Source organism: Cellulophaga tyrosinoxydans (assembly GCF_900176415.1).
GTDB lineage: Bacteria > Bacteroidota > Bacteroidia > Flavobacteriales > Flavobacteriaceae > Cellulophaga > Cellulophaga tyrosinoxydans.
The window spans coordinates 1107724-1223066 of the sequence record NZ_FWXO01000001.1 but is presented as its reverse complement, the minus strand read 5'-3'; the positions used below and the strand labels follow the sequence as shown (position 1 = coordinate 1223066).

Genomic DNA, 115343 nt, shown 5'->3' with positions numbered 1-115343 from the left:
TGACCTTCTGCTTCTGTATTCTGATTGCCCCAAGTCATTGTACCTAAACATATTTTACTTACTTCAATATCTGTGTGGGGTAATTTGGTATAAATCATAAGGAAATTTTCTTAGCAATTAATTAGGTCAAAAATAAGCATAAACAAAAAAAATTTAATTTTAATCCAATTAAAAATTAATGCAATTCAACTAATATTGGGCAATGATCACTATGTTTTGCTTCGGATAAGATTACAGACCGCTTTAGTCTATTTTCTAAAGGCTCACTTACTAAGCCATAATCCAAACGCCAGCCTTTATTGTTATTTCGTGCATTGGCTCTATAACTCCACCAAGTATAATTATCAGGTTCATCATTAAAATAACGGAAACTATCTATAAAACCACTCTTCATAAAATTACCAATCCACTCCCGCTCTACAGGCAAAAACCCCGATACATTTTTTAATCCAACCGGATTATGAATATCTATGGCTTCATGACAAATATTATAATCACCTAGAATAATCAAATTCGGATATTTCAATTTTAAATCATTTATATATTCCTGAAAATCTGCCATATACTGCAGCTTAAAATCTAACCGATCCATATTTGTGCCGGATGGTAAATACATGCTCATTACTGAAACGCCATTAAAATCTGCACGTAAATTTCGACCTTCAAAATCCATATACTCAATACCTGTTCCATATTCTACATGATCAGGTTTTGTTTTAGACAAAATAGCTACGCCACTATATCCTTTTTTTTGCGCACTATACCAATAGGAGTATTTATATCCCGCATTTTCAAACACACTCAAATCTAACTGCTCCTCCATGGCTTTAATTTCTTGTAAACAAAGCACATCTGGGTCTACAGCTTGCAACCAATCTATAAAACCTTTGTTTAATGCGGCTCTTATTCCGTTTACGTTATAGGAAACAATTTTCATTTCAATAATTTTTACCGAAAATACACACTATTTGCTATAAAAAGCAACCCAAACAGCTGTTAAAACCTTTTGCTTTTGCATAAAATTTAATTTTTGGAATAATAATTGATTTTCTTCTTACAAACACGAGGGAAATGAACAAATTACTAGTCATTGCATTTTTGAGTATAGGTAGTTTAACCTACTCGCAAGCATATCGTAACTACGATCAAAATCAGGAGTTAAAGTTTAATATTGGATTATTTTTAGCCACCACTACTGTTGAAGGCAGTTATGAATATTTTTTTACAGAAGATACAAGTGTTGGAGGAACATTGTATTTTGACAATACGCCATTGGACTACAATGGCAATTTTGGAATTGGCCCTAACTTTAGAGCTTATTTTGGATATGCTCCACGTAGCGGTTTTTTTGCCGAAGCTTTTGCCTTATATTATACAGGCGAGCTTGATGAAAATTATGTTAACCCACACACTTTAAAGAATCGTTATAATACTACTGCTCTCGGGATTGGCCTAGGTCATAAATTTGTGACCTATAGTCAAAAATTTTCTCTAGAATTTAACGCCGGAATCGGAAGAAACATTAATCCACTAGAATATCAAAATACTTTTATGTATAGGGCAGGACTTTCCATAGGTTTCAGATTTTAGCACTTTTATTAAATAATCCTATAAATTATAATTTTGATAGTATCTTTAAAACAAAAACCGAAAATGAAAAAATTTAGCTTAATTGTCGCTTTTGTAATTACAGCAATTACATCAGCATTTGCACAGGATAATTCTGATTTAATTGATGGCAAAGATGAAGTAAAAATAAATGCATTTAACTTAATTGCTTTTAAATATCTTGATGGATCCTATGAACGTTTAATCGATGAAGAATCCTCTTATGGTGTAGGCGTCTTAGTTAATTTAGGTGATGATTATGATGGTATTGATGTTTTAAGAGATTTTTCTTTAACACCTTATTATCGCAGGTATTTTTCAAAAGGCTATGCAAAAGGATTTTTTGTAGAAGGTTTTGGAATGTTAAATAGTAGTTCTTCCGGTGAATATATTGGTTACAACGAGGTTACTCAAGAAGACATCTACGATGAAACCAGTTATACTGATTTTGCTTTAGGAGTGTCGATTGGAGGAAAATTCGTTTCCAAAAAAGGCTTCGTAGCAGAGGTGTATGGTGGAATAGGTAGAAACTTGTTCAACGCTAATAACACTGTTGATGTTGTTGGACGTGGAGGAGTATCATTAGGCTTTCGCTTTTAATACTTAATTTTATGACCTTAAATTATCGAATGAAGGGTCACGTAGTTTTAAGTATTATATTTGGAATCTCCCAATTGGTATTCAGTCAAGAAAAAATAGAAAAAGATAGCATAACTACGCTTGAGGAGGTTATTGTCTTAGAAAACAAAATTACCAAACACACTGAAGGTATCACCCCTTCTGATTTGGTTGGCGGAACTATTTTTCAAAATTATAGTCCTGTTGATGTGGTTTCGGCTATAAACCAAATTCCGGGGGTATACATTTTATCTGGATCCTTGAATACTAACCGAATTACAATTCGTGGTGTAGGAGCAAGAACGCTTTTTGGCACTGATAAATTACGCTTGTATTATAATGATATTCCTATTACCAATGGAGCAGGCCTATCTTCCATAGAGGCATACGATTTAGAGAGTTTGCACCAGATTGAAGTGGTAAAAGGGCCAAAAGCAACTACTTTTGGTAGTAATCTAGGTGGTGCCATTTTATTGCAACCAAAACAGGCCTTAGGTAATACCACGTATTTCAATAATAATTTTACTGTTGGTTCCTATAATTTAGTAAAAAACAATTTTTCATTTTCACTGACCGATGAAAAAATAGCAATAGGATTTAATTACGGACATCTAGAAACAGATGGTTATCGCCAAAACAATAAGTTTAATCGCGATGCTTTATTACTAAATGTTTCGTTTGCAATAAGCCCTAAAAATACGCTAGGATTACTAGTAAATTATGTGGATTACTTTGCACAAATACCAAGTTCATTAGGGATAACCGATTTTAAAGAAAATCCAGAGCAAGCTGCATTTACGTGGAACGCTGCTAAAGGATATGAAGCAAATAAATATACCCTAATTGGCCTATCATTATCACATGATTTTTCCGAAAATCTTAAAAATACAACCAGCATATTTTATAGTTATTTAGATCATTACGAACCCCGACCTTTTGGAATTTTAGATGAATTCACCAATGGATATGGCTTTAGAACACGTTTTGAAGGAAATTTTAAAATGTTAACAAAACCAGCAAGTTATACTTTTGGCTCAGAACTTTATAAAGATGAATTTAATTGGAGTGAGTTTGAGAATTTATACCAAGATAACAATGGTAATGGTAGCCTGCAAGGTGCTCCTTTTGCAAAAAACAAAGAATATAGAACCCAATTAAATACTTTTGCAACCATTTTACTGAATATAAATCCAAAATTAGAAGTACAATTAGGGTTGAACGTAAACAAAACGCAATACAATTATCGCGATTTATTTAACCAAGGATCTGAAAATAAAAGTGCAAAAAGAGATTTTAATGCTATTGTTTTGCCTAACGCCACAATAGCCTACACTCTTAACAATTTTCAAAAATTATACACAAATGTTAGCCGAGGATTTTCTAATCCTACTTTAGAAGAAACGCTTACGCCAGACGGAGTTATAAACCCAAATATAGCTCAAGAAACGGGTGTTAATTATGAAATTGGCACTAATTTATATTTTGACCAAAAAAAGCTTCAAATTAATGCCGCATTGTACCAAATGAATATTACAAACTTATTGGTTGCCGAACGGATTAGTGATGATCAATTTGTTGGAAAAAATGCAGGTAAAACCAAACACCAAGGGCTAGAACTTTCTGCTTCGTATGAATTAAAACTATCAAGTGCAGTACAGTTGCAACCATTTATAAATTATACTTTTAATAAACATAACTTTATAGCATTTATTGATAACGGTATTTCTTACTCAGGAAATGAATTAACAGGCGTTCCAAAACATAGATTACAATCTGGTTTGCAAATGCAGCTATTTCAGCATTTTTACTGGAATACCACGCACCAATTTACTGGCGCTATTCCACTTACCGATGCCAATAGTTTGTATAGTGAATCTTTCCATGTATTTACAACCAAAATAGGTTTTCAAAAAAAGCTAAATTCACATTTTTCTATTGCCAGTAGTTTTGGCATTAACAATCTTTTTGATGCTAAATATGCACAATCGGTATTGATTAATACACAAGCCTTTGGTAGTGCAGAACCAAGATATTATTACCCTGGAAATAACCGAAATTATTACGGTAGCCTACAACTGCGCTATTCTTTGTAATTACCATGTTGAAATTTGTTAAAGATTTTATATTCACTTTTCAGCCTTGTATTTGCTAGATGATTAAAAGCAATAAGTGAAAAAATAAAACTAAACTAACTATATTTAATAAGATATAGCAATATTAGAGCGTACGTTCCTATCAAATTATATAGAACAGTTTGAAAGTAAAAAGGAGAATTTGCAGTAACAAATCCTCCTTTTTTACAATGTGTTGTGAAAGTTTATTTTTTCAAATCAAAACGATCAAGATTCATTACTTTAGTCCATGCTGCGACAAAATCTTTTACAAATTTTTCTTGTCCATCATTTGCACCGTAAACTTCGGCTATAGCTCGCAGCTCTGTATTAGAACCAAAAATTAAATCTGCACGAGTACCAGTGAATTTTACTTCGTTTGTTCTACGATTACGTCCCTCAAAATACCTGTCATCATCTGAAGTTGCTTTCCAAGTATAGGTAAAGTCTAAAATATTTTTAAAGAAATCGTTGGTTAAACTTCCTCTTGTATCTGTGAATACACCGTAATTTGAGCCATCATAATTTGCTCCTAATACGCGCATACCGCCAACTAACACAGTCATTTCAGGCACTGTAAGTGTTAAGAGGTTTGCTTTATCAACTAATAAATCTTCTGCAGCAATTTTTAAATCAGATTTTATATAGTTTCTAAATCCGTCTGCTATAGGCTCTAAATAGCCAAAACTTTCAACATCTGTTTGTTCTTGAGTCGCATCTCCACGACCATAAGTAAATGCTACTTTTGTAGTATATCCAGCATTTTTAACTGCTTGTTCTACGCCAACATTACCAGCCAATACAATTAAGTCTGCGATAGATATTTCGCCATTAAATTCGCTTTTAATATCTTCTAAAATAGATAGTACTTTGTTCAATTCAGTAGGATTATTCACTTCCCAATTTCGTTGTGGTTCTAAACGCAATCTAGCTCCATTAGCTCCACCTCTTTTATCAGAACCTCTATAAGTTGAAGCAGAAGCCCATGCCGTGGTTACTAATTGAGATATAGTTAAACCAGAATCCAATATCATGCCTTTTAATGTGTTTATGTCTGTATCACTTAAAACATAATCCACACTCGGAATTGGATCTTGCCATAACAATTGCTCGTTTGGCACTTCAGGACCTAAATAGCGTGCAATTGGTCCCATATCACGGTGTGTTAATTTGTACCAAGCACGTGCAAATGCATCTTCAAACGCCTTATGGTCTTTATGAAAACGTTTTGAAATTTCTAAATAGGCAGGGTCTGTTTTTAGGGCAATATCAGCAGTTGTCATCATTAAATCTTGTCTGCCATTTGGATCTCCAGCTTTAGGAGCCTTTCTGGCATTTGAAGCAGCAGTTGGCTTCCATTGATGTGCTCCTGCAGGGCTTTTAGTAAGTTCCCAATCGTAATTTAATAATACATCAAAATAGTCATGATCCCATTGTGTTGGATTAGGTGTCCATGCTCCTTCAATACCACTAGTAATTGTATCATCGAGTACACCTGTACCAAAACTGTTTTTCCAACCAGTACTCATTTCTTCAATAGGAGCCCCGTGAGGTTCTTTACCCACATATTTACTCGGATCGGCCGCACCGTGTGCTTTACCAAAGGTGTGCCCTCCGGCAACTAGAGCAACTGTTTCTTCATCATTCATAGCCATTCGGCCAAAGGTTTCTCTAACATCATGTGCAGAACCCATAGGATCTGGATTTCCGTTAGGCCCTTCTGGGTTTACATAAATCCAACCCATCATTACTGCAGCTAGTGGATCCTCTAAATCTCCATCTTTATAGCGGTCTTCATTAGCTCCCCATTCTGTTTCGCTACCCCAATACACATCTTGTTCTGGCTCCCAAACATCTTCACGACCTCCGGCAAAACCAAAAGTTTTAAAACCCATAGATTCTAAGGCGCAGTTACCTGCAAGAATCATTAAATCTGCCCAAGAAATTTTGTTACCATATTTTTGCTTTATTGGCCATAGTAACAAACGTGCTTTATCTAAGTTTCCATTATCGGGCCAACTATTTATTGGAGCAAATCTTTGATTTCCTCCTCCGGCGCCGCCGCGACCGTCACCAACTCTGTAGGTACCTGCACTATGCCAAGCCATACGAATCATTAATCCTCCATAATGACCATAATCTGCAGGCCACCAATCTTGAGAATCGGTCATTAGATTTAATACATCTTGCTTTAAAGCCTTAAAATCTAAGCTATTAAACGCTTGAGCATAATCAAAATCTTCTCCCATAGGATTTGATTGTATAGAATGCTGACGTAATATATTTAGCTTAAGTTCATTAGGCCACCAATCACGATTTTTTACCCCACCACCTGAAGTGTGCTTTATTGTTCCACTTAGAAAAGGACATTTTGCTGTGCTTTCATTAATATCAAAGTTTTTGCCTTGAGGTGCACTACCTGATTTAGAATTATTTTCCATCTATTGTAATTTTATATTTTTCAGAAATCTCGATTACTAATTTACCAAACATTTACTTATCAATAATATTATTTTGATAGATAAAAACTATACCGCATGTGAAATATCAATTAACCCTGAAATTACAAAACAATAGTAAATGAAATTATGACATATATCAATTTCTTAAGCATTTTAAATTAAATACAGAAACGTTAATCGTTTATGTTAGAATGTTTTATAAATTTAATTGAATAAAACAATTTCATGCTCATTGATGATTTTAACCACACACTTCAGATTTGGCTTAGAGAGTTAAATAAGTATGACTACAAAAAAATAATTGAAAAGCCAGAGGCATCAAGTTGGTCCATTGGTCAAGTTTATATGCACTTAATTGATGAAACAAATTGGTATTTTGACCAAATTAACTTGTGCTTTGATGATTTAGAACACGCTGAAAAAGAAATGAGTGAAAGTGCCAAACTGATGTTTCAAAACAATTCGTTTCCGGACCTACAAATTAAAGGAGACCCTATAGCTGCTGCAAATATTTCTCAACCTATAGACATACCATCATTAAAGCTTGCTTTGGAAAAACTTAAAGATGAAGCAAATATTTTATGGACAAAAATGGAGCTGAAAAAAACGTTTGGAAAATCTAAACATCCGGGACTACACTATTTAAGCCCTAAAGAATGGCTGCAATTTGCTGAAATGCATATGAGGCATCATTTAAAGCAAAAAAATAATATTGTAGCTGCACTTAATTACAAAAAAAATTACCTTTAATTAATTTCCATTTTCCTTTTATAGAAACTAAATAGCTAATGAAAAATTTTATCCTTCCAATAGTTACTTTTTTGTGTTTACTAAACATATCCTATAAGGTTATTGCTCAAAATGAACTGTATCCGCAAGTTTGGTTTAATGAAAAAGATGCAAGCTCTAAATTACTAGAAGGGCATGCTACCATTACAGGAACTGCATTTACTAAAGAGATAAGTAGAATACAAAACCAAAAACATAAGGCTAAAGAAAATACCAAGGTATTGTTGTTTCCTATGACTGAATACCTTGAAGAAGCAATGAGGTTACAAAAAATAATGTCTGAAATTGGCGGTAAAGTAATAATGTCAAAAAAAGCATTTAGCTATAGACTTGAAGCCTTGACAGATGCTAATGGTAATTTCGCCTTTTATAAAATGAAGCCTGGTAAATATTATTTACAGTGTAATGTGGAATTTTTGGGTCATGATATCGCAGAAAAAGAGATAGGTCGCACCGATTATTACAATGGTTATGGCTATGCTGGATCCACTCCAATATATGAAGCTTACAACTATACTTATGACGGCAACCACTTGCTAGTAAAAACTATTGAAATAAAAGAGCATGGTGAAATAGTTGTAGCCGATTTAAAACCAAGTGTAGAATGGTTTAGAACTTATAAAATATTTGGCGCAAAAATCGCAGCTGGAGATAGATGCGGTAGAATTAATGGTAAATACTTTGGCAAATGCACAGAATATTACGACAATGGACAACCCAAAATTGTTTCTAAATGGAAAGATAATGCTCAAGATGGTACTACCTTAGAATATTATGAAACTGGAGAACTACAAGTAAAATCAAATTGGAAAAATGGACAACTTAATGGCGATGCCATTTTTTATAATAAAGATCAATCTGTTATTAAAACAGAAACATACTTAAATAATATTTTAGTTTCAACTAAAACCAAATAGGTTGTACTGCTGTAAAATAAAAAAGGCTTGTAAAAAATTTCTACAAGCCTTTTTTTATGTTGTTAAAAGAATTTACATTTTCATTAACCACTCTTTCATGGCTACTGCCTTGCCAATTATGGTTCTTAGATCTGCAATTGCAACTCTTTCTTGTTCCATACTATCTCTATGACGTATAGTTACTGTTTTATCTTCTAAAGATTGGTGATCTACCGTAATACAGAAAGGAGTACCGTTGGCATCTTGTCTTCTATATCTTCGTCCGACAGCATCTTTTTCATCATAAGTTACATTAAAATCCCACTTTAATTCGTCAATAATCTCATTGGCCAATTCTGGTAAACCATCTTTCTTAACCAAAGGTAAAACTGCTGCCTTTGTTGGCGCTAGCACAGAAGGTAACTTTAATACAGTTCTTGTGGTGCCATTTTCCAATTCTTCCTCTTGTAATGAATTTGATAAAACGGCTAAAAACATACGGTCTAAACCTATAGATGTTTCTACAACGTAAGGTACATAGTTCTGCTGCAGATCATTATCAAAATACTGTAATTTTTTACCTGAGAACTTTTCGTGCTGCGATAAATCAAAATCGGTTCTTGAGTGAATACCTTCTAGTTCTTTAAATCCGAATGGGAATTTAAACTCAATATCAGCCGCAGCGTCAGCATAATGCGCTAATTTTTCATGGTCATGAAAACGATAATTATCTGCACCCATCCCTAAAGATAAATGCCATTTCATGCGGGTTTCTTTCCATTTATCATACCATTCTTGTTGTGTACCTGGCTGAATAAAAAACTGCATTTCCATTTGTTCAAATTCGCGCTGACGGAAGATAAATTGACGCGCTACAATTTCATTTCTAAACGCCTTACCTACTTGAGCTATACCAAAAGGAATTTTCATACGTCCAGTTTTCTGAACGTTTAAAAAATTTACAAATATACCTTGAGCAGTCTCTGGTCTTAAGTAAAGATCCATAGAACTATCTGCTGAGGCTCCTATTTTGGTGCCAAACATTAAGTTAAACTGCTTTACATCGGTCCAATTTTTTGATCCAGAAATAGGGCAAACAATATCAAGTTCATCAATTAAATTACGCACATCAGACAAATCTTCGTTTTCTAAAGATTTCCCTAAACGCTTTAGTATGGTATCTATTTTTTCTTGATATTCTACTACCCTTTGGTTGGTTGCTAAAAATTGCGCTTTATCAAAAGCATCACCAAAACGTTTTTCTGCTTTAGTTACCTCTTTTTCTATTTTAGCTTCAATTTTTGCAGTATACTCTTCAACTAGAACATCTGCGCGATATCGTTTTTTAGAGTCTTTATTATCAATTAATGGATCATTGAAAGCGTCCACATGTCCAGAAGCTTTCCATACCGTAGGATGCATAAAAATAGCTGCATCAATACCCACAATATTATCATTCATCTGAACCATGGCTTTCCACCAATATTCTCGAATATTTTTTTTGAGTTCTGCTCCATTTTGGGCGTAGTCATAGACTGCACTTAACCCATCGTAAATTTCGCTAGATTGAAAAACATACCCATACTCCTTGGCATGGGATATTACTTTTTTAAATTGATCTTCTTGATTTGCCATTTGGCAAAAATAGAATATTACCCTAAAAAGGAATAATTTATTTTAATTGAAATTCAGAGCTTGCCAATAATTTTTCGTTTTCGAAGATATTCAAGGTATACAAACCATTCTTTAGTGAACCTTCTGGCACTGCTATATAATCGCAAACATCTTTTTGATTGCCATTATATACAAACTCTACTCTTTTACTATAGGTATTACCATTTACATTAATCGTAGTGGCATTATGTGTAATTACTCTTTTATCGGGATCTAAAAATTGTAGGTAAATTATCTTATCCTCGTTGATAACATCCATATCCTCACTTACAACAACACAAGAGCGTAATCGTGAAACAATAGATGCTTTATTAGTGATAATAGCATCACCTCCACGCATTCTATATGCTGTGGCTTGTGGAGACAATATGCGCAGGTAGCTTTTAATTCTTAACTGCTCACTAATTATTTTATTTTGTTTACGCAAAGCTGCTTCTTGCACTTCTAATTTACCAGCTTTACTCTCAAGATTTTCCATTTTTGTCTTGGTCTCGTTATATTTTTGAGAAAGAATGGAATTATTATATCTAAGAGAATTATTTTTTAATTTTAAACTGTCATGCATTAACTCCATTTGCCTAAGCTCTTTTTTATATTCGCGTAGCTTAGTAATATCAAAGTTTAATCTACCCACAGAATCTAGTAACTGCTCTATACGGTATTTAGAATTTTGCAGTTCTATTTCATTAACTTCATTAGCTGTAGAAAGTCTATCAACTTCCGCTTGCATTAAAGTAAGATCTTTAACCAAAATAGCTTTTTCGTCTTCTAAATAATCAATTCTATTTTTTGATTGAGCGTGGCTGTAGTAAAACGCAATTAGAATACCTATTATAACCGCTATTAATGCAGCTAAGAGTATTTTATAATTGAATTTAGTATCTTGATAATTCATTCAGGCTAAGTAGGTTTTTTAATTTGGTTTTAATAGTCTAAAAAATGCATATAAGGTTTTCAAAGATACTAAATGATATCCACAGCATCCTAGTACCCGAGGGGTGTTTTGGATGTAATGCACATTTGAGTAAAGGTGAACGATTATTGTGCACCGTTTGTCGAAATCAATTACCACTCACCGAGTACAATTATAACGATGAAAACCCTTTCGATAGTATTTTTTATGGTCGAGTTCCTATAAAAAAAGCGAATTCTTTCCTGTTTTTTACCGAAAATGGTATCGTAAAAAACATAATTCACCATCTAAAATACAAAAATCAAGAGCAAATTGGTGCTTTTTTAGGAGAATGGTGTGGTGCAATCATCAGTGAAAATAACCCTCCTAAAATTGATATGATAATTCCGGTTCCATTGCACAAAAAAAAATTAAAAAAACGAGGTTACAATCAAGTTTCGCAGTTTGCTCAAAAAATTGCTGATCATTTAAATACGCATTATGAAGAAAATGGACTCATTAAACTTAAAAATACAAAAACACAAACTAAAAAAGACCGCTTTTTTAGATGGCAATCAAATCAAAATTTATACGAGGTAAACCCTAATATGTCTTTTAAAAACAAAAGCATTTTACTTGTGGATGATGTGGTCACCACTGGCGCTACACTAGAAGCTTGTGCCAAAGCCTTTGATAATGTAGAGGGAGTAACTATTTATGCACTTACTATGGCCATAGTGTCGAAAACTTAACATTTTGTTTTAGTTTTTCACTCCCAACAAAAATGTAGTTTTCTAAAATTAGTTGTTTCTTTGTTTTTTGAGATAGTTGTATATTATGTTAAGACGATTATTAGCTTATTTATTTTTGTTTTTTGCTGTTTTTTCTCTTTTTCAATGTGGAAGAAAAGGCACTCCTTCTGGTGGTATAAAAGATATAATTCCTCCTAAATTAAAATATGCTGAACCACCAAATTTAAGTGTAGATTTCAAAGCAAAGAAAATACGTCTCTATTTTGATGAATATATAAAACTTAATAAGATACAAGAACAATTAATTGTATCGCCTCCATTAAAATATACTCCTGTAATTACCCCGGCAGGTACAGCAAGTAAGGTAATAGAAATACTAATAAAAGATACCCTACAAGAAAATACCACCTATACAATTAATTTTGGGCAGAGTATTGTTGATAATAACGAAGGCAATCCAAACAGTTTTTTAACTTATGTTTTCTCCACAGGCAGTTATATTGATTCTTTATCCTTAAAAGGTGTTGTGGAAGATGCTTTCAACAAAAAAGCAGAAACTTTTATAAGTGTAATGCTCTATGAAATAGATAGCACCTATAACGACTCAACTGTTTATAAAAGACCCCCAAATTATATAACAAATACGCTTGATAGTACTATTTTATTTGATCTTAATTATCTGAAAAAAGGCAAGTATGCATTATTTGGACTTAAAGACGAAGGTAAAAACAATATGTTTGATCAACAGGTGGACAAAATAGCGTTTGTAAAAGATACTATTGTATTGCCAACAGATGAAATTTATCTGCTTACATTATTTAAGGAAGTGTCCGATTATAGCTTGTCTGTGCCAAAATTTGAAGCAAAAAATAAAATTAGTTTTGGCTATCAAGGTGACTATAGCAAAGACATTGTTATTAATACCTTATCCAAATTACCTGACTCAGTTAAAACAAAAATTACAAAAGAACGCGACAAAGACACTCTAAATTATTGGATAACACCTTTTACTGCGGATTCGCTTATATTTTCGGTTGCTAATGAAAAGCTGAGTGCACTTGATACTTTTGTTGTGAAGACAAGAAAAATAGCAGCAGATTCACTAGTTCTGCAGCCTAGAATATCCGGAGCGATTGGTTTTGAAGAATTATTTACGATTGATGTAAATACGCCTATTGTAAAAGCGGATACTAGTAAAATACAATTAATGCGTAAAGATTCTATTCCAACAAAATTTATTGCAAAATTAGATACGATTAGTAATAGCCTTTCTATAGATTTTAAAAAAGATGAAAAGGAAAATTATAAACTAACTGTTTTACCTGATTTAATTGAAGATTTTTTCGGCAATAAAAACGACACTATAGTTTATGCCATAAAAACTGCTGGGTTTGAAGATTTTGGAAACTTAGAGCTTGTATTAAATGGTAGCGTTACATACCCCGCAATAATTCAGTTAACTGATGAAAAAGGAGCGCTCATAAGAGAGCAATTTGCAACCGAACCGGCTACATTCTATTTTAATTATCTACGCCCTTCTAAATATTTAATTAGGGTAATCTCGGATACCAACGGAAATAAAAAATGGGACACGGGTAATTATCTAAAAAAATTACAACCAGAACGTGTCAGCCATTCGCCTACCGTAATAGAAATGAGGGCTAACTGGAAAGAGAAATATACTTTTACATTATTAGATTAAATGCATCTCTGTCATCTAAAAACTTTAATTTTTCTCTTGTAGAAACTATAAGTTCTTTGGATAGAGTTGCGTAAACAATTTCTTCGTTATTAGAGAAAATCACCTCGTTGCCTAATACATCATAAACCGCAGAATGACCCGGATATTCATGCCCCACCTCATCGGTACCTATCCTATTTACACCTATACAATAAGCCATATTTTCTATTGCTCGTGCCTTTAATAGTGCGTCCCAAGCATTTATTCTTGGTTTTGGCCAATTAGCAACATACAACAATACATCGTAGTCATTATTGTTTCTTGACCATACTGGAAAACGCAAATCATAACAAATTAATGGGCAAAAATTAAATCCTTTATATGCAATAATCTGTTTCTTGTTTCCTGCGGAATACACATCACTTTCTCCTGCTAAAGTAAACGTGTGTCGTTTATCATAAAATGATGTTTTTCCAGTTTCCTCAATAAAGAAAAGTCGGTTATAAAAAGTACTATTCTCATAAAAAGCGATACTTCCTGTAATGGCTGCTTTTTTTTCTGATGCAATTTTCTGCATCCAACGTATTGTTTTTTGCCCTTCGTTTTTTGCTAATTTTTCCGGATGCATTGTAAAACCAGAGGTAAACATTTCTGGAAGAATTATTAAGTCTACTGTAGCGGTAATTAAATCAATTTTTTCTAAAAGTGTTGCTCTATTAAGCTCTGGGTTCTCCCATGCCAGTGAAGTTTGTACAAGTGCTACCTTTAGTTGTTCAGACATTTATTACTTAATATTCTCTAATAAATCTATTATTGATTGATCGCCTTGTGATTTTGCATGATCTAACGCACTTTTACCACGAATATCCTTTATAGAAACATCTGCTCCATTAGCAACAAGTAGTTTTGCAATATCGAGTCTTCCGAAGGTGGCTGCATAAATTAATGATGTAGCACCCATGGTGTTTTTTTCGTTAACGTTTGCACCTTTCTCGATTAATAGTTTAGCAATATCAGCATAGCCTTTAAAGCATACTCCCATTAATGCGGTGTTCCCTGAAGCATCTTTAACATCAATCTTAGCACCATTATTTAAAAGTAATTCTACTATTTCTGGCTGATCATAATAGGTAGCTAGTATTAATGGTGAAGAACCACGCTGATCTTTACTATGTAAAAGCACAGGATTTTGTTTCAACATTGCCTTTACCTCTGTGTAATTTCCGTTTCGTATTTCGTTGAAGAAAAATTCGTTCATAGCTCAATTCTAAGATGTATATAAATTTATAAAGAAACTCTTATAATATCGCTGATTAATAGTATAATTTTTAAAAAATGTTGTTATAAATTTCTAATGGTATTTTATCCCAAAAACTTATGAAACTATCCATCTGTTTTGTGCCCTAAATTACATTTTTGTTAAAAAACAAATTAAACTAATCACTTAAATATTTGTAGTCTAAATCAAGAAATTCCTTTATACGATTGACCAAATACCCCTTTCTCTGTGTGGTATTTTCTTACTAAATAAATTAATATGTTTATCTTTATTAAAAAAAAACAAATTTTGAAATTAATTTCCCCCCTACATTCCCTTAGTGCTTTTCCTTTTGCAATTGCGATTATTGACTTAAATTTTCATATAAAGGATTATTCTGAAATTTGGATTGAAGAGTTTCCTTTTCCAAAAAATGGGACAGAAATATCATTAAAAAACCTAAATATTCTCTCAGAAAAATTAATAAAATGTATTAACGATGTGGCTTCAAACCACGTTATTAGTTACAAAAAAATAGAAATAAAAAGTAAGAACAATAATTGGTATTCTTGGAATATTGCAAAAGCTATTGACGAGGAAGGGAATATTTCAGGCATAATTTTATCTGCTGAAAATATTACCTACCAGAAACGAGAAATACAATTATTAAACAATGCTGTACAGGTAGCCCAAATAGGTTCATGGGAGCTAGATTTATTATCGAACAAACTGTACTGGTCTAGCATTACTAAGTATATTCATGATTTAACAGATGATTTTATTCCTTCCCTAGAGCAAGGTATTAATTTTTACAAACCTGGAAAACATCGAGAAAAAATTGCCAAATTGGTGAATAATGCTATTACAAGTGGAAAACCTTGGGATACCGAATTAATTATCATTACTGCTAAAAACGTAGAAAAATGGGTAAGGGCAAAAGGCGAAGTAGAATTTGTTAATGGCAAATGTATTCGCGTGTTCGGCACTTTTCAAGATATTAACAAACAAAAACTAAAAGACTTAAAGTATAATGAAGTTACCAACCGTTTAAAGATTGCTACCAAAACTGCGAGAATCGGGATTTGGGAATACAACTATGAAAACAAGCATCTTTTTTGGAGTAACGAAATGTTTTCCCTCTATAATATTGATAAACAAAAATTTAATGGGCATAGTAGTTTTTGGAATCAAAGTTTGCATCCAGACGATAAAGAATTTTGCTCCAAGAAGATTGAAGAATGTTTAGCCAAAAAAGAAGATTTTGAAATAGAATTCCGAATAATAGTACCCAATGGGAAAATAAGACATATAAAATCTGTAGCATGTGTAGAATTAGATTCATCAGAAAATAATATCGTAAAACTTGTTGGTGCCAATTGGGATATTTCAGAATTAATTCATTCTAAATTACAATTATCTAAAACCGAAGAATCTTTACAACAAGCTTTTGAAAATTCCTCGGTAGGAATGGCACTTATTAGTCTTGAAGGAAATTGGATAAATGTAAATTCTAGCCTCTGTAACAGTGTAGGATATTCAAAGGAGGAAATGATTCAAACAAAGATTACTAATATTACCCATCCTGATGATTTATCGAAAGATACTGAATTTTTAAAACAAATGCATCTTGGTGAAATTTCAAACTACACCGTAAATAAAAGATTTTATCATAAAAATGGCAGTATTATAACTGCCAATTTAACCGTAACTACGGTTAAAAAAGTTAGCGGCCATTTATCTCACTTTATTGCACAATTAATAGATATTTCGCCTATGATTGCAGCAGAAAATAAAACCAAATCACTCCTAGAAATAACCAAAAATCAAAATAATAGTCTATTAAATTTTGCTCATATAGTTTCTCACAATCTTAGGTCACATGCGACCAATCTTTTAATGCTTACTAATTTTATAAAAGACGAGACAGACCCTAATGAGAAAGCGCATTTAGAGGTAATGCTACAAAATGCATCTGAAAGTTTAAATGAAACAGTACATCATTTAAATGATGTTGTGCATATATCTACCAATGCTGAAGAAAATTTACGAAGTGTAAATTTATTTAATAGTGTAAAAAGAGTTAAAAAAAATATAAGTGCTATTCTAGAAGAGAACAACGCAAAATGCGTAATTAACATTCCAAAGAATTTAAAAATAAAAGCCGTACCAGCTTATTTAGACAGTATACTTCTAAACTTATTTACGAATAGCGTAAAATACAAATCTGAAAAGCGTGATTTAGTAATAGAATTAAACTTTAAAATTAAAAATGATGATGTAATTCTCTATTTTTTAGATAATGGCCAAGGAATAGACTTAGAACGACACCAGAATAAAATATTCGGAATGTATAAAACGTTTCATCAACATAAAGATGCCAAAGGAATTGGGTTATTTATTACCAAGAACCAAATTGAGGCAATGAATGGTAGCATAACCGTTGAAAGCATCGTTGATAAGGAAACATTATTTATTTTAACCTTCAAAAAAGCCGAACAAATAAAAAACTAACAATATATGAGTTTTGTAGATAACACTTGTATAATTGATGATGATCCAATATGCGTGTTTGGATTAAAAAGAACTTTAAAAGAAGCCGATTTTAGCAAAAACATTATTGCTTATACCAACGGATTAGAAGCCATCAACGGGTTTAAAACACTCCTAAATCAAGGAGAAAAGTTACCTTCTATTGTTTTTTTAGATATAAATATGCCTATTATGGATGGTTGGGATTTTCTAGAAGATTTTGTGAAAATACCCAATGTTAATAGGGACTATGTTCACATTTATATTCTAAGTTCATCTGTAGATTCAAGAGATATAATTAAGGCTAAAGAAATAAGCGCGGTTAGTAATTATTTTATTAAGCCTGTTACAAAACTAGATTTACATAAAGTTATTGCTGAACTTTCTACCCAATAAACAATTAATCTATTAAAGTTTTTGTTTATATTTAGTTATCCATTAAAACTATTAGCTAAATTGAATCTGCAACACTTACAAATAAATGATGCTTTAATAAAAGAGCTCCCTACTCCTGTCGCAGTTACTGACACTCAACTTAATTTTATCGCTTACTCCAAACGCTGGTTAATAGAACATAACATAACGCAGGGTGAGATAATTTCTGTCAATTTTTTTGACGCCCTTTCACATATTCCCTTTCAGTTTAAAGACATTCTGAATAATTGCCTAATGGGTAATTCATGTCAAAATGAAGGACAAGAGTTTAAAAAATGTGAAAATCAAAAAATTTGGCTAAAATGGAATATTAATCCATGGAAAAATGAAAATGGCAGTATTGGTGGATTAGTCATTAATCTTGAAAATATAACAGCAAAAAAACAGCTGCAGGAACTTGTTGAGAAAGCTCAAGAGGTTTCACGAACTGGTGGATGGCAAGTAGATTTGCTAACCTATAAAACTCAGTGGACCAAAATGGTTAACATTATCCATGAAATGCCTTTGGATTATGTGCCACAAACTTATGACGAATGTTTTGTACATTTTAAAGAAGGGGAGTATAGAAACAAAATAATAGCGGCTAGTAATGAAGCCATTAAATACGGAACACCTTGGGATGAAGAAGTTATAATGGTAACAGGAACGGGTAAAGAAATCTGGATTCGCACAAAAGGCCATGCTGAATTTATTGATGGTAAATGCGTGCGTATTTTTGGAATTTGCCAAGATATTGACAAGTATAAGCGTCAACAATTAGCATACACTGAATCGGCTGAAAAATTAAAAAAGGCAGTTACAGCCTCAAAAGTAGGAACTTGGGAATATTATCTTGATACAGGAAAAACTGTTTGGGATGACATTACTTTTTCTTTACACGGCGTACCTAAAGACAACTTTACTGGAAGCCTATATAGAAATTGGAAAAACGCAATACATCCTGATGATTTTATTGAAATCCAAAAGGCAGTCCAAAAATATTACAACGGTGGCGGATTGGGGTCTGGAACAGTAGAATACCGTGTGTTACTACCCAATAATCAGGTTAGAATCTTAAAATCTACAGTTACCGTCATAACAGATCCTAAAAGCGCAGAATATAAAGGTGTTGGAATTACTCAAGATGTTACCAATGAAAAACTTGCAGAAAAAAAATTAAAAGAATTTGCCGAAATTACTGGCAAACAAAATAATAGCCTAACCAATTTTGCACATATGGTTTCACATGATTTACGGGCGCACTCCACAAATTTATCGGTACTTACTTCTCTTTTAAAAGATGAAAAAGATGAAGATCAGAAAATACAAATTCTTGAGATGCTAAAAAGTGCCACAGAGAGCCTTAACAGTACGGTCTATAATCTTAATGAAGTTGTACAATCTAACAGTAAGGATATTCGTGATGAATTAACCAAAGTAAATGTATTAAAGGTTATTCATACTGTTAAAAACAATATTGGAACTTTGTTTCAAGAAAAAAACGCTACCTGTACCATAAATGTAGCAACTGAACACAATGTAAAAGTTGTTCCTGCCTATTTAGATAGCATTATTCTGAACTTATTTACCAATAGTTTAAAATATTCTTCACCATCGCGCGATCCTAAAATTGTAATAACCACTACCATTGTAGATGAGTTTTTAGAACTTACTTTTACGGATAATGGCAAAGGCATAGATCTTGAAAAATATGGCGCTACTATTTTTGGGATGCACAAAACTTTTCATCGAAACAAAGATGCAAGAGGTGTAGGTTTGTATATTACAAAAAATCAGATTGAAGCTATGGGTGGAAGTATCACCGTTCAAAGTAAAGTCAATTCCGGTACAAGCTTTAAAATACTATTTCTTTTGAACTAATTACGCTATGATTTCCAATTATAAAAAGGTTTACTTTATTGATGATGATCCAATATTTGTCTTCATTTCGCGAAAATTAATACTTGAACAAAAATTCTGTGAAGATCTCGTCGTTTTTGAAAACGGAAAACTAGCTATTGAAGATTTATTAGATATTGAAAATAAAGGGGAGCAATTACCCGAAATAATATTTCTAGATTTAACCATGCCAGTTATGAATGGTTGGGAATTTTTGGCTAGCTACCAGGCTGCACCAATTACAAGTAAAAATAAAATAAAGATTATTGTTATGAGCTCATCGATAAATCCTTTAGAAATAGATTTGATAAAATCTTATCCTATTGTAGAAGATTATATTGTTAAGCCATTAACGCCGGCAGATTTGAATAAGATTATAAATAACAACCCTATTAACGAATTGAAGGATTAAAATCTTCTGGTGCATTCTGAGGCAAATTTATTGTCCCCGCAGCTCCACTATCATTATAAATTTGCCATTCTGAAAAGCTATAAATAGCATTTGATTGTGTTATTGACGCATTTCGTACCACTCTACCATCTTCAAATTCATGATTAGTTCCTGTGCCATCTTCGCCAACAATACCAAAAACATCTATCACTACACCGAAAGGATCTACCAATTCTATATTATCATCACCATTAGAATCGGCCGCACTACCTGTGCCAACGGATAGGTCTGGCGCAAAACCATAGACTATTTCAAATTCGGAAGCATTCGGTGAAATAACAAAAGTACTTTCCGCAGCAATAACATGTCCGGTTAAGTCAATTATAGAACCTATAGTGGTATTCGCATTCGTATACCTTCTTAAACTCCATCCTTTTAAACTAAACGACTCCGTGCTTGAATTGTATAATTCTATAAAACGAGCTCCTAAATTGTTATTAGGATCCGCAATTTCTGATATCAATATATTTGTGGAAGTAAATTCATCTACAAAAGGTGGGCAGCGTTCATTTTCAAAAATAATATCCTCTAAATCTCTAATGAGTAAAAAATAATCGTCATTCTCTTTTTGCAATATTCCAGTAATGGAACCATTCCCCTCTGGAAGAGTTTCATTCTGAAAATCTGAATAACCACTATTTTGCAAGCCTAATGTTTTATCTTCACAATCTTTTAATATCCTTAAGGTAGCCTCGGCACTTACCGCATAAGTTTCGCCTAGTTCCTCTTCAATAAACTCCATGTTATTAAATTGCACAAGCGTATTTAAAAAATTATCTAAAGGCTCTTGTAATGTTATCATTGGAGCATTAATAGTGCCAATTGGATCGCATAATAAAAACAGATGCTCTTGCACTATTGACGCTGGTAATCTGCCTACAGATAAATTCCCAAATGAGCTAAACACTCCACCTATTTTATAAATACCCTTGCTTTGCCCTAAATACAATCCTTTTAATTTTATTGCAATTTTAGAGCCTACAGGATAAAACAAATGGCTGTCGCGCAAATCAATCTCAATTTGAAAACCCTCTGAAGCATTCATTAGTTTATCTTGAAAATGCAATACACTAAAAAAGTTTCCTGCCTTATCCGAAGAAATAACATAACCTTCAATTATAAAATCTTCTTGAATTTGGATCGTCTGGTCGGTATATAAATTTTTCACTTCTTGATACGAAATATTTGCAACTAAGGCCTCATTACAAGTTATATCCAGCGCATCGAATTTGCGATTCTTAATACAAGAAAATAAAAGAACACTAAATAGTACAACTAAACCATGTCTTATGATTCCTGATCTTGCAATGCAAACTACTGTAGCCCATAATTTTTTAATCATAATTAATCGCATATGCTGTACTTTAAAAGCTAATTGCCAAATTTAAAAAGTAAGTTCTTCCGTAACCATACCAGTATTTTGGCGCAAAAGTTGGGGTTCCACTCAAATTGTCTTGTTTTAATTGACCGTAATTTCCATTTCTACTTTGTTCGTAACCCCCTGACTTAAAAACCGTATCAAAAACATTATTTACACTAATAAAAACACTTATATATTTTCCTGTTTTTAACCAAGATTTCCCTCCAACTACATTTAATAAATAAAAATTATCCAATGGTTTTTGTTGTAGTAATTGGGCAACATTTTCTGTTGTTGCGTCTGGAAACTGTAGGCCAGTTTCGGGGTCAATATAAAAACTATTTGTTCTTGTTATTGTAGCTATATTAGTATAATTATTAGCTAAATAATTTGCTGTTAGCCCAACCCACCAGTACTTTGGATCTCTATAATTAATACCGAATGCAAATGCTTTTTGTGGTCCTTGAGCAAGTTTATAATCTTTAATATACGAAGCACCGAGATCCACATTACCTTCTAAATTTATTAAATCATCTTCAGCGCCAGCAGTATCAAAGTTTATAACCACATTAGGATTACTTGCATAAACGTATTTGCCAATGTTGGCTACAGCAGAGAGTTGTACACTAGAAGAAAGCTGATACTCTAAACCTATTTCAGCACCTAAATGCAGTTTGTCTAGATCTGTTAAGACTTCTTGAACAAAATCCGAACCTATACCTGCATCAACAAAAAAGAAATTAATATCGGTTACATCTTGAAAACGGGTATAAAAAGTAGAAACTCTACCTGTTAATTTTGGATAGCGCAAATAATACGAAATCTCAGTCGCTGTTACTTTTTCCGATTTACTATTAGAGACTATTTGATTGTTCTCTCTTGGATTAATAAATATATTTTGAACTGTTGGTGGTTTGTGCTGTAATGATGTATTTACGGCAATCCAATTTCTACCATTTATTTTATAGTTTATTCCGCCTTTTAATCCAACATCATTAAAGCGAATTGGAATACTCTCACCATAGGAATCATCTAAAAAACGTTCATTTAAAAAGGCTCCGTTTCTAGAATAGTTAGTTGTGGAATACGATCCTGATAAAAAAGCATTCCATTTGTTCTCTTCATATACTAGCTGTGAAAAGATTGCTGATTTTTGGCCATTAATAGTGTAATTATAATTAAACACATCACCTTCTAACTTTTCTCTAGAACCATTAACATCGTTCAAAGTATTTGAAAATGTATCTAAGTCTTCATGATATGTTGCCCCTAATAAATCATTAATCTCTGCATAATTATTAGACATTAAATTCTGAAAATTTACTCCAGCATCTAACCTTATAGCATTATTGATTTTTGCGTTAAACAATACATTTGCGGCAATCTGATTATCTTTTGTAACGTCATCATACAAAACATATGCTGCAATATTATCTCGATTAGCATTATAAATTTGGTTCCAGTTTATTTGTGGATTATTTAAAAAGCCGTCTTTAGCCGTATTTGCACTTAAAAAATTAGCTCCAATAGGGCTGTTAATGTAGAAACTAGGTAAATATCTATAATAGGTTGGATCAGGATTTGGCGCATTATAGTAGCCCAACCTACTTCTTGAATTTATTCCGGATTGATATGAAATTCCGGCATTTATTTTCACTCCATTGTTTTCCCAAAAATAATTGAGCATTACAATAGGTTCTGCAATTTTACGCTCACGAGAATTACGAATTTTACCATCTTGTTCGCCCCAATACGGATTGTATCTATTCCCAATTAAATTAAAAACTTCTTCTGTAATTGCTGATGATCGTCCACGTCTGTTTGAAGCTAACATTCCAGTAAAAAGTAATGTGCTTTTAGTATTAAATTGATATTCCAATGCTCCAAACACAGAAAATGCATCATACAAAATTCCATCCATATAGCCTTCCTTTGCCCATCTGCGGGAGCCAGAAACACTATAGGCAAAACCTTTATTATTTAATTTTGATGTATGCGTTGCCATTAATCTCCCAGCATATGTTCTGTTTGATGCTGATGTAGACAACCGTGTACCTGGTCGCATCCCAGATGGCTTTGTGTTTATATTTGTTACTCCTAATATACCTCCATAACTATACTCTGAGGCATCCAATCCACTTGTAAAATCTTGATTTCTTGTTACATCATTAAGTCCTCCCCAGTTATTCCATTGTGGTCTTCCATCAAACATCTTATTCATTTCAATACCGTTTATCAAAACTTTTCCATATTGCGAATCGTATCCTTTAACTCTAAAAAAAGCTTGTCCAAAATCGAATGCTGCTCTTTGCAGAAAAACATCTTTAGTAGCTTGCAAAAGTCCCGTTGGGTTGGTGTCTATTTCATCCTCTAATAATTCGGTATCTGTTAACGAGATTAAATTATCATTTAATTCTAAGGCAAAATCTTTTTCTAAATAAATTACTCCAAGAGAAATATCTTGACCAGAAATTGAAATTGGTATTCTTTTAATCCGATAATCGGTAAAAGAAATATTTAAAATGTAATCGGCAATTAAAGGCGTTTGCAACAGAAATTCACCATTAGCATTAGTAAAACAAATGTAAGTGGTTCCTTCAATTTCTAGAGTTACTTTAGCGATTGGCATTTTAGAAGAGGTATCGCGAATTTCACCAGTAATAGATCGTATATCTTGGGCAAAACTTATATTACTTCCTAAAAAAAGGAAGAAAAATAATAGGAATTTAAACATTAAAAAAAGAAAATGGTTAGTTTTTCGATGTTTAATATAAGTATATTGTTACGAGTATTAAAGAATTATCTGTATAATTTAATGTATTTTTAATCAGCACATTACAAGAAAGCTTCAATTTATGAGAATTTTTATTGCCCTCTTTTTCGCCATTTCACCAGTAGTTATATTTGCCCAAAATTCTAATAAAAAAACGTACCAAATACGAACAGTAGCTTTCTATAATGTTGAAAATCTGTTTGATACGCATAATGACACTTTAACCTATGACGATGACAGGACTCCAGAAGGAAAAGATAATTGGACATTGGAACGCTACCAGAAAAAGATTGAAACCATATCTAAAGTCTTGTTGGAAATAGGTGCTGAAAAACGTAAGGCATCACCTGATATTATTGGTTTATGCGAAGTAGAAAACCAGCAGGTTATCGAAGATTTACTACATCATAAAAACTTAGAAGATAAAAACTACGGAGTAATTCATTTTGATTCCCCAGACGAACGAGGTATAGATGTGGCACTACTTTATAAAAAACATGCCTTCATTCCAAATTCATTTAAAAGCCACAGACTATTACTTTCTAATAGCGAAGGTTTTCGAGATTATACGCGAGATCAGTTAGTTGTAGGAGGTTTTCTAGATAACGAACAATTTTACTTTATAGTAAACCATTGGCCTTCGCGAAGCGGTGGTGAAGCTCGAAGTAAACCCAATAGAATTGAAGCCGCTAAACTAAATAAACGTATTATAGATTCTATTAATAAAATAGACGTTGCTGCCAAAATAATAAGTATGGGCGATTTAAATGATGATCCAACCAGTGATAGTTTAAAAAAGATATTAAAAACAAAGGGGAAGACAAAAAATCTAGAACCGACTGATCTTTACAATCCTATGGAACGACTTTTTAAAAAAGGAATTGGCTCATTAGCCTATCGGGATAAATGGAATTTATTTGATCAACTATTTTTTACATCAAATCTTATATCCAAAAATAAAGAACAGTATACTTTTTGGAAAGCTGCAGTTTTTACTCCATCGTACTTATTAGATCCTTCAGGCAAATATAAAGGGTATCCTTTACGCACTTATGCAGGTGGAAGTTATATTGGAGGCTATAGCGATCATTTTCCAGTGTTTCTATATTTAATTAAGGCCTCCCCTAGCCCCTCCAAAGGAGGGGAATAAAAAAGGAATTATACAGCAAACTTTATTAATTGAACTGGTAGATAGTTCAGGCAACAACTTAATTGAAAATAATCCCTACGATGTCAACATCATATGTGTAGAACGAGATGGTTTTAAAAGACTGCCCTGCATTTATACAGATGAGAGCTTTATTCCAGACACTTATAAAAATCTTATTTCTTTAACTAATTACGGCTCGGAAGACAAAGATAACATTTGGTCAATATTCTTGAACGATCAAGGAACTGAAATGCTTTCAATAGATTTATGCAAAGAAGATGTAAGTTGAAGATGTAAGTTGTAGTGGTACTTTTTATAAAATTTTAAAAGTAAAATATAATGGTGTTACCTACGAAGTAGAAGACTTAGAAAATAATAGTTATAAAATATCAATAGTAAAGTAGTTAAATTAAAAATTTTACAACCTCATAAGTCAATCGGAAATAGGCGTTTAAAATATTTTTACAATTATATAAAGATTTCGTTTCAAGTCTTCCTCTAGCCCCTCCTTTGGAGGGGAACTTACATATAGCTTGTATTTAATATGAATATATTTTTCAAGTAACTGTAATATTTTTCCGATAAAATAATGAGTTCTCCCCTTATGGGGGAGTGAGAGGGGGCTTATATCCATTGCCCCCAAGGAAGACGACTTAAAAATAATACAAGACCCAGTCCGTAGAAAATTGCAATTGTTTTAAATTTACGGTCTGCCTCCATTAACTTTTTGTGCTTAGACCAACCTATGGTAATTAATACAATAGCGATTATATTTATAAAAGGATGTTCTACGGCCAATAATCTAGCAGCCGAGGTTAATCCGCCCATTCCAAATTCTTGTATTGCTCCAAAACCCTTAGGGGAAACAAAATAGAGCACTATGCCAATTACTAATTGCAAATGTGATACGATTAATGCGAAAAGACTAACTCTAAAGTCTTTTTCTAAAGTAAACATTCTTTTACCCATTAATCCTGTAATAGCATTAATAACAGCAAGGATGAGTACAGCTAAAACTATGTAAGCAAAAAATGAATGTAGGTTATAAATGATTTCGTACATGATTTTGATTTTATTTTGTTGGGTTTAAATTTAGTAAAATTTAACCATAAAAAAACCCTGCATTTAGCAGGGTTTTAAATAATTAACAGTTAGAATTAGAAACTATATCTAAGACCAACTTGCATTTGCCATCTTGATGAGTTTAAACCAGAATCATCGATAATATTTTGAGTATCTGGTGCACTTGCATTATAAGTAAATGTTGGAGTAGTTCCATCAGCTTGAAAACCTGTGTGGTTTAACAATTGAACTTGACCGAAGTTTGTGAAAGTTCTAACTCCCCATTCTTTATTTAAAAGATTTGTAAAGTTAAAAATATCAGCAGTTAACTCTATTTTATTTAAACTATTTCCTACATTAAAACGAAATTCCTGTGCAAATTTTAAATCAATTATATGTGACCAATCAGAACGACTTGCATTTCTTTCTGCAAATTGCCCTCTTCTACTGCTTAGATATTCATCACTTTCAATAAAAGCATTTAATGAAGCCCATTGCTCAGCTGGAGTTGGAGTATCTGGGATAATTACTCCTCTATTTCTAAAGAAATCTAACTGTGCTTCTGCCTCATTTGCAGGAACGTAAGCTAAAGCAGAGAATGAACCTGTATCAGATAACAATCCACTACCGTTATATACATAACTAAAAGGGGAACCTTCTGCTCCTTCATAAAATAAGCCTAAACGTGTACGCAAGTTATCTGACCATTTGAATTCAATAGTTGAATTAGCAATGATTCTATGCCCAGGTGAAAAATCTGATCTCGATAAAACTGGTCTGTTAGAACCATTAACAGTTTCTAAATTTCTCCATTGAGAGCTATTTTGAGAAGAAGTACCATCTAACAATACGTCTGAATCTCCATAAGAATATGTCGCTTGTGTAGATACATCAACCTTAGAAGAATAGAAATTTTTGCTTAAAGTTCCACTAACATTATATGAACTACCTTCACCTGTGTTTGAACCCAAGTAAACAGCACCATATGTTCTGTCCAATTGTCCAAAGCCATAATTTGGTCTAGATCCTGCTCCTGTAGTTATAAAACTTGGAGTATTAGGCAAATTAAGATTTTCATAAGTAACTGCTGTGATGTTATCATTCCAAATAAAATCAGCAGAGAATACCACTCCACCAGGTAATTTTTGATCAATGGCAATATTGGTTTTAAATACTTGAGGTAATTTAAAATCTTTTGCAAAGATATTAATATCCCCTCCTAAAGCACCAGTTCCTGGAACAGGATCTGCAAACTGATTATTTACATCTGGGTTAAATACTGGAACAGCTGAGCCAGTTAATTGTAAAGAACCGGCAGTTACACCATTATTATTGTAAGCACCACCTGGCCATACTAGAGGTAATCTTGAAGTAAATACTCCCAATCCACCACGAATTTGTGTGGAACGATTACCCTTAACATCCCAATTAAATCCAACTCTAGGAGAAAAGTGTACAGTAGCATCAATACCTTGACCTACTCGCGCACCTTGTAAATTTTTACCATTAGCTTCTAGTAAAGCAACAGTTCTTGTATTAAAATCATCATTTACTAAACCATCAGCCCAATAAGGAACATCAATACGAGCACCCATAGTAAATTTAAAATTATCTGTAACGTTAACTTGATCTTGGATATAAAGGCCAAATTGAAATAAATCAAAATCGGCAGCACCTTGAGAATTATCGCCAGTACCTCCTAATAAAGAATAGCCGTATCTATATCTATTTCCAGGAGCACCAGTTAAGAAATCGTTTAAATTATTATATCTGTAGGCTCCAAAGTTATTCCCAAAAAACACATTATAAGCAGACGAGAATTCATTATTCGTACCAATAGTTATTGTGTGTCTTCCTGAATAAATTTCAAAATTATCAGCAATTGTAAGAACTTTTTGCTCTAATAAATTGGCTGTTGAAAATGGTTCTGAACCAAAAAATATAGAAGCCCCAGAAGAATCAAAAATCTGAACACTTGGAAAAGGATTTCCAGCAACACCACGATCATCATTTACAGTTGTATAACCAACCACTAAGTTGTTTGACATGTTAGAACCAATCTTAGAGCTAAATTCTAAGGCGGTAGAATTTGTAACGGATTCAAAATTTATTGCACCGTTCAAAAAGTTAATCGCTCCCTGATTTGAACCAGACGCATTAAATTGTATTGCCTTTACATAACTATGCTTTAATGATAATTTATTATTATCATTAATATTCCAGTCAATCTTAGCAATTAATTTATCACTTTTTAGAGTGGAGGTATTATTCTCATATCCACCAGCATCATAACCATAGTTAGTGTTTAAAAAATCTGAAAGTTGAGTTAATTGCGCAGCAGTAACACTTCCTCTATAAGTAGATATGTCAAAAGGTTGTGGTGTTTCATTATCTTGTCTTTCATAGTTCACAAAATAGAATAATTTATCATTAACTATTGGACCACCAACACGCACACCAAATGTTTGTGAAGAAAATTCCGCTAGTTTCGTTCTCTCATTAGTTCCTGCAAGACCTACTGGAGTTTTCCCAGCTAAATCTTGATTTCTATAAAACCCATAAGCAGAACCTTCTACTTTATTTGTACCTGACTTGGTAATAGCATTAATACTACCTCCAGCAAATCCAGATTGCCTAACATCAAAAGGCGCTACGTTAATTTGAAATGATTCGATAGCGTCTAATGAAATAGGACTAACACCTGTTTGACCTCCATTTGTTCCGTTTCCAGCAAGACCAAAAACATCATTATTAACAGCACCATCGATATAAATTGCATTGTAACGATTATTCTGCCCTGCAATAGAAATAACATCGTCACCAGTTACTTGCGCCTGTGGTGTTAATCTTGCGAAATCAGCAATATTTCTAGAAATTGTTGGCAATGTACTTACTTGTTTTTGAGAAACATTAGTACCTGCTCCAGTTTTTCCAGAATCAAAAACGCCATTTGATTGACCAACTACTACTATTTCATCAAGAGCATTGGTTGCCTCACTAAGCTTAACACTAACTCTTTGTGCATCACCTAACTGCAGAAATAGTTTGTCGTCACTATATTCTACATAACCAACATAAGAAATAGTTAATTTATATGGCCCACCAGTTCTCATGTTTGAAATTCTATAGTAGCCATCAAAATCAGCTGCAGCACCATACGTTGTACCCGACGGAGTATGTATAGCTACTACACTAGCACCAGGTAAGGGTTCTCCTGTTTCATCTGTTACTTGACCTCCAATTGCAGAAGTTGTAACCCCTTGTGAAAAAGCAATTGCTGTCGTAAGAAACGCAAAAATTGCGAAGTACATTTTTCTCATTTTTCTAAATGTTATTTTAGTTTTTATTTTGCTGCAAAAGTGACTTTTTAAAACCACTTAAACATTAACAAAACGTTAAATTAGTCTTGCCAAAATTAACATAAAATCACCATTGTAATACCTGAAAAACAAGAAGTTATTAGATTTTATTAAGAATTGAGAATATAATTGTTTATTTCTTAAAAGAATGTAAAAGATTTAACGTAGACGAGTCATGATTAGCAATTTCAGAATTCTCAATATCTTTTAAAATAGTTGTAGCCAATTGCTTTCCTAATTCTACTCCCCATTGATCATAACTAAAAATATTCCAAACTACTCCTTGAACAAATATTTTATGCTCATACAATGCTATTAGCGCACCTAAACTTTTAGGAGTTAACTTATCTATTAGCAAAGTGTTCGTTGGATTATTGCCCTTAAACACTTTAAATGGAACAAGTTTCTCAACTTCCTCAGGCGTCATTTTACCAGAAAGTTCATTTTTAGCTTCTACTGAAGTCTTACCATTCATTAAAGCCTCAGTTTGCGCAAAAAAGTTAGCCATTAACTTATTATGATGGTCATTATCCCCATATAAAGATGTTTTAAATCCAATAAAATCAGTAGGGATTACTTTGGTTCCTTGATGAATTAATTGAAAAAAAGCATGTTGCGAATTGGTGCCTGGCTCTCCCCAAATTATTGTACCCGTTTCATAGTTAACTGGTTCCCCGTTTCTATCCACACTTTTACCATTACTCTCCATTATACCTTGTTGTAGATAGGCAGAAAAACGACTTAAATATTGCGTGTAAGGAATAATAGCCTCTGTTTCTGCTCCATAGAAATTATTATACCATATACTCAATAATGCTAAGGTTACAGGAATATTATTTTCAAAATCTTCATTCTTAAAATGCAGATCCATTTCGTTAGCTCCTTTTAGTAGCTGATCAAAATTATCGAAACCAACAGCTAAAGCGATTGACAAGCCAACAGCGCTCCATAAAGAAAAACGACCACCTACCCAATCCCACATAGGGAAAACATTCTCGGCAGCTATACCAAATTCTGCAATTTTTTCTGTGTTTGTAGACACTGCTGCAAAATGACTAGCAACATCTTTTTGTGTTGCGTGCTTTAAAAACCACTTTTTAATAGTTGTGGCATTGCTTAATGTTTCTTGCGTTGTAAATGTTTTTGAAACCACAACAAATAATGTGGTTTCTGGATCTAAGTGTTTTAAAGTTTCGTAAACATGATCTCCATCTACATTACTAACAAAATGCATTTTTAAATGGTTTCCATAAAACTTTAGTGCCTCAACAACCATTGCAGGTCCTAAATCTGAGCCTCCAATGCCAATATTTACAACATCGGTGAATTTTTTACCTGTGTACCCTTTTTTGGTTCCGGATATTACAGCTTCCGTAAATAGTTTTATCTTTTCCTTTACTTCGTATACTTCTGGTATAACATTAACACCATCAACTAAAACAGAATCGGACTTTTTAGCTCTCAAAGCAGTATGTAGTACAGCCCTACCCTCTGTTTCATTAATTAAATCTCCATCAAAATATTTCTGTATTGCATCTTTCAAATACACTTCTTTTGCCAGCTCCAAAAGTAAATTCATAGTTTCTTGAGAAATTCTATTTTTAGAATAATCTACAAAAAAATCATTCCATGTAATCCCAAAATTAGTAGCACGATTTTTATCTTGATCAAAATATGCCTTTATATCTTGGTTTTTTGAAACTTTAAAATGTTCCTCTAATTTTTTCCAAGATTTTGTTGTGGTTGGATTGATGCTATTTAATGACATTTAATTTATTGTTATTAGTTGATCTTCTTCTAATTTCACTTGCTGGTAAGGAATGCTATCCAATTTTTTCTTGATTGGATTTATAAATTCTAAATATTTTGTTTTTAAAGAATCCGCAATTGGTTCTGAAACTGGTAGCTTCTCTTTTAATGGATCTACTTGCTCTCCATTTTTCCAAAAACGATAACAAACATGTGGGCCTCCAGTATTACCTGTCATGCCTATCCACCCAATGACATCTCCCTGACGTACATGCTGACCCTTTTTCACATTCTGATTTTTCATATGCAAGTATTGAGTGCTATAGGTACTATTATGTTGAATTTTTACATATTTACCATTACCACCTTTTCTTGTAGATTCTATTACTGTACCGTTAGCTGTTGCCAAAATTGGAGTGCCAATTGGCGCGGCATAATCTGTACCTTTATGAGGCCTTACTTTATAACCGTAATAAGCAATTCGTCTGTTTAAGTTGTAGCGTGAAGATATTCTACTAAACTCCACTGGAGCTTTTAAAAATGCACGTCGCAGATTTTTAGCATTTTGATCGTAATACTCTGAGATATTATTAAGCGAATCTGTTTGAAATGAAAATGCATAAAAAGTTTCGCCATTATGCTCAAAAAAGGCAGCCTCAATTGGTTCGGCACCTGCATAAATAGTATCGTTTATATATTTTTCTTTATAAATTACCTTAAATTTATCTCCTTTTTGAAGCCTAAAAAAGTCAATAGACCAAGCATATATTTCAGATAAATTATTTGTTACCATATAATCTATTCCTTGTTCATCAATAGCTACAGAAAGGTTAGAGTTTATAACTCCAGAAGCCGTTCTTTCTACAAATTTTACCCTCTTTTTTCTAGTATAAGCAGCAACAGAATCTCGTAAATCTACTACTGTATAATTTATTTTATCATTCTCGTAAATAAAAAATTGAGCAATTTCAGAGGTGTCCTTAGACTTTAAAATAGCATATGGCTTACCAACTACAATTTTACGAACATCAAATGTGTCTTTAAATTCTGTAGATATTTTAAATATTTTTTGGTAATCTACCTTGTTTCTTGTCATTAATTCCCCAAAACTATCTCCGGCTCGCACAGTGTCTTTTAACACCACAAAATCTTCTAAATTAAAGCCGTATGCCTCTACAATAACTGGTTTTTGTATAACTTCTACCTTTTCAAGGTCTTGGTTAGACTTTTCTTTATTTCCGCATGCGCCTAAAATAAGACAACATAAAACAACATAAAAATACTTTCCCATTCTTAATTTTAAGCTTTTTCTGGGTTAAAGATATGGTCTACCCACTGTTTTCCCCAATTATTTAACTCATCTTTAGAATATATCTCTGGGAAGAAGATTACTTTTTGAAAACTTGGGGGTAAATATTGTTTCCAATTAGTACCGCCAGTAGCGTCAATTTCTTGTTTGTCTTTTGCTAAATACCTATAAGCAGATCCCATATGCATTAAAGGCCAATTAACATTGGCATTAATATCAAGTTCTTTTAATGCATTAATTAATAATGGATTTTCTCTATCTGCTTTGGGTAATTGCAAATATTTGGAGTAAATGGTTTTGCCTTGTACTTGTTTAGCAATACGAACTAATCTTGGAGTGTAGCGGTATTCGAACTGTTTTAATGTAAGTGTTTTTTCGCCTGTTTCCTTATCCGTAGCGCCTTTTTTCCAATATATATGTTCGTAAAGTTCTTCTATTTTAGTTTCAGAAGAATATGTATCACGTTCCGTATGGTGTACCAAGTTTTCTAAAGGAGTTGCATAAAGTTCAATCATTCTATACTGTGCAGATTGAAAACCACTGGCAGGCAATAATGCCATTCTATATTGTAAAAATTGTTCCCGCTCCATACCGTTAATCATAATACTAAATGACGATATGAGCACACGGTAATAGCTATTGATACGGTTTGCCTTTTCTATAAAAAATGCCACCTCTTGTGTTTTATCATCAACCAGCTGCTTTTGCTCATGTAAAATAAGCTTAAAGTACAATTCTGTAATTTGATGATACATGATGAAAATTTCTTCATCAGGAAAATGCGTTCTAGGAATTTGAAGACTCAGTAAGGTGTCTAAATGAATATAATCCCAATAGGTCAAATATCTTTGGTAAAGAAGACCGTCTAAATATGAGCTTAAATCTTGGCCTGAATTTTTATACTTTTCTTCAAGCTTTGATATTTGTAAATCGATATCTTCTTTACTTTTCAAAAGAAAAAATTTTAATTAATTTATTATTTTGTTGCTATTTAACTGGTACAAAAATAGAATAAAGAATTAAAATAGAATTTTTTCCTAATACTAAGTTTTATTTTTAAAAAATTAAGGTGAAGTATCCCCTAAAATTTAGTCCATAATAATTTTAAACTGATTATTTAATCCATTATAACCGTCTAAATCTGCTTTTATTGATCCTACAGCAATATCGGCTTTAATACGGATTGGAATTTTATTCTGATCGTTAGAAACCCATAATGACAAACTTTCTTCCTCTTTAAACACACGCCCTGATTGTACGTATGGTCTAAATTTTAAGCATTCTACTTTACCATATTTGGTCTTTAAAGTATCCTTACCTAAATATTTAAGTTTAAACTGATACAATCCATCGTCATCATAAAGCATATCTAATTTTATAAATTCACCTTCAACCAAATCTTTGAATTCATAATTTTTTCTGATGTAATAAAAAGCAGAGATTAAATCTTGAACTTTATTAGTTATTGTAAAATTTTGCTTTTTCGCATTCTTTTTATCATTTAACTCGGCTTGCTTTTTTTGGTAGTCGAAGTTTATTTCTACGTCTTTAGTATACCCTCCTTCATCTATTTTACGAATAAACTTATATGGTCTACCGTCTTCTTTATCGAAATAGCTTTCATATACATCGTCTACTTTATAGAATACTCTTGCTGCCCCAGTTGTTTTACCCTCACCTGTAACTCTATAAACACTCTTACCGTTGACAACATCATTAGTAAGGTGCAAGGTTGCTGTACTGGCATTAAAAATACCATAGTGAATTCTAAACTTGAGCCATTCACCAGCTTTGAAAGGTGCTTTTTCCTCTTGCGAATGAATTAACCCTGTACAAATTATAAATATAAATAGTAAATATTTCTTCATTTTTTACTTTTTTGCTTTTACAAATAATAGGTCTATTATCGGTAACTACTTAATTTAGCAAACGCTGTAAAAATAACAAAAATTGCATCTGACAGTATTTACTTTACAAATACATAAACAAAATTTATTCCAAAGTTTCATAATTGAATTAAAGTATATAAAAAAAGCCCAGTGTTTCCACTGGGCTTTCCCTAAATAACCAACCAAACTTTAATTATGAAAAACCAATACTTAAAGTCAATAAGGGAACCACCCCTTATTTGATGACAAAGTTAAAACACAGAATTGATTCTAAAATTAGTTTTAACTTACTTTAACTATTATCTTAACAGTAATTTATAAATTTAGGTCGAGAATTTATAAGATAATTAAGATATCATGAAGTTATAAGGTTCCTCTAGCCTCTTGTTCTCGCTCAATAGCTTCAAAAAGTGCTTTAAAATTTCCTACTCCAAAAGACTGAGCACCTTTACGTTGAATAATTTCTATAAAAAGTGTTGGTCTATCAACTATTGTCTTTGTAAATAATTGCAATAAATAACCCTCTTCATCTCTATCAATAAGGATTCCGTGCTTTTTTAGCACCTCAACATCTTCATCTATATCGCCTACACGCTCCAACAAATCGTCATAATATGCCTCAGGAACATATAAAAACTCCACACCACGATCTCTCATTGCCGAAACTGTGGCTACAATATCATCAGTAGCAAGAGCCATGTGCTGAACACCCGGGCCGTTATAAAAGTCTAAGTATTCTTCTATTTGTGATTTTTTCTTCCCTTTAGCAGGCTCATTAATTGGGAATTTAACTCTTCCATTCCCATTACTCATTACCTTACTCATAAGAGCGGTATACTCGGTTGCAATATCATCATCAACAAAAGATACAATTTGCGCAAAGCCCATTACCTCTCCATAAAATTTGCACCAAGTATTCATTTCATCCCAACCAACATTACCAACCATATGATCTATAAACTTTAAACCTACCGGTTCAGGGTTATAATGAGATTCCCATTTTCTAAATCCTGGTAAAAATATTCCGTTATAATTTTTACGTTCTACAAAAATGTGCACTGTTTCGCCGTAGGTATAAATACCAGAACGGACAACATAACCATTTTCATCTTCTTCTTTTGTAGGCTTTAAGTATGGTTTGGCACCTCTTTTTGTAGTTTCTTCAAATGCTTTTGTAGCATCTTCCACCCAAAGCGCAACCACTTTTACGCCATCGCCGTGCTCATTTATATGGCGATTTATTTCTCCGTCTTTTTGCAAAGGAGTTGTTAATACAAGTCTAATTTTGTCTTGCTTTAACACATAAGACACGCGGTCTTTTACACCAGTCTCCAAACCTGCATAGGCTTCTGATTGAAAACCAAATGCCGTTTTGTAAAAATGAGCAGATTGCTTTGCATTACCTACATAAAGCTCTACATAATCGGTTCCTAGGAGTGGAAGAAAGTCTTCCGCTTCTTTAAATAATTTTTTAAGCGTATATTCTGTATTTTTTAAATCTTTTAGATTTTTTATTTCTGCTGCCATGATGTTGATTTAATTTAATTAGTAAAAAAAAGAATCCCTAATAATCACCTTTTCATAAAGTATGAAAGGGTATTACAACAGCTTTACCACATTGCTCTAAGATGAGCGGTAATATCAACTCTAAATTGTAGCATAATACAAATATCGTAATTTAAGATTAAATCAGGATTTATTATTAAGTTTTTAAAACCAATATCCTAAACTAAAAAACAAATTATAATCACTCCGTTCTGGAGACCATGAATACATAATTTGCAATGGTCCAATAAAGGATTCAAACCCATAGCCAATTCCATAACCAGAAAAACTAGGCTCTTTAAACCAGTCACCAGTTCTAAAAAGATCATCATCTACATTAGCATAGTTAGCTGCAAAAATTAAATGATTTTTAGTAGCAACTTCATAATCTAATTTAATAAGCCCTTTTACGAAGCTATTCCCAGGCAAACCAACAAAATCATATCCATAAAAAGGTATAAAATTATTTATTCTTGTTGCTCCAAAACCACCTAGAACAAAATCGAATGAGGTTACTGGCGAAGTTCCTAATTTAAAACCTCCTTCCGTTTCTATATTTAAAGATACCTTATTAAACAATGGAAATGCTGCGCCCATATGTGATTGGGCAATGGAAAATTCTTTGAAATTAGCGTTGTAGTCTGATGATGCTAGATATACATGAAAATCTCCATCAAAATATAATCCCCTAGATGGAAAAAACTTGTCATCATAGGTGTCTAATGTAAGTTTAGCATAGGTGCTAAAGTAATTACTTTTCTCGAAGAATACCCTTTTTGAGTTGGAGGCCTGATTAACATCGGATAATTGCCCTAACGTTCGCGTTCCATATTTTAAAAATTTATGCTCTAATCCAATACTAAATGCAAATTCTTCCTTAACCACTGTTTGCATGTATATTTGATTTGTAACATCTGAAATATCAATATTTATTTCATTAATATTTTCATCATTTGGAACATCAAAATTAGACTGAAAAAGTTGGTAATTTATATTCTGCTCAAAACCAATGAATCTGGAATTGAATCCAAAACTCCAATAGGATCCTTTATCTATATAATACTCAAAATTATACCTTAGATTATCCCCTATAATAAAATCAAAGGAGCTTACATCATCATCAAATAATATGTTTTTGTTAGTTAAGTTGATAATGGCGGCACTTTTAAGTAAATCATCATAATGCACACCCATTTTAATAAACATTTTGTTTTGGTTTTCTTTTAAATCCAAAACTAAATCTGTCTTATCCTGATTAGATTTTAATTGATACCTGATTGTTTTAAAATTGCCTGTTGCAGCCAAGTTTCCAATGCCTTGCTGCATTTTTGAAAATGTTACAACATTATCCGCTGGCAATCTTAATTTACCCTTTACATAGCCTCTAGAATAATTTTCACTCCCTTTAATAATTAATTCTTCTAACTGTAAAGTGTCTTTACAAACTACAGGTACGCGAGCTGGTAAATTCGATTTTTTTTGTTTTATCGCAAGTTCTTTTAAAGCAACATAATTTTCTCTTGCGGCAATTTCACCAGTGTTTATAATTTCATTTAAAAACCCAAAGTCTATTACAGAATATTTTGCTATATCTGGTTTTATGTAAACATCTGTTTGCTTAACTTTTTCCACCATATCTTTTACTGTCCTGTAATTATTTATTTGCAGTAAAATTTCAGTTGCTGAAGCAAGATTTTCCCTTTTTGAAAGTCCGTGTTGAACATCGACACCAATAATTACATTGGCTCCCATTTTTTGCACTCTTGCTACCGGATAGTTATTAATAACTCCCCCATCTATAAGCACTTGACCATTAATCTCCGAAGGCTCAAACAAGGAAGGAAAAGTACCACTCGCCATAATGGCCTCGGGTAAATAACCACTATTTAAAACCACCTCATTACCAGTCTCTACATTTGTTGCTATGCAAAAAAATGGAATAGGAAGTTTGTTAAAATCTTTTATATCGCGAACATGATATAACAATCTAACCAATTCATTGTAAATATTTTGACCACTAGAAATGGCCGACGGGAATGATATTTTGAATTTATTAAAAGGTAGTGCAAGGGCATACCTTTCTGAATCTTCTTTCTCGTAAAAGGTTTTAGCGTCACGCGGTAAATTATCTTGAATAAGCTGAGTAAAATCTGTGTTTCTAAATATGGAATCTAGTTCATTTGCGGTATACCCTGATGCGTATAAGGCTCCTATTATTGCACCCATACTTGTGCCTCCAATATAATCTATTTTTACTCCTGCTTCTTCAATTACTTTTAATGCACCAATGTGCGCAAAGCCTTTTGCTCCACCTCCACTTAAAACAAGTCCAACCTTTACTTCTTCTTGATTGGCAGTATTTTGAGAGGCGCCAATAAAAAAGCAAAACATAAAGATTAATAAGGTGAAACTTTTATGCATATTTATTATCTACACTAATTAATGAAAGGTATTATATATTTTTCGTGCCTTAGACAACCCTACTTTGGTTGTTAACTCCTCTAATGTTGCTTCTTTTATTCTTTTTACAGATTTAAAATTTTTCAACAAATCTTCCATAGTTTTTTCACCTATACCGTCAATGCTTTGCAATTCTGAATTAATTGCTCCTTTACTTCTTTGTTTTCTATGAAACGTAATTCCAAAACGATGCGCTTCATTTCGTAATTGTTGAATAATTTTTAGGCTTTCTGACTTTTTATCTAAATATAAGGGAATTGAATCACCTGGAAAATAAATTTCTTCTAATCGTTTTGCTATTCCTATAATTGCAATTTTACCACGTAATCCTAGTTCATCTAAACTTTTTAGTGCTGATGACAACTGGCCCTTACCACCATCTATAACAATTAGCTGCGGTAATGGTTCATCTTCTTCCAAAAGTCGCTTATATCTTCTGAACACCACCTCTTCCATAGAGGCAAAATCATCTGGACCAATGACTGTTTTTATATTAAACTTACGGTAATCTTTCTTAGATGGTTTTCCATTTTTAAAAACCACACAAGCCGCAACTGGGTTGCTCCCTTGAATATTGGAATTGTCAAAACATTCTATATGCCTTGGTTCTACGGATAAGCGAAGATCTTTTTTCATCTGCGCCATAATTCTATTAGTATGGCGATCAGGATCAATAATTTTTATCTGATTAAATCGCTCTTGTCTGTAAAATTTAGCATTGCGTTCTGATAGTTCCAAAATTCTTTTTTTATCTCCTAGTTTTGGCACTGTAATTTTTAAATCGGTCTCTACATCAACCACAAATGGCACATAAATTTCCTTGGAATGTGAATTGAATCTTTGGCGTATTTCTACAATAGCCAACTCCAAAAGTTCCGAATCGGATTCGTCTAATTTCTTCTTTATTTCAAGGGTATGCGATCTTATTATAGAACCGTGTGAAAGTTGTAAAAAGTTTATATACGCAAATGCTTCATCTGATATTATGGAGAATACATCAACATTATTTATTTTAGGATTAACTATAGTTGTCTTTACCTGATAATTTTCTAAAACCTCAACTTTTTCTTTAATTATCTGTGCCTCCTCATATCTCATTTCTTGAGCTAAGGCTTTCATTTGATTTTTAAAATAATGAATTGAAGATTTAAAATTACCTTTTATAATTTCTCGAATATCTTCAATTTGTTTTTGGTAATCCTCCAAGTTTTGAAAGCCCTCACAGGGACCTTTACAGTTTCCTAAATGATACTCCAAACACACTTTATACTTCCCTGCATCTATCTTTTCCTGTGATAGGTCATAATTGCACGTACGTAGTGGATAAACACTTTTTATTAAATCTAAAAGTATACGCACAGTTTTTACACTGGTATATGGCCCAAAATATTCCGAACCATCTTTAATAATTCTTCTTGTTTGAAAAATTCTTGGAAAACGTTCATTTTTTATACAAATCCATGGGTAAGATTTGTCATCTTTAAGAAGTACATTATATCTAGGCTTGTATTTTTTAATTAAATTATTTTCGAGTAATAATGCATCGGATTCAGTTGGCACTACAATATGTTTTAAACTAGCTATTTTTTTAACTAGAACTCTTGTCTTACCATTATCATGATTTTTAGAGAAATAAGAGGTAACTCTCTTCTTTAAATTCTTGGCCTTACCTACATATAATATTTTATCATCTACATCATAAAATTGATATACTCCAGGACCATCCGGTAACGTGCTTAATTGTAATTTTAAAGAAGGTTCTTGCATTATTCTCGTAGTGAAACGTAATAGAAATAGATAGTGTTAAATTACTATGTTTTTACTAAAGGCGATAATATTTAGTGCACTTTAACTTCTAAACGTATTCAGATATTTTAAAATATAGTTTAACGAACAATAAAAATACTATTTAAAGCTGCCTATTTATATCTATCATTAACCACTTAATATTAATTTAACAAAAACAGGGGTCTTAGTTTTATAAATAATGAATTTCTAAAAGTTTTATTAATTTTTTGATTTACAATGTTTTATAACATATATTTAAACCAAGATCTTTGACTTTGCATTAACAAAATCATAAAATTTTGCTAAAAAAGTGCATTTCATCGATTAAATGATGCACTTAGTGGAGTTTGTATTATTTTTTTCTTTACATTTAGGTTATAGAAATTTAATATACACTATGGAAAATTATATCATCACATTAGGATCTTATTTAATTTTAATGCTCTTCTTTAAGATTTACATTGCCGTATCTACAAAAGAGTAATTCATAGTTTATATTCGTTTTTACTATTAGATTTAATCAAGATTTTACATGCTTAAAAAAGATCTTAGATTAAAATTTTCCTCGCAAAGACAATCCCTTTCCATAACAGATATTTCAAATTTTAGTATAGCTATTTCCAATAGGCTATTAAAATTGCCCATTTGGCATTTTGATTATTATCATATTTTTTTATCGATTGAAGAAAAAAAAGAGGTTGACACCAGCTATCTTCTTTCAATTTTACAAGGTAAGGACAAAAATATCATTATTTCCAAAATGCAAACTGAGCAGGAATTAGTACATTTTTTACTTACTGATGCTACACGAATTAAAAAGAACAAATGGAATGTTCCTGAACCTGTTGATGGTATTGAGGTAAATCCAACAAAAATTGAGGTAGTGTTTATTCCTTTATTAGCTTTCGACAATAAAGGAAATCGTGTGGGCTACGGAAAAGGATATTATGATAATTTTTTAAGCAAGTGTAAGCCTAACGTTATTAAAATAGGCTTATCCTTTTTTGAAGCTTCCGAAGAAATCTCTGATGTATTTGAATCTGACATAGCGTTAGACTATTGCGTAACACCAAATACAATCTATAAATTTTAGTTTTCTACTATTTCAGATTCGGTTTTGGCAAAGGCTTTTTTGTTAAAAACTAAAAGTATACCTACTCCTGTACTAATAGCCATATCTGCAATATTAAAAACGGGCTCAAAAAAACTGAATGATTTACCTCCAAAATAAGGCACCCATGATGGCCAAATGGCATTTTCAATAAAAGGAAAATGCAGCATATCTACTACTTTACCGTGAAAAAGGGTTCCGTACGGCTGATCTGTAAACATTGTGGCTACAGGGCCACCATATACACTCTCGCTAAATAACATACCATAAAAAACAGAGTCTATTATATTCCCCAATGCTCCTGCAAAAATTAATGCAACAGCTATTGCTAAAGTTTTTGGAAGTTTTTTTCTAATAGTATCAAACAACCAATATCCAATACCCACTACGGCAAATAATCTAAACACAGTAAGAATTAATTTTCCAGTTTCTTCAGAAATAGGCAAGAAATCACTAAGTTTTGTTCCCCAAGCAGCACCTGAGTTTTCAATAAAAACAAACTTAAACCAAGAAAAAACCTCAACGGTTTCATTCATTGTAAAATGTGTTTTTACATATATTTTGCTTACCTGATCTACAATAAGAATTATTGCTACCAGTAATAGGGATTTTTTTAAGCTCATGCCATTATCATAATAAGTGGTGCAAAAATAGTTATATTAATTGGTTTTATAAATATGGATGTCCCCTGTAATTGTATTCAAATTATATTCAAAAACACCTACTGGAATTTTATCTGAAGTAACTTTTCCATAATTAGATGTCGCCTTTATTTTTGCCGATTTAACAAACAATTCAATGGTACCACTTTGTGTTTTTACAGTAGTTTTATTAGCTGATGTTTTTAAAACACATTTTCCATCATTTGACGAAACTGACAAATTATCATAGTTGCCAAAAGCATTTATAGCACTAGAAGTACCATGAAGGTTAACGTTTAAATTCTCTGGAATTTGTATGTTTAATGCAATGGCAACTACTTTATGTGCTCCTAGTTTATCATTTGGCAATTCAAAATTGGCATTAAAACTAGTATCTATTAAAAGGGTGCTGCCTTCTTCAAAAATGTTTAAAGCTAAATCATTACTATATTCTCCTGCCATTGTTGCCTCAACAAAAATCTCATTGGTCTTGGAGGTATTTATGTTTACCCGATAACAATTAGTTGTATTAATATCTATAGCTGTATCTATATTATTTAGAATAGTTTTTTTAACTATTTTTTGTCCAATTGCCATTTGTATTGACAAGAAAAATATAATACAACAGCTACGTGCAATCATTTTATGACAGGATTAAAAATAAAAACCTATGATTAGTATGCCTAGTAGGCTAGTATTAATCACAGGTTTTTAACTAAAGTTCTTTTAAAACTTCTATTGCATGTTTTTAGCCTCAATACTAAGTGTAGCATGAGGTACTAATTTTAAACGCTCTTTATTTATAAGCTTACCTGTTACTCTACAAATACCAAAGGTTTTGTTCTCAATACGTAGCATAGCATTTTTTAAATCGCGAATAAATTTTTCCTGACGAATAGCCAATTGCGTATTTGCCTCTTTGCTCATTGTTTCAGAACCTTCTTCAAAAGCTTTAAAGGTAGGCGAAGTATCATCGGTACCATTATTACCATCGTTCATGTATGAACTTTTCAAAAGCTCTAAATGACTCTTTGCTTTTTCTATTTTATCTTCTATAAGAACTTTAAATTCTGCTAAGTCTTTATCAGAATATCTAACTTTTAAATCTTCAACCATAGTTTTAGTGTTTTTGGATAAACAATTTGGTATTGACTTCATCAAAGGCAATATCCGTACCATTTTCTAATTTTTCTTCAAAATTTAATTCAGCTGTCAAGGTTTCAGTTTTAATATACGTAAGATTACTCGTAACCGCCTCTTCAACTAAATCATCTTTTAAAATTTTTACATCTATTTTATCGGTAACCTCAAATCCCGAATCTTTTCTAAGATTCTGAATTCTGTTTACCAATTCTCTAGCTATTCCTTCTTTTCTTAAAGTATCATCGATAGTTACATCTAGTGCAACAGTTATTGGGCCTGAAGTTGCAACTAACCAACCTTCTATATCTTGAGAAGAAATCTCTACATCTTGTAACTGTAAAATAATGCTTTTATTTTCTATTTCAATACTTATTTCGCCCTGTTGTTCAATTTTCTGGATGTCTTCCTGATTAAAATTAGCTACTGCACTAGCAACCAGCTTCATATCTTTTCCAAATTTAGGGCCTAATGTTTTAAAGTTAGGCTTAATTTGTTTTACCAATATTCCAGAAGCATCGTCAATAAGCTCTATTTCTTTTACGTTTACTTCTGACTTTATTAAATCAGAAACTGCTAAAATTTCATTCTTCTGCTTTTCATCTAAAACAGGAATCATAATTTTTTGTAACGGTTGACGTACCTTAATTTTCTCTTTCTGACGTATAGAAAGAACCAATGAAGATATAGTCTGTGCTTTAGCCATTTTACTTTCTAATTCTTTATTTACGATGGATGCATCATAAACTGGAAAATCGGCCAAATGTACACTTTCAAAATTTTCTTTATGTGTTGCATTCGTTAAATCCTTGTAAAGTCTTTCCATAAAGAATGGTGAAACTGGAGCAGATAATTTTGCAACTGTTTCTAAACAAGTATACAAGGTTTGGTAGGCAGATATTTTATCTGTTTGATAATCTCCTTTCCAGAAACGTCTTCTACTTAAACGAACGTACCAGTTGCTTAAGTTTTCTTGAACATATTCCGAGATTGCTCGCGTAGCTCTTGTTGGTTCATAATCTGCATAAGCCTCGTCAACGGTTTTTATTAAGGTATGCAATTCCGATAAAATCCATTGATCTATTTCTGGTCTTTCTTTTAATGTTATATCTGCTTCTTTATATTGAAAACCATCAATATTGGTATATAAAGCAAAGAATGAATACGTATTATAGAGTGTTCCAAAGAATTTACGTTTTACCTCAGCAATACCCTCTACATCAAACTTTAAATTATCCCATGGGTTTGCATTCGAAATCATATACCAACGTGTAGCGTCTGCCCCATGTTCGTTCATAGTTTCAAATGGATCTACCGCATTACCTAAACGTTTAGACATTTTTTTGCCCTCTTTGTCTAAGACTAAACCATTAGAAACTACGTTCTTATAGGCTACAGAATCAAAAACCATAGTGGCTATAGCATGCAAGGTATAGAACCAGCCTCTTGTTTGATCTACCCCTTCTGCGATGAAATCTGCAGGGAAGGTTTTGTGATCATCTATCAAGCTTTTATTTTCAAATGGGTAATGCCATTGCGCGTAAGGCATAGAACCAGAATCGAACCAGACATCTATAAGATCACTCTCACGCTTCATTGGTTTTCCTGAAGCAGAAACTAGCGTTATCTGATCTACAATATTTTTGTGTAGATCTATTTTATCATAGTTTTCTTCGGTCATATCACCAACAACAAAGTTCTCGAAAATATCTTTTTCTAAAACTCCTGCTTTTAATGCTTTTTGCATTTCGGCTTTAAGCTCATCAACGGAGCCTATCATTATTTCTTCCTTGCCGTCTTCTGTTCTCCAGATAGGTAAAGGAATTCCCCAATATCGAGAGCGCGAAAGGTTCCAATCATTTGCATTTGCAAGCCAGTTTCCAAACCTACCTTCACCCGTTGCTTTAGGTTTCCAATTAATGGTCTGGTTTAAATCGAACATTCGATCTTTTATATCGGTTACTTTTATAAACCAAGAATCTAAAGGATAATATAAAATAGGCTTATCAGTACGCCAGCAGTTTGGATAACTATGCACGTACTTTTCTACCTTAAAGGCTTTATTTTCTTCTTTTAGTTTTATAGCAATTTCAACATCTACCGAACGCTCTGGTGCTTCACCATCTTCATAATATTCATTTTTCACATACTTACCACCAAGCTCTTGAAGTTCTGGTCTAAATTTTCCTTGTAAATCTACTAAGGGAACTAAGTTTCCATTTTCATCTTTCACTAGCATAGGAGGCACTTCTGGTGTTGCTAGTTTTGCAACAAAAGCATCATCTGCACCAAATGTAGGTGCTGTATGTACAATTCCTGTCCCGTCTTCAGTAGTAACAAAATCTCCTGAAATTACTCTAAACGCATTTTCAGGATTATCATTTGGTAAGGTGTATGGTAAAAGTTGTTCGTATTTTATATCAACTAAATCCGATCCTTTACATTCTGCAATTATTTGATAAGGAATTTTTTTATCACCCTCTTTAAATGCCTTAAGTTCTTCTTCAGTTTCTACTTCACTAAACTTACCTGCAAATTGTTTACCAACAAGTGCTTTCGCCAAAATAACAGCAATGGGCTCAAATGTATATTGGTTAAAAGTTCTAACCAAAACATAGTCAATCTTTGGACCAACTGTTAATGCTGTATTAGATGGTAATGTCCATGGCGTTGTGGTCCAGGCTAAGAAATGTACCTCTCCATCAATACCATTAAATATTGAAGGCAAGGTTTCTTTTTTAGCTTTAAACTGAGCTGTAACCGTTGTATCCGTAACATCTTGATATGTACCAGGCTGGTTTAATTCATGTGAGCTAAGCCCAGTCCCTGCTTTTGGTGAATATGGCTGAATGGTATACCCTTTGTAAATTAGGCCTTTGTCATAAATCTGTTTTAATAACCACCAAACAGATTCCATATATTTAGGTTTGTAAGTAATATATGGATCTTCCATATCTACCCAATACCCAACTTGCTCTGTCATTTTGTTCCAAACATCCGTATAGCGCATTACTGCTTTTTTACATGCAGCGTTGTACTCCTCTACTGATATTTTTGTGCCAATATCTTCCTTTGTAATGCCTAATTCTTTTTCTACACCAAGTTCAATTGGCAAACCGTGAGTATCCCATCCTGCTTTACGCTTTACTTGATACCCTTTCATGGTTTTATACCTAGGGAATATATCCTTTATGGTTCTTGCCATTACGTGATGAATACCAGGCATACCGTTAGCCGAAGGTGGCCCCTCGAAAAACACATAGCTCTCTTTACCCTCACGGCTAGAGATACTTTTTTCGAATATATTATTCTCCTTCCAATAGTTCAGAATTTCTTCTGCAACTACTGGTAAATCTAATCCTTTGTATTCCGCAAACTTCATAATAACCGCTTCTGGTACTACATTTTAAGGCTGCAAAATTATAAATTTTGAACGAATAAACAGTCGAAACCTTGAAATGAAATTCCCTTGTAATTTATTTTGGCTCATATTCTAGATTTTCATAACGTCCAAATGTCATTTTTTCACGTATATACCTGTACATTAACTATTTATAAATACTAATATTTTGAAAATGAAAAAAGTAATTTTAAGTGCTGCATTATTATTTGTTGTTGGTACAACATTAATTTCTTGTAGAGAAGCTGCAGACAAAGCAAAAGAAGTGACGAAAGAAACTGGAGATGCTTTAGATAAAGCTGGTGAAGATTTAAAAGAAATGGGTGACGATGCTGCTAACAAAGCGGAAGAATTAGGATCTGATATGAAAGAGGCTGGCGAAGATGCATTAGACAGTGCAAAAAAAGTTGGTGAAGATGTTGGAGAAAAAGCCAAAGAGGTAGGAACGGACTTAAAAAAGGCAGGTGATAAAGCTGTAGATGATGTAAAGAAGGCTGGCGAAGAAGTAAAAAAAGCAACTGACAATGCAGTTGAAAAAGTAAAGCAATAGTATTTACTTTAAATAAATTTATAAACCCTGACTTAGTGTTGGGGTTTTTTTATGGTTAAAATTGATATTCTAATGCGAGGATAAGGTTTATTCCTGGAGCTACAATACCTGAAGAATAACTACGGTATCTTTGATTGGTAATATTTTCAAGACTTACAGAAGTCTTCAAAGCATTGGAGACCACATATTGCGACCTAAAATTTAAAGTATACCAAGAGGGTGCATAAGGGTTTCCGTTGGCATCTGCAGCGTATATGTAATCCTTGCTTTGTTCAGAAACTGCCAAATCATTAAAGCTTACTTCTCCATTATAATTTAAAAACAAATCGGTTTTAAGTCGCTGATTTTTCCATATTACATGGACATCACCAAATGTTGGCGCCACATGACGCCCAGGAGAATCCGTGCCATCTTCCTCTTCCTCAATACCTTGTGTAAGTGTTAAGTTTGAAACTAAGGATATATTTTCATTTATAGTCGCATCTATACCAAATTCAAAACCATAAACATATGCCTTCGCTGCATTTTGTATTGCCTGAACATTACTTAGTTCTCCGTTATATTCTATTTCGGTCATGCCATTGAACTCAAAATCTCTTCGCACTAAAGCATCTACCAAATAGGTATAAAAAGTTGTGCCTTTCAGCATAACTTTATCCTTAATGTTTTTTTGCACTCCTAACTCCACATTATAGGCATACTCTGGTTCAAGATCTGGGTTTGGAACTACAACAGATCCAGGTTCAGAATCGAATATTTTTCCCACATCATCTATATTTGGAGCTCTAAATCCGGTAGAGGTATTTGCCGTTATTTGCAAATTAGCTTTAGGAAACCAACTTAGACCTATACTCCCAGTTAATGCTCCAGTACTCAAATCGGCATTATCAAAAGGAAATTGATAAAAATTAGTATCAAATTCAGCATTCACCCAAACATGGCTATAACGAATACCTGATAAAAGAGAAAGATTTGGCTTTGCCTTGTATTCTGTATTCAAATATCCTGCTAAAGTTTGCCAGGTAGAACCATCCGGATATCTACTGGCTGTTTCAGCAATTTCATTAGTTTCAATATTTTTTTGATGCCCGAAAGAATGTACTTTGTTATAGACATACTCCGTACCGTAATACAGCTGTAAATCTCCAATACGTTTATTCTCAAAATCTATATTAGATGAAAGGGCATCCACTTTCTCTAGCGTTGTATACCTAGTTACATTTTGAAAACCACGATCCACTCTACTCTCTTCAAAATGTTGGTATGCTGTAGTAATTTTTAATCCATCATAAAAACGTCCTTTGCCATTTTTACTAAATTGAAGATTACTCATAAACCATTTTTGTGGCCCATAATACCATTCTGCCGAGCGCAAACCGTCACCAGAACCATTAGGTCTAATTAAGCGATCGTAACGCGAATAATCTGAAGTTTCTGAATAGTAATTACTCCAATTTAAGTTCCAATCTGTATTAGGTTTAAAAGCAATTTTTTGTAATACATTTATTTGGTTGTAACCTGTTGGCACTTGTAGGCGATCATTTGCGTTTGGTACTAATACATCTTCACCATTTATTGTCTGTACATAATTTTTTCGCAAATAAGAATCTGGACCGTGTTTTCCCATTTTTAAATCCCCAAAATCATTGTACGTTACACTGGTTAAAAATGCCCACTTTTTTAAGCCTAAATTAATATCAAAATGGCCAGTGTTTTCAGAGTTTGCTGTACTGTACCTATAATTAGCATTCCCCATAACAGCAAGACTATCTGTTGTAGAAAATTCCGCCTTTTTTGTAAAAAAGTTTATAACACCACCAATAGCATCACTACCATAAATTACGGAACCTGGACCAAAAACAACTTCTGTATTTTTAATCGTATAGGGATCTATTGAAATAATATTCTGAATGTTCCCTCCTCTAAAAATAGCATTGTTCATTCGTACACCATCTACAGATAATAAAAGTCGGTTTGTTGAAAATCCTCTTATCATAGGGCTTCCACCCCCTAACTGGCTTTTTTGAACAAATACTTTTCCTGAATTCTGAAGTAAATCAGCAGATGTTTGCGGATTTGTAAACGCAATGGACTTAGCGTCGATAGAAATAATTTTTTGTGGAATGTCCTTTTTTTGTTGCTCCCATTTAGAAATAGACATAACCACTTCATCTAACTGCTGCGAATTAGCAATTAAATAAACCTTACGATTCCGTTTTAGTATTTGGCCTGTGGTTGTTTTATAAATTTCGTATCCTAAATGCTTAAAGGTTATCCGTTCATTTTTATCAAATAAAGAAAGATCACACTTTCCATCAAAATCGGATATAGCTGTTGTGCTTTTATCCGTATTAAATACAGCAACATTCATAATGGGCTCATTAGAATCAGCATCTAATACTGTAATTTCTTGAGCACCAATAGAAAGAGAAATAAATAAAAAAAACAGCAGTACAACCTTGTTCATGCTAGCTAAAAACTTCATTTAAAATTGCGAGTGATTTAGGTTTTCTAAATCCGTGCAAATGTAATTCATAATAAAGAATAATACTTTTCAAAAGCTCCTGACGCTGCTTTTTGTTCATCTTTATTGAACTTATTGCATCAAAATTTATGCCCAAGAACCTTTTAAAGAAATTTAAATTTTCGCCCATAATCATTGGGTTTAATGATAAGCCATAGACAAACGCCCCTTCTAACAAATCAAAATAAGGCGCATCGTTGTCCGAAGTGTCTGGATAAAAGCCAAAATACTTGCTTAGTACCATTAAAAAATACAAATGAAAATTAGAAATTTCATCATGCGTATCTAACCATTGTAACGATGCTTCTAAAAACTCGTAAAGATTTTCATTATCCTCTTCCTCTTGTATGCTATTACTCAGCATTTCCGCTAGAAAAAAGGTGAGCGCGTTTTTAGTAATATTGGTATGTAAACTTATGTAATGGTAACTGGGTTTTGCCTCGCGGATACTTTCTAAGGTACCTTTATTTTTATGATATGCAACTACTTCTAATTGTGTTAGAGGTTGAAAATAAGCCGTTTTTAATTTCCCTTTTTTTGAAGCCAAAACACCTTTTAGTAAATACGATTTTAACCCGTCTGATGCTGTAAAAAGCTTTACAATTAAACTGGTGTCTCCATATTTTATCGCCGATAATACAATTGCTTTGGTAGTAACCTGCATGCTGCCTGTTTAGGTTGCTGTAAAGATAGGGATTTGGGTTGTTGGTTGTTGGTTGTTGGTTGTTGGTTGTTGGTTGTTGGTGTTAAAAAATATAAAAATGCCCTCAATTCAAAATAGTTGTATTTTAACGGTTAAAATAACCTTTTATCGATTTTTAACCAACAACAAGCGTTTTAATAAGATAATTATTTGCTAGGGGGGGGGTATTTTGAAATATATTGTAAGGAAATAACTTACAATCCATTATATGAAAACTAACCATTATTTTAAACTAGCTACTCTTATTTTACTATTTATTTTTATTGGCTGTCAGAAAGAAAATATCTTTAGTATCGATGAAAAAGAATATTTTAATAATCAAGGCACTGGCATTCAAGTCGAAAGTATTAGCAATGATACAATAGAAAACTACTTATCAAAGTCTAATATCTTAACAGTTCTAAATATCACAGAAAAAACAGATTCTAACAAAAAAGCTTCCATAAAGGATAAAAATGGAAATAATATTGTTTATGAATTGGATTACGAAAATGCCGTCCAGACCATAAACGGAGAATACAAAACCATAACAATACCTATTTCTGAAATAGGTGTTGCATCTAATGGCAGATTCGAGAATTTAATTTTAGAACACCAAAAAGATACTATTAAACGATCATATATAAATTCATATTTAGTCGAAAAAATTCATAAAAATACCCATGGAGGTAGTTTTTTTATGGATGGTTTAGTTTTCTCTAGAGAAATCTATAACATTGACGAATTGTTAAGTAATTCTTTAACTAAAAACGGGGAAACTTGCATTTCATATAAAATTTACAATTGCGATTGGGGTGATAAAGGAACGCATCCCGCTGGATCTTCTTGTCATGCTGAAGGACATGCATACGCAGTAACACGAACTTTTTGTTATTCTTTATTTGATGGAGGGGAAAATTCCGGAGGGTTTATTAGTAATCCTTTTTGGGGCTCCGGAGCAGGAGGACAAAATATACTTACAAGTGATACATCTGGAGCTTCTAGCTCAACTTCATTTGTTATGACTCCCAGCTTACCAAAAAATTTTACCACCTCATTAGATTATATCACAGAACATATAGATTTGACTCGTGATCAACATAATTGGCTCACTGAAGCTTTAGAAGAAGACCCCGTATTAGGCTTTCAATTATCCAATTTTATAACTCAAAACAACACCCCTGAAGGTAGGGAGTTTGCTAATGAAACAATTAATGTTTTAAAAAATGGGACACTCAAAGAAAAGACCTTAGCGAAGGCACTTTTAAATAATAACATAAATTTAGCTATTAATATTTTATTAGATGGCGCAAGTTATAACAATGCACAATGCTTTCCTGATTGTGGTGGAGATATGGTTTTTGATGCTCCTGTTGACCTAACAGCAAGTATCTTCATAGGTGCTTTAGATGGATATTACAATCTTTTTTTGACTACTAGTATTTTTTATAATTACTTTGAAGACGGTAAAAAACAACAAGGACAATTAATAGCTTCTATTTTGAAGAAATCAGGTATTTCAATTCCTGATGATATTGACCATAGTATTTTATCTGAAATGTTTAAGATACGAAGTCGTAATCTAGAATTAATAATTGAACCAGCTAATCAAGACTTTTTAGATACTTTAGGAGATTTAAGTATTAGCTTACTAGATGTAATGTCCCTTGTTTCTCCAGGCTCAAGTAGTAGTGCCTATTTGTTTGCCAAAACAGGTGGTAATATTACTATAAAAGCTGTTGCTGACTACCTAAAAATAATTTCTGTTACCTCTTCTAAAGTGGATGGTATAATTAATTCATTATCCAGTACAGCTAAATACTCCTTAGACGGCACAGGTACGTTTAGAAATGTTGGTGGACATCATCCTTTAGCAAAAATAGCATTTGAATTAGATAAATTTTATAACTTTAGAAACGCATTTAGTGTCTCGGCAAATAAGTTGCAAGAAGTCTGGAAAAGTGCAAATCCAAATAAAATTGCACCAATTGTACATGATAAGATAACTGGATACCAAATAAGTCTTTACAAAGAATTTGGAAGAACAGGAGAACGTTTATCTTTGGAAAAAATGGCAGAAATTGAGATAGAAGCAATGGTTAGAGCTGGCATTCCAAAAGTTATTGCTGAAGGTTGGGTCATAAAGGCATTACAAGATTTGAAAACGCAAGATGTAAAATTAATTCCTCATATTCCATGGGTTGGTAAAAATTAAAAATAATGAAAAACAATAAAGAAATTCTAGATGAATTTGGCGAAATTTTAATAACCAATGTTTTTGATTCAAGTTATGAATTAATAAATAATTCGATAGCCACTTTTAAAAATACTGAAGGATACAAAAACTTATTTAATAATATTACCTTAGAAGGAAAAAAAGAATTTGATAGTATTATATTTGATAGACTACATGGAGCGTTATTCAATTTCCTTAAAATATTCGAAGAAAATGAAAAATTTAAAATTGTTTACGAAGAAAATGGTGAACAAATAAACTTAGTCGAAATAAGTGAAATGCTAAAGTCGGAAATTTTTCATGAAGATGGTTGGATAGCTCGCTTTAGTAAGGAAATTAATCGTAATTAAGATTTTCTTATATGCTGAGTTCCAATAATAAATAACTTTTGAAAAGCCAGATTATAAAATCTGGCTTTAAATTTTATAAATATGAAAATAATATTCTTAATCTTACAATTTAACTTGTTTGCTATTATAGTCTCTGCTCAGAACATAGCTATTACCCCTAAGAAAGGAAAAATGGTTTTTACGGAACAAATAGTTGTTGTAAATGAACATAAATTAGATTCTTCATTACAGCAAAAAAAACCAGTATTTATAAATATGTTTAGAGATCTAACATTTAATTTATACCAAAAGAATGGTGTTGTGATAGATTCTGCTGCTATAAATCATAACTTAGAAACTAATTTTATACCTTATATAGATTTAGCCATTGACCCCAGAAAAACTTTCAGCCAGCTAAGAAAACACATCTATGTTTTTGAAGATTCTATTATTAAATATCAAGAACAAAATTCAATTCTAGAACCATCAAATGAAATAGAAGTAATAAATAGATCTAATGGAAAATTAACCCATTATACTTTGGAAGATTCCATTATGACTTTAAATACTTTTAAATTTTCAATTTCAATTAAACAAAGCAATAAAAATATTCAAATTCATGAATACAGAAATATCCGAAAGAACATTTTGGGTTATGATTGTTTTAAAGTAATTATTACCAGAAGTGAGGATTACTTTAAAAAATTAGAATTTATGGAGCTAGATATTTCCCCAGATTTGAAAACTAAATATAAAGATATTTTGGAACCAATTTCTGAAGAAATATTATATGTAACTGAGCAAATTAAATGTAAATATCATCCAACAACCAATTTAAGTGAAGTTTTAGATAAATATTATCCTTTAGAAATTTCAAGTAAAGATGGTGTTATAGATGGTACTGAAAAACGTGTTATTTTAAAAGAAATTAGAGTCGAGTAAATTTCACGTAAAAAATAATTCAAAAAAAAAACGAAGCTTCCTTGCAGAAACTTCGCTTTTTATATTTATAAAGGTTGTACTATTATATTACCCCTTGTGCTAACATAGCATCAGCCACTTTTACGAAACCAGCAATGTTTGCTCCTTTAACGTAGTTGCAATAGCCATCTTCCTCTTTTCCGTAAGCAATACAAGAATCGTGAATATCGCTCATGATATCTTTTAAACGGCTATCTACTTCTTCTCTAGACCAACTAATACGCAATGAGTTTTGAGACATTTCCAATCCTGAAGTAGCTACACCACCTGCGTTAGACGCTTTACCTGGCGCGAATAATATTTTAGCTACATGAAACTCATGGATTGCTTCTGGTGTAGAAGGCATATTTGCTCCTTCAGCCACACAAATACAGCCGTTTTTAATTAATTTTTTTGCATCATCACCGCCTAACTCATTTTGAGTAGCACATGGTAAAGCTATATCACATTTTACTTCCCAAGGTGTTTTTCCGCTATGGAATGTAGCCGATTTATATGTATCGGTATATTCAGAAATACGTCCGCGTTTGCTATTTTTTAAATCCATAACAAAAGCAAGCTTCTCTTCATCAATACCATCTTTATCAAAAATATAGCCTTGAGAATCTGAAAGCGTTAACACTTTAGCACCTAATTGTATCGCTTTTTCAGCAGCATATTGTGCTACGTTTCCTGATCCAGAAATTACAATGTTTTTACCCTTAAAATCTTTACCTTGAGTTTGCAACATACTCTGTGCAAAATATACGGTACCATAACCAGTAGCTTCAGGGCGAATTAGAGAACCTCCCCAAGAGCGACCTTTACCAGTTAATACTCCCGTAAATTCATTTCTAATTTTCTTATACATACCAAATAAGAAACCAATTTCTCTTGCTCCAACACCTATATCACCTGCAGGCACATCGGTATTAGGACCAATATGACGGTTTAATTCTAGCATAAAAGCATGGCAAAAACGCATTACTTCATCGTCTGATTTTCCTTTTGGATCAAAATCAGAACCACCTTTACCACCACCCATTGGCAATGTGGTTAAACTATTTTTGAAAACTTGTTCAAAAGCTAAGAATTTAAGAATGCTCGCATTTACGGATGGATGAAATCGCAAACCTCCTTTGTATGGCCCGATAGCCGAATTCATCTGAATACGATAGCCTCTGTTTACATGTATTTCGCCTTTGTCATCTACCCAAGCAATTCTGAAAGATATTAAACGCTCAGGTTCTACCATACGTAACAAGATATTCTTGCCGTTGTATATTTTATGCTTTGCAATGTAAGGAATTACTGTTTCCGCTACTTCTTGTACTGCTTGTATGAATTCTGGTTCATGACCATTTCTAGTCTTTACCTCATCCATAAATTTTTTAATCTTATCGTCCATATTTTTAATTAAAATCTGTTCTTAAAATAGCCTTCTTTAAGGGCGTAATTATTGAATATAAAATATAACGGCAAAATTATACTATTATCATAATTATATCCTACTTTTTTTAAAAATTTAATAAATAATTAATTCAAAGCATTTTCCAAATCCTCTATAAGGTCATTTACATCCTCAATACCAACACTTAAACGTATAAGCGCATCTACAACGCCAACTTTTTCTCGCTCCTCTTTTGGTATGCTAGCATGCGTCATACTGGCTGGATGGCCAACCAAACTTTCTACACCGCCTAACGACTCTGCTAAGGTGAATATTTTAAGCTTTTCAATTATTTTTATAGCATCATTATAAGTACTACCTTTTGGTATAAAAGACAACATGCCACCAAATCCATTCATTTGTTCTTTCACAACCTTATGATTTGGATGTGTATTAAAACCAGGCCAATATACTTTTTCTATTTTCGGATGTTTTGCCAAAAAATGCGCTATGGCCTCACCGTTTTCACAATGACGCTGCATTCTTACATGTAACGTTTTAATTCCTCTTAAAACTAAAAAACTATCCATAGGACCACAAATTGCGCCACTTGCATTTTGAATAAAATAGAGTTCACGGGCTAGTTTTTCATCCTTTACTACCAGAGCTCCCAAAACCACATCGCTATGTCCGCCAATATATTTAGTAGCAGAATGCATAACAATATCTGCTCCTAAATCCAACGGTTGCTGTAAATAAGGACTCGCAAAGGTGTTATCCACTGCTAATAACACATGATACTTTTTTGCTAATGCTGCTATTGACTTAATGTCAATAATATTCATCATGGGGTTGGTAGGTGTCTCGACCCAAATAAGTTTGGTTTTAGCATTTATATATTTTTCAACTTCGTCAGGATTTTGCATGCCTACAAAGTGGAATACAATACCATATTTTTCAAATATTTCTTTAAATAACCGATAGCTTCCACCATAAAGATCGTTGGTAGAGACAACCTCATCGCCAGGGTTTAGTAATTTTAATACCGCATCCATAGCCGCTAAGCCACTCCCAAATGCCAATCCAAAATTTCCGTTTTCTATACTTGCTAAGGCATTTTCAAGAGCTGTTCTAGTAGGATTGGCCGTTCTTGAATATTCATATCCATGATGACCACCTGGTGTAGATTGCGCATATGTGGATGTTTGGTAAATGGGAGGCATTACCGCACCATAGGCTTTATCGGGCTCTTGACCTCCGTGAATTACCCTTGTATTAAATTTTATATTTTTTTCCTTCATTTTAAAAGCTTCAGCTTAAAAATCTACCATTATATTTGTGCTAGAATAATCAGCTTAATTAATATGAATATAAAGTTAGCCATTTTAATTGTTATACTCCTTGCTTTTGGTTGCAAGAAAAAGGACGAATTATCATACAAACCTTTGAGTTTTAAAAGTGAAAAGTGTGCTGATTGTCCAAAGGTAATTGTTGATATTTTCGAATTTAATGATGGAAACGAATTAGCCAAAGTTGTAAATTCTGCTTTAAAAAAAGAAGTCATCAATCAACTTATTTATGACGATGAAATAAAGGTTTCTTCAATTGAGGAAGCTATCTCTTCTTTTAAAAATGGTTATCTAGAACTAAAAAAAATGTATCCTGATGAAACACTTGGGTGGGAAGCAGATATTAAAGGTAGTGTGCTTTATGAAAATGTAGATGTGCTTTCTATTAAATTAGAAACGTACATTTTTACTGGCGGAGCGCATGGATATAGTGTTACGCGCCTTTTAAATTTTGACAAGAAAAAGAATATCGCATTAGAAAACTGGGAGCTTTTTAATGACCCGGAAGGTTTTAAACATTTTGCGGAATTAAAATTTAAAATACAAGAAGATATACCACAAAACGGAACCATAAACAGTACTGGGCTAATGTTCGAGAATGATGAGTTTTATCTTCCCAATAATATTGGATTCACAAAAAATGGTTTACAACTAATTTATAATCAATACGAAGTTGCTTCGTACGCAGACGGACCCATGTCTATTACGCTACCATATGCTGAAATAAGAAATTATTTAGCGGTAGAGATAAAGTAAACATTTAAACTAAGAGATTTGCAATTTTAAAAGTGCTAATATGGAACCTAAGTGTAATCCTTCATGGTAAACATTAAAAGCAATAGCGTCTTCGACGTTTGTTAAAGTAACTTTTACACTCGTGGTATATTCATTATAGGTTTTAAAAACTCCGTTATCAAAGTCTTCTTCCATCCATTCTATGGTAGAAAACAAAAATCCTGCAATTTGTTCTATTTCTTCATCGGTTGCCGTGCCGTCAGGTACAGTTCCTTTTTTAAATTTTTCAACCAAATCGTCAGAAAAACGCATAGGCAATCCGCTAAGTTTGTACACCAAAATTTGTTGCGTTACCACCACATGGGCAATATTCCACCAAATGTTATTACGAAAACCATCTGGAATATGTAATAGTTGAGTTCTTGGCGTGTCCTTAAGAATTTTGTATAGGGTTTTCCTGTTCTGTAATGTGATATTAAATAGCTTTTTCAATTTGATCTGTTTTATAAGGTCTTAAAAATAGAACATTTCCAAAGAAATAGGTTTCTTTGCACCAAGGATTAACACAAAATTACATCTTTAAGAAAACTATTTATAAAACTCTTAAAATGAAAAAAATATATCATTTAAGTACTTGCGATACGTGTCAGAAAATTATAAAACAATTGCAACCGCTTGATAATTATCAACTTCAAGATATCAAGACTGATGCTATAACTGAAGCGCAATTAACCGAAATGTATAATTTGGCCGGGAGTTACGAAGCATTGTTTAGCAAAAGAGCCCGATTATTTCGTGAAAAAGGGTTACATGAAAAATCGCTATCAGAAAATGATTTTAAAAATTTAATACTGGAGCATTATACATTCCTAAAACGTCCTGTTATACTATCTGGTGATAATATATTTATAGGAAACAGCAAAAAAGTAGTTTCGGCTGCACAAGAATATATACATTCGTGAGCAATAGAACATTAGCACTATTAGCTGCCTTGACAGCAACTATTATTTATGGTTTAAACCATACCATTGCCAAAGAGGTAATGCCTACTTATATAAAACCATTTGGATTTATTTTCTTAAGAGTTTTTGGCGCTGCTATTCTGTTTTGGTGTATTGCTCCATTTGCTCCTAAACAAAAAATAGAAACTAAAGATTGGGGAAGAATTGTTATTTGTGGCGTAATGGGAATGGTTATAAATATGTTGGCTTTTTTTAAAGGCCTACAACTTTCAACCCCTATCAATAGTGCAGTTTTAGTTACCATAACCCCTATTATTGTAGTAATATTATCTGCTTTATTTATTAAAGAAAAAATTACTTTACAAAAAGGATTTGGTGTTTTTTTAGGTTTAGTAGGGGCTTTAACATTAATCCTTTTTGGAGCAGAGATTAGATCAGACGCACCCAATATTCCCCTAGGTAATTTCCTGTTTATTATTAATGCTACTTTCTATGGTTCTTACCTTATTCTAGTAAAGAAACTTATAGAAAAATACCATCCTTTTGTGCTGTTAAAGTGGCTTTTCACCGTGGGAGTTTTGGTGAATTTACCCATAACATTTTCTGAAGTTATAGAAATACAGTGGTCCGTATTACCATTAAATATTATAGGCGCTATAGTTTTTGTAATTCTCGGTACTACTTTTGGCACCTATTTATTAAATGCTTTTGCCTTAACACAATTAAAAGCCACAACCATTGGCGCATTTGTTTATTTGCAACCGTTAGTTGGCGTATTGTTCGCGCTACTTACTGGCAAAGATGCATTGACTAGTATAAAAGTAGTAGCCATGGTTTTAGTGCTATTTGGAGTCTACCTAGCTAGCAAACGTGTTAAGCCAAATCCTTAGGTATTTTTGTAAATCTGCGTGTATCTTCTTTCGTTAAAACCCTAAAATTTTCTGGTTTTTCGGCTTTGTTAAAAGCTGCTAAAAAATCATCAGTAAGTCCTGTTAAGCTTCTAGATTTTAAATCTATCCAAGCGCCCATCATTTCACAATGCGCAAAATTCCTCCCTTTGTAATCGTAGAAATTATGATGAAATTCAAAAAACTTACCGTCTTCACTCATGCCAACCACTTCCATAGAAACCTTTACTGGATGACCAGGAAAAGCCTCTTTGAAATAATAAATGTGTTCATAAAATACCACAGGTCCAATTTCATGCTCAGCCATAGTTTTATGGGTAAACCCTAATTCCATTAAATAAGCCATTCTGGTATGACTCATAAAATTAAGGTAAGCCGAATTTGCTAAATGGCGGTTAGCATCAACATCACTCCAACGAATTTCAAATTCTTTTAAATACATTTTTATTTTTTTTGTTATGCGTGCATAATAATCACAAAAATACCATAGTTTTGATAAATCGAGGTGCAAAACACCTAAAATTTATTCCCTATTTTTATAGTTTTAAAACAAAACATATGCATCAAAAAGCTCCATTTATAAATGATTTAGCTCTACCCGTTGTTACGGCTCCAATGTTTTTAATATCAGGACCACAATTGGTAATTGAATGTTGTAAAAATGGAATTGTAGGTACTTTTCCCGCATTAAACCAGCGAACAAGTGAAGGTTTTGAGGAATGGTTAATTGAAATTAAAGAAGCTTTAAAAACCTTTGAATTGGAAAAGGGTAAAAAAGCCGCTCCTTTTGGTGTAAACCTAATTGTTCATAATACCAATCCAAGATTAGAGGCAGATCTTAAACTTTGTATAAAACATAAAGTTCCTTTAATCATAACTTCTTTGGGAGCTGTTGCTAAGGTTGTTGACGCTATACATGGTTATGGCGGGCTTGTTTTTCATGATATCATTAAAAAGCGGCATGCAGAAAAGGCTGCCGAAGCTGGTGTAGACGGATTAATTCTTGTGGCTGCCGGAGCAGGTGGACATGCAGGAACCATAAATCCAATGACACTAGTTGCTGAAATTAAAAAATTCTACCATAAAACTATTCTGCTTTCTGGCTGTATAAGTACTGGTCGAGATATTGCATCAGCCATGCAAATGGGTGCGGATTTAGCCTATATGGGAACGCGATTTATAAATACAAAAGAAAGCAAGGCAACGGATGAATATCGCCAAATGATTATTGATGCAGGTGCTAGTGATGTTGTATACACAGCTTCAATTTCTGGTGTACATGCCAACTTCTTAGGGGCTAGTTTAAAAGCTGCTGGTATCACCGAAGAAGACTTAAAGAAAGATGTGAAAATTGATTTTGGTAAAGAACTAAATACTGAGGCTAAAGCATGGAAAACCATATGGTCTGCTGGACAAGGTGTAGCTATGATCGATGATGTAGAATCTGTTTCAGAATTAGTAGCTAACCTAAAAACAGAATTCAAATCTGCTATTCAAGAACAATTAGAACTATTAAAAGTTTTCCCGAAATAAAGACATATGCCTTTAATTTCATCTGCTTACGAACCGCCTTTTTTGTTCAAAAACGGACATTTCTCAACTATTTACTCTGGGGTAATAAGAAAAGTTAATGGGTTAGAACAAAAAAGAGATAGAATTACATTGCCTGATGGCGATTTTCTTGACTTAGATTGGAGTTATTCCATTAAAAAATCTAAAAAGGTAGTAATTGTGCTTCATGGTTTAGAAGGAAATGCGCAAAGACCTTATATTACTGGAGCTGCCAAACTTTTAAATGCGAATGGTTATGATGTTTGCGCTGTTAATTTTAGAGGTTGTAGCGGTGAAACTAATGCCCTATTTAGATCTTATCACTCGGGTGCGACAGAAGATTTAGAAGCTGTAGTTCATCATATAGTAAACTCCAGTAACTATGCTGAAATTTATCTTCATGGTTTTAGTTTAGGTGGCAATCTTCTTTTAAAATTTCTTGGCGAGCGAAATGAAATTCCTAAAGAAATAAAAGGAGCAATTGCTGTATCTGTTCCATGCGATTTGCACAGCTCTTTAAAGCAACTTTTAAAACCTAAAAATGTTTTATATGCAGCCAGATTTAAAAAACATTTAGTAGAAAAGCTACGCATAAAACAAACTATATTTTCTGATGAAATAGCCGATAAGGACATCAATAAAATTAAAACCTTGAAAGATTTTGATGATATTTACACCAGTAAAGCACATGGTTTTATTGATGCAATAGATTATTACACCAAATCTAGTTGCTTACAATTTTTACCTAATATTAAAATTCCTGCTTTAATCATTAATAGTAAAAACGACTCGTTCTTAGGTCAAGAGTGTTATCCCATTAAGGAGGCAGAAAACAATCCATATCTACATTTAGAAATTCCAAAATATGGCGGCCATGTTGGGTTTTACGGAGAAAATAATTCTACTTACACAGAAAAAAGAACAATTAATTTTCTGAAGGAACTATTTTAAATATGTAGATTAGTTATCTTAGTATTTTAAAAACATAAACAGAATGAAAAAAATATTTGGCCTTTTAGTTGCTACCGCTCTATTTGTAAGTTGTGGTGAAAAAAAAGAAGAAAAGAAAGATGGTTTTGAAATGAATCGCACCAAAACTGAAAAAAAATCTGAAGAAGTTTCAGAAGGAGTTCCAGTAGATATGGATAATGAAGGTATAGGTCCTTATAAAAATATTAAATTCCCTGCCGAAATAAATAAAGAGTTAGCAGCAGCTGGTGAAGCAAAATACAATACTGTTTGTACAGCTTGCCACATGGCAGACCAACGAATGATTGGCCCTGCATTATCAGGAGTTTATGAAAGAAGAAACCCAGCTTGGGTAATGAACATGCTTGCGAACCCTACGGAAATGATCAAGGAAGATCCAATTGCTAAGGCCTTGCTTAAAGAGTATAATAACGCGATAATGCTCAACAACAATTTATCTGATGAAGATACTCGTGCCATTGCAGAGTACTTGAGAACACTATAATTATTAAAAATACTTGATAAAAAAGGCGTTTACATAAATTTGTAAACGCCTTTTTTCTATTTATAAGCTTAGTTACTTCACCTTATCCGCAACGACTTTATAAGTTGGGTCTTCTAAAACATTTACATCTATGATATCAGCGGCATTCCCTAATAGTTTAATACAGTCTTTACTTAAGTGTTTTAAATGCACCTTTTTACCTACTTTCTTATAACGCTCTGTAAGTTTATTTAAGGCTTCAATTCCAGACATATCCGCAACTCTACTTTCCTTAAAATCTATGATTACTTCATCTGGGTCGTTTGGTACATCAAACTTTTCAGAAAAAGCTGTTGTAGATCCAAAAAATAAAGGACCGTAGATTTCATAGGTTTTTACTCCATTTTCATCCACACTTTTACGGGCACGAATACGTTTTGCATTTTCCCATGAATAGGCTAATGCAGATATAATAACTCCTAATAAAACAGCCACCGCGAGATTATGAGTTATTGCCGTTATTAAAGTTACCAAAACCATCACAATCACATCAGAATTAGGCATTTTTCTGAACGTTTTAAAACTAGCCCATTCAAATGTTCCGATGGCCACCATAAACATTAAGCCTACTAATGCAGCCATTGGTAATTGCTCTATTAAGCTAGACCCAAACATGATAAATACCAATAACATAACCGCCGCAGTAATCCCTGATAAACGCGCTCTAGCTCCTGAAGAGGTATTAATTAAACTCTGCCCAATCATTGCACAACCACCCATTCCAGATAAAAACCCTGAAAGTATATTGGCAGTTCCTTGAGCTACACATTCTTTATTTCCACTACCGCGTGTATCGGTAATTTCATCAATAATATTTAAGGTTAATAAACTTTCTATTAAACCTACACCAGCAACTATGGCTGCAAAAGGGAAAATAATTTTAAAAGTTTCTAGCGTAAACGGTATCTGTGGTATAGAAATTGGTGGAAATCCACCATTTATGGTTTGACCTTCTTTCATTGTATCCGCAACCGTTAGTGTGTCTATTCCAAAACCAATTACTATAGCAGAAACCACCAAAATAGCCACTAATGAAGAGGGTATAGCTTTAGTTAATTTAGGTAAACCCCAAATAATTATCATGGTCAATAAGGTAAGTCCTAACATAGTGTACAGCGCAGTACCTGATAATAAATCTTCGGTTCCTTTGGCATAAAAGTTAGGAAACTGTGCCATAAAAATAATTATCGCTAATCCGTTTACAAAACCAAACATAACTGGATGTGGCACTAGTCTTATAAATTTTCCTAAACGCAAAACACCAGCTAAAATTTGTAAAACGCCAGCAATAATTACGGTGGCAAAAACGTAATTCAATATTGTTTCTGGCTCAATGCCTGGAAAGGTGCGTTTTAATTCTAAAATTAAACCAACAAAAATTACTGCAACAGCTCCAGTTGCACCAGAAATCATTCCTGGACGACCACCAAATATTGACGTAATTAAAGCTAGAACAAAAGCAGCATACAATCCTGTTAATGGAGAAAATCCTGGTATTAAAGCAAAGGCAATTGCTTCTGGAACTAAAGCTAAAGCTACTGTTAATCCAGAAAGGATTTCCGTCTTGTAATCTACTTTTTGTTTAAAATCGAATAAATTAAGGTACTTTTTCACATCACTAAATTAAGGGCGCAAAAGTACTACTTTTCATTAAGACCATTCACATCTAGCTCTATTATAACGGTTTTCACATTATCCACTTACTATTTTTATTGAAATTTCATTATTTGTTTTTCCTACTAAAAAAAACCGCTATACCTTTTTACAAGTACAGCGGTTTTAACAACCAACCAACTAAAACTATTTTTAATTATTTCTTTTGTCTAGTAACATTCATTACTGGATTTTTAACTTTTACTCTCTTTTTAGATGTTGCAGTATTTTCAGATTTTAAATACTGTATATAACCTCTTCCTTTAAATTCGTACGTAGTACCACTATTTGGATGATACAATTCTATTGTGCTATCATTTATTACATATAACTCAAAATAATCATTGCCTAAAAAATCATAACTTAAGGTAATGGTTTTGAGTGTAGCATCATTAGCAACATCATATACCTGATAGTCTCCTTCAAAATCCCATTGAACATTATTTATTCCCGTTCCTGGACTATCTATTGACGATCTAAAATAATCCCCATTCGTTCCAGAAAGAAATTGCAAAAAGTTTTCATCATCAAAGTCATTTAACGCACCAGCTTGACTTGTATAAATTTTTTCCCAAACATCGTATTCTTGTAAAAAATATTGAATATTTTCATAGAAAAGCATGTCATAATCAAAATTATTACGCTGAAACCCTTTTAGGTAATATGAAGTATTGGATCTACGATCATAAAGTTCAATTGTTCTATTATTTAATACGAAAACTTCCAATTGCCAAAACCCATCAATATCATGGTTAATCTCCACAATACCGCTTATGCCATTATAAGCACCAACATCCACACCAAAACCGTTACCGTTTTTACCAATACCTGCAATATTATTATTTGCGAACATTGTTCCCTGACGAAATGATACTGTAAATGCTCGTTGCAAAAAGGGCACTTCTCCATTTCCTTTTGTGGCATTAATATCTACATACCAAAGTTCACTTGAACCAAGTACTTGGTTAACATTAAATGCAGGTTCCTCAATAATGTAATCATCTTCTATGATTACCTCTGTATAACAAGAAGATGCTAATACTCCTAAAAATATAAGTCCGAATAGTAGTTTTGTTTTCATAATAGCATATTTTAAATGTTATTAGCTATAAAACAATTCTCGTGCCAAGATTTTTATAAGTCTGATTATCAATATTTTATATTGATTTGATTTTAAGTAATTTTGTAACCGCAGAAAAATTTGTTAATCATATAAAGAATTGATTACCTTTCTTTCGTTTCAGATTGAATTATGAATAGAGATTTAAAATTTGCAGTATTAGGTGGAGGAAGTTGGGCAACGGCTATTGTAAAAATGTTGACCGAAAACGTGGATTCCGTGCAATGGTTTATGCGCAATACAGATGCTATTGAGCATATAAGAACACAAGGCCATAACCCAAACTATTTAAGTTCGGTGGAGTTTGATACAAACCAATTGGTTTTAACAAACGACATTAACGAAGCAATTGAGAATTCAGACATCATTATTTTTGTTATTCCTTCTGCCTTTTTAGAACATGAACTTGGCAATTTAAAAGTTTCATTAAAAGGCAAAACTGTATTTTCTGCCATAAAAGGTATTGTTCCAGAAACAGGATTAATTGTTGGGGAACACCTTCATGATAAATATGATATTCCGTATAAAAACATAGGTGTAATTACTGGTCCTTGCCATGCAGAAGAGGTGGCACTAGAGCGTTTATCTTATTTAACCATTGCATGTGCCGATAAGAAAAAAGCAGAAATTGTTGCTGAGCATTTAAGCAGCGATTATATAAAAACCAAAACTTCTGATGATATCATAGGCACAGAATACGCGGCAATGCTAAAGAACATTTATGCTATTGCTGCAGGAATTGCCCACGGATTAGGCTACGGCGACAATTTTCAGAGTGTGCTGATGAGTAATGCTATTCGTGAAATGAAGCGTTATATAAAACGTGTACACAGTATGAAGCGCAACATAAACAATTCGGCTTATTTGGGTGATTTATTGGTTACTGGGTATTCTGTTTTTAGTCGTAACCGTATGTTCGGAAATATGATTGGTAAAGGCTACACCGTAAAAAGTGCCATGATGGAAATGAAAATGGTAGCGGAAGGATATTATGCAACCAAAAGTGCATTTGAACTCAACAATAAGCGTAAAAAAAAGTCCAAAACTCCTATTTTAGATGCCGTTTATCAAGTGCTTTACAATGATAAAAATGCCAAAAAAGTATTTAAAGACTTGACCGAGAAATTGGATTAAATGATAAATTCTAATTTTTTCTAAATGGTACGGTTTAAAAATCCGTACCATTATTGTATTGGACTCAACTAAAATAATTCATTCATATGATAATTTATTATACATACGTTTTTAAAACCTATCGAACAGATTTAATCATATGTAAAGAAACTAGCATCATTTGTTTTGACAAATAAAGAAAACGCTCTGATTTTATTATCTTTTATTAAAAAATATTGTAAAATCTCATTTTTTTCTTCATTCAAAAGAATATAAATATCCTTTTTTAATGAATCATTTGAATAAGTAAAAAAAAGTTGTTTATCTAAAATTTCATGACTTTTATAATCAACTATATTTTCAATTTTTAAATTAGAAATATTATTAGTTGGCATTAACCAATTTTGAGTATCTTTTTTATTAAGCCGTATATTTAAGATGTGTTGTATAGCCACGTCACGACCTATTACTCCTCCAGGGTTTTTCTGTACCGAAAAAATCAAATATTTATCCACTACTTTTTCAGCAGAAATATTCTTATCATATAAATCCAATAAGAAATTACCTATAACCTGTTCTTCTGTATCCTTTTGGGAAAAAGACTTACAACAAGAAAACAAAATAAGAAGTATCATCAAAGAACTATTAATTTTAAATATTTTTAGCATTTTTCATTTGTTTTTGAAGGGGCGTTTCCTTTTGATTTATTAATCACTCTATTGTTGCTTGTATTTGCAGCTCTAACTTCTTGACCTAGTTTTGCTGGGCTTCTACCATTAAATAGACCAAAACCTCCACTTACTTTAGTGCTGGGAAGATTCAATCCTCCAAGATTTCCAACCGCAATACCAAAATCTGCACATGCATAATTATTTAAATTGTAAGTTTTAGGATGATTTTGCACATACTGAATAATATTACTCATTTGAGTTGCATTAATATTTGTAGATATACTAACATGGTATAATTCACCGCTATTATCTCTTAATTCGGAAACATAATCATTACCTACTGCAATGCCAGCATTTGTAGCTGTTGGAGGTGGGTAAAAACCAAAAACTCTCCTAATACCATCTTGCTCTATACCTACAAAAACATGACCTACATTATTTTCTCCAATTAACTCTAACGAATTTTCAGTAGGTTGTTGTATATATATAGTCAATTTTGAGCCTTTTGTTTTATCAAAACATTTGGTTGCTTCTTTAGGGTCGATTTTAGGACCACTCTCTTCGATTGTAATATTATTCCATTTTTGTAACTCAATTGATCTATAATAGTTAGCATATGCCATTCCCATTGAAGAATAATTATTTTGAGATCGATTCCATTGATAATAAAATGCAGAAGTCTGACTTGATGCAGACACATAATTATATGTACTAGCAGGAGGTGGGCTCACAATTACTTCATCTAGTTCTATGCCACAGGTAATTCCATAGCATGGATTTGTACTGAATGAATTAGTGAAAAAATTAAAAGATCCAAGGATATTACCATTAGAAATTTTAAAACCACTTAATATAGTGCCAGAAAAATCAGTTGAATAAATTGAGCCTGAAAAAGGCGAGTCTGTTTTACTAGAGTATAATTTATCCATTTTAGTGCTTTTTTCAGGAATATGATGTAAAAGTACGGTCTGTAACCTACCATCTATTACTATTTGCAAAACTTGTGTTTCAACATCCTTATATTTAGTAGTTGCTTTTGCAATATTTAACTTAGCATCTGTATTCGTAAGAGTAATTTGCTCCAGTGTTTCTATTTCTATATTTAAATCAATACTATTAATCCCTTTTTGTTTTTTACTTTGTTCATTTAAATTAACTGATTTAAAAAATTCTAATGAATTTTCTAAAGGCACAGTGGTTAGTCCACTTTGTTCTAAATTGGATTCTTCCAAACTAGTATTGTCAACAACCTCTTTGCTACAATTAAAAGATAAAAGAATTACTATTAGTGTAAATAATTTAAAAATGTTTTTTTTGCTTTTCATAATATTTAGTTTAACAAAATTAAAATAAGGATGATGGGAGCAAAAATATCGCCATATTATCGGATAGTGTAAACTATATGAAGAAAACTATAAATTTTGTACTTTTTTGTATTCATTAGGTGTAAGGCCAACTAATTTTTTAAATACTTTGTAGAAATTAGTTTTAGTATTAAATCCTGATTCTAAAGCAATAGATTCAATAGTATAATTTTCGAATGACTTGTCTAAAAGCATATTTTGTGCTTCTTTAATCCGTAAATTATTTACTAAATCTGCTAATCCTTCGTCAGAATACTTATTAATTATTTGTGATAAATAACCACTACTAACATTATATTTTGCAGCCAAAACATCTAAAGAAAGATTTGGATTTAAGTAAATTTTCTGGTTTTCAAAATCATTTAATAATTGCTGAAATAAAATATTTCCCTTCGAATTTTTTTTATCAATAGTTGGTTTATGTTCTTGTACTCCGTGATAAGTGTTTCTAATAACCCTTCTCTCATAATAAACTCTGAGCTCAATAAGTCCTTTAATACCTATCCAATAAATGACTATGGAAATACCTATCCATAAAGGGTAATAAATTTTTATTCCACTTGGATTATTATTATAAAATAACTGAGTGGTCAAAATCCAAAGTATAATTAAAATGATACCCGAAATCATACTATATTTAAGCCAATTGGTACTAATACCAATTTTATTGTAATCAAGTTTATTATTTAACTTCTCGAATTTATTAATCTCAATAAAACTTAAGAAAATCAATATTATTGAAAAAGACAACGTCAAAATCTCTGCGATTAGATTGTATTTTTTCAATAATGGTCTTTCTAAATACATTATATATGCTAAAATTTGATAGGTCATCCCCAAAACAAAAGGAAATAGTAACAAATAAATAATCTTTTTATTGCTTTTTTTTTGAATATAATTCCTGATAAATAAATAAAAAAATGGAAGTATTAGAAGTTCAAACTGTACGTAAACTACTTTGGGAATTTGATATTTATCCCTAATACCTATATCAATTAACCAATATTGTAAATTACTAAGGGTTAAACTTAAAACAGTAATAATAAGAAGAGTTTTTGCTTTAGAGTTTTTATTCTTATTTAAAAGATTAACAATTGAGAAGGTTATACCAAATATAATCCCGGAAAACATAAGAGTATTTAAAAAATTATAATGAAGCCCTTGTTCCATTTTAAAGTTTTTTCTCGAAAATAATCAGATTTAAAGAGAATTACAATTTTTCTACAGACACTGTTATTTTTTAAAATTAAATCATTTATCTACTATCATGTTGGAAGCTTTTCTATCCACCCCTTCAATTATAGAAAATGCAAAACATTTAGTTACAGAAATTTCTATTTTGAAACTCTGCTTTTTTTAAATAAAGAATAATATTACTTAATTCACAATAATGTTCACGCTAGCTTCATTACCTAAGGCATCTACTACAGATATGGTATGTACGCCAGGTTCTGTGAGAATTGCTATTTCGTGAAAATCTTTAGTTTCTTTAATAAAAGTACTATCTAAATACCAAAATACTTTAGTCTCTGGTTTGGCATGCGCCAACTTAAGCACAAGTTGATTTTTTTTGCCCTCAAAATTTTTAGCCAGAATAATGCTTGCGCCATCTTTAGGATAAATAAAATCCATAGTTGGTGTGTTAGTACTGATACAATCTGATCTAAAAGGAGGTAATGATCTGTACGTTGGATGCGATTTTTTATAATAATATTCTAGGAGCGGAGGTAACACAAACCAAGACGCTGCATTTGTTTGGGACAAATCTGCACAAGAAGAATTTACTCTAAACTGATTATTCTGATCTAAATGCACGGTTTGATGATAATTACAAACTGGAACGTAATTCTGTTTATTAGGTATTTGAATATTTTTTTTTGGACAAATAGGAGATGCTAAAAAGCCACTTTCTGCACAAACGGTAACCTCTGTAAATTCATCTAAAGGTGCTAAAAACCATTTTGATGTTGGAAGCACATCAAAAACATCGAAAAGTATGGGTGCTGCACTCGTAACTCCTGTAACATTTGGTCTACCTTCTCCATCTGCATTTCCTACCCAAACGCCCACAACATAATCCGTTGTTACGCCAATTGCCCATGCATCTTTGTTTCCAAAACTAGTACCTGTTTTCCAAGCAATTTCTTTGCTAGAATCGTAAAATTCCCAAGACTCGCTTCCTTCTGGCCTATTTACTTCTTTCATGGCTTGAAAAGTTAAGTAAATACTTGCCGCATCAAAAACAGTTTTCTCTGTAGATTTAGATCCAAAATCTATACTGGCATTCTGTGTCCAAATAGGTTCGACAAACTCGTTTTTAAAATACTCGCTAGATGTTTCGTTAAAATGATTTACCGTTGAAGCTAAATTAGCATAGGTTTTACATAAATCGTACAGATTACTTTCTGCACCACCTAAAATTAAAGTAAGCCCGTAATGATCCGCAGATTTTGTGAGTCCCCCTAATTTAAAAATATCCAATTGATCACGGAATTTTTCTAAACCATACGATTGTAATAACCGTACCGCAGGAATATTTAGAGAACGTGCTAAGGCCTTCTTTGCCTCGATTGCTCCAGTGTATTCTTCGTTGAAATTCTCTGGAGTATAACCCGCTATTTGTGTTGGAATATCAGGCACAAGCATATCGGGGAGCAACTCCCCGGCATCTAACATGGCATTATATAACAAAGGTTTCATGACGCTTCCAGTACTTCTATTGGCATGTACCATATCAACATCTTTTTCATGAAATTTATCGGTTGGGGTGTTCCCTACGTAAGCTATAACTTTTCTCGTCCTTACATCTAAAATCAAAACCGCAGCATTATAAACTTCATTTTGTTGTAGTGTATGGTAATATTTTTTAACAATTGAATTTACATTTTGCTGAATATTTTGATCAATAGAACTATGCACTCGCTCGCCTTTTTTGTTTTTGGCAACATACTGCACAAAGTGAGATGCCATACTCGGCAGTGCGAAAGGCTTTTGAGGTAATTCTTCTAATAATGCTAATTCGTAAGTGGTATTGTCGATAATTTTTTCATCCAATAATTTTTTAAGCAGTCCGTTTCTTTTGGTTAGTAATTTCGCTTGGTTTTTACCCGGATATATTAAACTTGGAGCATTTGGCAATACCGCAAGTGTTGCTGCTTCGGCCCAAGATAATTGATGCGGTTGCAGACCAAAATAGCGCCATGATGCCATTTCTAAACCTACAACATTCCCACCATAGGGCGCATGACTAGCGTATAACTGTAATATTTCGTCCTTAGAAAATCGCAATTCTAAGCGGGTGGCAAGTATAAGTTCTATAAATTTTTCGCCATACGATCTTTTTTGTTGCTCACGAGAAAGTCTAATTACTTGCTGCGTAATAGTACTGCCACCGCGTACCGTTTTGCCTGCTGAGATATTTGATTTTATGGCTTTAAACATTGAAATAGGATTAAAACCAGGGTGCTTGTAAAAATAAGCGTCTTCAAAATTAAGAAGACAAACTTTTATTTTATAGGGCACGCTATCAACCACTGGAAAACGCCATTGACCATCATCTGCAATTTTAGCACCTAATAATTCTCCTTGTTTACTTTCTACCACTGTGGCAGTTGGAGATTTAAATAGCGTTTTAGGCAAACAAAAATAGTAGGCAATTGATATTACTACCAAGGTAATAAGTTTTTTTGGGTGGTTTTTTAAGATACGAAGTATTTGCTCTTTCATATAAAAAAGAATTCTTACTTCTGAAATTCATATTCTCTTTCAACTAAACAAACACGAACTTTATACCATGAATACCAATTCTTGATTCCTGATTGTTGAGCAAATAGATGATCTGTATTTTTTTTCCAATTAGCGATATCAGCTTGGCTCTCCCAATAACTTACCGTTATTCCTATTTCTTCTCGAGCACTTTCTACTCCTAAAAAACCTGTTTGCTGCTTGGCTAATTCCACCATTTTATCAGCCATTTCACCATACCCATTATCTCCAGGAGTTCTGGTAGAGGTAAAAATTACAGCATAATATGGATTTTTCATTCTTTACTGAATATATTCTTTATCTATAAAATATCCAACAATGGCTTCTTTCATTAAAACAGATTGTTCCCCTGCTTTTAGTGGTGGCAATTCTTCTTTAATGGTATAATGTGGCCATCCTTCTTCATCAAAATAATCAAAAGCATAGAATCCGTAAGGTTCTAATAACCTACAAATAGCAATATGCATTAAATCTAACTTTTCATCTTTTTTATAGGTTCTATGATATTTTCCTAATTCTTGAACTCCCACTAAATAAATTATGGCATCTAGCTCTAAAGGATCACCGTCGGCAAACTGTGCAGATAGCTTTTCTACAAGCAGCTCCCAACGCTCTTTTAACTGTATATCTCTTGACATTAATTTTCCCTTATTTAGACTTTTTTGCATTATAAAAGCTTACGTTCCAATCTATATTGTTCTGAAACTAAATGTCTGAACTTTTGTAAATTAGAATAACGAATTACAAAGGTACAAATCAAAGTTCTATATTTGTTTTAAAGCGTGTAATATGAATTTTTTAGATATAATATTAGGGTTATTACTAGCCTATGGGCTATACAAAGGACTTAAAAATGGTTTATTTGTGGAGTTGGCTTCTCTTATTGCATTAATTGCAGGTATATATGGTGCTATTCATTTTTCATATATAGCTGGAGATTACTTATCTAAAAATATGGAATGGGATGAAAAGTATATGAATATTACTTCATTCGTTATTACCTTTGTCGCCATTGTAATTCTTGTTCATTTGTCAGCTAAATTACTTACCAAAATTGCTGATTTTGCCATGCTTGGTTTACTAAACAAAATTGCTGGAGGAATTTTCGGAACCGTAAAAGTAGCAGTAATTATAGGCGCCTTTTTAATATTTTTCGATGGCATGAACAACACTTTTAGTTTTATAAATGATGAAACCAAAAGCGAATCTAAACTGTATAAACCAATTAAAGAAATTGGTGCTTTTGTGTTCAGTAAGGTGCTTTATAAACCTAATGATATTGAATAACTTGTAAAAAACAGCCTATTTTTTATATCATTTAAGCCCTGTTCATCAGCTAAAAAGTTAGTTTTAAGTATGTTAAAAGGTAGTTGGTCGAAACTTTTCTATTAAAAAAACCATCATATTTATCTTTGAAGTGTAACTTAAAAAGCCTGAGTTTGATTAGTATTAAAAATACACCATTTTATAAAGAAGCCTTTAACGAGCTAAACTATAGTTTTGGTAATTATTTTTTATTTGAAGGTTTCGTTGTAGCTGAAATCAATGAAGACGTAGTTTATTCATGGGAAAAACATGGGAAAATGGTAAGCGGCGAAATTGCTAACCTCTATGATCAAAATGGTGAAGATTTAATTTACATCACTAACAGAATTAACAATTATTCGGTTAACCCTTTGGGTTGGCTGCAATTTTTTAAGAATAATTATAGACTTAAAGCTTATGGTATTGTTACCTATACCAAAAAAGGCTATTCTAATACTATTCTAGAGAAAATTTTTATGAATATTAATATTTACCGGTATTCATCTTTAAAGGAAGCTATTGAATGGGCTAAAATAACGAGAACCTCAGTTATCAGCGCATCTTAAACATTAAATTACATAATTCTCATAAATAGAAAAACCCCATAAATTATGGGGTTTCTTGTATTTAAAAAGCTATAAATTTTATTGAACAACTTTAATCCATTGCCCTTTGGTTCTAGCAACATAATCATTATCATACATTGCTTCAACTTGTACTCCTGGCAAATAATAGGTGCCTAAATACGAGGCATTTAAAAGAATTCTAAATGTTTTGGTTTCATTCTTATTCATATTAAAATAGAAATTAGCGCGATCGTCACGTAAATCTGTATACGTGACATCATTTTGTGCAAAATCTCCAAAATCTGTAAATCGTGTATTTACAATTTCCCAACCACTAGGGAAAATCTCAGAAAGAGCCATGTTGTTAATTGCATTACCCGTAGTATTTGTAAGCGTTACCTCAGCAACAAAGTCTGTTCCCTGACTTATTGAGGAGATATTAATACTAGAACCATCACGACCTTTAAAAGTTGTTCGTACGGCTAAATTACGTTGAATTTCTTTTTCCTCTCCAACCGGTAATATTCCACTATTTACAATACTAACATATAGCAAATTGCCTTCTAAATTTTTTAATTGAATTGAGTTAGTACCTTTTTTAATTTCCAAGGTTCTACTCGCTAAAGTTTTACTTGTAGCTATATTATCTGTTTTACTATTTACAGTTACACTTGCTTTTATGCCTTTTCCACCCACCATTTCAGCAAATTTTGCCATGGCTAATAAACTATAAGATGTGCTTTGAGTACTCATCCATCTTTGCTCATTTAAACTTTTTGCAATAGTTTTAGCCAATTCTTGAGCCTTCGTTTTGTCTTTCATTAACACATACGTTTCCAAAGCCATAGCGCGATTTCTTTCCGATGAACCATAGGTGTAATAGTTATATTTATAGCTGTCAAAATCTACGCTAGCCGTTTTTAAAATTTGCTGTGCTACATTATCCTGACCTACAAGTCCGTAAGCCGCAGCTAATCTAAATTTTGCTTCATTAGAAACTCCGTTAGTTTCTCGTAATCTATTCATTGAAGCCACATCAGCATTTCCAGAAAGCGCTAAAGTATATAAACGATATGCCTGTGCAAGATCTGAATAATTACCTCCTGATCGCCATTGTTTAGCTGTATTCTGTTGGTATTTTACCCAATTTGTTTTAAAGCCTATAGGCATTACATATCCTTTTTTCTCCGCTTCTAATAAAAAGTGTCCAGCATAGGTTGTTCCCCAATCATCTGTACTGCCAAGACCTGGCCAATAAGAGAATCCACCATTTGGTCTCTGGAAACCGCCCAATCGTTTTATAGCATTATTAACGTTTTTCTGAGTTTCGCTTTTCTTAGCGGAAGACATATCAAAAATATCATTCAAAAATAACTGTGGGAAAGCGGCTGATGTAGTTTGTTCAACACACCCATGTGGGTATTGAATTAAATATTGCATTCTACCATCAAAACTCATAGGTGGTAGTGTAGAGAATTCTATACTCGCCGTATTACTTCCAGAAATTCCAAAAGTCTCCAGATTTATAGTTTGACTACTATTTGCCTCAAGTTGTACATCTTGAATTGTGGTTGTCAAAGGATTTGGATTTACCACATCAATAGGAATTTCGAATGATGCTGTTTCGCCACCACCAGAAGCTTCAACAATTACTTTTCCAATGCCTTTAAAATCGGCAACATCCAAATCAAAATAAACCATTTTTTCATCAGGTTGACTAAATGTAAGTGATTGTGTTGCATCACCTACTATTTTAAATGATTTGTCTTGTTTAATTCGTACCGTTACATTTTTTACTTTAGACTCCATTGCAAAAACGGTAACTGGCAATGTTACTTTTTCGCCCGGTGTAATTTTACGTGGTAATGATGCTAAAACCATAAGCGGTTTGCGCACAGCCGTCGTTTTTTCTGCCATTCCATAGGCTTCTTTTTCAGCATTACCTGCAATAACCATGGTTCTTACAGACCCCACATATTTTGGTATTTTAATAGTATGTGATTTAGCTTCGCCTGCCTTTAAGCTGAAAGGACCTAAATGAACTACAATAGGCTCAAATCTGTTTGCTTTTTTATTTTTTGCTCCTGCTAATTCATCATCTCCACCAATTGCAAATACTTGATCTATGCGACCTCCAAAAGCACCAATAACATCATCATAAATATCCCAAGTTTTTACTCCTAAAGCTTCTTTTGCATAAAATGAGCTCCATGCATCTGGAGTTTTAAAACGAGTTAGATCTAACAAGCCATCATCAACTATTGCAATGGTATAGGTCATTGCTTTTTTATTTTTCTCGTTTATTTTAACTGTTATGCTTTCTTCAGGACGCAAAACATCCGGCATTGAAATTTGAGGCACTAATCTGGTATTTGGATTTTCAACTCCAACTCCAACAACACCATACATTCTAATTGGAGAATCGTTTAAGGTAGATGCATGCGGTTGTAATAATGCTATGTTTATATAAATATTTGGTGTGTATAACTCGGTTATCGGAAGTTCAAATTTCGTTTCTCCCTTTTTAGTTTCTACCCATAGTGATTCAAGAACTTCACTCCCGTTTTCTACAGTTACCAATGCTCTGCCACCTTCCGAACTAGGAAAAGTAATGACTGCCTTTTCGCCTACATTATAATTTTCTTTATCCGTTGAAAATAATAACATTGTTGCCGCTGATGGATCATTTTTACGAGATTTTCCTGCCCATCCTGGCCAATCTATATAGATAGTTTTTCCAGTGGCATGTCCGCCATTTTGATCTTCAACACGAACTAAATAACGACCCCAATCTGGATATTTAAGTTCAAAATTAAATGTTGCCTTACCGTTAGAAGAGGTATTAATAGTTTCTTCATAAACCTTCTCGTAATATTCACTACTGCTATATGAAGATAGATTATCTGCCGAATTGTCCCACCACCATCTCCAGCTTACTTTTTGTACCGTAACTTTTAAATTTTGTTTTGCCTTTGGCTTACCATTTTCATCAACAGTAACTACCTCAAAATTATGCTTAACATCGGTAAGTAGCATTCCTCTGGTTTTATCTCCTTTTGGAACATTTAAACCTATGTAAGTATCAAAAGGAGAGTAGGTTTTAGTAAACACATCAGTACTATAATCGCCTCCATTTTCGTAAACTTTAGTAATGAAGGCAGCATTTAACATTCCAGGAGCATTACCACTTAATTGAGGGCTAATGCTGAAATTTGCTTTGCCTTCCTCATCTACCTTACCATTAAAAACTACTTGATCTTCACTTGAAAAACTACGAGAAGGATCATCAAAAACATAACTTGGATAATTTTTGAATGTGGTTGTTTTTGTATTGAATTTAGCGGTAATATCTGCTTTCAAATTTTTAGCAATGGCTCCATGTAACCATTTTACTTCCATTGTTCCTCTCACAGGTTGAGAACCATCTAAAATTTCGCTAGCAAAATCAGTTCTTATTTTAAGCCTATTAGGTTTTATGGTTTCAATTTTAATAGTTTTTGTAAACGATGCCCCACCGACTGTAACTTTAGCTAACCAGTTACCTGTTGGTGCATTTTCATCAGTCTTTAACTCAAAATTGTAAAAATTATCTAATCCGTATGTTTTTACTTCTTTATAAACCACTTTGTTATACGGGTCTAATAGTTCTAATTTTACAGGGTGGTTTGTTGGAAGTTTGTTTGCATTATCATTGAGCATAAAAGACAAAAATATATTGTCGCCAGGTCTCCACACACCACGTTCGCCGAAAATAAATCCTTTAATGCCTTTCTGTAATTTTACTCCAGAAACATCGAACTTACTGACAGATAAAACATTACCGTCATTTAATTTAATATAAGTTTTTTGCCCATTTTTTTCAACTATGGCAAAATAGGCTTGATTATTCGTGGCATCAAAAAAGGTCATGCCTTTATCATCTGTGGTAACAGAACCCACAGGTTGTTGCTGATAATTATAAAAAACAACTTTTGCTCCTGCCATTGGTGCGGTAGAAACAATATCATTAACAGCAATAAAAAAGCTTTTATTCAATCCTTTTTTAATAGTTACACCTATATCACTCGCCAAAACATTTATAGATACTTTCTTGTCATAATAATAAGAAGTATGGCATGGGTTTTCGCGTTCATTCCAGTTATAATCGTAATAGTAATAATCGTCGTAATATTCTTCAACACCATCCCATGAACTTTCTTCACTTTCTGAATCGTAATCTTCAGATTCTTCTTTAGCAGTGTCAAAATTTGTAGATTCACATTTATATAAACTATAAGAAGGTTTAAATGAAAACTCTACATGATAAATAGCGCCTTGTTCAGGAGTGATAATAGATTTTAAATCTAGAGCATGCGCAGACCATTTACCGTTATTTGCAGTTAAGTTATTTTGAAGCTCCAATTTTTTAGCAGCTACTGGTCTACCTACTTGTTTTAGGTTATAATTGCCATTTATATTATTGTTTTGAAGAAACTGAAGTACATTATTTTCGTAAATGCGCAATACGGTAACATCTACATATTTAAGATTTACGGCTTCAAAATTTATTTTAAGATTATTGGATGATGGTAGTATTGTACCGTTTGAAAGTAATCTAACCTCTGGTTTAATTTGTTCAAAAGCTATACGTTCTTCATATTTTGTTTTTAATTTAAACCCATCAACGCTTTCTATTCCGTTAAATACTTCTAGTAAAGCAGTGCCAGTAATTTCAATAGACGGGTAGACCTTTAAGGTATTACCATTTACACTATATTTTAAATTATTATCCCCTTCTAAAACTACAAGACCTTTAAAATTTTGGCCTTTTTTAAGTGGGTCAGAAAAGTTAATTGACACATGAGGTTTTTCATTGTTTTCCACGATAACATCTAACACAACAAAATTGTTTTTACCTGGTATTACAATGGTATTACTTCCTTTGCTATTAATATCGTATTTAGAGCCATCCCATACTACCTCTAAATTTGAATCTTCGGTATATCTTTGAATACTATCAATTTTAAACTGAAATAATGTCCCCTCTTTTACTGAAGAATCAAATTTTACTTTAATATCTTTTCCGTTTTGTTTTACCTGTATTAATTTTTGGGCAATATCTAAAGTAAGTAGGTCTGCACTGCGTAATTGACCTTCTATATACTGTTTTTCTTTAGAGTAAGACTGTATTGGATTGGTATAAATAGTAAACTGTTGTTCTATTGTTTTTACTAAAAAAGTAAGCTCTTCAAGATCTTTAGGTATATCTTTTACAATGTCGCCAAGCGCTAATGTAAAAGAATACTCTGTATTCTGTTTAAATCCGTTTTCAGGAACAAAAGCAATGGTTCTATCGTCTAGCGCAATTACTTTTCCGTTTACACTAGGAGACACTTCAAAAAGACTTTTATCTAGCGTTGCACCATTTTTCCACGATGTAACAGGAGCTTTTAATACAACACGAACATCACTCTTTGAAGCTATGATCCCATGGGTTACCTCTGAAATGTATTCTTGATACCTGTTTAAATTATCAGATTGATTTTTAAAATCAATTGATTTGTCTTTACAACTAAAAATAAATAAAACAGCGAATGCTAAAGAGAAAAGTCTAATGTTCATGAATACAGGATTTTGTCTAGTAAATATACTAGGTTTATTAGAATGATAACTAACGGAATACCGTGATTTTTTTTTACCTGTTAAATGCTAGAAAATTTGTTCTAAAAAAGACAATCTTGCTCTAGATTTATTGCAACCCGAAAAAAGGCATTTCTTAAAAAAAGATGCATTTCATCGAAAATTTGCTACCATTAATAGTTTTGTTATGATATTTTTAATATCCTTACAGTATTGGTTTACGAGAGCCAATAGAACACTAGAAATCCCCTTTTCTACAACTTACTACTTACAAATAGAACAGTATATGAAAATGAAGATGCCTTATGCACTCATGTTCTTATTTGTATTAATTGTTAGCTCTTGCAGTAAAGAGACAATAGAAAATACAATATTAGTAGAATCGGAGAATGCAATTATTGTTGAAAATGAAATTCTAGAAACCGTTAATTCGTATAGAACCGCGAATGGTTATAATTCACTAGCATATAGCGCTGTTGCCTACAAGTATGCTAATGCCCACACAGACTACATGATTGCCAAGGGTAGTATAAGCCATGATAATTTTAGTGCAAGAGCATCCGACATTTCGTCTGAAGTAAATGCAAGCCAAGTTTCAGAAAATGTAGCCAGAAATTATGCTAGTGCTCAAGAAACTTTTGAAAATTGGATGAATAGTTCTGATCACAGAAAATCTATCGAAGGTGATTTTACACACACCGCAGTTAGCGTTAAATTAGATGCAAATGGTAATTACTACTATACTCAATTGTTCTACAAATTAGGGATTCAATAATTATTTCACCGATACTTTTTAGTTATTTACCGAACCAGCTTTTAAATTTTATCGTTCTATAAATTAATTTCCTAGATAAAGAGTCAATTATTAAATTAAATACTTTTTTTTGGGGTAAAATGCATGACCTAATTTACAGTTAAGTATTTACTCGAGCATAGTTTACTTGTTAACGATTATTTCTCAATTGATCCTGATTTTACCCCCAAAAAAAAAGTTGCTCATCTTATGTTTGCGGTATTATTAACCCCCGAATATTACAAAATGAGATTGGCATACACAATTTTTGTTACACTTTTATTAGTTCTAAATTCTTGCACAAAAGACGTTTTTGAAGTGACAATACTAGAAGAAACAGGACTAGAAAATGCATCTTCAAATGAAATGGAATTATTTAAATTAATAAATGATCATAGAATAGCAATCGGGAAAAACAGCTTAGTTTTTAATTCTGAAACGTACATAGCTGCAAGTGAACATTCTGCTTATATGGTTAGTCAAGGAAAATTAAGTCACGATAATTTTAACCTCCGAGCATCGAAAATAGAGAAAAAGACTAAAGCTAAGAATGTATCTGAAAATGTTGCAAAAGAATACGTAACTAATGAAGCAACTCTCGAAGCTTGGTTAAAAAGCCCTAAACACAAAAAAAATATTGAGGGAAATTATACGCATTCTGCCTTAAGTATTAAACAAGATGTAGAAGGCAACTATTATTTTACCCAAATATTTTTCAATTAAAAATTTAATTGAAATAGACTGCTAGTTGAATTGTAAGGCTTTTTGTATTATACATTATATGTCATGAGATTTTTATAACTTTCGTAAAAATCTTGAATATGGCAATAGCTCCTCCTTTTAACCTTAATAAATGGATTTCAGAAAACAGAGATACCTTAAAACCACCAGTTGGTAATAGAAATCTGTATAAAGATGCTGGTGATTATATTGTTATGATTGTTGCTGGTCCAAATGCTAGAAAAGATTATCATTACAATGAAACCGAAGAGCTTTTTTATCAATTAGAAGGCATAATAGAAGTTCATATACAAGAAGATGGTAAAAAGAAAACCATGAAACTTGGGCCAGGCGATATGTATTTACATCCTGCAAAAATTCCACATTCACCTGTTCGCCATAACAACTCCATTGGCTTAGTTATTGAAAGAAAAAGAAATCACATGAATGTTGATGATGGTTTGCTTTGGTTTTGCGACAATTGTAATCACAAATTATACGAAGCCTATTTTACGCTAAATGATATAGAGAAAGATTTCTTATCACATTTTAAACATTTCTACAGCTCTAAAGAGCTTAGAACATGTAAAAATTGTGGCACAGTAATGCCAGTTGATGAACGTTTTATAGCAAAAGAATAAACAATGGAGGTACTTATAAAAATACTAATTGGCATCATCGCATTTTTACACTTTTATTTCATGTGGTTCGAGATGTTTGCATGGACAACAAAAGGCAAGAAGATATTTAGAAATTTTCCAAAAGAATTATTCGAACCCACAAAACCTATGGCCGCTAATCAAGGATTATACAATGGTTTCTTGGCCGCTGGATTGGTATGGACATTCTTTATTCATAATCCAGAATGGTATGTAAATATCGCATTATTTTTTCTCAGCTGTGTTGCTATTGCAGGGATTTATGGTGCAATTAGTGTTTCTAAAAAAATATTTTTTATTCAAGGAATTCCCGCCATAATCACAATTGTTTTACTGCTTGTATAAACTTATGAATGTGGTTGCTTTTTAGTATCATTAATATTTGTAACTTTGAAATAAATGTAACAAAACATTATAAAAAAGTTATAAAATGTCAGAAATAGCCTTAGATTTTGGTGTTGATACTGCTTTAAAAGTATTAGGAATTAAAAAAACCAATAACGGAACCTCTACCGGTTCAACTAATTTTGGTTCTGGTGAAGAAATATCTTCGTACTCTCCAGTAGACGGGGCATTAATTGCCAAGGTTAATACTACTACAAATGCGGATTATGAAAAAGTACTTATTGCTGCTACTAGTGCTTATGCAACATGGAGAACAAAACCGGCTCCACAACGAGGCGAAATTGTACGTCAGTTTGGAGATAAATTAAGAGAATATAAAGAACCATTAGGGAAACTAGTTTCTTATGAAATGGGGAAATCTTACCAAGAAGGCCTAGGTGAAGTTCAAGAAATGATTGATATCTGCGATTTTGCAGTTGGTTTGTCAAGACAATTACATGGGTTAACCATGCATTCTGAACGCCCAGGTCATAGAATGTACGAACAATACCATCCTTTAGGTGTTGTTGGCATTATATCTGCTTTCAACTTTCCTGTTGCCGTATGGGCTTGGAATACTGCCTTAGCATGGATTTGTGGTGATGTGTGTATTTGGAAACCATCAGAAAAAACACCTTTATGTGGTATAGCATGTCAAAATATAGCTGCAGAGGTATTAAAAGCAAATAATTTACCTGAAGGTATTTCTTGTTTAATTAATGGAGATTATAAAGTTGGTGAATTAATGACTAACGATGTTCGCATTCCTTTAATTTCAGCCACAGGATCTACTAGAATGGGTAAAATTGTTGCACAAACAGTAGCAGGTAGACTTGGAAAATCGCTACTAGAGTTAGGTGGAAATAATGCCATAATTGTTACTCCAGATGCGGATATTAAAATGACGGTAATTGGGGCTGTATTTGGCGCAGTTGGTACTGCAGGACAGCGATGTACATCTACCCGTAGATTAATTATACATGAAAGTATTTATGATAAAGTTAAAACTGCTATTGTAGATGCTTACAAGCAATTAAGAATTGGAAACCCGTTAGACGAAAAAAATCATGTAGGCCCATTAATTGATACTGGCGCAGTTGCTATGTATCAAAAGGCATTAGAGAAAGTGGTTGCCGAAGGAGGAAAAATTATTATTGAAGGTGGCGTACTTGAAGGAAAAGGCTACGAAAGTGGTTGCTACGTAAAACCTGCAATTGCAGAAGCAGAAAATTCTTTTGAAATTGTACAACATGAAACTTTTGCTCCAATACTTTACCTATTAAAATATAAAGGGGATGTTACAGATGCCATTGCAATTCAAAATGGCGTTGCACAAGGCTTATCCTCTGCGATTATGACTAATAATTTAAGAGAAGCGGAGTTATTTCTTTCTGCCAATGGTAGCGATTGTGGTATTGCTAACGTAAATATAGGTACATCAGGAGCAGAAATCGGTGGTGCTTTTGGTGGAGAAAAAGAAACTGGCGGAGGAAGAGAATCTGGTTCTGATGCTTGGAAAATATACATGCGTAGACAAACAAATACAATTAATTACACTACAGAATTACCTCTTGCACAAGGGATAAAATTTGATTTATAAGTTCAAAAAACCCACACTATAATACATTAGTATCTTAGTGTGGGTTATAACTAACTAATCAAAACTTTTGTTATATTCTATAATCCCATTTTTCAATGCCGGAACTTTGTCGGGAGAAAAATGGGATTATTAATTTTTCCTATTTCAAAATTGAATAAAAAAAATATCCTGTAAAAACAGTTTAGTATAAATGGTTCTAAATTCTGTATAACTAGAACAATTTTACTTTTTCTCCTCTATAATCTTCACAAAAACAAAAGATATCTATTTGATAATGAAGATTTAATACTGAATTTCTTAACATTTTAACGTTTTTTTTAATACTTTGTGGTTGTTAACACTAAATAACCATTAACAATGACAAAAAAGACAACTTACCTAATAGGAATTTTGATCACAATTCTATTAGGAACTTACTTTTATATGACCTGCTGTAGTTCATGCGGGACCAATATGGAAGAAGAATTGATCGACAAACCTATTGTAGAAACTGAAACTCCTCCCAAGGCAACGTCTTACCCATTTTCTTTTAATGACGGCGACTACGCTTACAATGTAAATGACAATTTTAACTTTAATATGTCATCTTCAAATATTCTATTACCATTGTCTCAAAATGTTGAAAATGGTATAGATGGATTAAAATCGTTTTTACTTGAAAATACAGGAAAGGTATTTAACATTACCGGTTATTTTACAGATGATGAAGCAAACAAATCTGCTTTCCCAAATTTAGGTTTAGCCCGTGCCAATGCCGTTAAAAATTACTTGGTTAACAAAGGCATACCTTCTCATTCTTTAAATATAATGGGAGAATTAAAGGGTGATATGATAAGAACCACTGATAATGTTTTTCAAGGTCCAATCGGTTATTCCTTATCTGGCGAAAAAGCAGATTTACAAGACGAACTAAAAGCATTGTATGATAAAATTAAGGCTGACCCATTAGTACTATATTTTGAAACAGGAGAAGCGGAAATAAACCTTAGTCCTGAGCAAAGACAAAAAATTGCTGATATCTCTAGATATTTAGATAAAGTTGATGGAGCTACTTGTAGTGCTATTGGGCACACCGATAGTCAAGGAAGTAGAACTACTAATATTAAATTAGGTCAAGATCGTGCAGATTTTGCAAAACAATACCTAATAAGTAATGGTATTGCCGACGTAAAAATTAAAACTTCATCTCAAGGACCCGACAGCCCCATTGCTAGTAATATTACTGATGAAGGCCGTAGTCAAAATAGAAGAACTGTTGTAACATTAAATTAAATAATAACTAATCAATTAAATACATAGTAAAATGAACTTCGAAAATTTAAATATTTGGTGTTGGATTATCCCAGCTTTAGTAGGTATAATCTCCGGAATTCTTGGTTATCTAATCGGTAAATCCGGAAATACAACTATCGATAACTCGGCAGACTTAAAGTTATGTCAAGATAAAAATGCACGCTTACAGGCCGATCTAGATGCTTGTAAGAAAAAATTAGTTATAGCACCAGCTGCCCCAGCAGCTCCGGCCGCATCTTTTGCGGCACCTTTAGCACCTGTTGCTGCAACTGGAATTGCCTTTAATGCTGTAGCTGCAAAAGCTGCTTTTGGAAAAACTATTAAACAAGACGATTTAAAGCTTGTTGAAGGCATTGGTCCTAAAATAGAATCCATGTTTAAAGCCGCTGGTATAAAAACATGGCAAGCACTTTCTAACGCATCGGTTGCAGAATGCCAGAAAATATTAGATGGTGGTGGTAACCGCTATAAAATTCATGATCCTGCTTCATGGCCTATGCAAGCTAAAATGTGTTACGAAGGCAAATGGGCAGATTTAGCCAAATGGCAAGACGAGCATAAACACGGGAAACTATAATCTCGTTACCAATAAAAAAGAAAGGCAGTATATGTATGCTGCCTTTCTTTTTATATTATAAGTTTTACAACCTACCGTTTGCTTCAACCCATTTAAACTGATAATCATCTTCTGGGAATTTCATTCTTGTTGCAATACGCTCTAAACGTTCTGGTAATTTCATTAAATAGTCCCTTGCTCTTTCAGCATCATCATTTAAAGCACGAATACTATCAAGCTCCCAATAAGTATTTAGTTTTTTAAGAATATCTATATAATCCATAGCCGTATAAACACCTAATCTTTGCGCGCAATTAGAAAAATTCTCGAATGCCGTACCAATTGATCCACCAGATTCTCTTAAAAAATGGGCTGGCATAACAATTTTCTTTTTCATCATATCCGCAAAAGCTAACATCATTTGGTTTGGATCATGCTCAAAAATAGACTTTACAAACTCTCTATAAGCTAAATGGTGACGCATTTCATCTCCAGCTATTATAGTGCACATTTTACCCAATAACGTATTGCCACCCTTTTTTGCCATTTGACCAACGCGCTTGTGAGATATATTTGTTGCTAATTCTTGAAAAGAAGTATAGACAAAGTTCTTATAAGGATCTCTATCGGTACCAATATCAAAACCGTCTGCAATTAAATGCTGAGTAGTTATCTCTACTTCGCGCATATTAACTCTTCCAGATAAATATAAATACTTATTAAGCACATCACCATGACGATTCTCTTCGGCAGTCCAATGACGAACCCATTTTGACCATCCATTTTTATTTTCTCCATGCTGGTCAACACCTTCAACATCCATTAACCAAGATTCATAGGTTGGTAATGCTTCTTCTGTAATGGTATCTGCTACCATAGTAACCCAAAAGTCGTAACCTAATTCTTTAGATTCTTCTTGTATTTGCTTTACGGCATCTAAAAATCCATCGCTTTGAGAGTCCGGCAAAAAATCCGTTGGTTGCCAAATGTCTTGAATTGGGATAAGATATTGGTCTATAAAACCATTAACCTTACTTTCAATCGCCTGCATTACTTCTATTCTAATATTTTTTGCTGACATATTCTGTTTTTTACAAAGTTCGTTATAATCCCTTTAAAAATTCTTAATTACGCTATAATTTTAAAACCTTAATTTCTCCCATTCTCATCAGGGTATAAGGTATAAACCGGATCGCTTTGCCACACTTGCTTCGTAATTACATCTACTACAGAAAGTGGGCCTTTAAAAGCAGCACCTGTATCAATATTCCAAACATTCGCCGCGCTTTGAGGAGTTGTTTTACCAATTCTTGTTACTGGTGTGTGTCCAATATAAATCTCTGAGTACAATGTTAAACGCTTTGGATAAAGCTCATCATCCTTAGATAGTTTTGGATTAAGTGATAAGGCCAGTTCCCAAAGTGTTCTATCCCAATAGAATATTTTAGAAAAATATTCGTGATCAATTCCTTTTAAGTTAGTAAATCCTGCGTGAAGAAACAAACGATTCTCTGAATCTAGATGATAATTCTCTAATTGATTGTAAAAATCGATATGAATTTTCTTAGTAAACTCATCAACTTTGTTATAAGAATTTATAGTTGCCTCACCACCATGCTGAAACCAGACAGAATTGTCTTTCCCATCTATTAACCAAGACTTGCACAATTCATCATGATTACCGCGTAAAAATGTACAATTGTGCGTTGCCTTTAACGCAATAAGAAAATTTATAGTTTCTACTGCTTGGCTCCAACCATCTACATAATCTCCTAAAAAAACTAAATGGTCATCCGGAGTAATTTTAGCTTTTTCTAAAACTTGCTCCAATGCTTTTAATCCAGAATGAATATCTCCGATAACTAATTTTCTCATGATTTAGCAAAAATCGCAATAACTGAAATTATTATCACTATAAAAACTACTAAAAAGAATATTTTCCAGAAAGAATAAGGTCTTAAACCACTGATAGTGCCTGTTTGTCCATTTACATAAAAGTGAAAATCTTTTGCTCCATACCTATATGAGCTAATATAAACGGGCACTAAAATATGCTTAAATGTTTCGTCGGAAAGTTTAATATTAGCGTTATCTATTCTTTGAGTATCTCCTCCAATATCTCGCCTAATCCAATTATAGGCAATATTTTTTGCTTCTTGAAACGATTGATGATGCCCGTCTTTTAATGAAATAGTATACTTTTCGGTTACAAAACCTGATAAATATTTAGAATTAAAGGGTACAAGCTCCTTTAAATTCCAATAGGAAACCTTACCTGGCAAATCTTTTTGTTTTTTAAGTGATGCATTTATCAATATATCATCTATAAACCCACTAACAGAGCCCGATGCATTAGACCATCTTGTTTTTCTAACTTGCCTTGTTTGTTTGCCATTTTTAGTTCTATAGGTTTCCGTTACATAATAATAATCTCCTCTTTGTCCTTGATAATTAGCGTATAAGTTTGCATCAAAGGTCCAATGCGGTATATAAACACCATGCATTGCATTAGGGTCTAATGCTGCTTTTTTTAGGTTATTAGGAGCAAACCATAAGCTATTAACCCAATTTTTAAAAATCTCTCTAGCCTTTTTAGCATCAATTTGAAAAGGCACTACAGCTCCAGGAAGTATCCAACCTTCTTTTTCAACATCTTCTCTAATTAATGGCTCGCTACAATAAATACAGGATAACGATTTATAGTTTTCTTCCACATGTTGGTTAGCCCCACAGTTTTTACAGTGCAATAAATCTATTGTTTCTGTATACGCATTGTCCCCAACAACTTTAAGATAGTGTTGTAATTCTAATTCTTCAAAGCTACTTTTAGCTTGTTCTATAAACTCTTCGTAACCACAATACTCACACTTTAATTGATTAGAACCAGGCTTAAACTTGAGCTCTGCGCCACAATTGGCACATGATTTTTTATGTTCAGATAAAACAACTTCTTCCATTTTTTTTGGACGCTTTCAAAACAATTGAATAAATAGGCCCTACAAGTGTATGCCTTGCAGGTTAGGATCGTAAAGCATATTATTAATTAGGTAATGGTGGTGGCGTGTTTCCGCCTAAAAATGCTTTTAATTCTTCTATGTCTTGTAGTGGTGCCCAATTGCCCATTCCTTGTTTCCAGATAAGAGAATCTTTGTTTACTGTTCTGTTCGCAAATAGTTCTTTTAGCTTTTCAAAAGGAACAGGTCCCATTTGAGTATTATTAACTGCATAATGATACATAATTTGTGTTGGCATTGGTGGAGGAACTGCTGCCTGTTGTAAATTCGGATTCGTTTGCTGCGACATTTGAGGGTTCATCATTCCGCCCATTTGCTGAGCTAAAACAAAACCCATTCCCATTCCCATACCTGCACCCGCAGTACCACCTTCATTTTTAGCAGCTTCTTCAATTGCTTTTGCTGTTTTAAACTGAGTGAGTTTCCCCATATCTAATTTGTCCAGCCTACTATACTCAAATATTTCTTTTTTAAGTTCTTCAGGCATCGAAACGTTTTCAATATAGAATTTCTCTAACTGTATTCCCACACGACCAAATTCTGGTTGCATTACCTCTTGGCAGGTTTCTGATAATTCAGTTGCATTGGCTGCATACAGCTCTATAGGTAATTTAGCCTCGCCGACTGTATCTGTAAAACGTGTTGCAATCAAACTCTTAAGGTGTTCACTAATTTCATAATTTGTAAAATTACCATCGGTGCCTACCACATTAACCACAAATTTGCCTGCATCTTCAATTCTATAACTATAGGTTCCAAAAGCTCTTATTTCTGTCAAACCAAATCGTTCGTCATTTAAAATAATCGCATTTTTAGTGCCCCATTTTTCATCAGTAAATAATCTTGTATTTACAAAATATACCTCGGCTTTAAACGGACTATTAAAACCATATTTCCATCCTTTTAAAGTCGCGAGAATTGGTAAATTTTGGGTGTTAAGCGTATAAGTTCCTGGTTTAAAAACATCAGCAATCTGCCCTTCGTTAATAAATACTGCTGTTTGACCTTCTCTTACTATTAACTTAGCTTCATTTTTTATTTCATTTTGATACCTTTCAAACCTATGAACAATAGTATCATTGGTATTGTCCAACCACTCAATTATATCTATAAATTCATGGCTTAATTTCTTCTTTATCTCGTCAAATAGTCCCATTTTGGTTTGTGTTTTTTAATTTTTATCAAGATACCTATTTCCTTAAAATACTCCAATAGATATTATTTATTTTAGTAAAGAATAAACATTATTTCTACTTTAGCGAGATTCTAAAGTTTTAATTAATGAAAAAAGTATATTGTGTTGGAGAACTTTTGATAGATTTTGTGGCCGAGAAACAAGGCAATGATTTATCAAAAGCGTCATTATTCACCAAAAAAGCTGGAGGTGCGCCTGCGAATGTAGCATGTGCCATTTCTAAATTAGGCGGAAAAGGATCCTTTATTGGATGTGTTGGAAATGACCCATTTGGCAATTTCTTATCAAGAATTTTAGAAGACATTAATGTAGACATTTCATTATTACAGCGCTCTGACATGTTTACAACACTAGCATTTGTTTCTTTAGCGGAAGATGGAGAACGTGATTTTGTTTTTAGTCGTGGTGCAGATCAAGAATTGACTTATGATATATCGGTAAAAAATTTAATAGAAAACAATATGCTTCATTTAGGAGCAGCGACTTCATTTTTAGGTGGGACACTTGAAAATACGTATTCTCGTTATTTTTTCGACGCACTAACCCATAATACTTTTATAAGTTTTGATCCAAATTATCGTGGCGATTTATGGAAAGGTAATGATGATGCGTTTATAAAAAAATGCACTCCGTTTATTGAAAAAGCACATCTATGTAAATTTAGTGCTGAAGAAGCGCAGTTATTATCTGGTAAAAAAGACTTAAATGAGGCTTGCGATTATTTACACGAAATAGGCACGCGTATAATTACCATTACTCTTGGAGGAGATGGTACCTTGTTAAGTACCAAAAATGGTAAACAAATTATACCAAGTATTAATATAAAACCTGTGGATACTACTGGTGCAGGTGATGCATTTATAGGTTGTTTGTTATACCAAATATCAAAATTAGATGATATTAATAGTATTTATGAAAATTATGAAGCTCTAGCAGACATGGTAAAACTTGCCAATAAAGCAGGTGCCATTACTACAACCAATTATGGTGCAATCGAATCTTTGCCTACACTAAAGCAATTACAGGCTTAAAATGAACCAGAGCTCATTACATAAGTTTATAATCTCAACAAAAAAATCTAACAAAAAACATGTTGATTATGAAACTTATTTTGACCTCCGTTTAGCAACAAATATTAGCCTTATACAAAGCTTATATTTTTCATTATATCCAGAGTCCAAGCATTATAATGATTTTGAAAAACTTATTAGCCAGTTGCGCGAACTTTTTAAATCTAGACCAGAAGATTTAAAAAAACAAGATTTAGACAAACTACTAGAAGGTAATTGGTATACGTCAGAAAAACTTGTGGGTATGCAATTATATGTGGATCATTTTAATAAAGACCTAAATGGTTTGGCTGATAAACTAGATTATTTTGAGAATTTAGGCATCAATTTTCTACACTTAATGCCCATAACCACAAGGCCTAAAGCGGAAAATGATGGTGGTTACGCTGTAAATAGTTATACCGAAGTAGATAAAAAGTACGGTACCAAACAAGATCTTCTTAAGCTAACAGAAAAGTTACGCGCAAAGAAAATGACGCTAATGTTAGATTTTGTGGTTAACCATACTTCTGATGAATTTTCGTGGGCAAAAAAAGCTGCTAAAGGCGAAACCAAATATCAAAATTACTATTATACTTTTTCGAATAGAGAAATACCAGATGCTTTTGAAGATAGCCTTCCTGAGGTTTTTCCGGAAACTGCACCTGGTAATTTTACCTATAATCAAGAAATGCAAAAATGGGTAATGACCGTTTTTAATTCGTACCAGTGGGATCTAAATTATACCAATCCGGAAGTGTTTATTGAAATGCTTAAAAACTTGGTAGCGCTAGCTAATCAGGGGGTAGATGTAGTGCGGTTTGATGCATTGGCATTTCTGTGGAAAAAAATTGGCACAAATTCTCAAAATTTACCTGAAGCCCATGCTTTAATTAGTCTATTTAGAATGTGCTTACAAGTGGTAGCTCCTGGTGTAATTATTTTAGCTGAAGCCATTGTTGCGCCAACTGAAATACTGAAATATTTTGGTGAAAACAACCTAGAAGGTAATGAGTGTGAAGTTGCGTATAATGCCACTTTAATGGCGCTTTTATGGGATTCTGTTGCTACAAGCAAAACAGAGTTGCTAATAAAAACACTAAAAAATGTTCCACAAAAACCTAAAGATGCTACTTGGATAAATTACATCCGGTGTCATGATGATATTGGTTTAGGTTTTGACGATAAAGACATTTACCAACTAGGGCTTGATGCTAAATTACATCGTTGGTTCTTATTAGATTATTACTGTCAGAAATTGGAATGGTCACCAGCAAAAGGAGCATTATTTATGTATAATCCTAAAAATGGTGATGGACGTATTACAGGTAGTGCCGCTTCTTTACTTGGGTTAGAAGATGCATTAGAAAAAAATGACGCTTTATTAATAGACAATGCCATTAAAAAAATAAAAATGATGCATGCCATTATTTTATCGTACGGAGGTATTCCATTGATCTATGCCGGAGATGAAATTGCCACTTTAAATGATTATTCTTACGAAAATGATGACAGCAAAAAAGATGATAGTAGATGGCTTAATCGTCCAAATCAGAATTGGGAGGTAATTCATACTCTTGATAAAAAAGCAACTCCACAATCACAAGTATTTAACGCTATTAAACAACTTATTGCCATACGCAAAAGCACCAGCGTCTTCGCAGATTTCAACAACATTAAACTAAACCAACATAGCAATCCACACCTATTAATTTTTGAACGTTATTCAGAAAATCAAAAAATTCTAGTACTCTGTAATTTTGACAAAGAAGATCATTTTATTTCTGAAAATTGGTTTCATGAAATAGATTTTGATCTTAACTCAACGTGTATTGATTTGATAACCAATCAACCTATAACTTTAGCAGAAGCAACTTTAAAAATTTGCTCTTATGGTGTTTATTGGATTCTGAAAAATAATTAATGAGTTATTTCAGCGCTCTAACTATACCTAACCTTACGCAAAATTCGTAATGATTCTTTTAACGATAAATACACTTTAGAATTGTATTCTTTTATAAGTTGTCTCGAATTTTCAAGGTGCTCCTTGGCTTCTTCAAATCCGTTTAAATAACAAATTAAATAGGTTGCTGGTAAATGCTCCAAATCTAATTCTTCATTTGGACTAAGTTTTAATTTTTTGCCTAGTTTTTGTAAAATTATGGCATTGGCATTAAAAATATGATGCAACACTTTTTTGTCGTACTGCGGAGGATCAAATAGCAATTGACTCTGAATATGATAGGTGCCATTATTTTCAAATGTAATCACCACTTTTTCTAAGGGATAATACTTTTGTTGATCTCCCAAACCTAGTTGCACAAATTCTACAGTAGTAAAAGAATGTTCATCAAAAATAATTGTTATTTCATCTAAGGCAGAATAGAAAAGTTTTACTTGCTCGTTAATTAACTCAATATCTACTCTGGAATAATACGTTTCTTTTTTAACTTTTTTTGTGTTTCCGGCCCAACAAACTACAAATTGCTCTTTAAAAACTTTGTAATTACTCGTTAAATTTTTATGCCTGTGATTTATAAAATCGATAACACCATCAAGTGTTAATTCTATATTGTTCCGCGCATGTAACTCAATAGTAGCAACAGTTTCAGAATTTATGTCTTTTAATTCAACCCCATAAGCCTTTGGAAGGCTAATACTTCCCTCCCTAAAAAACACAGAGCCACCATAATATTTCCATATATTTTTACGAAGTGAACATACTTTTCCGGTGGATTTTATGGTTACTAAACCCACCACTTTGCCTTCTGGTAAATGTGGAAAAGGAATATTCTCGTACGCTATTAATGGTGGATTATCTAAATATGCATTTACAAGGTTTTGTATTTTACTGTCATCAAAAAAGTCTACTCCAACTATTTTATTATCTTCATCTTCAACCCCAATAACCATGAATGAATTATTTGAGGGATTACTATTAGCCAAAGCACAAACATGCTTCAAGAATTTGCCTTTACCTTCTCTTTGACCAATATCAATAAAACGCTTTTTATCATAAAAACTATTCTCATCATTATGGGCAAGAAGATTTTTTACAAGTAGGCGTTTGTTAATCATAGTTTTTTATTCACTATCGTTGATGAAGCTTGCGCAGTTGGCATTACTATTAAATCGGCAATATTTACATGATAAGGTCTTGTAACTACAAAAAAGATAATCTCAGCAATATCCTCTGGTTTCAGTGGAGTAAAACCCTTATATACATTTTCTGCCTTTTCATGATCGCCTTTAAAACGTACATTACTAAACTCGGTTTCTACTAATCCAGGATTTACCGCACCTACGCGAATACCGTAAGGATTTAAATCTATTCGCATACCTTGATTTATTGCATCTACAGCATGTTTACTTGCGCAATACACATTTCCTTTTGGATATACTTCTTTACCTGCGGTAGAGCCTATATTTATAATATGTCCTGATTTATTCGCAATCATTTTTGGAATAATCGCTTTAGACACATATAAAAGTCCTTTTACATTAATATCAAGCATGGCGTCCCAATCTTCTGTAGATCCTTCATTTATAGGGTCCAATCCGTGCGCGTTACCCGCATTATTAACTAAGATATTAATATCTGCAAAAGACTCAGGCAAGGAGTTAATAGCATCAAAAACCTCCGATTTATTGCGCACATCAAAATTAAGTGTGCAAACTTCGGTTTCTTTGCTTAACTCTTGCTTTAAAATGTCAAGCCTGTCTTTTCTTCTCCCACATAAAATTAGTCGAATACCATTTGCTGCGAACAAAATTGCGGTTGACTTGCCAATACCACTTGTAGCACCAGTAATTAATGCTGTTTTATTAATTTTTGTCATAACTTTTTTTCTATGCAACCTCTTGTCCTTCACTTGCTTCTAAAAGCATAAACCAATCTTGTAATTCCATTTTAATATTAATGGCCTGCATTGATTCCAACAAGCGTTTTGGTTCAGTAGTACCTACAACTGGGAATACTGCCGAAGGGTGTTTTAAAATCCAAGCCAATAACAACTGACTTTCATTTACGTTGTACTTTTTTGTCAACTTTTGTAGCACTTTACCAATTCGTTTGGTAGTATCTGTTTTTTCTCTAAAGTAACTACCTAGAGGGCTCCAAGACATGGTCATTCTCTTGTGCATCATACAATCATCTAAAATACCATTATTCATTGGCGAATTGGCAGTTAAAGAAAACTCCATTTGATTGCCTGAAACAGGAATAGCCGTTTCTAACAATGCCACTTGTGATACTGAAAAGTTAGAAACACCAAATTTTTTAATTTTTCCGGCATTCTTTAGACTTAAAATGGCCTCTGCAACTTCTTCTGGCTGAATTAATGGACTTGGCCTGTGTAAAAGCAAAAAATCTAGATAATCTGTTTTTAAATTTTTTAATGACTGTTCAACAGATTGTATAATATACTCCTTATCATATTGGTAGTGTTTAACGCTTGTTTTACGAGCATCGGATAACATCTGTATCCCACATTTACTAATTAATTGTACATCGGATCTTGAAATTTTACTTTTCTGAAATGCTTTTCCAAATTCGGCTTCATTACCATAATCGCCATAAATATCGGCATGGTCAAAAGTTGTAATCCCTATCTCTAAGCATTGCTCAATTAAAGCTGCCATTTGTGTGGTTGAAAGTTGTTTTCCCCAACTTCCCCAAGTCATTGTTCCTGCAATGATTTTAGAATAATTTGTGTAATTTCCCATAGAAATGTGAAATTATAAAATTAATACCTTAAAAGCTTCATAAAATTAAGGGAGATTGTTAATTTTTAACCAATTGTTAACAGCCCAGAAGTAAATAAATTTACAATTTGCACCTCTATTTATAAGCTTGTTTAATTATATATAAAATATGGAAGAAAATACTTCAGTCGATATTAGTGCGATTAATGAAAAAATTGCTCAAGAAAGTGCTTTTATTGATTTATTAATGCTCGAGATGAACAAAGTTATTGTTGGTCAAAAGCATATGGTTGAACGATTATTAATTGGTTTACTAGGTCAAGGTCATATTTTACTAGAGGGTGTGCCTGGTTTAGCAAAAACCTTAGCTATAAATACATTGGCTAAAGCCGTAAAAGGGAGTTTTAGTAGAATCCAGTTTACACCAGATTTATTACCTGCCGATGTTGTTGGTACCATGATTTTTAATATGAAGGACAATGATTTTTCAATTAAAAAAGGACCAATTTTCGCAAATTTTGTGCTTGCCGATGAAATTAACCGTGCTCCCGCTAAAGTACAATCTGCTTTATTAGAGGCCATGCAAGAAAAGCAAGTTACTATTGGTGATACTACTTTTACTCTTGACAAGCCGTTTTTAGTTATGGCTACACAAAACCCAGTAGAGCAAGAAGGAACATACCCATTACCAGAAGCGCAAGTGGACCGTTTTATGCTAAAAACTGTGATTGATTATCCTAAAATGAATGAGGAGCAATTAATTATGCGTCAAAATTTAACGGGAAGCTATGATCAAGTAAAGCCTGTGGTAACAACAAATCAAATTTTGAGTGCACAAAAGGCAGTTCGTGAAGTTTACATGGATGAAAAAATTGAAAAATATATTCTTGATTTAATTTTTGCAACTCGCTACCCTGAAAAATACAATTTAGAAAGCCTAAAACCATTAATAAGCTTTGGAGCATCACCGAGAGGTAGTATAAACTTGGCAAATGCTGCTAAATGTTATGCTTTTATAAAAAGAAGAGGTTATGTTGTACCGGAAGATGTAAGAGCAGTTGTTCATGATGTATTAAGACATAGAATAGGAATTACCTACGAGGCAGAAGCAGAAAACATAACTTCAGAAGAAATCATCAATAAGATTGTAAACGAAATTGAAGTGCCTTAAATCAAGTTTGTAGCTGCAAATTGTAATTAGATTAATTCTAGAAAAAATAGCTACAAACTGATTACTGTCAACTGAAACCTGTTTACTAAAAAAGATGGATACCAAAGAGTTACTCAAAAAAGTTCGTAAAATCGAGATAAAGACACGTCGTCTTTCCGATCATATATTCGGTGGTGAATACCATTCTACGTTTAAAGGTAGAGGTATGACATTTAGCGAAGTACGACAATATCAATTTGGTGATGATGTTCGTGCGATAGATTGGAATGTAACGGCGCGCTATAACGAACCGTTTATTAAGGTTTTTGAAGAAGAAAGAGAACTTACCATGATGTTAATGGTTGATGTAAGTAGCTCCGAAATGTTTGGTACAACACATCAATTTAAAAATGAAATTATAACAGAAATTTCAGCAACCTTAGCATTTTCTGCTTTGCAGAATAATGATAAAGTTGGTCTAATACTTTTTACTGATCAGATCGAGTTATTTATTCCTCCTAAAAAAGGAAAAAGCCATGTGCTTAGAATAATTAGAGAACTCATAGAATTTACACCAAAAAGTAAAAAAACAGACTTAGCGTTCGCTCTAAAATATTTAACCAATGTAATGAAGAAGAAAGCAATTGTTTTTGTTTTATCTGATTTTATTACTGATGATTATTTGCAAACCCTAAGAATTACTGGTAAAAAGCACGATTTAACCGGAATCAGAATTTATGATGAACGTGAGGAAACCATCCCAAATATAGGTATGGTGCAAATGGAAGATGCTGAAACAGGAAAATTGCAATTGGTAAATACACAATCTAAAAAAGTAAGACTCAATTACGGTAAATATTACCGAGAACGCGTAGACTATTTTCAAAATACGTTTTCAAAATCGGGTTGTGGCGTGCTAAACTGCCGTGTTGATGAAAGTTACGTTAAAAAATTATTAGGCTATTTTAAGCGCAGAGGATAATGAATAATAAAAGTGAAAAATCTAAATTAGAAAATATGTACTCGTTGCTACAACGAAGGATAGCTCTATGTTTATTTTTCTTTAGTGTTACAAGCTTTGCTCAAACCAAACCTATAATGACATTTGGAGTTGATAAAGACTCTATACTCATTGGAGAACAACTAAATTTAGTTATTAATCTAGAAGTTAGTACTACAGATCAGGTAATTTTTCCTGAAGGGCAGACCTTTGCACCATTAGAAATGGTGGAATCATTTGTTCCTGATACACTTAGAGAAAATGCTAGAATAACGCTTATTAAAAAATATGCTTTAACACAATTTGATTCAGGAGCATATATGATACCTCCGCAAAAAGTGTTGATTAATGAAAAAGTATTTACAACAGATTCCGTTAGAATTGCTGTGAATACAGTTCCTGTGGATACTATAGCCCAACAATTATTCGATATTAAAGATATTATTAATGTTGAAAAAAGTTCCACATTTCCTTGGTTTTGGGTACTCATCATAATTTTGGCCTTAGCCATAATTGCCGCATTACTTTACTTTTTTATTTGGAGAAAAAAGAAATTAACCGAAGAAGAAAAAGTTGCCTTATTAGCTCCTTATGACCGTGCAATGTTGGAATTAAAAAAATTAGAAAACTCTAAGTATTTAATTCAAGATGAATACAAGCAATATTACTCTGAACTTACAGGTATTGTAAGATCTTATTTAGAAGAAGATGTACATGTTTCTGCGTTAGAAAGCACAACAGACCAACTAATTGAAAAATTGGAAATGTTGAAAAATGCTGGAAATCTTAAGTTAGATGACGAGACTTTAAATCAGTTTAAAAAAATATTACAAACTTCAGATTTAGTAAAATTTGCAAAATCTAAACCAGAAGCATCCGTAGCGGAGCAAGATAGAAAGGCAATAGAAACTATTGTAACCAAAACAAAAGAGGCTATTCCTCCTCCTACCGAAGAAGAACTGTTACAGCAAGAAGAATATTTAGAAGAACTAGCACGTAAAAAGCATCGCAAAAAGGTTATTATAACTGCTGTAACCGCTGCTGCTGTGTTTATAATATCACTTGTAAGTGCAATTGGGTATTTTGGTTTTCAACATGTAAAAGATACAGTATTAGGTCATCCTACTAAAGAACTATTAGAAAGTGATTGGATTACAAGTTCTTATGGATATCCTCCAGTTATTATAGAAACTCCGAAAGTTCTGCTAAGACAAGAAGTGCCTTTAACACCAGAACTTAAAGCGGTAATAAAAAATGTACAAGCTTTTGGCTACAGAAGCTCTATTGGATTATTCACCATTGGAGTATCGTCTACTACCTTAACACAAGAAATAGAACCAGATGTAGCACAATCTATAGATTTTATAATTAAATCTTTTGAAAATCAAGGCGCAAAAAATATAATTACGAAAACTGAAGAGTTTACAACTTTTAGTGGTGTAAAAGGTGTTAAAACTTATGGTTCAGGAAAATTTTCTATCCCAGAATCTAAAGAATTAATAAATGGTAATTACACTATTTTAACTTTTGGCGGAAAAGGTTTCCAACAACAGATTATTATGTCGTGGTTAGAAAATGATACTTATGCTCAAAAAATAGTAGATAGAGTATTAAGTACAATTGATGTAAAAACAGAATAAATAAATGCTTGATACTATAGAATTTGCTAATCCTCAGTTTTTTTGGCTGCTATTATTGCTGCCCATTGCTGCGCTTTGGTATTTTTTTAAAAGAAAAGAAGAAACGGCATCACTAAAAATCTCTACTATAAAGGGATTTTCCACCGATAGTTTTTTGCCAAAACTAAAGCCGCTATTATTTGTTTTGCGTTTGTTAGCATTGGCTGCCATTATAACTGCATTAGCAAGACCACAAACTGTAGAAAATTCGTCTAAAACCAAAACAACTAAAGGTATAGATATTGTTATGGCCATAGATGTTTCTTCAAGTATGTTGGCGAGAGATTTAAAACCTAATAGATTAGCTGCATTAAAAAAAGTTGCGGCAGATTTTATTAATAAAAGACCTAATGATCGTATTGGATTGGTTGCTTATGCAGGTGAAGCTTATACCAAAACACCTATTACTAGTGATAAATCTATTGTGCTAAACTCCCTTAAGGAAATTACCTATGGTAGTTTGGAAGATGGTACAGCCATAGGTATGGGTTTAGCTACCGCTGTAAACAGATTAAAAGAAAGTAAAGCATTGAGTAAAGTAATTATTTTACTTACCGATGGAGTAAATAATGCAGGTTTTATAGAACCTCAGACAGCTGCAGAATTAGCTGTAGAATATGAAATTAAAACCTATACCATTGGTTTGGGAACAAATGGAAATGCACTTTCTCCCATTGCCATAAATAGCGATGGTTCATTTAGGTATGGTATGCGCCCTGTAGAAATTGATGAAAAACTTTTAGAGGATATCGCAAAAACTACAGGTGGATCTTTCTTTAGAGCTACCAATAACGAGAGTTTAGAAAGTATTTATGACGAAATAAACAAATTAGAAAAAACAGAAATATCTGAATTCAAATACACAAAATATGATGAAAAGTATCGGCCATTATTACTTTTTGCCTGTTTTATCTTATTGTTAGAGTGGATTTTAAGGCATACTATTTTTAGGAGTTTTATTTAAAAACACTCTTACTAAATACAGTCAAAAAGATATTAGAAAAAAATTGAGGCTAAGCTCATCGCATTTAAATCTTGATTATCAAGTAAAGCAAAAGTTGAAAAAATAAGAATGATTCAGTTAGAAGAAAAAATATATTTTTATTTACTATTCATCATCCCTGTATTGGTGGTGCTTTTTGTGTTGCAACAAATTTGGAAAAGAAGAACACAAAAAAAATTTGGCGATCTAAATCTTCTTAAAAGATTAACCCCAACAAAATCTATTTTTAAATCTACCTTAAAATTAATCCTATTTTTAGTAGCATTAGCCTTATTAATTTTAGGATTGGTAAATCCGCAAATTGGAACAAAACTAGAAACCGTAAAAAGAGAAGGCGTTGATATTGTGTTTGCACTAGACGTATCTAAAAGTATGTTAGCTGAAGATATAGCACCAAACCGTATTGAAAAAGGTAAAAGATTAGTATCAGAAATTATAAACCAATTAGGGAGTGATCGTATAGGAATTATTGCTTATGCTGCGCAAGCCTACCCACAATTACCAATTACTACAGATTATGGTGCTGCAAAAATGTTTTTGCAAGGGATGAATACAGATATGCTATCATCACAAGGTACCGCTATTAATCAGGCAATAGAGCTCGCTTCGACTTATTACGATGATGAAAACCAGACCAATCGTGTTTTATTCATAATTTCCGACGGAGAAGATCATGAAGAAGACAGTACAACAGATGCCGTAGAAAAAGCTGTAGAACAGGGGATTCATATTTACACTATTGGCGTTGGAAAAACAAAAGGCGCTCCCATTCCAATAAAAAGAAATGGTGTAGTAGAAAGCTTTAAAAAAGACATGAACGGCGAAACCGTTATCACCAAACTCAATGAAACTATTTTACAAGATATTGCAGATGATGGTAATGGCGAGTATATTAACGGCGATAATACCAACGAAGCTGTAACCTATATAAAGGAACAGCTTAATAAGATGGATAAGAAAGAATTTGAAGCTAAACAATTTGCAGAATATAAAGACCAATTTCAATGGTTTGTTGGAGCGGGCTTTTTATTGCTATTTTTGGATTTGTTTGTTTTAGATAGAAAAACCAAATGGTTAAGAAAGCTTAATTTGTTTAACGAGAAGAAAAATGACTAACATGAAAAATATATTTTACATCGTACTTCTTTTCTCAAGTTTCGCATTCGCGCAAGAAGATAAAGAGGAAAAAGAAAAATTACGATTAAAAAATTTACAAGAATCCGTTAATTATACATGGGATGGTAATAAAGCACTTTCCGAAAAAGATTTTGTTGATGCTGAAGCAGATTACAGACAAGCAATAGCTAAAAGTGCTGAAAATGCTATTGCACCTTATAATCTAGGCAATGCTTATTATTCCAAAGAAAGTTACGGCGAAGCATTTTCTAGATATAAAATGGCTGGAGAAACCAGTACTAGTAAAGAAGAAAAGCACAAGGCATATCATAATATGGGTAACGTATTTATGAAAGAAAAACAATATGAAAAAGCCGTTGAAGCCTATAAGCAATCTTTAAGAAATGATCCAACCGATGAAGAAACTAGGTACAATTTGGCTTTAGCTCAAGAATTATTGAAGAAAAAGCAAGACGAAGACAAAAAGAATCAAGACAAGGATAAGGATCAAGAAAATAAAGACGATAAAAAGGATCCTAAAGAAGACAAAAAAGAAGGCGATAATAACGAGGACAAGAATAAAGATAAAGGAGACGAAGGAGATAAGAAAGAAGAAAATAAAGAAGGCGACGGCGATAAAAAGCAAGAGGAGAAAAAAGATCCTAAAAAAGGCGATAAGCCAGAAGAGCAAAAAAGTGAGCCTCAAAAAAGACCTAGCCAGTTGTCTCCGCAACAAGTACAAAATCTCTTAGAAGCTATGCAAAATGAAGAGAAAAAAGTACAAGAAAAAATGGATGCCCAAAAAGTAAAGGGAGTTAAAACCAGAAACGAAAAAGATTGGTAATGCAATTACTACTTAAAAAATATTTGGCTTTCATAGGCTTATTGTTTTTCGCATTATTCGTTAATGCGCAAGATGACGAGGTAACTTTTGAAATGTCCGTAAGTAAAAATAAAGTAGGATTAAACGAAAAGCTACGTGTAGATTTTTCTATGAACCGTGATGGTGACAATTTTAATCCTCCAAATTTTAATGGATTTGATGTGGTTTTTGGACCAGGTCAATCTATTAAAAATACCTTTATGAATGGCGTACGGTCTTTCTCTAAAGTGTATTCCTATGTTTTGGAACCTACTGCAAAAGGAAAGTTTACCATAGGCCAAGCCACTATTGTAATTGATGGTAAAACTTATAAATCCTTAACCAAAGAAATCGAAGTTACAGGTGTAGTTGAGAATCCAAATGCTCCACCTTCTGCCGAATCTATTGCTGATGAAAATTTACATTTAGTTGCTGAAGTTTCTAACTCTAATCCCTATTTAAACGAGGCTATTAGTGTTGTTTATAAATTATATGTGAGTGATATTAATGTAACTAATTTTAGACCTATAGACAATCCAACGTATAACAACTTCTGGAGTCAAGATATGCCTGTGAAGCAATATACTGTTGAAGAAGGCACTTATGATGGTAAACCCTACCGATTTGTAGTGCTGAAAAGAGTTGTTCTATATCCCCAAAAAACAGGTAAGTTAGATATTGAGCCTTTAGCGCTTAACGTTTCTTTGGAAGTGCCTTCTGGCAGAAGAGATTTTTTTGGGCGACCTATATATACAGCCACTAGTAAAACAGTATCCGCTGGCAGCAGAACTATCACTGTTAAAGAGCTACCTATTGAAGGTAAGCCTGAAAATTTTAGTGGTGCTGTTGGAGATTTTAATTTTTCAGTAACCACTAGTAAAACAGCATTAAATGCCTCTGAATCTTTACAAGCCATAGTAGAAGTAAATGGTTCTGGTAACCTAAAATTGTTTCAACTACCAGAGCTTAATTTGCCTAGTTCTTTAGAAGTATACGAACCAGAATTTGAAGAAAAGATAAATACATCAATTTCTGGAATGGATGGTAGTGTTAAAAACAATTATACTGTTATTCCAAGTTTTAAAGGCAAATACCCAATCCCAAGTATATCTTTTAGTTTTTTTAATCCAAAAACAGAGCAATACCGCACTATAAATTCTCAAGAAATTTTAATTAATGTATTGCAAGGCCCAGTTAATGGTAATTCATCAACCGCTTCTAATGCTAGCGTAGTTAACAATCGTCAAACGGTAGAAGCAACTGGTGATCAATTTCAATTTATTAAGCTTAAAACCACATTACAACCCGCTAGTGTTTCTTATTTCTTTGGTTCTAAAGCGTACTTTTTGTGGTTATTGCTTCCTTTATTATTAATTCCTATTGCCATATTGTTTGGAAGAAAAAGAGAAGCTATTTTAAGTGATGTAGCGGGAAATAAAATTAAAAAAGCCAACAGGCTAGCTAGAAAATATTTATCTGCTGCTAAAAAAACTTTAGGTAATAAAGACGCTTTTTATGTAGCTCTAGAAAAAGCCCTACATAACTATTTAAAAGCCAAACTTAAAATAGAAACATCAGAGTTTAGTAAAGATAAAATTGCCCAATTACTATCTGAAAAAAAGGTAGATAATACTACTTCTGAAGGTTTTATTGCATTGCTTAAAAATTGTGAAATGGCGCGTTATAGCCCATTTTCTAATGTACAAATGCAAGAAGATTATAATAAAGCTAGTGAAGTTATATCCGCAATGGACAAACAATTGTAAACAATATAAAGGTGAAAAAGCTACAGTTTATACTTATTTTATTCATCAGTTTTTGTGGTTTTTCGCAAAACGAAACACTATTTGAGCAAGGTAATAAGGCTTATAATGAAGGTGCTTACGAAGTTGCAGCAAAAAACTATCTTCAAATATTAGATGGTGGAGAACATTCTGCCGAACTATATTATAATCTTGGCAATGTATATTACAAATTAAACGAGATTGCTCCAAGTATTTATTACTATGAAAAGGCATTATTATTAAACCCAGGTGATGCTGATATAAAAAACAATTTGGCCTATGCTAAAAACATGACGCTAGATGCAATAGAAGTAATGCCTGAAACTGGTTTGGCCAAAATCTATAACAGTGCAACATCGTATTTTTCATTTGAACAATGGGCATACGTTAGTGTTGCTTTAATGATATTGTTTGTTTTCTGTTATTTACTCTATTATTTTTTGAGATATGCTACCTATAAAAGAATTGCATTTGTATCTGGTATAGTATTTTTTTTCCTGGCGTTTGCAACCATCGCAATAACATACTCAAAATATAATATCTTTTCTTCTGATCAGCCTGCTATAGTCTTTGATAAAGAAGTAATTGTAAAGTCGGAACCAAACGATACAAGTGCCGAAACTTTCAGATTACACGAGGGTACTAAAGTTTTAATTTTAGATGAACTTGGTGAGTGGAAAAAAATTAAAATAGCAGACGGTAAAACAGGATGGATATATAATAAAACTATTAAAATATTAAAAGATTTTTAGTTAATTTTTAACATTTTCATCATTACTTTACATATATCTTTGCAAATGTTATGATAGGAATTTCTAAAACTTTAATTCAGAGTTTCTTACTACTGGTTTGGCTTATTGCCTTAACAGCGCCCCCTATTATAACTATGTTAGATTCCGATACTAAAGTTTTAGTTACCAATTTAACTGAAGAGGAACAACATGAATATCCTCAAGGCAAAAAAAACACAGAAACACCAAAGCTTTTTTTTGATCAATTAGAATGCTTTTCTCAAATATCAAAACAACAGTCTCAAAAGATTGCTGATTTTTATATTCTTGGCGTTTCAACCCACACTCAAAAAATACTTCTTCCACCTCCAAAAAAAGAGGTTTAGTAAAACTCGTTAAATCAATTCTTTATTAATCATCCCTATTATATTAAATATTCTAGGGCTAAACTTTTTTGTATGTTTAAAACTTTAAAAAACGACTTGCCTGCAAGTGTCGTAGTATTTTTTGTGGCTTTACCTTTGTGTTTAGGTATTGCCTTAGCCAGTGGTGCTCCACTTTTTTCTGGTTTAATTGCAGGTATTATTGGTGGAATAGTAGTTGGTGGCCTATCAGGCTCAAAAATTGGTGTTAGTGGCCCAGCAGCTGGACTAGCAGCAATAGTATTAACAGCCATAGGTGCACTAGGTGGTTACCAAAATTTTCTTTTAGCAGTAGTTTTAGGTGGTATTATTCAAATTGTTTTTGGAATTCTAAAAGCTGGAGTAATTGGTTACTATTTTCCATCTTCTGTAATAAAAGGAATGCTTACAGGAATTGGAATAATAATAATTCTAAAACAAATTCCACACTTTTTTGGATATGATGCTGATCCTGAAGGAGATTTTGCATTTTTTCAAGTAGATGGTCAAAATACTTTTTCTGAGATTTTTATGGCATTTAATAATATTAGCTTAGGTTCCACATTAATTGCAGTTATTGGGTTAGGTGTTCTACTACTTTGGGATAAAGTATTGACCAAAAAGAGTAAAATCTTCCAAATTATACAGGGGCCATTAGTAGCGGTAATTTTAGGAATCTTATTCTTTGTTTTTACTAAAGACAATGAAACATTTAAAATATCCGCCAAACATTTAGTTAGCGTTCCTATACCAGAAGATGCTGCATCATTTTTAGCACAATTTTCTTTTCCAAATTTTGGTGCAATCACAAATCCAGAAATTTGGATAACCGCATTTACTATTGCTTTAGTAGCTAGTTTAGAAACCTTATTATGTGTTGAGGCTACGGATAAATTAGATCCTGATAAAAATGTTACTCCAACCAATAGAGAATTATTAGCGCAAGGAACAGGTAATATTATCTCTGGTTTAATAGGAGGCTTACCAATAACTCAAGTAATTGTTCGTAGTTCGGCGAATATTCAATCAGGTGGTAAGAGTAAAATGTCTACAATTATACATGGTTTCCTGTTATTAATTTCAGTAATACTTATTCCTAAATTATTAAATATGGTACCGCTTTCAGTTTTGGCGGCTATACTATTTATTGTAGGTTTTAAATTAGCGAAACCTGCTTTATTCAAAAAAATGTATGACTTAGGCTGGAAACAATCTGTACCATTTTTTGTTACGGTATTCGGTATTGTATTTACAGATTTGTTAATGGGTATTGGATTGGGGCTTGCTGTTGGGATTGTAGTAATACTTCTAAAAAGCTACCAAAATTCTCACTTTTTACATATTGAAGACAATAGTAATGGTAAACATAGAATTAAAATGACTCTTGCTGAAGAAGTGACTTTTTTTAATAAAGGAGCTATTTTAAAGGAATTAGATAGCTTACCAAGAGACACCTATTTAGAACTAAACCTACTTAATACACGTTATTTAGATAATGACATTATTGAAATATTAGAAGATTTTTCTATTAAAGCAAAAGAACGAAATATTGATATTAAGTTAGTTTCTAAAAGAGGAATAGTTGAGAATCCTACCAGCTATATTGATTTTTTTAATGAAAGACCAAAGTCTAATATAAGTTTAAGCTAAAAAATCATGAAAAATAATAATAAAATAGTAGTACTAACTGATTTAAAAAAATCCAGTATAAATAATTTAAAAAACACAGTTGCTTTAGCCAAAATGATCAAAGGTGAAGTGCATGTTTTTCACGTAAAAAAATCAATTGATCTTGTTAAAAAAGACAATAATTTATCTGCATTACGCTCTATAAACGACCATTACAAAGAAACTGAAAATAAGTTGAAAGGACTTAAAAGCCTAATCTCAGATCAATTCAATTTTTCCATAGATTACTCTTTTTCCATCGGAAATGTAAATAAAGAAATTGAAACTTTTTTAGATCAAACGAACCCCGATATTATAGTATTGGGTAAGAAAAAGAAAAATGTACTTCGTTTAATTGGCGATAATGTTACTGAGTTGGTGTTAAAAAAGCATCAAGGCGCTATACTAATTGCTGATAAAGAAAATAATATAGAACCAAACAAAGAGTTAGCGATAGGCTTGTTAAATGATATAGAAGAACAATTGGACGTAAAATTTCCTTCTGATTTGGTTAAGTTTACAAAATCGCCATTAAAATCATTTCACATATCAGATTCATATTCCAATAAAACTGAAACATTGAAAGAGAAAAAGACGATAAACTATGTGTTTGAAAAGTCTGATGATTCTATTAAAACTCTTTCTAAATATCTTGCAAAAAACAGTATTAATCTATTGTGTGTAGACAGAGCAACAAATGGCAAAAAGAAATCTTCTGTTCGTAATTATAAAGAACTAATTAAAGAATTACCTGTAAACTTGCTCATATTGGGTAATAAGAATTACAATTTAAACTAATCAATTTAAAAATATATAGCATATGAAAGCACATACAAGAGAAACGCAAGCAACCATGACGCCTGAAAAAGCGCTTCAATTTTTAAAAGAAGGAAATCAGCGTTTTCAAAATAACTTAAAAGCCAATCGTAATTTATTAGAACAGGTAAATGATACGAGCGATGGGCAATTTCCATTCGCGACTATACTTAGTTGTATAGATTCTAGAGTGTCAGCAGAGCTGGTCTTTGACCAAGGTCTTGGCGATATTTTTAGTATCAGAATTGCCGGTAACTTTGTAAATGAAGATATACTTGGGAGTATGGAGTTTGCCAGTAAATTAGCAGGTACTAAACTTATTGTTGTATTGGGTCACACTAGTTGTGGAGCCATAAAAGGAGCTTGTGATCATGCCAGAATGGGTAATTTAACCGCACTAATAAATAAACTTGAGCCTGCTGTTGCCGAAGTAAAGGAACCTAAAGATGAAAGCTTAAGAAATTCGAAAAATTTAGAATTTGTAGATTCGGTATCGGCTAAAAATGTTTTGCTTACTATTGAAAATATTAGAGAGCGAAGTAGAATATTAGCAGATATGGAAAAGAACAAAGAAATTCTAATCGTTGGCGCCATGTATGATATTTCTACAGGTGAGGTTGATTTTTATTAAAATTAACTAAAACATTTTCCTCAGTTATAAAATGGCCTATTTTAAGATAGGTCATTTTTAATAAATAGAGTACCTTAACCAATAATTCTCGTGAAAAAAATGAACCTAAATAACGTATTTGAAAATAATAAAAAGTGGATTAAAGATAAGCTTACCGCTGATTCAAATTATTTTGATAAAATGGGAGAAGGGCAAAATCCTGAATTATTGTACATCGGATGTTCAGATAGTAGAGTAACTGCTGAAGATTTAATGGGATTAGGTCCTGGTGAAGTATTTGTACACAGAAACATTGCCAATATGGTAATTGGTACTGATTTAAATGCCATGTCTGTAGTAGAATACGCAGTAGTACATTTAAAAGTAAACCATGTGGTTGTTTGTGGGCATTATGGCTGCGGGGGTGTCAAAGCCGCCATGCAATCAGCCGATTTAGGTGTTTTAAACCCATGGTTAAGAAATATTAGAGATGTTTTTCGAATTCACAAAACAGAGCTAAATGCTATTACTGATGAAGAAAAAAAATACGAACGTCTAGTGGAATTAAATGTGGAAGAGCAGTGCGTAAATTTAATAAAAACTGCTGCCGTACAAAAAGCATATCGCGATCACGGACTCAAAGTTCATGGGTGGGTTTTTGACATTCATACAGGAGAACTTATTGATCTAAAAATAGATTTTGAAGGAATCTTAGAGAATATCATGGAAATTTATCATCTAGATTAATATAGCTACTTATAAGAATAGTAACCAAAGTAAAACTAAATTATGAAAAATTTATTCTCTAATTTCAAAGGAGATTTATTTGGCGGAGTAACTGCTGGTATTGTTGCGCTACCTTTAGCGCTAGCCTTTGGTGTAAGTTCCGGACTTGGGCCAAGTGCCGGACTTTATGGAGCTATCTTTATTAGTTTCTTTGCTGCATTATTTGGTGGAACAAATACTCAAATATCTGGTCCAACAGCTCCGATGACGGCAGTAAGTATGGTAATAATTGCTGGTATTATTGCAATAAACGACGGCAGCGTAGAACAAGCGTTACCTGCTATCCTTACCGTTTTCTTATTGGGGGGTCTTATCCAAATTGGCCTAGGTTTTATGGGATTAGGTAAATATATACGTTACATTCCCTATCCTGTTGTTTCTGGATTTATGACGGCCATTGGTGTGATAATTATAATTACGCAAATCTTACCAACATTAGGTTACTATCCAAAAGACGATGCTGAGTTTGTAAATAGTTATAAACCAAAAGCGGAAGAACTTATTCTACAAAATATTTTAAAGGAAGAAGCAGGAGAAGGTATTTTAGTTTTGGAAAATTTTGAAGAAACCATTAAAAGATCAGGAGAAATTACTGAAGAAAATATTGCTAAAGAAGCTAAAACTTTGGCAAGCTCAGATACCAAAGGTGCCTTAGGTGCACTTATGGTCATACCTAGAGCACTGCAAAACATAAATTGGTTAGAACTAGCTTTAGCACTTGCCACCATATTAATAATCTATGGTTTTAAAAAAATCACCACTACTATCCCAAGTACCTTAGTTGCGCTTTTAGTAGTTTCAGGAGTCGCATTTGGTTTTGGGTTAAACTATCGCCCAATAGAAACCATACCAGGCGGATTTCCCATACCTAGACTAGAAATATTTACCCAGTTTAAACTCGGATCTATCACGCCCTATATTTTCTCGTCGGTAACTTTAGCACTATTGGGTGCCATTGATTCGCTTTTAACTTCGGTGGTTGCCGATAATATGACCAAAACCAAACATAATCCAAATAAAGAGTTGGTTGGACAAGGGATAGGAAATAGTATTGGTGCAATTTTTGGCGGATTACCAGGTGCTGGCGCAACAATTAGAACTGTTGTAAACATAAACTCTGGTGGAAAAACTAAGCTTTCAGGTATGATAGCGGGTATTTTATTGTTGTTTATTTTATTAGCATTAGGCCCTATCGCCTCTCAAATTCCTGCTGCAGTGCTTGCTGGTATATTGATTACCGTGGGTACAAGTGTAATGGATTATAAAGGCTTAAAGGCTATTCCAAGTTTACCAAAAGATATTAAAATAGGCCCTTTAAAATTAAGCTCAGAAGTTATTGTAATGTTAGTGGTAATGTTATTATCTACATTCTGGAATTTAGTTTACGCTGTTGGGATTGGTTTGGTAATAGCATCTTTAATGTTCATGAAAAAAATGGGAGATTTAACCGCCGAACGTTCCGACGTAAAATCGCTAGAGGAAGAAGAAGCGTGGGCAGATGAATTAGATTTTCCTAAAAATTTAAAAGAAGAAGTATTCATAAAACACTTAAAAGGCCCTTTGTTTTTTGGTTCAACAAGTGAGTTTCAAGCATTAGCCAATCAAATACCAAAAACTGCGTCTACTGTAATTATACGTATGGATAGAATGCAATATATGGATCAATCTGGATTGTACACTCTAGAGGATATTTTAATAGATTTAAAAAAATCTAATATTAATGTCTTATTTGTTGATGTTTTAAAACAACCAAGGTATATGATGGAAAGAGTTGATGTAATCCCAGACTTAATACCCGAAGAGCATATTTTCGAGACTTTTAATGAAAGTTTAAAATGGATTAAAAACAATGTTAAAGACACTTATAAGTCCAAAGAAAGCCATTCTTTAACATAATTATATATTTGCAAAACAATTTTAGAATAAATTATTATACCGGTACTGCTATAAAAGTTTTAAATTTGTCGGCTTAGATTTTTATTATGATTGATAAGATAAAGGAACATATTGCTGAAATTGAGAAGTTTACTTCTGATTCAAAAGAAGCTATTGAAAACCTACGAATTAAATATTTAGGTAAAAAAGGCTTGTTAAATGACTTTTTTGCTGAATTTAAGAATGTTCCTAATGACCAAAAAAAGGAATTTGGACAAACCATCAATCAATTAAAAACAGTTGCTACGGAAAAGATAAATGCTTTAAAAGAAGCATTGGATAACAAAACAGTAGAAACTGGTGTATATGGCGATTTAACAAGACCAAGTGAGCCGGTAGAACTTGGTTCTCGTCATCCTATATCAATTGTAAAAAATCAAATTATTGATATCTTTTCAAGAATAGGTTTTAATGTTTCCGAAGGTCCAGAAATTGAAGATGATTGGCATAATTTTACGGCATTAAACTTACCTGAATACCATCCAGCAAGAGATATGCAGGATACTTTTTTTATACAAACTAATCCAGATATTTTATTGCGTACCCATACCTCATCCGTACAGGTGCGTTATATGGAAAACAACAAACCTCCTATAAGAACAATTTCGCCAGGAAGAGTTTATAGAAATGAGGCCATATCGGCTCGTTCTCATTGTTTTTTTCATCAAGTAGAAGGTCTATATATAGATAAAAATGTGTCGTTTGCTGATTTAAAGCAAACACTACAATTTTTTACAACAGAGCTTTTTGGTAAGTCCGAAATTAGATTGCGCCCGTCCTACTTTCCTTTTACAGAACCGAGTGCCGAAGTCGATGTATATTGGGGACTCGAGACTGAGGCCGATTATCGTATTACTAAAGGTACCGGATGGCTAGAAATTATGGGCTGCGGTATGGTGGATCCTAATGTTTTAGAAAATTGTGGAATCGATTCTAAAGAATATTCCGGATTCGCATTTGGAATGGGTATTGATAGAATTACCATGTTATTACATCAAATAACGGATATTAGACTATTAAGTGAAAATGATGTTCGCTTTTTAGAACAGTTTAAATCTGCTCTTTAATACGTAAAAATTAACGGTGAAGAAAGATATTGAAATACCCGTTGCTAAAGACGTGCACGTTGCCATTGTTCATGAATGGAGTGAAGAGTTCCTTTCCAAAGATTGGAATGCCTACATAATAAATAATAGAACCACACCTATTGATATGGTTTTAATTGTTTCTAAAGGGTATGATGGCACTACAAAAACATCTACCATGCGTCACGGAATTGGGTTTATTGCGCCAAAGTCTTTTGAAAAAATAGAATTGGTGCAAGAAGAAGTGTTTAAGCTAACAAATGAATTCTTTGTTACGTTCTTTGCCGAAGACAAATTGTTTGAAAGAAAATATATATTCCCCAAAAACAGCATCTCAGAAAAAAATCTGACCAGTCTTCCACTGCTAGAAAAAGATGGGATTCTCGCTGAATAAAAACCGTATTTTTTAGTGATTTTATTTACTCACCTTAATCCAAAACCTTTCGCAGCCCACCACGAATGTATTTCTATTTGAAGCCTGCCTGATTTTACCATTGGATCTATATTTGCTAAACTATCAGCAATTTTTATCGTTGGTACATTATAAATGGTAATTCCTCTTATTTCACCGTCATCGCCAAAGGGTCCAGAAATATCTGCGAAGCCTAATTCATACATTCTTCCTAAATGCGCCAAATGCAATTTTTGAAGGCTATCCGCCTCTGTTTTTGATTGATTTCTATTGGGTCCTTTTTTTAAAAAAGCAATAAAGTACTCTTGCATTAAAACTGTGTCTTTGGTCTTCTCATCTACATAATCGAAAATTTGAAACCCCTTTTCTGTTAAGCTTTGTTTTAATTTAGCTGCAGATATATTCGTTTCTTGTACAGGTGTTTCTTTTTTTATAGCAGTACATGCAGTTAATACAAGTGCAATGAATGCTATAATTCCTATATTTTTTGTGCTTACCATAATTTAAAAGGATTTTTACTTAACTGAGAATTATAATATTTTGCAATACCTGTAACTTCCGCTCCAAGCCAATCTGGTTTATTAAAAACCTCATCTTCGGATTGTAATTCAACCTCGGCAATTATTAAACCTGTATTATCTCCAGCAAATACATCTATTTCGAAAGTATGCTTTTCAGATTTTACTTCATACCTAAGCTTTTCTATAATTCCAGGTTCGGCTATTTTCAATAAGGAATCTGCTTCGGCAACAGATATTTCTTTCTCCCATTCAAATCGAGAAAGTCCAGTTTCATTGCTTTTGCCCTTTACAGTAATGTAGCCCTTATTACCCTTAATGCGAATACGAACGGTTCTTTCCGGATTGGTATTTAAAAAACCTTGAACTATGCGTTCTTCTTTATCTGAGTAATTTTTAAATCTTTCAGACTTTACAAGAAATTTACGTTCTATTTCTAGATTAGAATTTTTCTTTTGATTTGTCATTAATATAAATTGTAGAAAGCGATATTAAGGTTATTGCAGTCCAATAAGTTCCTAAAACCAAAATTGGAGAAAGGCTAAAATTATGGATAAATTTTGCGTAAGCCAAAATAGAATCGGATACTAAAAACAAACAGGCTCCAATCGAAATTAGTAAAAACCCATATTCCTTTTTTCCACACATATAGATTTATAGCTTGCCAAGCCATTAAAACAATACAGGTAATATACAGTAGTACTGGTATTAGTAATTCTCCCAAATGATCTTTTAAATTGATAAACACAAATCCTGCTATAATCAGTAAAGGTATTAATGTCTTTATTTTAAAAGCAAAGCCATTTATAATTGAAAAAGAATAGATAAAAAATGCATGACCGATTAAAAAAGACACCAAGCCAAAAATAAAATAAGAATCAAACATTAAAAGAATATCCCCAACTAAACAACAAACTAAACCAATAAGAATACTATTTTTATACCTTCCTAAATTACTTTTAGCGAACAATATTGGAATAAGTATTATCAATAATGTCGAGACTGGTTTAAAGATATAATGTAACATTTTATTGTCAGTATATACCGCTATTATGGCAATAACAACAGATAGTGTAATTAAATAAAGTTGTGTGCTTTTTTTCATGTTCTTTTTTAATATTCCATAAATTTAACTCATGCCTAGCGATTTACCTATCCGAAAAATTATTCATGTAGACATGGATGCCTTTTACGCTTCTGTAGAAGAATTGGATTATCCTACGCTTAAAGGTAAACCTCTAGCTGTAGGCGGTAATGAAATTAGGGGCGTTGTATCTGCCGCAAATTACGAAGCACGAAAATATGGAGTTCGTAGCGCTATGAGTGGTGTTATGGCAAAACGCAACTGTCCTAATTTAATATTTGTTAAGCCTAGGTTTGATCGTTATAAAGAAATCTCTAAAAAAATTAGAGCTATTTTTTATGATTACACAGACTTAGTCGAGCCTTTATCACTAGACGAAGCTTACTTAGATGTAACTGTAAACAAAAAAGGAAATCCTTCTGCTTCGTTAATTGCAAAAGAAATTAGGCAACGTATTTTCGACGAGATTGGCTTAAGAGCTTCAGCGGGTATTTCTATTAATAAATTTATTGCTAAAGTAGCTAGTGATGTCAACAAACCTAATGGTCAAAAAACAGTTAACCCTGAAGAAGTAATTGAGTTTTTAGAGCAGTTAGAAATTAGAAAATTCTATGGCGTAGGTAAAGTGACCACAGAAAAAATGTATAAACTTGGCATTTTTACTGGTTTAGACCTTAAACAAAAATCTGAAGAATTTTTAATTGAACATTTTGGCAAGAGTGGAGGTTATTACTATCAGGTAGTTAGAGGGGTGCATAATAGTGTTGTAAAACCACATAGAATACCAAAATCTGTTGGCGCAGAACGTACGTTTAATGAAAACCTAAGTAGTGAAATTTTTATGTTAGAGCGCTTAGACCATATTGCAACAGAATTAGAGCGGAGGCTAAAAAAGAGCGCCATTTCAGGAAAAACTATTACTTTAAAAATTAAGTACAGCGATTTTTCGCTACAAACCCGTAGCAAAACATTACCTTATTTCGTTGCAGACAAAAGTTTAATTCTAGAGACTGCAAAAGAACTTTTGTATCAAGAAAAAATGGAAAAATCGGTTCGCCTATTGGGTATTTCTCTTGCCAATCTCAACAGCGATAAAAAAGA

Annotated in this window: 100 protein-coding genes (2 of these 100 only partly in view); 52 read left to right on the top strand and 48 right to left on the bottom strand. The window is 32.7% G+C overall.

The genetic code is table 11. The features are described 5' to 3' along the window. Nucleotides 1–98 carry the beginning of an aldo/keto reductase gene (locus B8963_RS05515; protein WP_084060401.1) on the bottom strand. The gene continues 943 nt to the left of window position 1, outside the view, so only the first 98 of its 1041 coding nucleotides appear in the window; its start codon is at nucleotides 96–98; its stop codon lies off the left edge, out of view. A gap of 77 nt (nucleotides 99–175) precedes the next feature. Then, on the bottom strand, nucleotides 176–937 hold the full coding sequence (locus B8963_RS05510) for an exodeoxyribonuclease III (RefSeq protein WP_084060400.1): 762 nt from the start codon (nucleotides 935–937) through the stop codon (nucleotides 176–178). Nucleotides 938–1071: 134 nt separating this feature from the next. On the opposite strand from B8963_RS05510, the gene B8963_RS05505 reads away from it, so the two are divergent. From B8963_RS05505 to B8963_RS05495, 3 genes are all read left to right on the top strand, one after another. Next, nucleotides 1072–1590 (top strand): DUF3575 domain-containing protein, encoded by a 519-nt coding sequence (locus tag B8963_RS05505; RefSeq protein ID WP_084060399.1) that lies wholly within the window; start codon nucleotides 1072–1074, stop codon nucleotides 1588–1590. Between the two features lie 63 nt (nucleotides 1591–1653). Further along, nucleotides 1654–2208, top strand: a complete 555-nt coding sequence (locus B8963_RS05500) for a DUF3575 domain-containing protein (protein ID WP_084060398.1) — start codon at nucleotides 1654–1656, stop codon at nucleotides 2206–2208. 29 nt (nucleotides 2209–2237) lie between these two features. Then, nucleotides 2238–4319: a TonB-dependent receptor family protein gene (locus B8963_RS05495; protein ID WP_084060397.1), complete on the top strand. Its 2082-nt coding sequence runs from the start codon at nucleotides 2238–2240 to the stop codon at nucleotides 4317–4319. Nucleotides 4320–4543: 224 nt separating this feature from the next. Here the strand turns inward: B8963_RS05495 and katG are convergent, their stop codons facing one another. Next, nucleotides 4544–6778, bottom strand: a complete 2235-nt coding sequence (katG, locus tag B8963_RS05490) for a catalase/peroxidase HPI (protein WP_084060396.1) — start codon at nucleotides 6776–6778, stop codon at nucleotides 4544–4546. 246 nt (nucleotides 6779–7024) lie between these two features. Between katG and B8963_RS05485 the strand changes: the two genes are divergently transcribed. Continuing rightward, the gene (locus B8963_RS05485) at nucleotides 7025–7549 is read left to right on the top strand and encodes a DinB family protein (protein ID WP_084060395.1); all 525 of its coding nucleotides are present in this window, start codon (nucleotides 7025–7027) and stop codon (nucleotides 7547–7549) included. A gap of 38 nt (nucleotides 7550–7587) precedes the next feature. Continuing rightward, nucleotides 7588–8505, top strand: a complete 918-nt coding sequence (locus B8963_RS05480) for a toxin-antitoxin system YwqK family antitoxin (RefSeq protein ID WP_084060394.1) — start codon at nucleotides 7588–7590, stop codon at nucleotides 8503–8505. A 72-nt stretch (nucleotides 8506–8577) separates the two neighbouring features. On the opposite strand, the gene B8963_RS05475 is transcribed toward B8963_RS05480, so the two are convergent. After that, nucleotides 8578–10119: a glycine--tRNA ligase gene (locus tag B8963_RS05475; RefSeq protein ID WP_084060393.1), complete on the bottom strand. Its 1542-nt coding sequence runs from the start codon at nucleotides 10117–10119 to the stop codon at nucleotides 8578–8580. 37 nt (nucleotides 10120–10156) lie between these two features. After that, complete coding sequence (locus tag B8963_RS05470; protein WP_084060392.1) at nucleotides 10157–11053, bottom strand: hypothetical protein; 897 nt, start codon at nucleotides 11051–11053, stop codon at nucleotides 10157–10159. Nucleotides 11054–11097: 44 nt separating this feature from the next. Between B8963_RS05470 and B8963_RS05465 the strand changes: the two genes are divergently transcribed. Next, on the top strand, nucleotides 11098–11802 hold the full coding sequence (locus B8963_RS05465) for a ComF family protein (protein WP_084060391.1): 705 nt from the start codon (nucleotides 11098–11100) through the stop codon (nucleotides 11800–11802). Nucleotides 11803–11887: 85 nt separating this feature from the next. After that, on the top strand, nucleotides 11888–13504 hold the full coding sequence (locus B8963_RS05460; protein ID WP_084060390.1) for an Ig-like domain-containing domain: 1617 nt from the start codon (nucleotides 11888–11890) through the stop codon (nucleotides 13502–13504). Here B8963_RS05460 and B8963_RS05455 read toward each other — a convergent pair. Next, a complete protein-coding gene (locus tag B8963_RS05455; protein ID WP_084060389.1) occupies nucleotides 13488–14264 on the bottom strand; it encodes a nitrilase family protein in 777 nt (258 codons plus the stop codon). The genes B8963_RS05460 and B8963_RS05455 overlap by 17 nt on opposite strands. A gap of 3 nt (nucleotides 14265–14267) precedes the next feature. Then, nucleotides 14268–14741, bottom strand: coding sequence for an ankyrin repeat domain-containing protein (locus tag B8963_RS05450; RefSeq protein ID WP_084060388.1), 474 nt, complete (start codon nucleotides 14739–14741; stop codon nucleotides 14268–14270). 309 nt (nucleotides 14742–15050) lie between these two features. On the opposite strand from B8963_RS05450, the gene B8963_RS05445 reads away from it, so the two are divergent. From B8963_RS05445 to B8963_RS05430, 4 genes are read left to right on the top strand one after another with little or no spacing between them, the layout of a single operon-like run. After that, the gene (locus B8963_RS05445; protein WP_159447280.1) at nucleotides 15051–17252 is read left to right on the top strand and encodes a PAS domain-containing sensor histidine kinase; all 2202 of its coding nucleotides are present in this window, start codon (nucleotides 15051–15053) and stop codon (nucleotides 17250–17252) included. Between the two features lie 6 nt (nucleotides 17253–17258). Further along, nucleotides 17259–17666, top strand: a complete 408-nt coding sequence (locus B8963_RS05440; RefSeq protein WP_084060386.1) for a response regulator — start codon at nucleotides 17259–17261, stop codon at nucleotides 17664–17666. Nucleotides 17667–17726: 60 nt separating this feature from the next. Next, the gene (locus tag B8963_RS05435; protein ID WP_143312474.1) at nucleotides 17727–19565 is read left to right on the top strand and encodes a PAS domain-containing sensor histidine kinase; all 1839 of its coding nucleotides are present in this window, start codon (nucleotides 17727–17729) and stop codon (nucleotides 19563–19565) included. Between the two features lie 7 nt (nucleotides 19566–19572). Next, complete coding sequence (locus B8963_RS05430; RefSeq protein ID WP_084060384.1) at nucleotides 19573–19995, top strand: response regulator; 423 nt, start codon at nucleotides 19573–19575, stop codon at nucleotides 19993–19995. Here the strand turns inward: B8963_RS05430 and B8963_RS05425 are convergent. Together B8963_RS05425 and B8963_RS05420 are read right to left on the bottom strand one after the other, a co-directional pair. After that, nucleotides 19976–21376 (bottom strand): DUF5689 domain-containing protein, encoded by a 1401-nt coding sequence (locus B8963_RS05425; RefSeq protein ID WP_084060383.1) that lies wholly within the window; start codon nucleotides 21374–21376, stop codon nucleotides 19976–19978. The genes B8963_RS05430 and B8963_RS05425 overlap by 20 nt on opposite strands. A 22-nt stretch (nucleotides 21377–21398) precedes the next feature. Further along, nucleotides 21399–24128, bottom strand: a complete 2730-nt coding sequence (locus tag B8963_RS05420; RefSeq protein WP_084060382.1) for a TonB-dependent receptor — start codon at nucleotides 24126–24128, stop codon at nucleotides 21399–21401. Nucleotides 24129–24249: 121 nt separating this feature from the next. On the opposite strand from B8963_RS05420, the gene B8963_RS05415 reads away from it, so the two are divergent. Next, a complete protein-coding gene (locus B8963_RS05415) occupies nucleotides 24250–25317 on the top strand; it encodes an endonuclease/exonuclease/phosphatase family protein (RefSeq protein WP_084060381.1) in 1068 nt (355 codons plus the stop codon). 624 nt (nucleotides 25318–25941) lie between these two features. On the opposite strand, the gene B8963_RS05405 is transcribed toward B8963_RS05415, so the two are convergent. The 9 genes from B8963_RS05405 to uvrC form a co-directional block, all read right to left on the bottom strand. After that, entirely contained in the window at nucleotides 25942–26379 is a 438-nt protein-coding gene (locus tag B8963_RS05405) for a hypothetical protein (protein ID WP_084060379.1), read from the bottom strand. Nucleotides 26380–26474: 95 nt separating this feature from the next. Further along, nucleotides 26475–29699, bottom strand: coding sequence for a TonB-dependent receptor (locus tag B8963_RS05400; RefSeq protein ID WP_084060378.1), 3225 nt, complete (start codon nucleotides 29697–29699; stop codon nucleotides 26475–26477). A 172-nt stretch (nucleotides 29700–29871) separates the two neighbouring features. After that, a complete protein-coding gene (pgi, locus tag B8963_RS05395) occupies nucleotides 29872–31506 on the bottom strand; it encodes a glucose-6-phosphate isomerase (protein ID WP_084060377.1) in 1635 nt (544 codons plus the stop codon). Next, the gene (locus tag B8963_RS05390; RefSeq protein WP_084060376.1) at nucleotides 31507–32778 is read right to left on the bottom strand and encodes a peptidoglycan DD-metalloendopeptidase family protein; all 1272 of its coding nucleotides are present in this window, start codon (nucleotides 32776–32778) and stop codon (nucleotides 31507–31509) included. Between the two features lie 8 nt (nucleotides 32779–32786). Next, entirely contained in the window at nucleotides 32787–33749 is a 963-nt protein-coding gene (locus B8963_RS05385) for a tryptophan 2,3-dioxygenase family protein (RefSeq protein WP_084060375.1), read from the bottom strand. A 135-nt stretch (nucleotides 33750–33884) separates the two neighbouring features. Then, nucleotides 33885–34664 (bottom strand): DUF3108 domain-containing protein, encoded by a 780-nt coding sequence (locus tag B8963_RS05380; RefSeq protein ID WP_084060374.1) that lies wholly within the window; start codon nucleotides 34662–34664, stop codon nucleotides 33885–33887. 384 nt (nucleotides 34665–35048) lie between these two features. After that, nucleotides 35049–36212, bottom strand: a complete 1164-nt coding sequence (hppD, locus tag B8963_RS05375) for a 4-hydroxyphenylpyruvate dioxygenase (protein ID WP_084060373.1) — start codon at nucleotides 36210–36212, stop codon at nucleotides 35049–35051. 183 nt (nucleotides 36213–36395) lie between these two features. Continuing rightward, nucleotides 36396–38651: a patatin-like phospholipase family protein gene (locus B8963_RS05370; RefSeq protein WP_084060372.1), complete on the bottom strand. Its 2256-nt coding sequence runs from the start codon at nucleotides 38649–38651 to the stop codon at nucleotides 36396–36398. An 18-nt stretch (nucleotides 38652–38669) separates the two neighbouring features. Next, nucleotides 38670–40457, bottom strand: a complete 1788-nt coding sequence (uvrC, locus tag B8963_RS05365; protein WP_084060371.1) for an excinuclease ABC subunit UvrC — start codon at nucleotides 40455–40457, stop codon at nucleotides 38670–38672. Nucleotides 40458–41010: 553 nt separating this feature from the next. On the opposite strand from uvrC, the gene B8963_RS05360 reads away from it, so the two are divergent. Further along, nucleotides 41011–41571, top strand: coding sequence for a 5-formyltetrahydrofolate cyclo-ligase (locus tag B8963_RS05360; protein WP_084060370.1), 561 nt, complete (start codon nucleotides 41011–41013; stop codon nucleotides 41569–41571). Here the strand turns inward: B8963_RS05360 and B8963_RS05355 are convergent. The 4 genes from B8963_RS05355 to ileS all read right to left on the bottom strand — a co-directional run bounded on the left by B8963_RS05355 (nucleotide 41568) and on the right by ileS (nucleotide 46752). After that, nucleotides 41568–42212 (bottom strand): lipoprotein signal peptidase, encoded by a 645-nt coding sequence (locus B8963_RS05355; protein WP_084060369.1) that lies wholly within the window; start codon nucleotides 42210–42212, stop codon nucleotides 41568–41570. The two genes, B8963_RS05360 and B8963_RS05355, sit on opposite strands and share 4 nt — an antisense overlap. Nucleotides 42213–42248: 36 nt before the next feature. Continuing rightward, nucleotides 42249–42827: a hypothetical protein gene (locus B8963_RS05350; protein ID WP_084060368.1), complete on the bottom strand. Its 579-nt coding sequence runs from the start codon at nucleotides 42825–42827 to the stop codon at nucleotides 42249–42251. A gap of 138 nt (nucleotides 42828–42965) precedes the next feature. After that, nucleotides 42966–43346 (bottom strand): TraR/DksA family transcriptional regulator, encoded by a 381-nt coding sequence (locus B8963_RS05345; RefSeq protein ID WP_084060733.1) that lies wholly within the window; start codon nucleotides 43344–43346, stop codon nucleotides 42966–42968. Between the two features lie 4 nt (nucleotides 43347–43350). After that, a complete protein-coding gene (ileS, locus tag B8963_RS05340; protein ID WP_084060367.1) occupies nucleotides 43351–46752 on the bottom strand; it encodes an isoleucine--tRNA ligase in 3402 nt (1133 codons plus the stop codon). A 193-nt stretch (nucleotides 46753–46945) separates the two neighbouring features. Between ileS and B8963_RS05335 the strand changes: the two genes are divergently transcribed. Further along, complete coding sequence (locus B8963_RS05335; RefSeq protein ID WP_084060366.1) at nucleotides 46946–47320, top strand: hypothetical protein; 375 nt, start codon at nucleotides 46946–46948, stop codon at nucleotides 47318–47320. A 55-nt stretch (nucleotides 47321–47375) separates the two neighbouring features. On the opposite strand, the gene B8963_RS05330 is transcribed toward B8963_RS05335, so the two are convergent. Next, the gene (locus B8963_RS05330) at nucleotides 47376–49805 is read right to left on the bottom strand and encodes a TonB-dependent receptor (protein WP_084060365.1); all 2430 of its coding nucleotides are present in this window, start codon (nucleotides 49803–49805) and stop codon (nucleotides 47376–47378) included. Beyond that, nucleotides 49789–50508: a DNA repair protein RecO gene (gene recO / locus B8963_RS05325; protein WP_084060364.1), complete on the bottom strand. Its 720-nt coding sequence runs from the start codon at nucleotides 50506–50508 to the stop codon at nucleotides 49789–49791. Before recO ends, B8963_RS05330 begins: the two co-directional genes overlap by 17 nt. 247 nt (nucleotides 50509–50755) lie before the next feature. Between recO and B8963_RS05320 the strand changes: the two genes are divergently transcribed. The 3 genes from B8963_RS05320 to B8963_RS05310 all read left to right on the top strand — a co-directional run bounded on the left by B8963_RS05320 (nucleotide 50756) and on the right by B8963_RS05310 (nucleotide 54033). After that, the gene (locus B8963_RS05320) at nucleotides 50756–52741 is read left to right on the top strand and encodes a hypothetical protein (protein ID WP_084060363.1); all 1986 of its coding nucleotides are present in this window, start codon (nucleotides 50756–50758) and stop codon (nucleotides 52739–52741) included. Nucleotides 52742–52746: 5 nt separating this feature from the next. Further along, nucleotides 52747–53112: a hypothetical protein gene (locus B8963_RS05315; protein ID WP_084060362.1), complete on the top strand. Its 366-nt coding sequence runs from the start codon at nucleotides 52747–52749 to the stop codon at nucleotides 53110–53112. 81 nt (nucleotides 53113–53193) lie between these two features. Further along, the gene (locus B8963_RS05310) at nucleotides 53194–54033 is read left to right on the top strand and encodes a hypothetical protein (RefSeq protein ID WP_084060361.1); all 840 of its coding nucleotides are present in this window, start codon (nucleotides 53194–53196) and stop codon (nucleotides 54031–54033) included. Nucleotides 54034–54115: 82 nt separating this feature from the next. On the opposite strand, the gene gdhA is transcribed toward B8963_RS05310, so the two are convergent. Together gdhA and B8963_RS05300 are read right to left on the bottom strand one after the other, a co-directional pair. Beyond that, nucleotides 54116–55459, bottom strand: a complete 1344-nt coding sequence (gene gdhA / locus B8963_RS05305) for an NADP-specific glutamate dehydrogenase (protein ID WP_084060360.1) — start codon at nucleotides 55457–55459, stop codon at nucleotides 54116–54118. A 128-nt stretch (nucleotides 55460–55587) separates the two neighbouring features. Then, nucleotides 55588–56742, bottom strand: a complete 1155-nt coding sequence (locus B8963_RS05300) for a cystathionine gamma-synthase (RefSeq protein ID WP_084060359.1) — start codon at nucleotides 56740–56742, stop codon at nucleotides 55588–55590. Between the two features lie 63 nt (nucleotides 56743–56805). Between B8963_RS05300 and B8963_RS05295 the strand changes: the two genes are divergently transcribed. After that, entirely contained in the window at nucleotides 56806–57546 is a 741-nt protein-coding gene (locus tag B8963_RS05295; RefSeq protein ID WP_084060358.1) for a DUF3298 and DUF4163 domain-containing protein, read from the top strand. A 9-nt stretch (nucleotides 57547–57555) separates the two neighbouring features. Here the strand turns inward: B8963_RS05295 and B8963_RS05290 are convergent, their stop codons facing one another. Then, nucleotides 57556–58017: a DinB family protein gene (locus B8963_RS05290; RefSeq protein ID WP_084060357.1), complete on the bottom strand. Its 462-nt coding sequence runs from the start codon at nucleotides 58015–58017 to the stop codon at nucleotides 57556–57558. A 116-nt stretch (nucleotides 58018–58133) separates the two neighbouring features. On the opposite strand from B8963_RS05290, the gene B8963_RS05285 reads away from it, so the two are divergent. Both B8963_RS05285 and B8963_RS05280 read left to right on the top strand, forming a co-directional pair. Continuing rightward, a complete protein-coding gene (locus B8963_RS05285; protein ID WP_084060356.1) occupies nucleotides 58134–58487 on the top strand; it encodes an arsenate reductase family protein in 354 nt (117 codons plus the stop codon). Continuing rightward, nucleotides 58484–59377, top strand: coding sequence for a DMT family transporter (locus tag B8963_RS05280; protein ID WP_084060355.1), 894 nt, complete (start codon nucleotides 58484–58486; stop codon nucleotides 59375–59377). The genes B8963_RS05285 and B8963_RS05280 overlap by 4 nt, the downstream gene beginning before the upstream one ends. On the opposite strand, the gene B8963_RS05275 is transcribed toward B8963_RS05280, so the two are convergent. Beyond that, nucleotides 59361–59837 (bottom strand): acyl-CoA thioesterase, encoded by a 477-nt coding sequence (locus B8963_RS05275; RefSeq protein WP_084060354.1) that lies wholly within the window; start codon nucleotides 59835–59837, stop codon nucleotides 59361–59363. The two genes, B8963_RS05280 and B8963_RS05275, sit on opposite strands and share 17 nt — an antisense overlap. Before the next feature lie 116 nt (nucleotides 59838–59953). Between B8963_RS05275 and B8963_RS05270 the strand changes: the two genes are divergently transcribed. Genes B8963_RS05270 through B8963_RS05260 form a run of 3 tightly spaced genes read left to right on the top strand, consistent with a single transcriptional unit; the run spans nucleotide 59954 to nucleotide 62420 of the window. Beyond that, entirely contained in the window at nucleotides 59954–60928 is a 975-nt protein-coding gene (locus B8963_RS05270) for an NAD(P)H-dependent flavin oxidoreductase (protein WP_084060732.1), read from the top strand. A 6-nt stretch (nucleotides 60929–60934) separates the two neighbouring features. Further along, the gene (locus B8963_RS05265; protein WP_084060353.1) at nucleotides 60935–61897 is read left to right on the top strand and encodes a YheT family hydrolase; all 963 of its coding nucleotides are present in this window, start codon (nucleotides 60935–60937) and stop codon (nucleotides 61895–61897) included. 43 nt (nucleotides 61898–61940) lie between these two features. Continuing rightward, nucleotides 61941–62420 carry a c-type cytochrome gene (locus B8963_RS05260; RefSeq protein WP_084060352.1) on the top strand — a complete coding sequence of 160 codons (480 nt, stop codon included), beginning with the start codon at nucleotides 61941–61943 and terminating at the stop codon, nucleotides 62418–62420. 72 nt (nucleotides 62421–62492) lie between these two features. Here the strand turns inward: B8963_RS05260 and B8963_RS05255 are convergent, their stop codons facing one another. Both B8963_RS05255 and B8963_RS05250 read right to left on the bottom strand, forming a co-directional pair. Next, nucleotides 62493–64073 carry a SulP family inorganic anion transporter gene (locus B8963_RS05255; RefSeq protein WP_084060351.1) on the bottom strand — a complete coding sequence of 527 codons (1581 nt, stop codon included), beginning with the start codon at nucleotides 64071–64073 and terminating at the stop codon, nucleotides 62493–62495. Nucleotides 64074–64269: 196 nt separating this feature from the next. Then, complete coding sequence (locus B8963_RS05250) at nucleotides 64270–65193, bottom strand: nicotinic acid mononucleotide adenyltransferase (protein WP_084060350.1); 924 nt, start codon at nucleotides 65191–65193, stop codon at nucleotides 64270–64272. 171 nt (nucleotides 65194–65364) lie between these two features. Here B8963_RS05250 and B8963_RS05245 point away from each other — a divergent pair, with 171 nt between their 5' ends. After that, a complete protein-coding gene (locus B8963_RS05245) occupies nucleotides 65365–66366 on the top strand; it encodes an NAD(P)H-dependent glycerol-3-phosphate dehydrogenase (RefSeq protein ID WP_084060349.1) in 1002 nt (333 codons plus the stop codon). Between the two features lie 131 nt (nucleotides 66367–66497). Here B8963_RS05245 and B8963_RS05240 read toward each other — a convergent pair whose 3' ends face one another. From B8963_RS05240 to B8963_RS05215, 6 genes are all read right to left on the bottom strand, one after another. After that, nucleotides 66498–67013 carry a hypothetical protein gene (locus tag B8963_RS05240; RefSeq protein WP_143312473.1) on the bottom strand — a complete coding sequence of 172 codons (516 nt, stop codon included), beginning with the start codon at nucleotides 67011–67013 and terminating at the stop codon, nucleotides 66498–66500. Beyond that, nucleotides 67007–68341, bottom strand: coding sequence for a hypothetical protein (locus tag B8963_RS05235; RefSeq protein ID WP_084060347.1), 1335 nt, complete (start codon nucleotides 68339–68341; stop codon nucleotides 67007–67009). Before B8963_RS05235 ends, B8963_RS05240 begins: the two co-directional genes overlap by 7 nt. 87 nt (nucleotides 68342–68428) lie before the next feature. After that, nucleotides 68429–69550 (bottom strand): helix-turn-helix domain-containing protein, encoded by a 1122-nt coding sequence (locus tag B8963_RS05230; RefSeq protein ID WP_084060346.1) that lies wholly within the window; start codon nucleotides 69548–69550, stop codon nucleotides 68429–68431. Nucleotides 69551–69757: 207 nt separating this feature from the next. Beyond that, nucleotides 69758–72106: a penicillin-binding protein 1C gene (gene pbpC / locus B8963_RS05225; protein ID WP_084060345.1), complete on the bottom strand. Its 2349-nt coding sequence runs from the start codon at nucleotides 72104–72106 to the stop codon at nucleotides 69758–69760. A 14-nt stretch (nucleotides 72107–72120) separates the two neighbouring features. After that, nucleotides 72121–72423, bottom strand: coding sequence for an antibiotic biosynthesis monooxygenase family protein (locus B8963_RS05220; RefSeq protein WP_084060344.1), 303 nt, complete (start codon nucleotides 72421–72423; stop codon nucleotides 72121–72123). A gap of 3 nt (nucleotides 72424–72426) precedes the next feature. Continuing rightward, on the bottom strand, nucleotides 72427–72783 hold the full coding sequence (locus B8963_RS05215) for a hypothetical protein (protein WP_084060731.1): 357 nt from the start codon (nucleotides 72781–72783) through the stop codon (nucleotides 72427–72429). A 151-nt stretch (nucleotides 72784–72934) separates the two neighbouring features. On the opposite strand from B8963_RS05215, the gene B8963_RS05210 reads away from it, so the two are divergent. Together B8963_RS05210 and B8963_RS05205 are read left to right on the top strand one after the other, a co-directional pair. Next, nucleotides 72935–73432 carry a CvpA family protein gene (locus tag B8963_RS05210; protein WP_084060343.1) on the top strand — a complete coding sequence of 166 codons (498 nt, stop codon included), beginning with the start codon at nucleotides 72935–72937 and terminating at the stop codon, nucleotides 73430–73432. 152 nt (nucleotides 73433–73584) lie between these two features. Then, nucleotides 73585–74016 (top strand): hypothetical protein, encoded by a 432-nt coding sequence (locus tag B8963_RS05205; protein ID WP_084060342.1) that lies wholly within the window; start codon nucleotides 73585–73587, stop codon nucleotides 74014–74016. Between the two features lie 78 nt (nucleotides 74017–74094). Here B8963_RS05205 and B8963_RS05200 read toward each other — a convergent pair whose 3' ends face one another. Then, nucleotides 74095–79617 (bottom strand): alpha-2-macroglobulin family protein, encoded by a 5523-nt coding sequence (locus B8963_RS05200; RefSeq protein WP_084060341.1) that lies wholly within the window; start codon nucleotides 79615–79617, stop codon nucleotides 74095–74097. A 205-nt stretch (nucleotides 79618–79822) separates the two neighbouring features. Between B8963_RS05200 and B8963_RS05195 the strand changes: the two genes are divergently transcribed. From B8963_RS05195 to B8963_RS05165, 7 genes are all read left to right on the top strand, one after another. Continuing rightward, nucleotides 79823–80410 (top strand): CAP domain-containing protein, encoded by a 588-nt coding sequence (locus B8963_RS05195; protein WP_234989611.1) that lies wholly within the window; start codon nucleotides 79823–79825, stop codon nucleotides 80408–80410. A 264-nt stretch (nucleotides 80411–80674) separates the two neighbouring features. Beyond that, nucleotides 80675–81151: a CAP domain-containing protein gene (locus B8963_RS05190; RefSeq protein WP_159447279.1), complete on the top strand. Its 477-nt coding sequence runs from the start codon at nucleotides 80675–80677 to the stop codon at nucleotides 81149–81151. A gap of 98 nt (nucleotides 81152–81249) precedes the next feature. Further along, nucleotides 81250–81789, top strand: a complete 540-nt coding sequence (locus B8963_RS05185; RefSeq protein WP_084060339.1) for a 3-hydroxyanthranilate 3,4-dioxygenase — start codon at nucleotides 81250–81252, stop codon at nucleotides 81787–81789. 3 nt (nucleotides 81790–81792) lie between these two features. Continuing rightward, nucleotides 81793–82152, top strand: coding sequence for a DUF1304 domain-containing protein (locus B8963_RS05180; protein WP_084060338.1), 360 nt, complete (start codon nucleotides 81793–81795; stop codon nucleotides 82150–82152). Nucleotides 82153–82237: 85 nt separating this feature from the next. After that, a complete protein-coding gene (gene amaB, locus B8963_RS05175) occupies nucleotides 82238–83791 on the top strand; it encodes an L-piperidine-6-carboxylate dehydrogenase (RefSeq protein WP_084060337.1) in 1554 nt (517 codons plus the stop codon). A 357-nt stretch (nucleotides 83792–84148) separates the two neighbouring features. Then, a complete protein-coding gene (locus B8963_RS05170) occupies nucleotides 84149–85063 on the top strand; it encodes an OmpA family protein (RefSeq protein ID WP_084060336.1) in 915 nt (304 codons plus the stop codon). 31 nt (nucleotides 85064–85094) lie between these two features. Then, nucleotides 85095–85661 carry a hypothetical protein gene (locus tag B8963_RS05165; protein ID WP_084060335.1) on the top strand — a complete coding sequence of 189 codons (567 nt, stop codon included), beginning with the start codon at nucleotides 85095–85097 and terminating at the stop codon, nucleotides 85659–85661. A 64-nt stretch (nucleotides 85662–85725) separates the two neighbouring features. Here B8963_RS05165 and B8963_RS05160 read toward each other — a convergent pair whose 3' ends face one another. The 4 genes from B8963_RS05160 to B8963_RS05145 form a co-directional block, all read right to left on the bottom strand. Continuing rightward, nucleotides 85726–86721 (bottom strand): acyl-ACP desaturase, encoded by a 996-nt coding sequence (locus tag B8963_RS05160; RefSeq protein WP_084060334.1) that lies wholly within the window; start codon nucleotides 86719–86721, stop codon nucleotides 85726–85728. Nucleotides 86722–86789: 68 nt separating this feature from the next. Then, nucleotides 86790–87515 (bottom strand): metallophosphoesterase family protein, encoded by a 726-nt coding sequence (locus B8963_RS05155; RefSeq protein ID WP_084060333.1) that lies wholly within the window; start codon nucleotides 87513–87515, stop codon nucleotides 86790–86792. After that, nucleotides 87512–88597: a TFIIB-type zinc ribbon-containing protein gene (locus tag B8963_RS05150; RefSeq protein WP_084060332.1), complete on the bottom strand. Its 1086-nt coding sequence runs from the start codon at nucleotides 88595–88597 to the stop codon at nucleotides 87512–87514. Before B8963_RS05150 ends, B8963_RS05155 begins: the two co-directional genes overlap by 4 nt. Before the next feature lie 82 nt (nucleotides 88598–88679). Continuing rightward, a complete protein-coding gene (locus B8963_RS05145) occupies nucleotides 88680–89810 on the bottom strand; it encodes an SPFH domain-containing protein (protein WP_084060331.1) in 1131 nt (376 codons plus the stop codon). A gap of 125 nt (nucleotides 89811–89935) precedes the next feature. Between B8963_RS05145 and B8963_RS05140 the strand changes: the two genes are divergently transcribed. After that, the gene (locus tag B8963_RS05140; protein WP_084060330.1) at nucleotides 89936–90880 is read left to right on the top strand and encodes a carbohydrate kinase family protein; all 945 of its coding nucleotides are present in this window, start codon (nucleotides 89936–89938) and stop codon (nucleotides 90878–90880) included. A 1-nt stretch (nucleotide 90881) separates the two neighbouring features. Beyond that, on the top strand, nucleotides 90882–92822 hold the full coding sequence (locus tag B8963_RS05135) for an amylosucrase (RefSeq protein WP_084060329.1): 1941 nt from the start codon (nucleotides 90882–90884) through the stop codon (nucleotides 92820–92822). A 17-nt stretch (nucleotides 92823–92839) separates the two neighbouring features. On the opposite strand, the gene B8963_RS05130 is transcribed toward B8963_RS05135, so the two are convergent. Genes B8963_RS05130 through B8963_RS05120 form a run of 3 tightly spaced genes read right to left on the bottom strand, consistent with a single transcriptional unit; the run spans nucleotide 92840 to nucleotide 95623 of the window. Continuing rightward, nucleotides 92840–93976 (bottom strand): ATP-binding protein, encoded by a 1137-nt coding sequence (locus B8963_RS05130; RefSeq protein WP_084060328.1) that lies wholly within the window; start codon nucleotides 93974–93976, stop codon nucleotides 92840–92842. Next, nucleotides 93973–94728 (bottom strand): SDR family NAD(P)-dependent oxidoreductase, encoded by a 756-nt coding sequence (locus B8963_RS05125; protein WP_394334732.1) that lies wholly within the window; start codon nucleotides 94726–94728, stop codon nucleotides 93973–93975. Before B8963_RS05125 ends, B8963_RS05130 begins: the two co-directional genes overlap by 4 nt. 19 nt (nucleotides 94729–94747) lie before the next feature. Further along, nucleotides 94748–95623 (bottom strand): aldo/keto reductase, encoded by an 876-nt coding sequence (locus tag B8963_RS05120; RefSeq protein ID WP_084060327.1) that lies wholly within the window; start codon nucleotides 95621–95623, stop codon nucleotides 94748–94750. Nucleotides 95624–95771: 148 nt separating this feature from the next. Here B8963_RS05120 and B8963_RS05115 point away from each other — a divergent pair, with 148 nt between their 5' ends. From B8963_RS05115 to B8963_RS05040, 16 genes are all read left to right on the top strand, one after another. Further along, entirely contained in the window at nucleotides 95772–96773 is a 1002-nt protein-coding gene (locus tag B8963_RS05115) for an AAA family ATPase (protein WP_084060326.1), read from the top strand. Between the two features lie 94 nt (nucleotides 96774–96867). Continuing rightward, nucleotides 96868–97734, top strand: a complete 867-nt coding sequence (locus B8963_RS05110; RefSeq protein WP_084060325.1) for a DUF58 domain-containing protein — start codon at nucleotides 96868–96870, stop codon at nucleotides 97732–97734. Nucleotides 97735–97850: 116 nt separating this feature from the next. After that, complete coding sequence (locus tag B8963_RS05105) at nucleotides 97851–99392, top strand: hypothetical protein (protein ID WP_234989610.1); 1542 nt, start codon at nucleotides 97851–97853, stop codon at nucleotides 99390–99392. Between the two features lie 4 nt (nucleotides 99393–99396). Beyond that, on the top strand, nucleotides 99397–100395 hold the full coding sequence (locus B8963_RS05100) for a vWA domain-containing protein (protein WP_084060323.1): 999 nt from the start codon (nucleotides 99397–99399) through the stop codon (nucleotides 100393–100395). 108 nt (nucleotides 100396–100503) lie between these two features. Continuing rightward, nucleotides 100504–101550, top strand: coding sequence for a vWA domain-containing protein (locus tag B8963_RS05095; protein WP_084060322.1), 1047 nt, complete (start codon nucleotides 100504–100506; stop codon nucleotides 101548–101550). Between the two features lies 1 nt (nucleotide 101551). Then, nucleotides 101552–102394 carry a tetratricopeptide repeat protein gene (locus B8963_RS05090; RefSeq protein ID WP_084060321.1) on the top strand — a complete coding sequence of 281 codons (843 nt, stop codon included), beginning with the start codon at nucleotides 101552–101554 and terminating at the stop codon, nucleotides 102392–102394. Further along, nucleotides 102394–104178: a BatD family protein gene (locus B8963_RS05085; RefSeq protein ID WP_084060320.1), complete on the top strand. Its 1785-nt coding sequence runs from the start codon at nucleotides 102394–102396 to the stop codon at nucleotides 104176–104178. Before B8963_RS05090 ends, B8963_RS05085 begins: the two co-directional genes overlap by 1 nt. 11 nt (nucleotides 104179–104189) lie before the next feature. Next, nucleotides 104190–104948: a tetratricopeptide repeat protein gene (locus B8963_RS05080; RefSeq protein ID WP_084060319.1), complete on the top strand. Its 759-nt coding sequence runs from the start codon at nucleotides 104190–104192 to the stop codon at nucleotides 104946–104948. Between the two features lie 50 nt (nucleotides 104949–104998). Then, nucleotides 104999–105313, top strand: coding sequence for a hypothetical protein (locus tag B8963_RS05075; RefSeq protein ID WP_084060318.1), 315 nt, complete (start codon nucleotides 104999–105001; stop codon nucleotides 105311–105313). A 72-nt stretch (nucleotides 105314–105385) separates the two neighbouring features. After that, nucleotides 105386–106978 carry a SulP family inorganic anion transporter gene (locus B8963_RS05070; RefSeq protein WP_084060317.1) on the top strand — a complete coding sequence of 531 codons (1593 nt, stop codon included), beginning with the start codon at nucleotides 105386–105388 and terminating at the stop codon, nucleotides 106976–106978. Nucleotides 106979–106984: 6 nt separating this feature from the next. Beyond that, nucleotides 106985–107794 (top strand): universal stress protein, encoded by an 810-nt coding sequence (locus B8963_RS05065; RefSeq protein ID WP_084060316.1) that lies wholly within the window; start codon nucleotides 106985–106987, stop codon nucleotides 107792–107794. 22 nt (nucleotides 107795–107816) lie between these two features. Beyond that, nucleotides 107817–108443 (top strand): carbonic anhydrase family protein, encoded by a 627-nt coding sequence (locus tag B8963_RS05060; protein WP_084060315.1) that lies wholly within the window; start codon nucleotides 107817–107819, stop codon nucleotides 108441–108443. 99 nt (nucleotides 108444–108542) lie between these two features. Beyond that, entirely contained in the window at nucleotides 108543–109169 is a 627-nt protein-coding gene (locus B8963_RS05055) for a carbonic anhydrase (protein ID WP_084060314.1), read from the top strand. Between the two features lie 42 nt (nucleotides 109170–109211). Then, nucleotides 109212–111104 carry a SulP family inorganic anion transporter gene (locus tag B8963_RS05050; RefSeq protein WP_084060313.1) on the top strand — a complete coding sequence of 631 codons (1893 nt, stop codon included), beginning with the start codon at nucleotides 109212–109214 and terminating at the stop codon, nucleotides 111102–111104. Between the two features lie 86 nt (nucleotides 111105–111190). After that, entirely contained in the window at nucleotides 111191–112210 is a 1020-nt protein-coding gene (gene pheS, locus B8963_RS05045; protein WP_084060312.1) for a phenylalanine--tRNA ligase subunit alpha, read from the top strand. Nucleotides 112211–112226: 16 nt separating this feature from the next. Continuing rightward, nucleotides 112227–112622, top strand: coding sequence for a hypothetical protein (locus B8963_RS05040; RefSeq protein ID WP_084060311.1), 396 nt, complete (start codon nucleotides 112227–112229; stop codon nucleotides 112620–112622). Between the two features lie 29 nt (nucleotides 112623–112651). Here B8963_RS05040 and B8963_RS05035 read toward each other — a convergent pair whose 3' ends face one another. The 4 genes from B8963_RS05035 to B8963_RS05020 are packed head-to-tail and all read right to left on the bottom strand — an operon-like array spanning nucleotide 112652 to nucleotide 114263. Next, complete coding sequence (locus B8963_RS05035; RefSeq protein WP_143312472.1) at nucleotides 112652–113140, bottom strand: YciI family protein; 489 nt, start codon at nucleotides 113138–113140, stop codon at nucleotides 112652–112654. Beyond that, nucleotides 113134–113625: a CYTH domain-containing protein gene (locus tag B8963_RS05030; RefSeq protein ID WP_084060310.1), complete on the bottom strand. Its 492-nt coding sequence runs from the start codon at nucleotides 113623–113625 to the stop codon at nucleotides 113134–113136. The genes B8963_RS05035 and B8963_RS05030 overlap by 7 nt, the downstream gene beginning before the upstream one ends. Continuing rightward, a complete protein-coding gene (locus B8963_RS16235) occupies nucleotides 113600–113806 on the bottom strand; it encodes a lysoplasmalogenase family protein (protein WP_084060309.1) in 207 nt (68 codons plus the stop codon). Before B8963_RS16235 ends, B8963_RS05030 begins: the two co-directional genes overlap by 26 nt. Continuing rightward, on the bottom strand, nucleotides 113706–114263 hold the full coding sequence (locus B8963_RS05020) for a lysoplasmalogenase (protein WP_084060308.1): 558 nt from the start codon (nucleotides 114261–114263) through the stop codon (nucleotides 113706–113708). Before B8963_RS05020 ends, B8963_RS16235 begins: the two co-directional genes overlap by 101 nt. A 31-nt stretch (nucleotides 114264–114294) precedes the next feature. Here B8963_RS05020 and dinB point away from each other — a divergent pair, with 31 nt between their 5' ends. Then, nucleotides 114295–115343, top strand: partial view of a DNA polymerase IV gene (gene dinB, locus B8963_RS05015; protein ID WP_084060307.1) — the 5' portion only. 52 nt of this gene lie beyond the right edge of the window; 1049 of the gene's 1101 nt are visible here — the first part of the coding sequence; its start codon is at nucleotides 114295–114297; its stop codon lies beyond the right edge, outside the window.

What these genes read in the sequence shown, in the direction of transcription:
- B8963_RS05425 (WP_084060383.1), bottom strand. Translation starts at nt 21,376, where the DNA reads ATGATTAAAAAATTATGGGCTACAGTAGTTTGCATTGCAAGATCAGGA.
- B8963_RS05485 (WP_084060395.1), top strand. Translation starts at nt 7,025, where the DNA reads ATGCTCATTGATGATTTTAACCACACACTTCAGATTTGGCTTAGAGAG.
- B8963_RS05480 (WP_084060394.1), top strand. Translation starts at nt 7,588, where the DNA reads ATGAAAAATTTTATCCTTCCAATAGTTACTTTTTTGTGTTTACTAAAC.
- B8963_RS05100 (WP_084060323.1), top strand. Translation starts at nt 99,397, where the DNA reads ATGCTTGATACTATAGAATTTGCTAATCCTCAGTTTTTTTGGCTGCTA.
- B8963_RS05330 (WP_084060365.1), bottom strand. Translation starts at nt 49,805, where the DNA reads ATGAAGTTTTTAGCTAGCATGAACAAGGTTGTACTGCTGTTTTTTTTA.
- B8963_RS05215 (WP_084060731.1), bottom strand. Translation starts at nt 72,783, where the DNA reads ATGTCAAGAGATATACAGTTAAAAGAGCGTTGGGAGCTGCTTGTAGAA.
- B8963_RS05370 (WP_084060372.1), bottom strand. Translation starts at nt 38,651, where the DNA reads ATGCATAAAAGTTTCACCTTATTAATCTTTATGTTTTGCTTTTTTATT.
- B8963_RS05180 (WP_084060338.1), top strand. Translation starts at nt 81,793, where the DNA reads ATGGAGGTACTTATAAAAATACTAATTGGCATCATCGCATTTTTACAC.
- B8963_RS05450 (WP_084060388.1), bottom strand. Translation starts at nt 14,741, where the DNA reads ATGAACGAATTTTTCTTCAACGAAATACGAAACGGAAATTACACAGAG.
- B8963_RS05475 (WP_084060393.1), bottom strand. Translation starts at nt 10,119, where the DNA reads ATGGCAAATCAAGAAGATCAATTTAAAAAAGTAATATCCCATGCCAAG.
- B8963_RS05230 (WP_084060346.1), bottom strand. Translation starts at nt 69,550, where the DNA reads ATGGAACAAGGGCTTCATTATAATTTTTTAAATACTCTTATGTTTTCC.
- B8963_RS05360 (WP_084060370.1), top strand. Translation starts at nt 41,011, where the DNA reads ATGCTTAAAAAAGATCTTAGATTAAAATTTTCCTCGCAAAGACAATCC.
- B8963_RS05400 (WP_084060378.1), bottom strand. Translation starts at nt 29,699, where the DNA reads ATGAGAAAAATGTACTTCGCAATTTTTGCGTTTCTTACGACAGCAATT.
- B8963_RS05240 (WP_143312473.1), bottom strand. Translation starts at nt 67,013, where the DNA reads ATGCTAAAAATATTTAAAATTAATAGTTCTTTGATGATACTTCTTATT.
- B8963_RS05440 (WP_084060386.1), top strand. Translation starts at nt 17,259, where the DNA reads ATGAGTTTTGTAGATAACACTTGTATAATTGATGATGATCCAATATGC.
- pgi (WP_084060377.1), bottom strand. Translation starts at nt 31,506, where the DNA reads ATGTCATTAAATAGCATCAATCCAACCACAACAAAATCTTGGAAAAAA.
- B8963_RS05130 (WP_084060328.1), bottom strand. Translation starts at nt 93,976, where the DNA reads ATGATTAACAAACGCCTACTTGTAAAAAATCTTCTTGCCCATAATGAT.
- B8963_RS05345 (WP_084060733.1), bottom strand. Translation starts at nt 43,346, where the DNA reads ATGGTTGAAGATTTAAAAGTTAGATATTCTGATAAAGACTTAGCAGAA.
- B8963_RS05120 (WP_084060327.1), bottom strand. Translation starts at nt 95,623, where the DNA reads ATGGGAAATTACACAAATTATTCTAAAATCATTGCAGGAACAATGACT.
- B8963_RS05405 (WP_084060379.1), bottom strand. Translation starts at nt 26,379, where the DNA reads ATGTACGAAATCATTTATAACCTACATTCATTTTTTGCTTACATAGTT.
- B8963_RS05220 (WP_084060344.1), bottom strand. Translation starts at nt 72,423, where the DNA reads ATGAAAAATCCATATTATGCTGTAATTTTTACCTCTACCAGAACTCCT.
- uvrC (WP_084060371.1), bottom strand. Translation starts at nt 40,457, where the DNA reads ATGCAAGAACCTTCTTTAAAATTACAATTAAGCACGTTACCGGATGGT.
- amaB (WP_084060337.1), top strand. Translation starts at nt 82,238, where the DNA reads ATGTCAGAAATAGCCTTAGATTTTGGTGTTGATACTGCTTTAAAAGTA.
- B8963_RS05055 (WP_084060314.1), top strand. Translation starts at nt 108,543, where the DNA reads ATGAACCTAAATAACGTATTTGAAAATAATAAAAAGTGGATTAAAGAT.
- pbpC (WP_084060345.1), bottom strand. Translation starts at nt 72,106, where the DNA reads ATGAAAGAGCAAATACTTCGTATCTTAAAAAACCACCCAAAAAAACTT.
- B8963_RS05380 (WP_084060374.1), bottom strand. Translation starts at nt 34,664, where the DNA reads ATGAAGAAATATTTACTATTTATATTTATAATTTGTACAGGGTTAATT.
- B8963_RS05295 (WP_084060358.1), top strand. Translation starts at nt 56,806, where the DNA reads ATGAATATAAAGTTAGCCATTTTAATTGTTATACTCCTTGCTTTTGGT.
- B8963_RS05470 (WP_084060392.1), bottom strand. Translation starts at nt 11,053, where the DNA reads ATGAATTATCAAGATACTAAATTCAATTATAAAATACTCTTAGCTGCA.
- B8963_RS05250 (WP_084060350.1), bottom strand. Translation starts at nt 65,193, where the DNA reads ATGAAAACAAAACTACTATTCGGACTTATATTTTTAGGAGTATTAGCA.
- B8963_RS16235 (WP_084060309.1), bottom strand. Translation starts at nt 113,806, where the DNA reads ATGTGTGGAAAAAAGGAATATGGGTTTTTACTAATTTCGATTGGAGCC.
- B8963_RS05165 (WP_084060335.1), top strand. Translation starts at nt 85,095, where the DNA reads ATGAACTTCGAAAATTTAAATATTTGGTGTTGGATTATCCCAGCTTTA.
- B8963_RS05190 (WP_159447279.1), top strand. Translation starts at nt 80,675, where the DNA reads ATGAGATTGGCATACACAATTTTTGTTACACTTTTATTAGTTCTAAAT.
- B8963_RS05135 (WP_084060329.1), top strand. Translation starts at nt 90,882, where the DNA reads ATGAACCAGAGCTCATTACATAAGTTTATAATCTCAACAAAAAAATCT.
- B8963_RS05210 (WP_084060343.1), top strand. Translation starts at nt 72,935, where the DNA reads ATGAATTTTTTAGATATAATATTAGGGTTATTACTAGCCTATGGGCTA.
- B8963_RS05430 (WP_084060384.1), top strand. Translation starts at nt 19,573, where the DNA reads ATGATTTCCAATTATAAAAAGGTTTACTTTATTGATGATGATCCAATA.
- B8963_RS05285 (WP_084060356.1), top strand. Translation starts at nt 58,134, where the DNA reads ATGAAAAAAATATATCATTTAAGTACTTGCGATACGTGTCAGAAAATT.
- B8963_RS05315 (WP_084060362.1), top strand. Translation starts at nt 52,747, where the DNA reads ATGAAAAACAATAAAGAAATTCTAGATGAATTTGGCGAAATTTTAATA.
- B8963_RS05075 (WP_084060318.1), top strand. Translation starts at nt 104,999, where the DNA reads ATGATAGGAATTTCTAAAACTTTAATTCAGAGTTTCTTACTACTGGTT.
- B8963_RS05200 (WP_084060341.1), bottom strand. Translation starts at nt 79,617, where the DNA reads ATGAACATTAGACTTTTCTCTTTAGCATTCGCTGTTTTATTTATTTTT.
- B8963_RS05160 (WP_084060334.1), bottom strand. Translation starts at nt 86,721, where the DNA reads ATGTCAGCAAAAAATATTAGAATAGAAGTAATGCAGGCGATTGAAAGT.
- ileS (WP_084060367.1), bottom strand. Translation starts at nt 46,752, where the DNA reads ATGAAGTTTGCGGAATACAAAGGATTAGATTTACCAGTAGTTGCAGAA.
- B8963_RS05420 (WP_084060382.1), bottom strand. Translation starts at nt 24,128, where the DNA reads ATGTTTAAATTCCTATTATTTTTCTTCCTTTTTTTAGGAAGTAATATA.
- B8963_RS05170 (WP_084060336.1), top strand. Translation starts at nt 84,149, where the DNA reads ATGACAAAAAAGACAACTTACCTAATAGGAATTTTGATCACAATTCTA.
- B8963_RS05235 (WP_084060347.1), bottom strand. Translation starts at nt 68,341, where the DNA reads ATGAAAAGCAAAAAAAACATTTTTAAATTATTTACACTAATAGTAATT.
- B8963_RS05270 (WP_084060732.1), top strand. Translation starts at nt 59,954, where the DNA reads ATGCATCAAAAAGCTCCATTTATAAATGATTTAGCTCTACCCGTTGTT.
- B8963_RS05060 (WP_084060315.1), top strand. Translation starts at nt 107,817, where the DNA reads ATGAAAGCACATACAAGAGAAACGCAAGCAACCATGACGCCTGAAAAA.
- B8963_RS05260 (WP_084060352.1), top strand. Translation starts at nt 61,941, where the DNA reads ATGAAAAAAATATTTGGCCTTTTAGTTGCTACCGCTCTATTTGTAAGT.
- B8963_RS05115 (WP_084060326.1), top strand. Translation starts at nt 95,772, where the DNA reads ATGGAAGAAAATACTTCAGTCGATATTAGTGCGATTAATGAAAAAATT.
- B8963_RS05390 (WP_084060376.1), bottom strand. Translation starts at nt 32,778, where the DNA reads ATGGGAAAGTATTTTTATGTTGTTTTATGTTGTCTTATTTTAGGCGCA.
- B8963_RS05265 (WP_084060353.1), top strand. Translation starts at nt 60,935, where the DNA reads ATGCCTTTAATTTCATCTGCTTACGAACCGCCTTTTTTGTTCAAAAAC.
- B8963_RS05505 (WP_084060399.1), top strand. Translation starts at nt 1,072, where the DNA reads ATGAACAAATTACTAGTCATTGCATTTTTGAGTATAGGTAGTTTAACC.
- B8963_RS05310 (WP_084060361.1), top strand. Translation starts at nt 53,194, where the DNA reads ATGAAAATAATATTCTTAATCTTACAATTTAACTTGTTTGCTATTATA.
- B8963_RS05105 (WP_234989610.1), top strand. Translation starts at nt 97,851, where the DNA reads ATGACATTTGGAGTTGATAAAGACTCTATACTCATTGGAGAACAACTA.
- B8963_RS05070 (WP_084060317.1), top strand. Translation starts at nt 105,386, where the DNA reads ATGTTTAAAACTTTAAAAAACGACTTGCCTGCAAGTGTCGTAGTATTT.
- B8963_RS05140 (WP_084060330.1), top strand. Translation starts at nt 89,936, where the DNA reads ATGAAAAAAGTATATTGTGTTGGAGAACTTTTGATAGATTTTGTGGCC.
- B8963_RS05510 (WP_084060400.1), bottom strand. Translation starts at nt 937, where the DNA reads ATGAAAATTGTTTCCTATAACGTAAACGGAATAAGAGCCGCATTAAAC.
- B8963_RS05415 (WP_084060381.1), top strand. Translation starts at nt 24,250, where the DNA reads ATGAGAATTTTTATTGCCCTCTTTTTCGCCATTTCACCAGTAGTTATA.
- B8963_RS05145 (WP_084060331.1), bottom strand. Translation starts at nt 89,810, where the DNA reads ATGGGACTATTTGACGAGATAAAGAAGAAATTAAGCCATGAATTTATA.
- B8963_RS05150 (WP_084060332.1), bottom strand. Translation starts at nt 88,597, where the DNA reads ATGGAAGAAGTTGTTTTATCTGAACATAAAAAATCATGTGCCAATTGT.
- B8963_RS05455 (WP_084060389.1), bottom strand. Translation starts at nt 14,264, where the DNA reads ATGTCTGAACAACTAAAGGTAGCACTTGTACAAACTTCACTGGCATGG.
- B8963_RS05465 (WP_084060391.1), top strand. Translation starts at nt 11,098, where the DNA reads ATGCATATAAGGTTTTCAAAGATACTAAATGATATCCACAGCATCCTA.
- B8963_RS05095 (WP_084060322.1), top strand. Translation starts at nt 100,504, where the DNA reads ATGATTCAGTTAGAAGAAAAAATATATTTTTATTTACTATTCATCATC.
- katG (WP_084060396.1), bottom strand. Translation starts at nt 6,778, where the DNA reads ATGGAAAATAATTCTAAATCAGGTAGTGCACCTCAAGGCAAAAACTTT.
- B8963_RS05320 (WP_084060363.1), top strand. Translation starts at nt 50,756, where the DNA reads ATGAAAACTAACCATTATTTTAAACTAGCTACTCTTATTTTACTATTT.
- B8963_RS05500 (WP_084060398.1), top strand. Translation starts at nt 1,654, where the DNA reads ATGAAAAAATTTAGCTTAATTGTCGCTTTTGTAATTACAGCAATTACA.
- B8963_RS05185 (WP_084060339.1), top strand. Translation starts at nt 81,250, where the DNA reads ATGGCAATAGCTCCTCCTTTTAACCTTAATAAATGGATTTCAGAAAAC.
- B8963_RS05090 (WP_084060321.1), top strand. Translation starts at nt 101,552, where the DNA reads ATGAAAAATATATTTTACATCGTACTTCTTTTCTCAAGTTTCGCATTC.
- B8963_RS05350 (WP_084060368.1), bottom strand. Translation starts at nt 42,827, where the DNA reads ATGGCAATTGGACAAAAAATAGTTAAAAAAACTATTCTAAATAATATA.
- B8963_RS05275 (WP_084060354.1), bottom strand. Translation starts at nt 59,837, where the DNA reads ATGTATTTAAAAGAATTTGAAATTCGTTGGAGTGATGTTGATGCTAAC.
- B8963_RS05065 (WP_084060316.1), top strand. Translation starts at nt 106,985, where the DNA reads ATGAAAAATAATAATAAAATAGTAGTACTAACTGATTTAAAAAAATCC.
- B8963_RS05355 (WP_084060369.1), bottom strand. Translation starts at nt 42,212, where the DNA reads ATGAGCTTAAAAAAATCCCTATTACTGGTAGCAATAATTCTTATTGTA.
- B8963_RS05110 (WP_084060325.1), top strand. Translation starts at nt 96,868, where the DNA reads ATGGATACCAAAGAGTTACTCAAAAAAGTTCGTAAAATCGAGATAAAG.
- gdhA (WP_084060360.1), bottom strand. Translation starts at nt 55,459, where the DNA reads ATGGACGATAAGATTAAAAAATTTATGGATGAGGTAAAGACTAGAAAT.
- B8963_RS05300 (WP_084060359.1), bottom strand. Translation starts at nt 56,742, where the DNA reads ATGAAGGAAAAAAATATAAAATTTAATACAAGGGTAATTCACGGAGGT.
- hppD (WP_084060373.1), bottom strand. Translation starts at nt 36,212, where the DNA reads ATGGCAGCAGAAATAAAAAATCTAAAAGATTTAAAAAATACAGAATAT.
- B8963_RS05335 (WP_084060366.1), top strand. Translation starts at nt 46,946, where the DNA reads ATGAAAAAAGTAATTTTAAGTGCTGCATTATTATTTGTTGTTGGTACA.
- B8963_RS05085 (WP_084060320.1), top strand. Translation starts at nt 102,394, where the DNA reads ATGCAATTACTACTTAAAAAATATTTGGCTTTCATAGGCTTATTGTTT.
- B8963_RS05020 (WP_084060308.1), bottom strand. Translation starts at nt 114,263, where the DNA reads ATGAAAAAAAGCACACAACTTTATTTAATTACACTATCTGTTGTTATT.
- pheS (WP_084060312.1), top strand. Translation starts at nt 111,191, where the DNA reads ATGATTGATAAGATAAAGGAACATATTGCTGAAATTGAGAAGTTTACT.
- B8963_RS05245 (WP_084060349.1), top strand. Translation starts at nt 65,365, where the DNA reads ATGAATAGAGATTTAAAATTTGCAGTATTAGGTGGAGGAAGTTGGGCA.
- B8963_RS05195 (WP_234989611.1), top strand. Translation starts at nt 79,823, where the DNA reads ATGATATTTTTAATATCCTTACAGTATTGGTTTACGAGAGCCAATAGA.
- recO (WP_084060364.1), bottom strand. Translation starts at nt 50,508, where the DNA reads ATGCAGGTTACTACCAAAGCAATTGTATTATCGGCGATAAAATATGGA.
- B8963_RS05495 (WP_084060397.1), top strand. Translation starts at nt 2,238, where the DNA reads ATGAAGGGTCACGTAGTTTTAAGTATTATATTTGGAATCTCCCAATTG.
- B8963_RS05030 (WP_084060310.1), bottom strand. Translation starts at nt 113,625, where the DNA reads ATGACAAATCAAAAGAAAAATTCTAATCTAGAAATAGAACGTAAATTT.
- B8963_RS05155 (WP_084060333.1), bottom strand. Translation starts at nt 87,515, where the DNA reads ATGAGAAAATTAGTTATCGGAGATATTCATTCTGGATTAAAAGCATTG.
- B8963_RS05050 (WP_084060313.1), top strand. Translation starts at nt 109,212, where the DNA reads ATGAAAAATTTATTCTCTAATTTCAAAGGAGATTTATTTGGCGGAGTA.
- B8963_RS05460 (WP_084060390.1), top strand. Translation starts at nt 11,888, where the DNA reads ATGTTAAGACGATTATTAGCTTATTTATTTTTGTTTTTTGCTGTTTTT.
- B8963_RS05035 (WP_143312472.1), bottom strand. Translation starts at nt 113,140, where the DNA reads ATGGTAAGCACAAAAAATATAGGAATTATAGCATTCATTGCACTTGTA.